The organism is Streptomyces sp. DH41, from assembly GCF_029813785.1.
Classification (GTDB): domain Bacteria; phylum Actinomycetota; class Actinomycetes; order Streptomycetales; family Streptomycetaceae; genus Streptomyces.
The window spans coordinates 1-113,511 of record NZ_JARVKY010000008.1 but is presented as its reverse complement, the minus strand read 5'-3'; the positions used below and the strand labels follow the sequence as shown (position 1 = coordinate 113,511).

Sequence of the window (113,511 nt, the reverse complement as noted above, 5' to 3'; positions counted from 1 at the left end):
TCTTGAGGGCGTAGGCGTCCGTGAAGCGGTTGTCGGCTCCGTCGAAGACGCTGGTGCCCTTGTCGCCGAAGCGTGTTGCGGCATCGCTGTTGACCTTGACCTGCCGCTTGCTGGCCTTGGTCGGCGCGAACACCTTGCTTCCGGTGTTCGTGCCTCCGGTGGTGAAGTTGTCCAGCACGGCAGTACGCAGCAGGTCGGCGTCGGCGGCCAGCTGCTTGTTGCCGGTGGCGGCGACGGCCGTCGCGTATCCCTCGCGGTCCAGGGCGACGTCGGGCAGCTTCTGGCTGTCCAGGTCGACGACGGACACCATCTCCCAGCGCTTGTGCTGGGGCTGTTCGGCGAACACGGCCAGGCGGGAGGGGGGCTTGCCCTTCTCGCTGGAGAGGGCGGCAGCGAACCAGCGGTCCTGCCCGGAAGCCAGGCGGGGGATGTACAGCTTGGCGCTGGCGAGGTCGTAGGACCACGCCTCATACGGCTCGCGGTCCTTGGCGGGAAGCCCTTCGGTCTCGGTGTAGTCCGAGACGGACATCGCGTACAGCGGTCCGTCCTCGACGGTGTCGAGGAGGCGCCGGTCGCGGTCGGCGTTGGCCTCGTTGTTGATCTTGGAATAGCGGGTGATGACGTCGCGGGCCTGGGCGGTGCTGAGAGCGGGCGCGGGCTTCGGGGCGGTGCTGGCGCTGGGCGTCTGCCGGGCCTGGGCGGGGCCGTCTTCGCCGGAGCAGCCGGTGAGGGCCAGGGTGAGGCAGGCGGCGCCGGTGATCAGCGGCAGGGTACGGCGGGCGGTGCGGATGGAGGCTCCAAGGGTTCGCGGGGGAAGGAATCAGGGAGTGCGCCTGGCCGGTGGGGCGGCTTTCGGCGATGCCGGCGGGAGGGCCCGGGCTGGGGGCACGTGTGAGTTTTCGTGGGGCAAGACGGGGTGCGGTAGCAGCCCGAGCTGGGCGAGGCGGTGGTCGATCGCCTCGATCAGAGGTTGGGCGCTGCCGCCGTGGCGGGCTTCGGACCGCTGGGGAGCACTGGGATCGTTGGAGGGCGCCGAGTCGTAGATGACCTCGAACAGCATCTGGTCGTCGGGGTGCTCGCGAGTGGCGATCCAGCCCTCCGGGTCTCCGGGCGGTCGCTCGGAGGGCGGGTCGTGCGGCGGACTGATGACCAGGTAGCTGTCGTCGGGGAGCGAGACGCGCACGTTGTAGGTGCTGAGGCCGAATTCGATGTCGCACTGCAGTCCGCGTGCCCGAAGCGGCGTGATGACGTGTGCGTGGCGACGCCACAGCTCCTGCCACCACGGCGTGTGCACGTTGCGGTGGTCGGGCAGCGGCGCGAGCGGTACCTGGCCGGGTTCCGGGGTTCTCGTTTCGTCAGCGGCCATGGCTCCTCCTGCGGCTGCCGCCGCTTGCGGCCCGGAGGTAGGCGTGCGGGTCGTCGGGGCGCGGGGGAGAGGTCAAAGGGTGTGATCCTTCCTGCCGGCGGGCAGAGCGGCGACGGCTGTGGCGTCGGAGTGATCCGGAGTGCAGTGGGTCAGGGCGCGCACGGGCACGACCGATGGAGAAGAGCTAACGGCGAGGCCCGGGGCCGGTGGAGGGAGGAGCGGGCGGCAAGCTCGCGGTAGCTCCACGCGAGGCGTCGGCCGACGCTGTGGGGGCAGGGGCCGGGTCATAGGCGGCGCGCAGCCTGTTCAGACCGGCTTCGTCGGCGAGAGCGAGGGCGGACAGCGCCCGGCTGGCCGCTGTCATCAGCAGGTGCGAAGGCGATCCCTTGGCCGCGTGGCGGTTCTCCTGCTTCCAGCGGGCGGCGGCGACGAGGTAGTCACTCAGGGCGCGCAGTGCGGGTTCGGCGGCGTCCAGGACGTGGTCGGTGACCGCGTCGATCTCCGCCGAGGTCTGAGCTGCGGCGAGGGCGTCCAGGTACGGGGTGAGGTCGGGCGCTGGCCAGGGCTGGTCGAGTAGGGGGTACGCGGCGCGGAAGGGCTGTGCGTCACGTCGTGCCCACCGCTTCAAGTCGCCGCGGGTGGCGAGGTTGTACCGGGCGGCATGGATCTGGTCGGCGTCGCGGCCGACGTTGTCGTAGAGATCGAAGTCTGGGTCGCGGGGGATGATGCAGGAGTCCTTCGGGGCTGGTGCGGGCTGCAGGTCGTGGCGGGCGGACTGCACCGGGGTGGCGATCTGTTACACGAACAGTTCACGGCTCTGGTGCGGTCAGCGGTGGAGACCGCCAGGCCGGGACGGCGGAGGCTCCGGCGGTCCCTCCCGGCGGGTCAGAGGCGCAAGGAAGCGCTGGACGCCGAGGTGGTCGTCGAGTTCCTTGGCTGCGTCGCGAAGGGACTCCGAGGCACGCCGTAGAAAAGCGCGCGCTGAGGCGTGGTCGATGACCATGCGATTCGTGAGGTAGTGCCGGTCGGTGGGGTCGGTGGGGTCGGTGGGGTCGGTGGGGTCGGTGGGGTCGGTGGTCCGGGGCAGGGCCAGGGCGTTCTCCGCGGTCTCGATGAAGTGCGGGGCTGCGTGGCTGGAGATGGTTGCCGCCGAGGCGAGTTGCTTCAGGACGGTCCGGCCGGTCCGGGTGGTGTGGTGAGGGCTCCGGGCGAAGGCGTCGGCCAGGCGGAGGACATCGCGGGAGAGGTCCTGCGCGTCGGTGGCGTGCTGGAGCAGCGCGGTGTAGGACGGCGCGGCCGGAACGTGCCCGTTCTCGTCGAGCAGCTCCCACCGCTGGGCGGCGTCGTGCAGTTTGTCCTTCATGGCGTTGAGTGCGCCGATAAGGTGGAGCGCGTCGTCGCGCGGTATCAGGTCGCGTTGGAAATCGGGCTTCACGGGCCTTTTGCTCCTCAGTGCATACGGGCGTCGGTATCGAAGAGCGCCAATTCGTGGCTGTGCAGGAGGTGCTGCACGATGAAGCTCCGACCTGCGACTTTCCACAATCCGCGCCCTCGGTTGAGGTGGGCGATGGCGTCCATCTCGACGGAGGTCAGGCCGAGCAGGGAGGCTGCGGCGTGGAGCTGGTCGGTCTCCTGGCGGTAGATGATCCGGGTGGAGCAGTCCGCCAAGAGGCCCTCGGCCAGGGCGCGCCCCTGTGATCCGGCGTCGCCAGCGGTGAGCAGGTCGGACAGCCGGTGGATCACCATGAGGTTGGCGATGCCGAGGCCGCGGGAGAGCTTCCATTGGGCTTGCATGCGCTGGAGCAGGCCGACGTGCCGCATCAGGCGCCATGCCTCGTCGTACACGATCCAGCGCCGGCCGCCGCCGGGGTCGGAAAGGGCGGATTCCATCCAGGCGCTCGCGCAGGTCATCGCGAGGACGAGGGCGGTGTCGTCCCCGGAGCCGCCGAGGCGGGACAGGTCGATGGTGAGCATCGGCGCATTCGGATCGAAGGCGACGGTGGAGGGGGCGTCGAACATGCCGGCCAGGTCGCCGTGGACCAGGCGCCGCATGGCGTGGGCCAGGTCGCGGGCTGCGTCGCCGAGCTGGCCCGACATCATCCCGGCGGCCTCATCGAGGTCGGTCGGGTTGTTGAGGGTGGCGGCGATGTCGCCGAGGAGCGGGGTGCGGTGTGTGTCGGTGGCGCGGGTGACGACGGCGTCGAGGGCGACGTCCAGGGCGGTGTGCTCCATGGGCATCAGGTCCCGGCCCAGGACGGTCCGGGCCAGGGAGCCGAGCAGGAGCAGGCGCCGCTTGCGGATCTCGCCGACCCAGTCGGCCTCGGCCACGCTGTCCGGGCGCGGGGCTGCGTCCAGGGGGTTCAGGCGTCCGGGCAGTCCGGGACCGAGGGCGACGGACCGGCCGCCGAGGGCTTCGGCCACCGGCGTCCACTCGCCCTTCGGGTCACACGGGACGTAGACGCGGTACCCGAAGGCGACCGACCGCAGCGCGAAAGACTTGGCCAGCGCGCTCTTGCCCTGGCCGATCACGCCGGCGAGCAGCAGGTTCGGGTTGGTGAACCCCTCGACCTTGCCGTACAGCGCGAACGGGTCGAAGACGAATGACGCCTCGGCGTGGACGTCGCGGCCGATGTAGATGCCCTCGGCGCCGAGTCCGCCTTCGGCGAGGAAGGGATAGGCGCCGGCCGCGACGGCGGTGGTCATGCGGTGGGCGGGGAGCTTCAGCCGGTTCCCGCGGGCGGAGGCGGGACCGGGGCGTCCGCTCGGTGGGTAGAGCGGGACGGGCATCTGCTGCTCGGGGCGGGTGCTTTCGCTCTGGTGGGCGCTGGCTTCGGCGCGAGCTTTGGCGGCGGCCTCGGCGAGCTGGCGGCGGGCGGCCTTGCGGCTGGCGCGGTCGGTGCCGTGGGGGGTGAACAGCGGGCTGGCGGACGCGCGGCGGGCGCGACGGGCGGGCCGGTGGCTCATCGGGGGCCCTCGATTCTGCGGGTGGTGCTCATCGCACGCAGGCCGTGGCATGCGGGCGGAGGTCGGTGGGGGTGGTCTTGCGGCGGACGACGTGTCCGGCGGCGAGGTGGCGTTGGCAGATCGTGAGCACGGGCGGGCCCTCGGGGAGCCGTTCCGGATGACAGGCGCTGGTCTCGGCGTCGGCCTGGGGTGTGCCGGGCAGCAGGTGGAAGGCGGCGTGGACTTCGGTGGTGGCCTGCCAGAGCCTGGTGTGGGCGGTGGCCAGGTGGCGTCCGGCGGCCGGGTGAGGGGGCCGGGTGTGGTTGGCGAGCCGGTCCAGGAGCTGGAGCAGGGAGGTGAGGTGGGCGTGCAGTACGTCGAGGTGCACCCGGCCCACGGGCCGGGGCGGGTCTGCGTCCGGCGGCGCCAGGGCGCGTGTGTGGTGGCGGACGCCGGCGCTCGCGGCGCGGAGGTAGGGGTGCGCGTCGTCGGGGCGCGGGGGAGAGGTCAAAGGGGATGGTCCTTCCTGCCGGTAGGCAGGGCGGCGACGGGCGTCCCGTCGCGGGTGATCCGGAGTGCAGTGGGCCAGGGCGTGCACGGGAACTGCTGGTTCACAGGGCGGTGCGGGCGAGTGGGAGCGCGGAGAGGGCGAAGGCGTCCGGCTGCTGGTAGTTGAGCCTGCGGAGATCGACTCCGGAAGTGACGGCGTGGGTCTCGATCTGTGCGCAGGCGGCGTCCAGGAGCGCGTCGGTCTCGGCGGTGACGGTGACCAGGCCGGTCAGGGCCACGTCCGCGTGCCCGGCGATGAGCTGGCGTTCGCGGGTCTTGACGTCGGCGTACTCGAGGGAATCCTCTTCGGAGTCGACCTGTCCGCGGCGGGCACGCTCGTTGGCGTCGGCGATGATCGCGGCCTTCTTGCGCTGGACGTCCCGCAGCGCGGACTCGAGCCCCTGCGGCACGTAAACAAGGGACAGGGTGCGGCGCACGCCGGCCGTGAACATGATCCCGTGCAGGAACCCTGCCCCCATCTCGGTCCGCGGCCAATTCTCCACCCAGTACGTCGCATGCCGCGCGCTGTCGGTGGAGAGGCGGTCGTACTCCTCGAACTGCACGACGGGACCGGCCGCTGCGGGGTCGGCCTCAGCGCGGCCGGTCTCGGACCACTGCTGGAGCGCGGCGAGAGCCTTCGGGTCGTAGGCGGTGCGGATGACGGCGGCGATCTCCCGCGCGCTCAGCCATCCGGTGACCATCAGGCCGGCGTTGCGGGCGGCCTGGGCGATGGAGGCGGTGGTCTGCTCCATGACGGTGAACGCCCCGGGCAGCCCTCCGCCGGCCTGGTTGATCAGGCGCCGGGCGGCCTTGAGGTCGAGGGAGATGGCGAGGTAGGTCTCGTGCGGAGCGGCGGCCGGGCCGGCCGAGGCGACCAGCTCGGAGTAGATCTGTCCGGCGACGGGAGCCTGGGGCTGCCCGTTCTGGGTCCAGTGGCGGGTGAGCGTGTCACCGCTGTCGGGCACGGTGCGCTCCAGCACCTGCACGGTGGCGACGTGCCCGGTGCGGGCGATACCTGCCAGCGCGCGCCCCCAGCTGCTCACGTTGTGGTTCTGGGTGGCCGGGTCGAGGAGGGCGAAGGCACGGCTGGTGACGCGGGCGATGGCGGTCAGGGTCTGCTGGTGCGGGTCGTGGACGGCTGCGGCTCCGTTGGCGGAATCGCCGGGGGTGACGACTTTGAGGGAAGCGGCGGTGCCGGGCAGATGCAGGACGCCGTCCTGCCGGGGCCTGGTGACAGGTCGGGCGAGCCAGAGGGTCTGACCAGTACGGCGGCGGTGCGCGTACCGGGTGACGATCGGCGCCCAGTCGATGAGGGAACGGCCATGCCGGCGGATCGCGACCAGTGCACCGGATGCCGCCCACAGCGGTGCCAGGGCAACGGCGCCGAGCAACCCGGTGGAGATCACCGTCATCAACAGCAGGGCCAGTGTGCAAGAGACGAGGACGAGCTGGGGCAGGGAGAGGCCGAGGAGGATGCCGCGGCGGCTCCGGTGAGGAAACTTCACCGTGACCGGGGTGACAGAAAGATCAGACATGGGGGCGGATCCTGGAGGCGCGGGTGGAATCCGGGGGCGGGAGGTGGTGTACACGTCCCGTCCCCGAAAGTCGGGCGGGGGATCAGAGGCCGGTCGGAGGCGGCGGAGCCGACCCGCTCGACGCGGTGTCCTGCGAGCCGGAGGACGGGGGTGCGCCCTGCGGAGGCGGTGTCGTTGTCGGCGGAGTGGTCTGCCATCCGCCGCCCTGGCCGGACGCGGCATTTGCGCCGGATCCGCCGGGTCCGGGGCTGCCTCCCACCTGGCCGCTGGTGTCGTCGGACACGCTGGTCGGCGCGGGCTGGACGGCCTTCTCCAGGCCGGACTTGACGGCATCACCGCCGGGTGAGCCTCCCGTTCCGCCGCCCTGCGCACCGTCTTTGCCTTCTCCGCCACCGCCGGTCGGGTTGGCGGCGACATCGCCGGGGAAGCCTCCGCCGGCATCGGGACCCTGCGGTGCGGCGCCCGCTCCGGCTGCGGCACCACCGGTGCCGGCGGTGGCCGCGGCTGCGGCGGCCTTGCGGGCGGCCTTCTCGGCGTGCGCCTTGGCGATCTGGGCCCCGGCACCACCGGCACGGTGGATGGACTCGCCGTCGGTGCCGTCGGCCGCCCAGTGCACGAATTTGAAGACGGCGTACGGGCACAGCAGCACCAGGACCATGATCACGATGCCGGACATGACGTCGGCGAGCGCGGCGATGCCGTCATTGGCTTCGGTCTTGCCCATGGCGGCGATACCGAGGACGAAGATGACGGTCATCAGGAGCTTGGAGACGACGAGGGTGGCGGTGGCTTCGATCCAGCCCTTGCGCCAGCGCCGGGCGACTTCCCAGCCGCCGCCGGCGGAGGCGAAGACCGCGAGGGTGACCATGACGAGGATGCCGACCTTGCGGACCATCATCACGCACCAGTAGAGGAAGGCGCCGATGGCGGCGCCGAGCCCGGTGACGACCGGGACGAGCCAGCCGAGACCGGACAGCGCCCCGATTTGGCTGACCTTCACCACGCGGCGCACGGCCGATTCGATGTTCAGGTGTGCGGCTTTGAACAGGCCGTCGCTGACGGCGTCCACGACCTCGATGGCGACTGTGGTCAGGGCGATGGCGCAGAAGGCGAACAGGACTCCGGACGCGGTGCCCGTGAATGCTTGGGTAAGGGCTTGCCCGTCGCGTCTGATGGCGGCCCGGACCAGTTGCGCGCAGAAGGTGGCGACCAGCAGGACCAGGCCCAGCGGCAACAGCATCTCGTAGTTGTCGCGGAACCACCCGGCGTTCAGATCGACCTTGGTGGTGGTGTTGACGGCTTCGGCGGCCAGGTCGGCTGCGGCGGCTGCCAGTTCACCGGCGGACTTCGCCATCCAGTCACCGATGGCTTTGCCCGGGTCCGAGGCGAAGTCCACCGCGTCGCCGACGGCGCACAGTTTGTCCGCCAGGGGGAAATCACAGAAACCCACGAGGAGTTACTCCTCCTTTCGTGTCTCAGGCGCGGGTCACTGCGTGACGCTCGGTGCGATGGCGGCCAGGGTGCAGTCGTGGTTCGGGCGGCACTGGACGGCCAGGGTCACGGCGCGTTCCTCGGCTCCGCCGCCGCCCTTCTTCCAGCTGAGGGTCTGCTTGCCGTTGACGGTGACGACGTAGATGTACGCCTCGGTGATCGCGGACGGATCCTCGGCCAGCGCCTGTTTGAACGCGCCGGGGTAGTGGCCTTCGGTGATGTGGGCGGTGGCGTGCTGGTCCTGGTCGGCCATCCGTGACCACAGCACGGGGGCGGGGACCTGGCCTGCGACCGAGGTCCAGTCGGCGTACTTGGTCTCGGTGGTCATCCAGGCGCGCATGCCAGCGAGTTGCTGGTCGCGGCTGGTGTCGCGGGTGTCGTAGGACCAGAGCATCTGGGCCGCTGCCTTGGCGTAGGCGACCGGCTCGGCGATCTGCGGCGGCTTGGGCACCGACCCGGACCCGGAGGAAGGCTTGGGAGCAGCCTCGGAGTGGGACGGGCCGCCCGTGGGAGCCGGTGGCGCGGCATCGGGAGTCTGCTGGCCGTTGCCACCGCCGGTCAGCAGGGCAACGACCCCGGCGAGGGCAAGCAAAACGGCGACAACGGTGGCGCCGATCGCGATGCGCTGGTTCGTCGACCAGCCCGAGCCGTACGAGGACAGCGAAGAGGAGGGGAAGCGTTTCCGCATCAGTGGACCTGCGATCCCAGGCCGGAGAAGAAGGCCACGATGCCGTTCGCGGCACCCAGACCGAGGGCGGCGCCAGCGGCGACGACCGCGCCCTTCTTTCCGTTGGCCTCGGCCTGGTGGCCGCCGGTGTGGTGGCCCCAGGCCCATACGCCGAGCGAGACGGCGAGGGCGCCGACGACGGCGATGATCCCGAACATGTTGATGCTGTTGACGACGTTCTTCAGCACGCTCAGACCTGGCAGGCCACCGCCCTTGGGCGCAATTCCTGGGTCGTAGGCGAGCTGAATGACGCGGTCTGCGAGAGGGACGGACATAGGTGTGGCAAGGCTCCTTGCATACGCGGACCCGGTGAGGGCCAGCGGGAAGGGGAAAGCGGAGGGGGAGGCGAGTGAAGGGCGCGGAAATGGCGGCAGCGCCGGGCCCGCCCGGCTGAAGCCGGGCGGGGCGCGTCAGAGGACGCGGCGGGCGGCGAGGAAGTCCCAGTCCTTGATCGGGGTGATCCGGACCGGCTTGGTGGTGCGCGGCGCCTCGATCACGAGGCCCTCGCCCATGTACATGCCCACGTGCTCGGGCCGCGCGGCGGTACCGCGGCTGAAGATCAGGTCGCCGGGTTTGAGGTGAGCGGGCGAGACCGCCTTGCCCTCGTTGACCTGCGTGTACGTGGTGCGGGTGAGCGTGATGCCAGCATTAGCGTACGCCTGCTGCATCAGGCTGGAGCAGTCGCAGCGGCCCATGGGGTCGGGGCCGTGCGCGTTGGTGCAGGATCCGCCCCACTGGTAGAGCGTGCCGAGCTGGTGCATCGCCCACTCGATGGCCTTACGGGCCTTCGGGTCGGCGTCCTTGGGGAGCGAGTAGCCCTTGGGGACGCTCCCTTCGGGGATGCGGCTGAAGCCGGAACCGTCCTGGCCCGGCGCGCAGCCGGGCGTGCTGGTCGACGGCTTCTCGCTCTGGTTCGGGTCCTGGTCATCCGCGTCAGCGTCGGCGCCGGGGAAGGTCTTGACGATGGCGGCCTGCAGCGCGGTGGCCAGGTTCTCCCACTGCGCGTACGCGTCCGGCAGGCCGGACTTCTGCACGGCTTGGGCGGCCTGGGTGACGGTCATCTGCTGCCAGCCGTCCACCTTGAGCAAGTGCTTGTAGAACTGCTCGCTCGCGTAGGTGGGGTCGCGGATCTGCTGGGCGCTGCCCCACCCCTGGGACGGACGCTGCTGGAAGAGACCGAGGGAGTCGCGGTCCCCGTAGCCCAGGTTGCGCAGCCGGCTCTCCTGCATCGCCGTGGCGAGCGCGATGATCTGTCCCTTCTTGGGAACGTCGAGCGAGAGGCCGGCGGCCACGATCGTCGCCGCGTTGGGGACCTGCTCGGCGGGCAGGTCCAGGCCCTCAATGTCAACGTCCTTGCCGGACGCGCCGTCGAGAATCTTGGTGACCTGCTCGGCGACCTTGTCGCTGTCGATGTCGGTCAGGCAGTTGCTGAAGGAGCTGCTGCTCTGTACGGCTTCGGCGGAGGAGGCGAGCATCATGCCGGTGCCGGCGAGCAGGATCGGAGAGAGGAAGACGACGCCGATGCCGGCGGCGAGTGCCTTCAACCCGAGCGGACCGCTCGCCGGTCAGCGGGTTCGGGCATGGATGGGTGGTCAGACGTCATGAACGAGTCCTTCGGGATGTGGTGTCCGGCGTGTCGCGTGCGCGAGGCGTGGTGGAAGGGCGCGGCAGCCGGGGTGGGCGATCGGAGGCGGGCCGGTGCGGGGGAGTTGCCGCTCGCTCCGCGCGGCCGTGCTGTGAGCTAGGTGTGCCGGGGCAGGGGTATCTCCATGAGGTGTGGCGAGGATGTAGCCAGCGGCGGTGTGCGCCGGGCGGTTCAAAAACAGTAGGTGCGGATCGGCGGTTGACCAAAAAGCTCGGCGTGAGGTGCCGGAAACCGGTACATCGGTAAGGGTTACTTGGTCGTCGGCGGATTCGCCTCTACAGTTTTTTGACTCCCCCTCGCCCTCCTCGGTCTGCGGCCACGGGCTTCTGTATGCCCGGTTCCGGCCCGCGAGGACGCTTGTGCGAGGCGGTGTTTCCCTCCGCGATTCCGCACCCGAATAGGGGTTCCTCTTTGCCTTTTTCCCTGCACCAGGGCGACGCTCTGGCCGTTCTCTCCGGCCTACCGGACGGCTGCGTCGACTCCGTCATCACCGACCCGCCGTACAACAGCGGCGGCCGGACCGCGAAGGAGCGCACCACCCGCTCCGCGAAGCAGAAGTACACCTCCGCCGATTCCAAGAACGACCTTGCCGACTTCACCGGCGAGAACATGGACCAGCGCTCCTACGACTTCTGGCTGACGCAGATCATGACCGAAGCGCACCGGCTGACGAAGACCGGCGGGACCGCGCTGCTGTTCACCGACTGGCGCCAGCTCCCCACGACGACGGACGCGATCCAGGCGGCCGGGTGGCTGTGGCGGGGTGTGCTGGCCTGGCACAAGCCGCAGGCCAGGCCCCAGAAGGGCCGGTTCACCCAGAACTGCGAATTCATCGTCTGGGCGTCCAAGGGGCCGATCGACGGCTCCCGGAACCCGGTCTACCTACCGGGTATGTACTCGGCTTCGCAGCCCTCGGGGTCCAAGCGCCAGCACATCACGCAGAAGCCGGTCGAGGTGATGCGCGAGCTGGTCAAGATCAGCCCCGAAGGCGGCACGGTCCTCGACTTCTGCGCCGGCTCCGGCTCCACGGGCGTCGCCGCCCTGCTGGAAGGCCGGGACTTCATCGGCGTGGAGAAGACCGAGCACTACGCGTCGATCGCGGCGGACCGGCTCACCGAGACGATCCGCGCCACCCTCACCAAGGACGACGTGGTTCTCGCCACCTGAGCCGCGTCCTCTCCTGCCGCCAAGGCAACCGGCTCCCTGCTGAGCCGCCGGCGGAGCACCGCCGGAGCGGACGTGCAATTTCACTGCCCGGTCCGTGCAAGGACGCCTTCGCCTTTCTCCCAACCCGTGTCTCGTAGGAGGCTGATTCAATGTCTGAATCCGCAAGGCCGTCTGACGATGGGGAGCTGGAGCCGGTTCGTATTCCGGATCCGCAGTTGGAGGGAATCGAGGCGAGCGTGCGGCGGCTCATGGAGCAGTCGGCGCAACAGGCTCAGCAGCTCGACCACCTCGCATCCGCGCCGGCGCCGAGCGGATCACCGTTCGCCGCGTTCGGCATGCCGGGGTTCGGCGGGCCTCCGGCCGCCGCTCCGCCGGAGCCCCGCCCGATCCTGGAACTCGACGGGGAGGAACGGGAAGACGAACTCGACGCCCTCTCGGACTGGGTCGACGACTTCTTCCTCCCGGTCTACGGGGCGGAGGTCACCACCGCGGCGCCCTGGTGCCTGCAGTGGCAGGAACACGACGACGTCGTGGCCTGGCTCCACGCCCTGTGGCTCGCCTACCAGCAGCACAAGGACCCCGAAGCCGGGCTCTCCGGCCTGTTCGTGTGGCACCGGGACTTCCTCACCCACGCCATCGCCGCGATCCGCGCGCCGGGCGGACCGCTGTCGGCCTGCATGACCTCCCCCGACCGGCCCGCGCACCGTCTCCTGCCCGGCCCGCCGCCGTCCGTGCGCACGGAGACGGCGGCCACGGCGGATGGCACCGGCACTGCCGAGCCGGGCGAGCCGACGTCATGACCGCGGGAGCGGGACAGCCCGCCTTCGGACTGAGCTTCGACCCCCGCGCGCTGACCGATCTCCTCCAGGCCCCCAGCGATATCCGCGACCTCACCCTCGCCTACCTGCAGGAAGTCGTGAACGCCCAGCGCTTCGGACAGCGCCTCGACGGCGACCTGGAGGGATTCCGGAAGCTGATCGTGGACCGCCGCAAGGACTGGCGCGTCGTCTACGGCGTCCGCCCGGCGCCCGCGGAATCCGCCCACCCCAAGGAGATCCACGTCGTCGCGGTACGGCCGCGTGCGGGCAACGACGTCTACGACGAGGTCGGCCGCCGCCTGGGGATGACCCGCCGGCCGCTGAGCGCTCGGACGCACGCGGCCCGCTCGCGTTCCCCGCAGCTGACCACCCGTCCTCCCGTGCCCCGGCCCGGTCCGCCGCCTGCCGCACTGCCGGGCCTGCCCCGTCCCGCACCCAACCCCGCGCACCATCCCACCCGCTGAACGCACGGAGCGCCGCCCATGCCCCCTCAACCCGCGCCGACACCCACCCGGCGTGCGGTCACGCAGCTCGACCACCGCCTCGAAGCGGTCACCGGCCACGACATCGACACCCTGTGGACCTACCGCGACCGCGGCGCCCTCGACGAGCCACACACCCAGCTGGTCGACCGGCACCGCACCCTGGCCAACGCCCAGATCGGCGTCGCCTTCTACCTCAAGCTGCTCAACCGTCTCACGAGCGGTGAGTTCCCTGTCGACGGTGCCCTCTTCGTACGCATCGACCGCACCGTGGACCAGCTGGAGGAAGCCGCCAACGCGCGCGACGCCGCCGCCCATGAGGTGCTCGCCGCCCTGGAGCCCATCGAGGCCGCCGCCGCAGCATCGACGCCCGACAAAGGACGACTCTCGACCGACGACCGGGCGGCACTGCTCGCCATCGCCGGCGGTGCCAAGCTCCACGAACACCTGCTGACAGGCCGACTGTCCGTGACCGCCTCCTCCGGCACCCGTATCCCCTATCCCCAGATGCAGCAGCTGGAACGCGCCGGCCTCACCGTCCGGGACACCCGCCACCCTGTGCACGCCGGCCAGCCCGTCTCCCTCACCGACGCCGGACGAGCCGCACTGCTGGACGCCCGCCGGACTCCGGCAACGCATGCGCCGACGAGCCCGGCTCGCCCCGGCGCCCCGCCGTCCACTCCAGCGAAGCGGCGCTGAACTGCACCGATCCACCGAAAGGCTCTTGTTGTCCCCCACCGAACCGGCGCCGGCCCGGAAGACCATCCCTCACGTCGACTTCGAGCTGGACGACCTCGACTCCGACGAGGAGAGGTACCTCGACTTCTACCGCAAGGTCGCTGTCCACGAGGACATGCTCGTCCCCCTCGCCGAACACCACGACGGCCCGAACAGCTACTACGTGCTGTTCGACCGCACCGCCACCTGGGGACGCCCCGGCATGCCCCAGGTGCTCGCCGTGCATCTGCAACGGGACCACAAGAAGCGCATGTTCAGCTTCGAGCACGCTCAGCTGCCGCTGCCCGCGATGGCGCAGTCCTGGCTCATCCACCGGGGCTGCCCGCCCGACGCCATCGGCCTCCACCCTGAACTGGGCCCGCCACCGGCGGACGAGGCCACGCGAGCACTAGAGCGAAGCCTTGTCGGCGACGGCGACCACTACGCCATGGGCTACTCCTACACCAGCGACGACCCGGACGACATGGTCATCGTCGTGGTACTGCGTGCACACGACGAGCAAGTCCCCAGCACGTTCCGCGTGGTGGTCGAGGAGGTCGATACCGAGACGTGTACGCACACCTTGCGGGAGGGCGGCTTCGACACGGCCGGAGAGGCCCTGCAGTGGTGCGACGACCGCCTCACCGGCAAGGCCGGGCCGCTCCCGCCGGTCCGCCCGGCAGCCACCCCCAGCCGCCCGGCAGGTGTAGCGAAGGCCCCTGCCCCACACCCGCCCGGCCGCTCTCGCTGAGCGCTGTTCCAGTCGCGGGCGGCGCAACATAGCCGACGATCGCCGGTTAGCCAAACCGCCGATTCTCCGGACTCTTATACAGCCGCCGGGACAACTCCTGCGGCCACTTCCCCGAATTCCCTGTGCCTTCACGGAGGTTTCTTCCGCATGCGCTCCACCCGAATCGCCATATCCGCGGCGATGCTCGGCGCGCTCGCGCTGCCGGCGCTGTCCGCCATGCCCGCCAGCGCCGCGACCGTACCCACCGCAGCAACCGCCACCCCTGCCGTGAGCTGCCACAACCTGCCGCCGCTCCCGTACGCGGTGCACGCCAAGGCCGTGACCATCCGGTCCAAGGCCAGCTCGAAGTCCACCGCGCTCGGCGTGCTCTACAAGAGCCACAAGTTCAGCGTGTCCAAGAAGAGCGGCAACTGGCTCTACATCACGGACAAGACGACTGGCGTCAAGGGCTGGGTCTCCGGCACCTACGTCTACCGTGACGTCCGCATGTGTCTGGACTGACTGACCGGATCCAGCACGTCCCGCCCAGCGGCGGGGGCACCGAGTACAGCCGCCCCTCACATTCCGCAGGCACCGGCCCATCCAGAACAGGAGACCCCTTTTGACCGACGGCATATCCGATGAGCCTGCGGATGTCGTGGGCGTACTCACCGAACGGATCGAGGCCCGCTTCGACATGGGCATGGACCAGTTGAAGGCCGCGGTCGCCGCCGCTCCGACCGCGAACCCTGAGGCCACCGAAGTCGTCAAGTGGCACGGCCTTCTCGTCGAGGCTCAGTCCGTGCTGGAGCGCGCGGAGGACGACCTCCTCGCAGCCCTTGAGACCCAGCCCAGCAAGGTCGACGACCCGACGATGGGCCTCGCCCACCGGGTGAGCGCCGCCGTCACCACCCGCGACGGCCGGGCCATGGTCGTGCGGTGGCTCCTCGACCCGGACGCCCCGGGAAAGAAGGACCTCGCCGCAGAGCGCCTGGCCCGCCTCCGGCCCCGAAGCGGCCCGGCGGTGCAGACCAGCGCCCCCAACCGGCCGGCAGGGACACTCGCACCGGCGTCGGCGTGGCGGCCGGCAAGGTCCGCCCGATGAGCCGGGACAAGGCCAGCACCATGGACCTCGACCTGCAGAAGGTCTTCGGGAACCCGGGTACCCGAGCTGTACGAGGCTGCTGCCGGCCACGATGCCTCACCCGAGCTAGCCCGTGCCCTGGAGCTGCGCTCGTTCCTGGCGCTCACTGAGGAGCAGGTCGTCCGCGTCCGTGACCGCGTCCACGCCGACATGGATCCCGAGCGGGACATGGGCGAACTGTCGGCGGACAAGCTTCGCTTCGACGCGCAGTGGCTGGAAGCAGCACTGGAGGCCCGCGACGGCTACCGCGCAGCCCTCGGCGAGCTGCTGCGCACCATGCCCCCGCCTGCAGAGCAAACCCGGCCCGCTCGCACGGCACAGCTCAGCGCCACCGCCACCCTGCCTGCGTCTGCCGCCCCGGCACCCCAGCGTGCCGGGGCGGCCCGGGCCCGCCGACCGTGAAAGCCCTCGATTGCCTCACCTCACGTCCACCGACATAGCCGGCCGGATCGAGGACCTGTACGGCGCACCGCTCGCCGACCTCGAAGCCCACGCGCAGGACCAGCCCCCCGGCATGCTGTCCGCCCTGCTCGGCATGCACGACGCCCTTGCCCTGGCCGAGCGCAGCATCGACTTTCACCGTAACCAGCTGGCCCGGCTCGTCCACCCCGAGCGGCAGATCGGCCCGCACGAGGTGTCCCACCTTCTCGACGGCACCCGCCGGCTCGCCGAAGCCGTCGCTGTCCGCGAGGCCCAGGCCATATCGGTCGCCGCTGTCCTGCAGAGCCTGGCCCGCGTCCCAGCCCCGACGTCTGCCTCTCCGACTCCCTCGCCGCCTACTCCGGCCGCGCCCCTTATGGCGCAGGGCGCGGCGCACAGGCGCTGACCCCCAGGCGATCGCCCCTTCTTTCACCCAGGAGTTCCTCCCTTGGCCATCACCGCTCTGCCCCCCGATGCCGACGCCGACATCGCCCGGGTCACCGAGGCCCTCGCCATGATCACTCCGCGCTGGAACGTGAGGATCCTGCTGGCCCTCTCCGGCCCGCCGCTGCGCTACAGCGAGCTGGCGGCCAAGGTGTCCTGGCTGCAGAACGGCCAGCTCCACCCCAAGTTGAAGTCGTTGTGCGACGCCGGTCTCGTCGAGCGCACCGAACACACCGCACGGCACGTCACCTACGGCCACACCGAGCGAGCCACTGCCCTGCTGCCGATCCTGCCGATGATCGTCACCTGGGCCGAAGAGCACCTGGAGAAGGCGGAGGGCCCGCTGGCCGCGATCGAGCAGATCGAAGACAGCCTCACCCTGCTCACCCGGCGCCACGCCGCCGCCATCCTGTGGGTGCTCAAGTCGCGTAAGGAGGTCAGTGGCCGGGTTCTGGCCCGGATCGTCATGCCCAGCAGCGACTGGACCAACATCTATCCGCCGTTGCGCCAGCTCGTTGCCGACGGTCTGGCCGATACCGAGGGAAACGGCCGGCCCTACCGGCTGTCCGCCGCCGGCGACGCCCTGGGCCCCGTCCTCGGCACGCTGTCCGCCTGGTCTGCCGGGCAGCCCCTCGACCAGGCGGCCCACCACCCCGTCTGGGGGCAGCCGCAGGCCAAGAGCGCGCCGAGGCCGTGGGTCAGCAGCCCGTCACGGCCGGCGCCCGTGGCGCTTCCACCTGCTCGGGCGGTTGGGTCGTCCCCGGTGTGGCACCACCGCGACCTCTTCTCGCACGCTGCCGCTGGCCGCCCGACGGCAGCCATCCCGGCGGGAGGCCCGCGCCGATGAGCACTTCCTTCACCCCTGCCGAAGCGCGCCAGGTCATCGACCTGCTGGCCTCACGCTCCGTAATCCGTCTGGTCACTGAGATCGATGACAACGGCGCCATACCGCCGCGACGGCTCGCCGGCACCCTGCCCGACCTTTCCGCGCACCAACTGCGCAGTGCATCCGACACGGCCCGCGCCCACGGCCTCGTCCGGGTCGCGCCCGGCGCCGGTCTGGAACTCACGGACTCCGGGATGGAACTGGCCGATCTGTACGACGCGCTAGCCCGGTGGGCGCGGCGTCACTCGGCCCCCGCCGCCGTCTGCGAGTTCAGCAGCCGCATCCAGCGCGTTCTCGGCCTGCTGGCACCCTCACTCACCCCCGGGAACGCCGACCGCCCCGCACCCCTGCCCGACGCGCACCCGATCAGCGCGGAGGCTGAGGCGGACCTAGCGCGCGTCCGCACGCACCTGATCCAATGGCTGGCCGGCAACCCCCAGGTGACCAGGGCCGAGCCCGAGCGGGCCGCGTGAGCGCAGCGGTCACACCTCGGCACGCACGCCACACGGCCGGGCTGATGAGCAGCATCTACCTGCCGCGCACGGCGGACGCGTTGGCGTTCGCGATGTCCACCTACGGCATCCCGTTGCTCGTTCTGGCCACGACTGGCTCCGCTGTACTGACAGGGGCCGCCTTCGCCCTGGAGTGGATCCCGCGCCTGGCTGCGTTCGGGTGGGCCGGGTCGATCGTCGACCGGCGCGGCGCCTCGGTGGTCTTCCACCTCGCCTCCCTGGGACGGGCGCTGGCTCTCGCCACGGGCGCTGTCCTGCTGTACCTCTACCCGTCCGGTGCTGCGGCGAGCGTGACGGTGATGGTGCTGGCGGCGGCGACCGGTGTGCTCACTGAGTTCAGCTACATCTCCGTCGAGACTGCAGGTGCCGCCGCCGGCCGCCGAGCGGGACCGCGGGCTCACCGTGTCCAGGCTGCCCTGCTCGGCATCGACCAGACGGCGACCTTGGCCGGACCGGCGCTCGCCGGCGTGCTGCTGCTCGCCGGGCCGCCGTCGATGCTCGCGGTGGTCACCGTGTTCTCGCTGCTTGCCGCGCTGCTCGCCCTGCGCACCCCGCCCTCGCCCGTTGCCCCGGCCCGCGCGCCGAAGGGGCGGCCCGGCGCCGGGCTCGTCACCGGGTGGCGCACTATCCGCGCGCTCCCCGCACTCGGCTGGTTGGTGGCCGGGCTGACCCTGTCCAACCTGTCTATCGGCCTTCTCCAGGCCGCCGGTCCGGTGATCGTCGTCCAGCACTTCGGGCAGTCCACCACGGCCGTCGGCCTGGTGTGGTCCGCCGCAGCGGCGGCCACCCTGGTGGCCGTCACCGTCTGCCGGTTCGCATTGGACCGCCTGGGCCTGTGGCCGGTGGGAGCCGCCTGCTCCGTCATCGCTTCGCTCGCCTGTCTCGCAGCCGCCCTGGCCCCCGACTACCTGTCCTACCTGGTCATGGTCGCGGTCCTGATGGCAGCCGATGGCGGCTTGGCGGTCGTCCTGCGCACCCTGCGCTCCCGCCTGATCCCCCCAGAGGCATTCGGCAGCACCCTGTCGGCCACCATCCTCATCCTCCTGCTGCCCTTCCCCCTCGCCGGCGTGCTCACCGCGCTCACCCCGCCCGACGCGCTGTGCCACGTCATCACCGCCTGCGCCGCCCTGCAAACCCTCGGCCTGTTCTGCGCCTTCGCCCGCCTGCGCACCGACCCTGCCCTGCGCGCCTGACCCGGCTGTCCTGCCCGTGGAGGACCCCTATGACCATCGCCGCCCTCGGGTCGCACCGAGCGTCCGGCCGCACCATCACCGAGCAGTTCCACGCCTTCGATGCCCGCAACCCGCACGTATACCGATCCCTCGAACGCATGGCCGCACGCCGCCTGGCCGCCGGCGCCACCCGGATCAGCCTCAAGGACCTCTTCGAGGACCTTCGCCGTCAACTCCCGTACGGCGTCGCCGGGCTGAAAAACAACTTCACCACTCTCTACGCCCGCCGTCTGATCGACGAACACCCCCACTGTGTCCACGCGTTCGAGCTGCGCCGTCGCCGCGCCGCCTGACCCCCCCCATTTTCCTGCCCTGCCATCCCTCGATACGGAGAAGCTCTCTTGTCTGCTCGCCCTGTTGTACTTGTCGTTGCTCCCGGAGATGAGAACTACCGCGGCTACTGCCTTGAGCAGGTCGCCGACGCCTACAGCGTCGTGCTGCTCACCGGCACCGAACCCTCGTGGGAGAAAACGCACATCACCGATCACGCCGTCGTGGACCTCAGCGATCCTGCCGCGCTGTTGGCGGGGGGCCGGGCCCTGGCCGCACGCCACGACCTCGCCGGTGTCATGACCTGGGACGAGTGGAGTGTGGTCCCGACCGCCCAACTCGCCCGCCAGCTGGGCTTGTCCACCACCGCGCCCGAAGTGATGCAGGGGTGCCGCAACAAGGCCACCGCTCGGTCGATGTTCGCCCGCCACGGAGTGCCCTCGGCCGCTTCGGTGAGCGTGCGTACCCGGCAGGAGGCCGAAGCCGCCGCCGACCGGATCGGCTATCCCGTGGTGCTGAAGCCTGCCTCACACGCGGGTGCCATCGGAGTGCTCCGCGTCGATGACCGCGACCAGCTCACGGCCGCCTACCGGGCGGCCGAACGGACGGCCGGTCAGGGCACCGAGAGCACCAGCGTCCTCGTCGAGGAGTTCCTCGACGGGCCGGAGATCTCCGTGGAGTGTGTCACCTACCGCGGCGCCACCACGGTGGTGGCGGTCAACCGCAAGACCATCAGCCCTCCGCCGCACTTCGAGCAGCTGGCCCACAGTGTGGACGCCGATGACCCGCTCCGGGAGACCGTCGCGCCGGCCGCCCGGGCGGCGATCAACGCCCTCGGCATCACCGACGGCGTCAGCCACATAGAGATGCGCCTCGTCGACGGTAGGCCCCGCCTCATCGAGGTCAACGCTCGCCTGGCCGGAGACATGATCGGCCACCTCGTGCGTCTCGCCACCGGCATCGACCTGGTCCGTGCCGCCGCAGACATCGCCTGCGACCGTGCCCCCGACCTCACGCCCACCAGGTCCTCGGCCGCCGCCATCCGGCTCCTCTATCCGGACACCTCCGGCACCCTCACCCACCTCACCTACGACGGGCCCCGCCCGACGTGGCTGGACCGACTGCACTACCAGCGCCGCCCCGGCGACCAGCTCCTCCTCCCCGCCGACGGAGGAAACCTGTACACCGGCCGGATCGGCTACCTCATCACCACCGCCACCACCGGCCAGCAGGCGCGTGCACGCGCCGACCAGGCTGCTCGTGCCGTCACCGCGGTCCTCGACTGGACCTCCGGCCCCCGTAGCGCTGCGGCGTGAGCGCGGTGTCTGCGGCCGACCGGCGCAGCCGGGCGTTGCTGACCGGCTATTTCCTCGGCCTGGGTCCATCATGGCGGTGTGGGGCGCCCGGATGCCCGCCGTGCAGCAGGCTGCCCACCTCGGCACCGCAGGGCTGGCCCTGGTCCTGCTGGCCGCCGCCGTCGGCATGGTCGCTGGACTGCAGCTCGGAGGCCGCTACGCCCGCCCGGCGCGGCTACCAGCCCAGCTCACCAGTGGGTCCATCCCCCTGGCCGGGTGCCTCGTCCTGGTGGGGCAAGGCGAGAGCCTGTCCGCGTTGCTGGCGGCGGCTCTCGCGTTCGGTCTCGCGCACGGCGTCCTTGACGTAGCCGCCAACACTGCGGCCGTCCGCTGCCAGAACGCCTTCGGCCGGCCCATCATGTCTGGTCTTCACGCCGCATACTCCCTCGGCGCCCTCGCCGGCGCCGCCCTGGCCGCCCTCACCGCCCAGGCCCCGCACAGCACACTCTTCACCGCAACAGGCGTCCTCCTGGCCGGCGTCGCGGTCGCAGCGGTGCCGGTCACCCGAAGCCTGAGCGGCGCAGACCGACCCGCAATGCGCGCTGGCGCCGGGAAGCTGCCCCTGCTTTCGTCGCCGGGGAAGCTCTGGCTTCTGGCCGCGCTGGCCGCTGCGAGCCTGCTGGGCGAGGGAGCCGCCGCTGACTGGGCCGCCGTGCACCTGCACACCCTGGGCGCCCCGACGGCCGCGAGCGCCACCGCGTTCGCGCTGTACAGCGCGGCCATGGCGGCCGGACGGATGACCGGTGACCGGCTCACCGCTGCCTTCGGCGCCCCGACAGTCGTACGGGCCGGAGCCCTTCTCGCCACGGCCGGACTCACCCTCGGCGTCATCGGGAACAGCACCCCACTGGCGCTGACGGGCTGGGCGGTCTTCGGACTCGGCCTGTCCACCACCGTCCCCTCGCTCATCACCGCGGCCGGCGCCGGAGGCGCCCAGGCCGTGGCCACGGTCACCGCCACCGGCTACCTCGGCCTCCTCTCCGGACCGGCCCTCATCGGCGCCCTGGCCAGCGCCACCACCCTGCCCACGGCCCTGCTGCTGCCCGCCCTAACCGGCACATCGCACTCAGGGGAGGAGACGCGGCCTCTGGCGCGTTGCAAGCCATTTCTCAATCTCCATGCGGTCGCCTGGTGGCAATCTGGAGTCGTTGGCAAGGCCGGTGAGCAGATCAGCAAGGTCAGCGAAGCACGTTCCACCGGTCCCCGAGAGACCCCAGATTGCCAACAGGCGGTCAGCGCTCGGGTCTTGGGCAAGGTCTCGCAACAGGGCGGCACCGCGTGGGCGATCCAGACTCGTAAGACGCCCAGCCGCCGCCACCCGGCCGCTGGCACCGAGGGCGCTGTCCCAGGCAAGGCAAACGAGGAGGTCGGCGGTACGCGCGCTGTCGAAGGTCTCCAGCCGCTCTGCACATCCCTGTCGGAATACCCTGTGCAGGCTGGGGTCGAGGCCGAGACCATAGAGGAGGTCAGCACCGCGGGCATCACCGAACTCCGCCAGACACTCGGCCGCCCACACGCGCTCGTCGCTTATGTCGGCGAGGGATTCGTCATCTTCGAACTCGGCATCGAGACGGCCAGGATCGAGACCGACAGCAGTGTCGCCAGCCAGAGCAACAAGCAGGTCGCCACCCCGCACGTCATCCAGGAGATACAAGATCCGCGCCGCATTCACGCGGTGCCAGCTGTCCCGGGTGGCGTCCCGGGCGACGCCTTCGAGCAGGGAGACGGCGGCCTCGGTGATCGGAACGGGGATTCGTGTTCCCAGCTCTGTTTGCAGAGCGACGACATTGCACCCTTCGATTCCTCCGATGCTGATCGTGCGCTTGAGGAGCCGGGTCACCTCACGGCCATCAGGTATGGCCTCGAGGAGGAATCCGAGATAGGACGCGTGGCTGAGTCTCCAGCCCATCTTTTCCCACCAGATGTACTCCTTGAGGGGTCGCGCGCGGATCCAAGGCCAGCGTCCGTACCACCGGAGGTGGAACATGGCGTGAAGCGTCCGGGCACGAGCCCGGGCGTTACGGGTGGCATGGCGTACGGCGCAATACTCAAGCAGCGTCTGGTGCAGGAACTCGAACTTGTCGGCGCGTTCAATGAGTAAACCGCTGCCCCGCAGGACGTTCCCGAGAAATCTGTCCCATACTGGCTGCGGTACTCGCTCGGGGCGCTTGGCCTCCGGTTGGGAGGCCAAGATAGCGGCGGTTGACGTGTCCTTCCCCTCGTGCCGCTCGGCGGCGAGACGGTCGATCAGGGCAGGGAGACTGCTCAGCGTCGCGTCTGCCTGGGCGAGAGCGGCGTTCCCGTACTCTTGCAGCGCGGCTAGGGTCTTGGTGACGATACCGGAAGCGTGCCGGTGCTCTGTGAGCAGGTCGATGAATCGTTGATAGATCTCGCTGCGACCGGCCGGGAGCGGCTGGTCGGGGTGCTTGGCGTGCAATTGGCAGAGCATGGCAGCCATGAGTGGAACACGAGCCAGGCCAAAAAGATGGGAACTCAGGGCCGCCGTGAACCGGTCGGCTTCTTCGTCTGGTTCAGGCAACTTGAGAGCATGGAACCAGCTACGGACGACCTGGCGAAGGTCGTTGAGGCTGAAGGGTTGCAGTTCGTGGTGAGGCACCTGGCCCAACCTGTCGAGCTCCCCGTCGGACAGGGGACGGGTGGCCACGATGAACTTGTACTGCGAACCGTGCTCACGGCCGGTGATGGCAGCCAACTTGTCCAGTACCACTCGGCGGGTCTTCGAGTCGGAGATCTCGTCTAGGCCGTCGACCAGGACCAGCCACGGCACACCCGGAAGCGGCTGATCGCGGAAGAACTCTGGGGGCAATCCCTCCATCAGTCCAAAGTCGCTCAGCTCAGCGGTGACGGCCTTGGAGAGCGCCTCCGGCAGCATGCCCTCGGTGAGGTCGGCGGCCGATATTAGGACCGGGATCGCGGTGATCTCCTCCCCGGTCTGCACGCGTTCGAGCGTCTCGGCCAGGTGAGCCCGCAGCAGACTGGACTTGCCCCCACCGGGCCCGGCAAACACCACACACGTTTCGCCCCGCGCCATGATTTCACTGGCCAGCAGTGGCACTGCAGCCGTGACTGGCGCCTGATTGGCAACGGTGTGGTGCGCGGTGCGGGAGAGGGTCTGCTGACGCAGGTATACGGCCGTCAGGGGTGGGGTGATTCCGGGCAGGACTCCGGCATAGGGATGTGCGCGCGCTGCGTCCTCGGCAACCGTCAGATACCTCTCGAGCGCCTGTGCTGATACGTCCGGTAGGGCTTGCAGGTCAAGATCACAGCCGAGCGTCTTCTCTAGCCGCTCGCGTTCGGCCGGTCCCAGCTTTTCCGCCCAGCGGTCCACCCGGCTGGCTGCCAGGCTGCCCAACCCCTCGTCGCCATGGTGCTCACCGATGACGCCGATGATTCGGCCACCGCTGAACACGGCCGCGCCGGACATGCCCTCCCAAGGGTCCGGTAGGTCCGGGCTCTTGACTTTGTCGGGAGGCTCGGCGGGCGGGTGGACCTTTAAGTCGAGCGTGCCCTGACGACGGTTGGACAGCACAGCGCAGGTGGCGGTCACGTGTGCGGAGTCGCGGTACCGCGAGCCGTCTTTGTCCTCCCGCAGTTTGAAGAGGGGAAAGCCCATGGCGCGGCAGTGCAGCTCTGTGTCGCGTTCGCCGATCCGGCCGAAGCGGACGGGCTCCACCTCGCTCACCCCCGGCATGGCGGGCACGGCGAGCACGGCGACATCGATCCCAGCATCCGCCCACTCGACTGTGGCTGCGACCACCCTCTCGCCCGGCCGGTCGGCGTCGAACCGGACCTGGATGCCGGCCGCGTCCGCGACCACGTGGGCGGCCGTCAGCACCCGGCCAGCCGCCGCAAGGTAACCAGACCCGCGGCGTCCGCTGCCCGGGAGCTTGACGATGACCTCGCCGACACGCTCGGCCTGAACCCCGTAGACGCCGTTCATATCGCGGTCAGCGCTCCCCGTCGACCTCATTACCGCTGATCAGGGCGGTCCCGCGTGTCCCGTCCGGAGCGATCAGATGCGGCTGCAGGGTGAGCTTGATCCGTTGTGTCTGCGACGTGTTGTGCTTCCCGGTGCCGCCTGCTTCGACGACCAAGAAGCGGATCTTGCCGCTCGCCCCGGCCTCACGGACCACCGCCACAGTCGCTTCGATCTCCACTGGGCCAAGCTCGAAGCGGAGCGGGGTGGTCGATCCGTCCCTCATCGAGGCGTACAACTCCTGCCGCAACTGCCAGACTAATTCTGATAGTTCAATCATGTGCTGTCCCCTCGCTTCCATGCGGGACCGACATCCTACGTAGCTTTCCACCAGCAGTCGGTACGGGCGGCGGCGAACATACTCCGCTGCAGGTCCGGCTGAGTCGGCGGGAGGCAGGTAGGCGGCCGCAAGCGGCGTACAAACCCAAGTGAACCTTGACAAACTCGATTCCACATAATCGGCAACGCCTGCCTCACGGCCCCCGACGGCAAGGTCCGCCTCGGCTACCTCCCCGAAGGCGACGACGACGGCCTGTGGCGCATCAACGGCTACAAGGACGCCTTCGGCCCACCGGCCTGGGGCGTCTGCTTCAACGACAGCGCGCCCACGGAGTTCTTCTCTGAACTAACGAGGGTGTCCCGTGATCAGGTGACGGGACGATCAGTCCTGAGGGGAAGAGCAGGAGTGGGGCCGGAGAACGGCTGCGAACGGCACGGGTGTTAGTTTCCTTCCCGTGTTAAGACACCAGGACGAGACCAGGGCGGCCTATGACGGGGTCGTCGACCTGTATGCGTCGATGTTCGCTAATCGGCTGGAGACGCAGCCGTTCGCGCGGAACATGATCGGTACCTTCGCCGAGCTTGTGCGTGCCACGGGGAACCTGCGGGCAGCCGACGTCGGGTGCGGGCCCGGTCATCTGACGGCCATGCTGCACGACTTGGGGCTGGACGCCTTCGGGCTCGACCTCTCCCCGGCCATGGTTGACCACGCTCGGCGGGCCTATCCAGCGCTGCGGTTCGACGAAGCGCGAATGGAGGCCCTGCCGGTCGAGGACGGCGCGCTCGGCGGAGTGCTGGCCCACTACTCGATGATCCATACCCCACCTGGGGAATTGCCCACGCTGCTCGCCGAGCAGGTGCGTGTCCTGGCACCAGGGGGCCTGCTCCTGGTGTCCTTCTTCGGGACCGAGGGATCGGAGCCGGTGCGCTTCGACCATAAGGTGACGCCCGCCTATAGCTGGCCGGTGGACCGGTTCGCCGAGCTGCTGGCCGGGGCCGGGCTTGTCACGTTCGCCCGGCTGCTCCACGACCCAGCGTCTGAGCGAGGCTTCCTCGACACCCACTTGCTGGCTCGCCGCCCGTAGAGCGTGGCCCGTGGCCTGGGTCGGGGTGGTGTAGATCATCCGCGTGGATGAAGCTCGTCTAACTTGAAGGTCCTCTTGCCGTACTGATTCGTGTCGCGATCTGGCTGAAGCGGGGCATGCCTAGATCGATCACTTGGCGTTGACGGACTTGCTCTGCATCGAGCTGGGTGAGCTCCTCCTCTGCGCTGGCGAGGCTGACTTGGAGTCCTTCGATCTCACCAAGCCATCCCTCCTGTTCTGCTTCGGTGACTCGGGCGATCAGGTTGTCGCGGATCTCGACGAGGCGGTGTCTCTGAGCCGGATCCGGTCGGAGCATGGAGCATCGAATACACGCGTGCTCGTGGATGCAGGGAGTTCCGAATGCGCGAGCGCAGATTCCGATGGACAGTTTGCGTCGCTCGAAGTGCCCGAGGAAGGCATCCCATTCCTCGTTGGTGGGCGTTCGGTACTCCTCGCTGGGCCGGAGTGCTCGGCGCCGGGCGATGAACGCGCGATGGGCTTCGATAGCCTCGCCGGGGTAGATGGCGTTGTATCCCATGGTCGTGTTGATGCTGGTGTGCCCGGCGATGACCTGCGCGATGTGCGGGGGAAGGCCGCTGCGGATGGCGTCGGTGATGAAGATCCGCCGGAAGTCATGCGGCGAGAAGTCCAAGGGCTGTCCGGCTGAGTCGGTCAGATTCGTGGAGGCCAGAACCTCTTGGAGTGCTTGGCGCAGGAGCTTCGGGGAGAGCCGGGAGCTCTCGCCACTGCGGCACCACTGGAAAAGCAGTGGCATCTGCGGATTCCAGGTTTTCTCGGCCATGTCATAGCTGGAGACGTAGGGGACGGCACCGGTGCGCGGATCGCGGATGCGGGCGATGATCGCACTGAGCACATCGGCGAGCTCCGGGCTGACCAGGATGACTCGTTCCTCATCGGTTTTGGAGGGCGCGATCTGCAGGAGGGGGACAATCTCGCCGGTCGTGGGCAGTCTGTACTGGATCAGGCTGTGATGGCTGGCCTCCAGCATCTCCTCGATGCGGACACCAGTGTGCTGAAGAAACTCGACCATCGCCCAGGCCCAGAACGCGCGGCTCTCCGCGAGGGCCAGGTCGACGCGCCGGCCGGTGGCGATGTTCACCGCCCAGGTCGTTCCGTCCTTCGCTGCCCGCATGAAGGTGTCGCCCGCGAAAGCGAACTGACCGCCTGGCGGGGTGTCCATCAGTGCCTGTAGTCGGGCTTTGGCCGCGTTGAGGCATGATGAAGCCGCTCGGGCGACAGCAGGCAGAGCCGGAAGTCGTTCCCGCGTCCGGTGGTCCATCCGAGCTTTGCGCCGCTTGTTGTCTTTCACGACAGCGACATCCGCGTCCTTGATCGGACTCGGCACCGCCCAAGGCCCCCAGCGTGCCGGCTCGTCGATGGCCCACTGGGCGATGTCGAGATAGAACGCCCGGACGGAGATCATGATGCTGGCGACATTGGCGCGTCCGGTCACTACTTCACGCACTTTGCCGTCTGGCTGGCGGCGCCGTTCGATGCGGGTCCGGCATCTCTGCTTCCAGGCCGCGCTCACCTCGGGCGCCAGGTGGAGAGAGTCGATCCCCGGATGATGTTGTTCCAGATCACCCCAGAAGTTGCTGGCCAGGTGCCGGGACAAATTGTTCAGGGACGTGTAGTCGAGACCCGGCTGCCGCTCTTTGAGATAGTCCACCAAGAGATCTCTGACAGGGCGGCAACGGACACCGAACCGGTCGACGAGTTGCTCCATCGACACCTGCCCACTGGTGTTGGCCAGGTAGCGCAAGGAACTGGGTGCTTCTGCAGGCAGGGTGCCCAACTCTCGCAGCCAGGCATAGAAGAGGGTGTTGCCGCGCGCTTTGACGTTCGCGGCTTTGTTCGCCGCTTTGAGTGCGGCGAGATACTCCACGGCGTCGCCGACGGTGATGTCCGCCAAGGTGCCGCCCTTGGCGGCCACGATCTTGACCAGGGAGTGCAGGGCGTGACGCCCGACGTTGGACGACCACGTGGCAGATTCGATCAACGCCTCAAGCTGGGCGAAACCTTCCGGGTCACGGGCAGGGATCAGACCGATCCGCAGGCTCGTCATGTTGGCCGAGGTCCGTGACAGCAGCCAGGGGAGGGCAGGCCTGACAACGTCTGCACAGATCAGACTCAGCAGCCCTCCCGACAGTGCCTGCCGTTGCGAGGGACCAGCAGCCGTTCCGATCCAACCGGGTGCCAACCGGGCCCAGTCGTTGCCAGGAAGCGTGCTCGCGGGACTGGCATTCCAGCGCTGCTGCCAGGTGCCCCCCGGGAAGGTCTCCAGCCACTGCAAGGTCTGGCGAGCTCCGCGGATCCTGGCTCGGTGCTGCCTCACGTCCGCCGGCCGCAGAGGAGGTTGCTCCAGACAACTCAGGATGTCGGCCTGCGTGCCTGCCGTGGCCGCCCAGTAATCCTCCGCAGGTCTGGGCGGGAAGCGCAAGGCGACGGCTTTCAATGCCTCCCCGGCCAGGCTCAGGGACGCGGGAGGTGCGACATGCGTCGCGACGGACAAGGTCTGCGTAGATGACACCAGGCAGTCCCGAAGAGGTTGTTGAGGGAATCAGGGTTGTAGCCGGCTGCCGGAGGCGCGGGAGTCCGCTCGGCGGACTTGGCCCGTCGGGCATGGTGTGCCCGAACATGTTCGATCACCTCGTCCCGGTCGGCCGGAAGATAAAGCTGTGTCGTCGACAGGTGTGCATGACCGAGCACCCACTGCACGTCGGTCAGCGGCATCTTCGGATCCCTCGCCAGCCGATAGGCGGCGGTGTGTCGAAGATCGTGGAGAGTCCAGTTCGTACCGAGCAAACTGTTGGCCCGGTTGAACATCGCCCGGGCCGCCGGATAGTTCAGGGGACGCCACGGGCGGCGCAACGTCCACCACAACCCCTCGTTCTGTCCGCGGGGTACCCCAGCCCGCCAGGCGCTCTCCTGATAGAGCCGTAGCCAGACGAAAGCGTCCGCTGAGCAGGGGAGCTGTTGATAGGCCCGGCTCCCCTTGCGGACCACCCCCAGGATCTGTTGGCCGGGCAGCGCGTCGCGTTGCCGACTGGTGAGCAGTTCCTCAGCGCGAGCCCCGTTGGAAACCCAGAACGCCAGCAGAGCTCGATCACGGTCGTGCTTCAGCGCGGCGAACAGCGCGTTGAACATCGCATCAGGGATCCGCCGAGGCGCTCGCTTGGGAATGGCCGGCCGGTAGCGGCCCTGCCGTTCGTGGCGAAACCGCTCGTCAGGGTTGTGATGAGCGTGTGCCCGGCCATGGCGCCGCGAGCGATCCAGCGGAAACGGGTTCAGGATCGGCCCGGTTCCCTCGGAGAGGTGGAAGTCGTAGAAGGCCCGCAGGACGGTCTCGCAGTGCGCTCGCGTTGTCGGCGCGTATCTCAGCCCTGGTGACGACTTTCCCGTGATCGGATTGGGGCCTCCGGGCGGCAGCTTCTCCAGTGCTGGATTTGGTGCTGTCCCCGTCTTAATGTCCCGTCGGTGGCGCCAGTGCAGCGGTGCGGGCCTATTCGCGATCTTCATCCAGCGGGCGAAGTCCCGAGCGTCCGACCGGACTGCACGATCCCAGGCGATACCCCAGCCCCACAGGAAGCGCCACCAACGCAGCAAATCCATTCCGTACGACCGGATCGTGGCTGCTGACTTGTCACAAGCCAGCAGCTCCGCGAAGAAGGCAGCCACGGGATCGATCTCGACCCCGTCCGCGCCCAGGAGAACAAACGGCCTCCATGGATCTCCCGTCTCCGCCAGCTGTCCAGCCTCGGGCAGCACGAAGCTCGCTAACTCCCTCTCGGGATCACGTCCAAGCATCCACGGAAGCTAGCAGAAAGGCCATCTGACCTGCGAAAATGATGGAGTTAGTTCAGTCAACGGTTCGTCACTGCCTTCACCACCGCCCTCGCCGAGGCGTACCGGCAGGGCCCAGACCGCTACCTTGTCCGCCCGCTTCCGGAAGCACCGACCGTGACCCGTTCCAGGCCGTTGACCCGCTCATCAACCGAGGCTGGTGCTTTGACCGCCCGGATCTGAGGACCTTCGCCATCACCGCACCCGACGGGCTCGCCACGCTGGAATACACCACCGGCGACCTCGACCCGGCGATCGAGCTGGAAACCCGCGACGCGCGCTGGCACCTGTGGGCCGGCACCTCCTCAGCCCGGCCCTACTGGTACGCCACGGCCAGCACCGACACCCCCGCAGCCCTTCTGCGAGCTGTGACCGAGGCCGTGGCCGACCCCGCGCCCTTCCTCGATGGCGGGACGACACTTCCAGCTACGTCAAGGACCACGCCCAGACTTCCCCGATCCACCCGCCCTCTCCGCCGACGCCCACCCCGCTCGACGTCCGGCGGGCCGCAGCGTCCCGCCGCCCGGCCGCGCTTCCCGCGGCCAGCGTTCCGCGCTGGAGCACCACCAGCCGACATGCCCTGCCCGGCCAACGCCGCTGACTCCACTCAACTCCGACCGGAGACCCTCGTGTCCCTGCAGGCTCCCGAGTTCTTCACCGAGCTGTGCCTTCCTTTCCACGAGCACGCCGTCGTGGGCAACACCTACTACGCCGCCCCCGTGCCGGGCACGCCGCTGCGTTTGCGGATTGACTTCACCCGAACCATCCACGCGGACACCTACGGCGGGCTGCGTGTCGCAGTCGTCCACCCGGAACGCGGGGAGATCGACGCGGTGGCACTCAGCTTCGTGGACCACGGAACCTTCCACCGCCGCGACGAAGCCACCAACACCCCTCCGAACACCAAGCAGTACGGCACCTTCGGCGCCTACCACCGCCCCGGCCGCCCCCCGTGGGACGGAGCCGTCACCACCGGGCTGCGCGACGCCATCGAGCAGTACACGGCCGTATGGTTCCCCGGAGCCTGGGCTGCCTCCGCGCCCAAGCGTGCGGCCGGCCCCACGCCGCGCACCACTCCAGCTCCGCCGACCGCCCCCGCCGGGGCCCGCACCCGCTGAGCCTCGTCCCGATCCCCGCACCACCTACTCAGCAGGAGCATCTCCTCGTGTTGCCCGACCCACCACGCGACCCCTTCAACAATCTCGACCCTGCCCAGACCGTGAGAGTTCTCCCGCGTCACCTCGCCGGCCCCGGCCAGGCAGACCTGGAGACGATCTGGGCCTACCCCTTCGACGACGGATGGCACCTTCACCAGGGACTCGAAGGGATGGTGTTCGCCATCAGCCCCTGCGCCCGGCTGTGGACCCGCTTCGCTCCCAAGCCCGAGGAGCGAGGCCCAGACACGTGGACCATCGGCATGGACCGTGCCCCCTTCGGCCCGCGGGCCTGGGAGATCACCTTCGACGCCACCACCCCCGCCGAACTCCTGCGCGACGTCCACACCGAACTGCTCGACCTGTACCTCGAAGACCGCCACAGCGACAAGAACCACCTGGTCGAGGATCCGACGGCCCCGCACGAGGTGTACACGCCGCTCCTCACCCACGGCTGGAGCCACAGCGTCAAAACGGACGGTACGCAGACCTTTCTGCCACCAGAGGGCCTTGGCGGTGTGCGTCACCGGTACGCCACCACTGGGGCCGACGGTCCCGTCTGGCGGGCCTGGGGCGGCTACCCGAGCGCACCGCACTGGCAGGCCCAGTTCTCTGCCGGCGCGCCCACCACCCTCGCTGCGGCTTTCACCGCCTCGCTGATCTCCACCGAACCGCTGCACCGGGCAGTGAAGCAGATCCCCTTCCACACTCGTCGTCACCTCTACGTCGCACCGGCTGCAGCCCCGCAGCCGCCCAGCCATCTGCCGCCCGCTCTGCCGTCCGCACCCCACCCCGCCGGCCGCGCCCGCTGACCTCCCCCGACCGATCAAGGAGTCCTCTTCCTCGTGCACGCACGTCTCGTCCGATCCGCCGCCGCCGTCGCCGCGGCCGGCACCCTCACCTGGGCACCGGCCGCGAGTGCCGAGCCCACCGAACCGACCCCCTCAGCCTCCGCCGCCGCCGAGACTCCGGCCGCGGACGCGGGCAGCGTCGAGATCACCACCAGGGACACAGCCGGAGACGCCCTGCCCGGCGCCGTGTTCCTGCTGCTCGACTCCGCCGGCCAGGAAGCCGGACACGGGAAGACCGACGCACAGGGAAAGCTGACCTTCTCCGACCTCGCGCCCGGCGTCTACCGGCTCAAGGAGACGGCCTCCGGCAGCCCGCTCCACGAAGTTGTCGCCGACCAGGACGTCATCGTCACTCCCGGCGCGACCACACGGCTGACGATCACCGATCCCTTCAAGGCCGCCAAGGTCCTCCTACAGGCCAAGGACGACAAGACCGGCAAGCTCCTGCCCGGCACGACCGTGAACATCGGCACCGGCACCTCGACGCTGCTCACCCTGACCACGGGAGCTAAGGGCACAGCCTCCGGAGAGCTGCCCATGTCGAGCCGGAAGGCCCAGTTCTGGGTCAAGGAGATCAAAGCCCCTGCCGGCTACGACCTGTACAACCCCACCAAGACGTTCACCGCTGCTCCCGGCGACCCGGTGACCGTGACCGTCACCAACGCCAAGACCACCACCACCCCGAAGCCCGAATCCTCGGGCAAGCCCACGCACACGCCCACCGACACCCCCTCCTCCAGCCAAGGCAAGCCGAACAGCGGCACGGACAGGGCCACGCCGTCCGCGTCGGACAGCGACACACCGGAAACCGACTCCTCCACCATCGCCACCACCCCGGTCGGCAACTCCACACCGAAGACGCCGACGGGCTCCCTCGCCCACACGGGTGCTGACGCCACGCCGTGGCTGATCGGCGGAGCGGCCGTTCTGATCGCGGCAGGCGGAGGCGCCCTCGCCGTGGCACGCCGCAGTCGCACCGACAGCCACACAGATTACTGAGGTTTTCGTTAGTTGGGTGGTAATTGATCATGAATTGTCAGTCCGGTGTGGGTGAGGAAGGACCACGGGAGTTGTTCGCTGGAGGCAGACCCGGCGGATGCCGTGTTCGGTGGCGTCGGCGACGTCGGCGAGGTGGTCGCCGGCGAGGTTGGCCAGCTCGCGGGTCTTGATGGCCGACCACAGCCCTTCCACCGGGTTGAGTTCGGGTGCGTAGGCCGGGAGCCTCTCCAGCGTCAGCCAGTTCTGCCCGGCGGCCCAGGCCCGCATGGCCCGGCTCCAGTGGGCTGACAGGCCGTCCCATACCAGCACCACTGGTTCACCGGCGTAGAAGGTCTTGATCTGCTCCAGTACCCCGATCAGGGCTGTGGTGTCGTAGCTGCCAGGCTTGAGGTGGAAGCACAGCCGCGGGCCGCGTCGGGCGTCGGCGGCGTGGTAGCCCAGCGCGGCGGCCATTGAGGCCCGTTTCCAGTTCAGCCGGTGCCGCAGGACGGGAGTGCGCCCGCGGGGCGCGTAGGTACGGCGGACCTGGGGCAGCAGCGACACGCCCGACTCGTCGAAGAACACGATCCAGGCACGTTTGTTCACCGCCCTTTTTTGATGCGCGGCCACTCGTGGGCGACCCATCGGGCGATCTCGGACTCGTCCCGTTCGACGGCCCGCCGCCTGGGCCGCTGCAGAGTCCAGCCCAGCCGCCCGGTCAGCAGGCGCCATACCGAGGCGCGGGCCAGCGTCACCCCGGTCACCCGCTCCACCACCACGCCGACCCGTTCCAGGGTCCACAGGTCCGCCTCGAACCCGTGCGCCTGGGCACCCCGCTCCAGCGCTTGGCGGACCTCGGCGACCTGGGCGTCGTCCAGCTTGGGCGGCCGACCGGCCGCCGGACGCCGCCGCAGAGCTTCAGTTCCGTCCCGCTCCCACACGCGTCTCCACCGGCGCACGCTCTCCAGGCAGACCCCCACCGCCCGTGCGACCTCGGGCTGCGTACACCCCCGCTCGAACATCTCAGCCGCACGCATGCGACGGGCCTCGGCCAACTGCGGCCGCGTCAACGGGAGAACGGAGACATCGACAACAGCATCCTGCACCTCGGAAGACACCCCGGCATACTCCCACCAGCGCAGCACCTACACCCACAGAAGATCGGGTTGGCGGCGTTTCTGAAGTGCTCTCCGGGCCGTTGGCGGCGCCACGCTGACCGCGAGCCCTGGAAATGGGCAGGCGTACCGGGCGGCCGTACACCGCCCGCGTCCTGGGTGGGCCGCGCGCCCCCGTGCGCCCGGGAGGGGTAGAACCCCGGCCCACCCCACAAGCGACTCGTAAATGCACGGACGCACCAGAACGAACTTGCGTATCTTTGCGCCATGGCAAGCACAGACTGCGGCTGGTGCGGTGTCCGCACGCACATGATCATGGTCCCTCCCGTGCGTGAACTCCCCCGTGCCACCTGGCAGTCCCGAGACGACAACGTATGGATGGCCGCCTTCCGCTGTTCCAACGAGAAGTGCGCCCGGCTCTCCGTCGGCTGGGCAACGTTCTACAAGGTGACGCACGAGAGCGAGGCTCAGGCCCACCTGCCCACGGCAGAACTGCAGTGGGAGCCCAAGCAGATCCGCCAGCCGGTCTTTCCAGACGTGCCACCGGAGATCGAACAGGCCGCCAGCGAAGCGCACGCTTGCCTCAGCATCGGCGCCGCGCGCGGCGCAGTCGCCCTGGCCCGCGCGGTCGTCGAAGCAACCGCCAAAGCCAAGGGCGTCACGACGCACGGCATTGTGCAGAAGATCAACGCGCTACGGGACAACTACGTCATCAGCCCGCTCACCGCAGAAGCCAGCCACCAGATCCGTAAGGACGGCAACAGCATCGCCCACGGTGACATCGGTGACGAACCGATATCTCAGGACGACGCCGCAGCCATCCTGGAGTTCATGGACGCCTTGTTGGATGAGGTCTTCCAGCGGCCGGCGAAACTTCAGCGCCTCAAGGAGCGGCACGAGGAGCGAAAGCAGGGCAACGCCCCCAGCGGCCCAACGGCACCGGGCCGCAGCGGCGCCGACTTCGGGGGCGTGTAAGCGCCGTACGTCACAACCCCGTCACACCCCCTGCATGCGGGCTCCACGGCGCGCCACAATGCGGCACAGCCGACACCACGCAGGGGGAGACCATGCCCAGTTACAGCGACGTCCAGAAGGCCGTCAGAGTCGAGAAGTTCCGCATCTGGTTCGCCTGGGTGTGCGGCAACATCATGATGCTGATCATCGCCAACGCCACCCAGGACATCGACGTCCTTGGCATCGTCACCCAGGTCCTGGTCGTGGTCGTCTTCCTGCTGCTCACCTTCGCGGCCGTCACCATGACCAACCGGCTCAACCGCAAGGCCGCCGACGCGCGCCGCGAAGTCCTCGGGGACCTGTAGGCCGACCGCCTCGTACCGCACGCCTGGGCACATCGCGTGACGCTGGATCCGCCATGGCGCGGGCACGGCCTGGCGGCCGTACTTGCGTGCGAGGTGATCACCCGGCTCATGACCGGCTGCCGGGCCGTCGCCTGCTCGCCCGGCATCACCGATCTCAGTAGCCATCGGCTAACGGCCAGAGCCGAGTGGGGCCGTGTGAACGCCAAAAGCGCCCAGGGGTGGGAGGGTCTGGGTTTCCATCCCTACCGAGACGATGTCTATCTTCTGTATCCCGCCTCGCAGAATCTTGAGGAGCAGCGCGGCGCACTGCGCAGGCATCTTGCCGAACGCGGTGGGTCCTGGCGGGCTGACGCTTCATGACCAGCCCGCCAGCATGTGAGGCGAGCTGCCTGCTAACCCGGCACCTTTCTCGGTCCATTTTATCCATTTGTCACAACGGGTCGTTTCGCACGGATAGTGCGGAAGATCGTCACCGTCGAGTGGCTTCGCTGTTGAAAAGTCTCGCGACTTGTGTCTCGCAGCCACACTGCTGACCAGCGCTTCATCCGAGTTCCGCGCCGAGTCCGGCCAATCAGTCTCGCGGACGTCTCCGAAACCGTAGACCGGCGCGCGACCCGAGCGTCGGCGTTCCCTGCGACGGGGCCGGCTCAGGGATGCCATCGAGGTGGGAGCGAGCCGCCTGAACGAAGTCTGTGCGCACTTCGTGGAAATGGAGCCACCGTCCGTGCGGAAAGCGTTCCAGGGCCTCGCCCAGCGACAGCTGTTGACTGTAGGTGAACACGAGGGATGCGGCATCAGAAGCGGATAGCAGGCCCGTAGCAATTATCTGGAGGCCGAGCTGCTGCCCGTACTCGGTGCGGCCTGGATCATGGGAGTCCATGGCCCGCAATTCACGCAGGGAATTGAGTAATGCGGCGATCGGCCGATCCTGATCAGAGGGAACCTCACGCTCCTCACGCCCCCCAGCTTCTTTGAGTACTCCCAACGAGCGGGCAGCAGTGAGTGCCTGTTCCAACTCGACAATTGTGTTGACTATGGCGCTCTGTAGGGCATAGCCCTTCGAGACGATCTCCTCGGGCCCTTCAAGCTCGATCTTGCGATACGCGTCTGCAGCGTTCGCGGAGCGCGGATAAGTCGCTTCCAGGGCCAGCTCGGCCTCTGGTAGGTCCTCATCGGCAAGATGCTCTGCCACAACTCCGGCAGATCGCCTGAACTCGTCCACGGCGCCGAGATATTCAACCCACACGTCGCGTCTTACGGTCCGTCGCCATTGTGTGTTCTGGTCTCGGCCTTGTGCCCTGACCGCCTCGATGGCTGCGTTCGCCTGCTCTTGCATGCCGCGCGCTTGCCAGCGGGCGCCGAACAGACCAAGCGCCACACCTGCCACCGCGATTAGCGCCGCAAGTACGGCAGCGACCCCCTGATCCATTCCGGCATCGTTTCATGCTGGGGATCACGCCGAAAGGTGGGCGGGTCGGTCGGGCTCGCTCAGATCTGCGATCCACCGGCCATCGAGTGGCCATGAGTTTGGAGATGCGGCCAGGTCGCTGGAGATCCCACAGCTGTCGACGGACGGGAGTTCGCCGGCGGCAGACAGGAAAGATCTCGGAAAGACTGGCCAACGGGCGCGAGGGCATGTCAACGTAGACGACCTTGCAGGAAACCCCCAGGTCAGAGAGGTGATTGCTCGTGACCGTAGCCCCTGCGGGCCCCGGTTTCTCCACCACTGTCGAAGCCCTGCGACCGCGGGAGTGGCAGCTCGGCCCCGGTCAGCCGACGCTGGTCATGGACCAGTTCTCCGCCGAGGACTTCCACCTGATCGTTGATGATCGTGCCGATGTGCACGTCAGCTCCAAGGACGGCCGATTCTACCTCGGCTGGTTTCCGCTCGGCCGCCCCGGCACGGATGGCGAGGGGTGGAAGATTGCGGTCACTGGAACCGCCAAGGTTCGTGGCTACCACATGTCGTTCGATACCGAGACGCCGGCCGACATCGTCGCCGCCACCGTGGCGGGGGTGCTGGAGACCTCACGGCGCTTCTGATAGCGCGGACGCTGCCACGTAGTGCCCGCCCTGTGAGCACTGGCCGTGCCGAAGGCCGGCCCGTTCCGCTGCCCCGTGTCCCCCGAACCCTAGGAGGCTGTCCGTGACGTCCCCGGAGATGACCGTCGGCGATCTCATCGACCTGTTGTCCGGCTGCGACCGGAGTGCTCCGGTCCGCCAGGCCATGAACCCGTTCTTCCCGATGGCACATTGCTTGGCGCAGGTACTGCAGTCGGTCGACGAGACCGGCCAGACCATCGTCTACCTCGCCGAAGGGCGGGACGAGGACGCGCAGCTCGGCCACCTTCCGCCGGAGGTCGCCATCGCCCTGACGTGGCAGGGCCCCGTCCAGGCGCCCCCGCGCCGCCCTCGCCGCCGTGCCAGCGGCAACTAGACACGCACCGAGCCCTTGGAGGCGCCCCTGTACCCCGACCTTCCGCCCGACCCGTCCGCCCCGCGCGGCGGCCAGCCCGCGTTCTGGGTCGGCCCCCGGCATCTAGCCGGTGACGATGGACGCCTCTACGACGTCGTCGCCGACGCGCTCGCCGGCCTGGGCTGGACGAGCCTGACGATCGTCCGCGGACGGCACGAGCCGGACGAGGAACCGGAGGACCGCCAGGTCCTGCGCAGCACCGTCCTGCACATCAGCCCCGACGCCTTGCGCTGGGCCCAGTGGGGGCTGGCGGACGAGCCGTTCCACCTGGGTGGGCTGCCGATCGCCTGGCAGATCTCCGCCCGAGCCGAGGCGAGCAACCCGCTCGCCCAGTGGTCGGCCTACTTCACCCGTGACGTCCCCGGCGAGGCGGTGGTCGACTTCCTCGTCGCGCTCGACGCAAGCAACCAGCCTGCCTCGGCGCTCGCCGGACCCGAGCTGGTCCTTGACGCTGTCGCCGCCCACGGCTGGTTCCGCGACATCGACCAACCCCAGGCGTCGGCGACGGACCCGACGTTCACCTCGCACATCAGCCTGGGAGAGGTGCCGCCCCTCATCCAGGACGGTGACCTACGGGCCCTGTCCGCCGAGGACGACGAGACTAGACCGGCCGGATGGCAGGCGTGGGCCGAGCCCGTACTTGGCGCCCCGCTTCTGTGGGTGGCCTCGTTCGCCGCCAGCGTCCCGCACGACCTCGTCGCCGCCTTCGCCGCCTCCCTCAGCTCGACCGCACCGGTCCTGCGGCGGGTCCTGCCCGAGGCCACCCAGGAGCGCCTCCTGCGCGCGTCGGCCATCTAACGTCCCGCGCACCCCTCTCGACGATCGCAGTCCGGCATCCTCCCAGTTGGGGGTGCCGGACTTTCTTGTTTCCCGGGCGAAGTTGCCGGTCGGGTCGTTAGTGCTTAGCCCATAACGCACTGCTGCCCCCGACCGCGACGGTCGGAGGCAGCAGCGTGACGCGCGCGCAGGTCAGCTCGTTGCCGTGGCCTTGGCGAGGGCCTTGTCGAGGTGGCGGTCGACGAGGGCCGGGGAGCCGGAGAGGACCAGCAGCAGGCTGCCGTCGCGGATCGCGGTCTGCTTGACCACGGTGCTCCGGCCCCCGGCGATGTACGTCAGGAGCAGGCTCCACTGCTCATCACCGCCGACGCTGGGCGCGGGCAGCTTCTGCGAGGTCACGTCGACCTGGGTGCCACCGGCGACGACCTGATAGGCCGGGCAGCCTGTCATGGCATCGAAGATCCGGCCGGTGCCGTCGGAGAGCTTCTTCACGCTGTCGCTGTACAGCTCCTCGGAGATCTCCGAGGAGCTGTAGCCGTAGGTGAAGTCCGCCTTCGCCTTGTGCGGGAAGGCGAGTGTGCCGCCAGTCGCCGCATCACCGCCCAGCTCGCTCAGGGCCGGGCAGCCGAGGACGGTGACGTCATCGTGCTGGGCCGGACGCTCCGGCTGGGGAAGGTAGCCGCTGCCGAGGTCGCGCGGGTCGAGCAGGCGGGACTCGAGCGCGGCCGAGGAGAGCGCGGCCGGCTCCTGGGCGACCTCGGTCGGCTTTCCCGTACGGGAGGAGGCGGTCCGGTGCTTGGACCCGGGGGTGTCGGTGGAGCAGGCGGGCACGGCGAGGAGGGCGGCGGTGATGCCGAGTGCGGTGGTGGCGACGCGAACGCGCATGACGGAACTGACCCCTTGGTGCTAGGCGACGGGTGGTCAGTGCGGGCCCGCGGGCCCGGTGGGGTCGTAGGAGTGGTGGTCAGTGCCCGAGGTGGCGCAGGCAGTCCTCGAACGTGGCGTGCGTCGAGTCCGCCGGCCCGGAGTGCCGGTTGTACCAGGCGGTGTCGATGCGCGTCTCCAGCTGCTGGTGTCCGGCCCTGCAGCGCAGCCAGATCTCACCGCGGGTGGAGAGGATGAGCCAGTCCCGGTACGCGCCGCACTTGGCGCAGGTGGCCATCTCGCCGTCGAGGACCAGGGGCTGCTTCCACGGCATCATCTTGCCTTCGACCTGGTCGTGGCTCGGCACCCGCAGCTCCGGCGGGAGGAAGTCGTTCACGATGGCGGTCGGCTCGGCGGGCTGCGGCTCGGGCGCCGGCACTCCGATGCCGGGCGGGACCTGTCCCTGCATCTGCGCGTGCAGCTCGGCGAACCGTTTCTGAGCTTCGCTCGGCCCCTTGGCCCTGCGGCGTATTCGGTGAAACACCCTGGCGTCCTCCTCTACCTCGGCACCTCGTCCTGCGCGCTTCATGATCGTGCCCCACGCCGTCGGCGGTTTCAATTCACAACGTCCACAGTCCCTTCGGCCAGGTCAGCACGGGTGTGGCCTCTCGGCTGCCCGGGTGACGAGGAGGCCACGACGCATGTCTCGGTACGGCACAGCGGCGATCCGGGGAGCCTGCGTGCCGTCTGGTGTACTTATCGGGCCTGACGCGGTGACTCCTCTCCGCTGCGCCGCCTGCCGGGCGCGGAGGGCCTGGTCGTCGCCCTGCGCGTCGCGGACCGGTTCGCTGCGGTGCTGGTCTCGGGAAGCTGGGAGGCATCGGCGGGCAGGTCGGCTGTCCGTCGCATCCGCCATACGAGCACGTCGCTGATGGAGTCCGCGGTGCCCAGTTCGCGCCGAGCGGCAACGTCGGACAGGAGGGCGGCCGGGTCGTGGCCGGCGGCTTCGGCTTCCGTGATGGTCGCGGCCAGGGCGTACCAGCCGGGTTCGGCGAGGATCTGCTCGGCCAGTTCCGGGAGCGCCTCGCGCAGCAGCGCGGTCTGCCGCTGGAGCATCGGCCGGCTCAGACGTCGGCCGCGCTGGTATAGCACACCGAGCGGCTGGGCCGAGGCGGCCTGGTAAGCGGTGCGCAGGTGTTCGGCAGCTCGGGTGGCGGCTTCTGCCTGCTGGGCGTGGCCCTTCCTGGCGTGCCAGTGCGCGGTGGCGGTGATCAGGAAGAACAGCATGTCGATCGCCATCGCCGTGGTGGCTCCGTCCTCACCGCGGCCGAGGGCCGGGCCGCCCTGGACGAGGTCGCGGGCGGCCTGTCGCAGGGCTCGATCGTGCCCGCGTACGGCGTGCACGTGAGAGCGCGAGGCCCGTTCGAAAGCCGTTGCTGCGTCGCGCAGTTCGCGGCGGGTGTGAGCGGCGGACGTCTTCGCGAGGGCGTCCAGGACCTCGCCGACCGCGGCGATGTGGGCGGCGGCGACCCCGTCCTCGCCGTGGTCGACGACGAGCACGGCCTGCCACACGGCCGATGCCGTGCCGCGGCGCGCGGAGGCCGGACTGCCCGGCCCCGTACGAATCGCTTCCTCCCGCCGGGCCGCAAGCACATCCTGCGCATCACCGGACCACCGCTCGCGGATGCGAGGCAAAGACAGGTCGGGAGCCAGGCGCGCGCCGGGGTAGAACACCGGCTCGCCGTCCTTGTTCAGGTCGTCGGGCAGGGCGACCTTGTATCCGAGCAGGTCACCGGAGGGCGCGGCGCGCTTGCGGATCAGGAGGCCAGCGGCGGCGAGCCGGTCGAAGAACTCCTCGTCGCTTCTCGCGCCGGCCACCGCACGCCGTACGGAGGCACGCAGTTCCTCGCGGGCGGTGCGCTCGCGGCCCTGACGCTGGGCCTTGTGGCGCTCGGCGCTGGTCGGTCGTTGCGCTGCGGTCCCATCCCCGGTGCTGAGCTGCTTGAGTCCGTACTCGGCTTCGATCAGGCGGGCTTCGGCCTGGGATCGCTTGGCGTCGTTGTTGAGTCGGGGGCGCCGGCCGTCTTCGCGGACGAGCGTGGTGATGATGTGGATGTGGTCGTCGGCGTGGCGCACGGCTGCCCAGCGGCATCCCGCCTCGTCGGCGGCCGGAGCGATGCCGGTCGCGGCGACCATGCGTCGGGCGATCTCCCCCCATTGCTCGTCGGAGAGAACCGGGTCGTCGGGTGCGGCCCGGACGGATAGGTGCCAGACGTGCTTGGCCGGGCGGCGCGACTCCGCGAGCGTCTGGACGGGCTGGTCCAGGAGCTGCTGCAACTGTCTCTTCGTAGCTTGAGGATCGCGACCGGGGTCGGGAGCGAAGCTGTCCCATGCCGCCACGAGATGCGGATCGACGTGCTCCTCATGGGTCCCTTTGCCGTAGAGGTAGATGAGCAGGCCAAACGTGTTCGAGCCACGCTTGTGGACGCGAGGGATCAACCGGTTCGCCTTTCGGTGTCGAGGTAGTGCTGGATGAAGGCGTCCACGCGCTGGGTGGCGCGCTGGACGGCGCCGAGTACGGCTTCGGCGTAGGGGACGTCGGCACCGGAGTTGGCGGCCTTAGCTACCTGGTTGACGTTGTTGCCGATGTGGCCGAGGTGCCGGCGCACAGCGAAGAGCTCGTTGTGGACTTCTCGTTGGGCGGCGATTTCCGCCGCCGTACGGTCGAGATCGTGGGCGGCTTTGAGAGCGGCGTGGGCGAGGAAACTGGCGACGCTCATGTGGCACACGGCGGCTGCACGAGCTAGGAGTTGGTACTCGTCGTCGTTCATGCGGCAGCTGGGCTGGCGCATGCGCTTGTTCTCGTCGCGCAGGCGCTCACGCTGTTGCACATGCGGCTTTGAAGGGGCGGTGTGCGTGCAGTGCGCACTGTGGCAGGCGTGCTGGTCCTGCCCCTCGGGATGCGAGCCGCCCTCGGTCGCATCTTCACGGATCGGCGCCCCCCGGTGCCGATCCGCTCCCGCCACTCCAGGGGCGGGCGATGCAAGAGCATTGCTCCCTTCGGGAGCAATGCTCTTGCGATAACTTGCTCGCCCCGAGACCGAGTTGGAGCCGGGATCAGGTTCCGGGGTGGTGCCGTTCTTGGGTGCGTTCGTCATTGCGATTCGGGCCTCGTAGAGCGGGTGCGTTGCTGGATGGTTGCGGCCAGCGCGCGAACTTCGGCTGGGCTGGCAAGGACGCGAACCGGTCTGTTCGGACGGTCCTGGACGAGCCACTGCCCGGTCGGCGTGAGGACGACGGCGTGGAGGAGTTGCCGGCGGACCAAGACGTCCGCCCAGGCACCGGCCTCGGCGGTGGTGGGCCCGGAAAAGCGAGGGGGACGAGGGATCATGGCGTACCTCCTAAGCGGGGCGGTGGCCCGGCGTGGAGCCGGGCCACCTTTACGGATACGGGCCTTGTGCTGGGATTTGCCGGTTCAGCCGCATTCGGGGCAGCGTCCGACGTGGCTGTTGAGCGCGCGGGCCATCCGCTGTTTCGCCGAGGCTGCCTGCTTCGCACTGGACTTCGCCGCCGGCCTGCCCGCATGCCGCTCGGAGTGAGCGAGCATGAATCCGATCTCGCGCTCGTACTCGGCGCGGACCGTCTTGAACTGGTGGCAGGTCTTCATCGGGCGGTGCTCCTCGTCGTCGTGATGTCCGCGTTCCGCAGCTCCTGGAGGACCAGGCCGAGTCGGTCGTTACCGACACCCGTCAGGCCCTGGCGGCGGATGATTTCGCGCAGCTGCACTCGGGTGATCGCGCCGTTGCCGTCCCGTTCGAGCAGAGCCGGCACATGGGGACGCACCTCACGGACAAGCTGGCGCTCGGATTCACCCAGCTCGCGTGCCTGGCGCTCCGTCTGCGATCGGGACCGTGCACGCTTGTCCTTGTTCTTCGTCCGGGAGGTCCTGGTCGGCTTCCGGCGAAGCGGGACCTTGTGTCCTCGGTCCTGGGTGGTCTCGGTCCCGGACTGTGGGGCGGTCGGTCCTCGGTCCTGGGTGGTCTCGGTCCCGGACTGTGGGGCGGTCGGTCCTCGGTCCTGGGTGGTCTCGGTCCCGGACTGTGGGGCGGTCGGTCCTCGGTCCTCGGTGGTCTCGGTCCCCGACTTCGTGATGCCCGGTCTCCGATGAGAATCCGGGTCCTGAGCTGCTCCTTCTCGCGTGCTGTGGTCGGTCCTCATGGTCGCTGCGTCCCGAGCTGCGGCTTCCGGTCCGGCGAGTTCGGTCCCTGGGACCGCACCGTCTTCAGAGGGCTTGGTTCCCGCGGCCGTTCCCGTTGCGTCGCCCTTGGTCCTTGCGCCGACCTCGGCTTCCGGGTTCTCGGGGACGGGGCCCCGAGGAGCCCTCGGTCCTCGGTCCGGGACCGGCTCGTCGGAACCGTCGGGACCGGGGACGGGGGCCGGCACATCCGATGTCGGCTGTACGGGGACCGTGGCCGCCGATGCGCTGCTGTGCGCCGGGGACCAGGGAGAAGGGAGCGGGACCGTGGCGAGCGCCAGCGCGTGTCGCCGAGCGGCGAGCTGGTCGAGCAGCTGCGCCCGCTGGTGAGGGTCGGTGCCGACCGAAGCCCTGCCGACCGCCTTCGACAGGCGTCGCGTCAGCCGCCGGCCGCGACGGCTCTGCTGCTGCTCGGGTGTGCGCTCGGCGAGGCGGGCGGCGAGGGTGACCGCACGGGCGGTGGCCCGGTCCCGGGTGATCTGCGCGGCGTCGCGGTCCCGCGCGGCGATGCCCAGGCGGGACAGCAGCCGCTCGCGTGCCTCCCGGCCCAGGACGGAGATCAGTCCGTTCGAGGCTGCCCCCGGGGTGCGCAGGCGCAGTTCGATGCCCATGGCCAGGTGCCACAGCATCGCCGCCATGACCGGTCCGACGAAGGCGCGGACCGTGCCGCCGATGGGGCCGCTCTCTGCGTAGGCGGGGATCACCTGCACCGTGGTGATCACCCAGACCAGCGTGCCCGGCAGGCCGGGAGCGCCCTGGACGGCGAGGTTCTGCCGTGCCATCAGCGCGGTGGCGAACAGGGCGAGCTCGGCGGCGGCGAACATGCCGGCGCGCTCGGCGGTGCCGGCCATGTCGAGGTAGTCGGCCGCGAACCGCCACGAGGTGTCGGCGCTGTAGGCGGTGCAGCCCAGGGCGGCGACTGCGGCGACCTTGACCGCCGGACCGCCCAGACGCTTCCGCGGGCGGGCTCCCCGGCGCCGGATCGCCCAGGCGGTCAGCACAAGCGCGAGGACGGTGGGCACGACGGCGGCGAGGAGGAGAGGGAAGTCCGAAGTAGCACCGAAGGCGAGGACAGGGTGGGTCATGCTGCCTTTCCGAGAGGGGCGTGCGCCGGGGACGCCGCTGCCGGGCGGCCTGTCGGCTGCTGAGCGCCGGGAGCTGAGGGCGCGGGGGTGCCCTTGGCCTTGGAGGTCTTCTTCCGCTTCTTCTTGGAGCGGGGCACGCCGTGATTGCGGTCGCGGTCGAAGACCTTGTTGGCCGCTTGCCGGAGCAGGTCGCGGGCGTGCTTGTGGCTGATCTGCAGGGCGGCGGCGAGCCGGTCGGGCTGCCAGCCCCGGACGTAGGCGTGGTCGATGGCCACCTGCCGCTCGGCTTCCGTCAGGTGCACGTCGCGTCCCTGGAAGAAGGCGGTCACACGCCGGTAGTCCAGGCGCCGGTGCAGGTTGTCGTGCAGCGGGCGCCGCTCGGCTTCGGTGAGCCCGCCCCAGACGCCCTCCTTGAGGACGTTCTCCAGGGCGAAGTCCAGGCACGCGCGGCGGACGGGGCACCAGCCGCACAGCTCCTTCGCCTCCGCGATCTCCTCGTGATCCCGGGGACCGGGGAAGAACACGGCGTCGGCGTCCTCGACGTCCATGCCGTGGCACGCTCCGCGGACGTGCCAGCTGGTGTCTCCGATGCCGCGCAGGCCGGTGGCCGGCGCGTCGTGGGTGGTGATGTGGCGCAAGGCGAGTCTCCGATGTGCTGCCACACCGGCCGGCTAGCGCAGTGCTCGGCGGGTGCGGCGTCGGGCGCCGGCTGCGGCGCGTGGGCGTGCGCCGCAGCCGGTGCGGGACGGTGAGGTTGCGGCGGCGCAGCGGACGGGATGCACGCGCCGGAGGCGCCGGTCAGGCCAGGGCGGGCTGCTGGGCCTGCTCGGCGTGCTGGGCCTGCTGGGCGGCGAGGTCCACACGGCCGGGGTGCGGGGTGGCGCGCGGCGTGATGGCGCGTACCCCGTCGTTGGGGCCGATCCGGCGGCGCCGGCACGGCTCGCCGACCGGGGCCAGACACCACTCGCACCGCACGCTCAGGGCATCGGGCAGCCCCTGCTCGACGGCGGCTTCGCGTGCAGCCCGGGCGGGCCGGAACGATGCGAGAGCGGCGCGGGCGGCGGGCGGTATGCAGGAGCCGATCTGGTTCAACCGAGCCTGCAGCCTCGGGTTGATCCCCTCCTGGCTGCTGGTGATGGCCGGGGCATACGCGGGCTGCGCCATGCCGGCGGCGACGGCACGGCGGGTGCCAACCAGCTCTGCGGTCCAGGCGGCCTGATCGTCCGGGTCCGCGGACGGTGTGGGGTCCCAGTGGACGGCCAGGCGGTTGCGCCGGTAGCTCTTCCAGGGGCGGACCACGTCCGCGGGCTGGATCTGGTACGGCGAGGCGCGGTAGTGCTGGCGGGCGGCGGCGCGGGCGTCCCAACCGTGCGGGGTGGCCATCGGCACGTCACCGAGCAGCTCGTGCCACTGGGCGAGCTGGTCACGGGCCTCGCCCTCGTCGGTGCGGATGCTGCGGGGGTCGAGTCGGCCGATGTAGGCCAGCAGGGCGGCGATTTCGCGGCGGTCCACGGTCAGCCCTCCGTTCCGGTCGGCTCGTCCAGGGCGGCGAGAAGAGCGGCGGTGTGCTTCTCGGCCCGCGTCATGCCACCGGGCGCAGCGGTGTTCTGGCCGGGCACGGCGTAGAGGTTCGGGCGGCTGGGGGCGTGTTCCCGGGTGATCCAGGCTCGCCAGTCGGCAGCCCAGGCTTCCGCCGGCCTCGGAGCATGGCCAGCCCGGTGTGCACGCCACTTCGCGTCGGCGGCCTGCAGGCCCTGCTCGCCGAGGCGGTCGAGGTGTCCCTGCTGGCGGGCCCAGGTGTGGGTGGCGGGGTCGACCTGCCACTCGGCAGCCGAGGTGACCGCAGCACCACCACTACTGCTGTACCTCCGGTTCAAATCAGGTTCACTACGGTTCTGTGTGCCGGTGGCCGGTACATCGCTGTGCCGGTGGCCGGTACGCCCCTGTGCCGGTTTCCGCCTGGACCTGCCGGTTTCCGGTACTGCCGGTTTCCGAACCCTCGCGGGGGATTCCGGCACCTCACGCGGGCGGATTCCGTACCGCCGCAGCGCCGACAGCCGGAGCTTCGCGGGACCGGCGGGCTCGTCCGGCACCGCCGTGTCGCCCGCCTCCCCCCGCTGCTCTCGCAGCGCCTGGGCGACCGCTTCGGCGGCGAGCGGCAGGCGGTAAACCGTGCTGCGCTGTGGGCCCACCAGGTCGTCGAGCTGTTCCAGCTCGCCGGCCAGGAGCAGGCGTTCGACGGCTTCGCGCACCGTGGAGACCGAGGCGCGCGTGCGCTTGGCCAGGCTGGACAGCGAGGCCCAGGAGATGCACTGATCGTCGGCCACCCGGTCGGCGATCGACAGCAGGACCAGACGCGCGGCCCCTCGGCTGGAGCTGTGCTCCCACACCCACTCGCGGGCTTCGCTGCTCATCGGCCACTCCCGGCAAGCGGGCGGGAGAGGCGACTCGAGGGGACCAGGATGGTGCGGTCCGGCTCGGGGCGCTGAGGCGCCGAGGCGGAGCTAGCTGCCGCGCAGGCCGGACGGTAGGGCCTTTTGCGCAGGGCGGAGCGCATGCAAGAATCTCCTTTGGTGTTGCCACGCTGAGACGCCCCGTGGAAGGGATCAGCGTGGTGATGGTGGCGATCTCCGCCCTTGCCGGGGCGGTACAGTCGTTAAGCGTCCGGCGTCCGGGAGTTGCCGCTCTCGGGCGCCGTCGCTGTGTCCTGGGACCTATGAGGCCCGGAAGTTGTGCACGTCATTGCTCCTGTGCTCGTCCGCGCGGGCGGTCTGCCCGGCGGGGACGACGAACATACGCACGGCTCCGCGTCAAGGTCCAGAGTTGGTTCTTAAACCCTGTAGAAGTCGCGTGAGCTGCTGCGACGGGGGTGGAGCGAGCATGGGCGAGTCCTAGCGCGTACGTAGGTCACGACGGCCGGGCAAGGAGCGCTTACCGCACCCCGTCGGCGTCACATCACTTCAGTGAAGCTGTGATCGAAAACCTACGCCAAAGTGATCCCAGTCTGTCAACACTGAAGTGAAGCGTCTCGGCCTTTGGTCCTGGGAACTACACTGCAGTACAGTCCGGAGTCGGCGTCTAGATGAGAGGAGTCGGTGATGGTGGAGTCCAGCGGGCCGGCGGAGGCGCCCGGCGGCGCGGCCGACGCTCGGCGCTCATTCGCCGACAAGCTCAACCACCTGTTCCAGACCGTGACGAACCCGGAGACCGGCAAGCGCTACACCAATGCCGAGGTCGCCCGGGCGATCTCCGTGTCCGAGAGTGCGATCTCGCAGCTGCGGACCGGTGCGAAGCCCAACCCCACCTACACGACGGTGGAACGACTGGCCGGCCACTTCCACGTCAAAGAGCAGTACTTCTTCTCGGACTACGACGCCGAGGAGGCCGAGAAGGTGCGCGCCTCCATGGAACTCATCGAGGCCGTAGCCGACAGCGACGTCCGCGGCCTTGCGCTTCGAGCCAACGGCCTCTCGGCGGACAGCTTGAGGATGATCACGGATGTGATCAATCAGGCGAGACGGTGGGAAGGGCTCGACAAGCCCGGGCAGTGATGTGACCTCCCTCACCTGGTGGGCGGATTTGACTGGTATGCCGCGCATGGATCTTCAAGATCGCCTTGGGCAACCATCTGTACCTATGCAAAGCTCCGCTAGAACCACGCGGAATGGTGGGTTCCGGTTAGCGCAGGCCGAGTCAGCGCTCATTCGGGGGCTACAGCAAGGATCTCGTCCATGTTCAAGCGGCAATTCGCGCGCAGAGAGGCGCGGCTGAGGCGACTGTGTGAGGAGCAGTTGCGGGGGATCGAGATATCCGATCCCTACGCGGTGGATGAAATATGCCGGCAGCTCGCCGTCAAGCGTGGCCGCCCCCTGCACCTCCACGAATTGCCTGAGACCGGAGGGGCCAACGCTCCCTGCGGAATGGTCCTCTCGTTCGACCACGGGGATTACGTCTTTCACGTCGCGGCTACCAGCGAGCGGCATCGTGCACAAATCGTGCGCCACGAGCTAGCGCACCTGCTGCTCGGGCACGCCGGGAACAACGAGAGCGTCGTCAGGTCTCTACTGGGAGTCCTGCCTGACGGGGTCGACCCCTCTGCCGTGCTCTCCGCTCTCGGCCGGACGAGCTACGACAGCGAGACCGAGTACGACGCCGAAATGGCCGCCTCCTGCCTGGGAGAGCTCTTTCACGATCTTGCCCACTCGGGCCGGGAACGCGGTCGGTCCGGTGCCGTGGCGCGGCTCGACGACGCCCTGGTCCACCCACGGAGGAACCGCCGCTCATGAGTACAGCCACCCTCATCGCCGGCGTCCTCTGGCTGGTGGCTCTGTGGCGACTGCCGTCCCTCCGGCACTCTCGCAAGCAGCGAAGTCTGGCGCTGACCCTGGTGGCTCTCGCAGCTGCCATGACGTTCGAGGTTCCGCCGGTCAAAGAGGCAGTCGATGCCGCCGTCGGCGCAGACGCCAGGCTGTCGCCGCTGCTGAAGCACCTGCTCGGCGTTACCTCGGCGGCATATCTGCTCGACTTCGTCATCGCAGTCGTTCGACCGCAGGGCCTGGCAAGTCGCACCCGGCTGGTGGCCGCCGGCGTGACGTTGCCCCTCATGCTCGCCTTCTACGCCCTGGCCAACTGGACGTCAGGAGGGCCCGTCAGGCTTGGGGAGGGCCGTGGCGCCCTCTTTCCCGTCCTCTACATGACGGTCTTCACGCTGTACATCGGCATCGCCATGGTCGTCGCTACGTGGCTGTTCCTCGGCGGCGTACGCCACAGCCGGACTCTCCTGGGGAAGGCCGGCCTCGGATTTCTGGGCTTGGGAACCCTGCTCGGAAGCCTGTACGCCCTCCAGCGCATCGTCTTCGTGACGGTTCAGCTTGCCTCCGGCACCAGCTATCCAGCCTTGGAGAACCTTCTCTCCACAACGCTCAAGCAAGCCACCGTCCTGTCGGTCGCAGTCGGCGTCTGCTTGCCTCCTCTCTCCGTCGCCGTGGAATACGTCGCCGCGTGGAGCACCCTGCGGAAACTGCGTCCCCTCTGGGTGCAGCTCACGGAAGCAGCCCCGTATGTGGTGCTGGCGACATCTGTAGGCAGGTGGCGTGTCCGCTTCCGGCTGGAACGGTGCGTCATCGAGATCGAGGATGCCTGCCTGGCGCTTCGCGAGTACGTGTCAGTCGACATGCACGCAAAGGCCCGGAGGTTCGTCCGTCAGGAAGGGGTCGCTGCGCAACTCTCTGACGCAGTGGCGGAAGCCTGCTGGTTGCGTGCAGCCGTCCAGAGCGCACGAAATGGGGAACGGCTGCGGGGAGTTGAATATCCACCCCTCGGCGTCACTGGCCGAGACAGAGCGAGCGAACTGTCATGGTTGCGCACCGTTGCCCGCGCGTACCTCTCCTCGCCAGTCGTTTCGGAATTCGTCCGGCAAGAACATTCGTCCGTTTCCCACGAGCAGGACGCTTCGGAAAGGATCTCCTCAAATGACAACTGATGTCCGCCCCAGCGAGTCGCGGCTGGCCCGCCGCATTACAGACTGGCTTGAGCCGAAGAACTGGATCATCGCTGTCACGCTGCTGGTCGGCTGGCACACCGCAAAATGGACAGGTGTTGCTTGGGGTGTGGTCGGCGCCCTCTTCGCGGCCGTCATCCCGATCACCTTCATCAAGTACGGCATTCGCAAGGGTCACTGGGGCGACAGACATGTCGGAGCGAAGCCAGCACGGCTAATCGTGATGGCCGTCATCCTGCTCTCCGTAGCCACCGGCATCGTCCTGATGCTTGTCGCGGGGGCGCCGCGCACCATGGTTGCCCTCATCGTCTCGATGCTCGTGACGCTCGCGATTCTCACCGCGATCACCTTCGCCTGGAAGATCTCCGTCCACCAGGCCGTGTCCGCAGGTGCCTGCGCGATGCTCGTGCAGACCTACGGCCCGTGGATGGCCCTTGGCTTCCTGTTGGTCGTCGTCGTCGGCTGGTCCCGCGTCGAGCTGCGGGATCACACACGCAACCAAGTGATCGCAGGCACCATCCTCGGCACCGTCGTGGCCGCAGCCGTCTTCCACCTGGCGCGCTGATCCGAAGGAGGGGCGTGGTTGAGAGCGACCGCTACGCCTCCCAGGTATCTCACCCGGCTTTCGGGCCCCTGCATCCCCGAGCTCGCGGGTCGGCAGGATCGGGTTTCAGTGCTCATAGGACCAGGCCCGTCCGGTCTGCCGGTACTCGGTCACGGAGATGGGCTGCACTCCGGGGCGCATCCGGGCTGTGTACAGGTGGCCGTCGAGGTGGTCGATATCGTGGTGGACCATACGGGCGAGGCCGCGTTCGTAGTCAGTGGTCACGGTCGTCCCGTCGAGTGTCGTGGTCTCGACCGTGATCCGGAGGGGGCGAGGGACGAGGCCGCGTACGTCGAAGAAGCTCAGGCATCCCTCGTACTGGTCGTCGGTCTCCTGCGAGGCGGCGATGACCCGGGGGTTGAGCAGTACGATCGCGCCCGCTCCTGGCTCGGCGGGCTGGACGACGGCCGCGGCCCGGCGGATGCCGATCTGTGGGGCTGCAATGCCCATGCCCTTGGCGAACGTGTGGACGTCTGCGATGCGCGCCATGGAGGTGAACAGGCTTTCCACGGCTTGCTCGGCGGCCTCACGTTCGGCAGGGAGTGAGAAGGGGCGTGCTGGCTCGGCAAGGACGGAGGCGCCTTCCTGGACTACGCCGAGGTTGCGCATCTGCTCGCTGGGCCGCATCTCGTTCACGAGAACTCCTGTTGATTCGCTTCGTGTTCGCACGGCCAACCGCGGTTGCAGTGGACATACGACGGGGTCGCCGCTCGGGGTGCCGGTCATGCGGGCCAGGCGTTAGCTCGGCAGCTAGCGTGGCGTTGCCAGACACCCGCTGCGAGTGTTGAGGCATCCCGTATGGCCTGATCCAGAGGGTCGGGGATGCTGCCCCGTCCGAGGCCGGCGGAGGCGACGGCAGCGGAGAGTGTTCTGCGCTCGTCCTGGCTCAGCCCTTCGCGGCACACAGGGTGGGTCAGGACATCTCGTGCGAGGTACCCGTCGGGATGCGTCGTCGCTTCGCTGGTGAGACGGCGCATCAATTCGGCTTGTCGGGACTCTGGGGAGAGGTCGAGTAGAACCAGTCCTACACGGGAGCGGAAGACGGCAAGGTCGGGGGCCGAGTCGAGGGCCAGGTAATGCTGCACCATCCTGTTGATCGGCTCGACTGGGTACTCCTCGGCTGCCCTGTGGCAGAGGACGGCAAGGGCTGCCGCGACGGCGTGCTCCCATGGCTCCACCAGGGTGCTCTCGCGTAGGAACTTCAACGCATCGCTGGGCTGCTCGCCGAGGCAGCGGACGAGCACTTCGACTTGGCGCCCGTCGAAGAGGCGCTGGCCCACGCCCCGGTGTTGCCTGCTGCGCGCCCGGGCGTAGTCCCATTCACCTGTTGCGACGAGGGCGCGGGTTCCGTCGCCGTGGAGTACGGCCCACAACCATTGGCACACCTGTTGATGGTCGGAAGCCGACTTCGTGAGGCGCTGGAAGGACGTGGCGCGGCCGTCGATGACCGCTTCCGTCTTTGATCTGACTGCTCGGTTCAGGGAATCGAGCAGGTGATACGCGCCAGTCCCGTCGCCGTCGCGGATGCGTAGTCGGGCCAGGTTGACCAGGGGTTCCAGAGCGTGCCGGGCTTCCTGCGCGCCCAGGGGCTGGGCGCGCAGGACGATCTCGGCGTGGCGCCAGCACAGAGAGCGTGCCAGGTCCGGCATGCCGCAGTCGCTTGCGATCAGTGCCGCCTTGTTCAGGGCGACGGTTGCGGAGGTCACGTTGTCGTCGCGCTCGGCGGCGGCAGCGAGGTCGGTGATTTCGCGGATGCGTTCAGCGAGGGGCGGGCACGCTGGACGTGGCCGTGCAACGAGCGGGAACCGCTTCGCTATCTGGCTGACGTCCATGTCACAGCCATTCGATGACGATGCGGTTCAGCGGGTTGTCGAAGGTGAAGCGGCCGGGCTTCGGCGCGAGCGGGGTCGCGTCGAGCGGCTGAATCTCGAACCCGACGTCGAGCGCCCGGAAGCCCTGGTTCCAGGTGCGGACCTGGTCCGCGACGTCCGAGGCGAGGGCTTCGGCGTCAGGGCCGTGGCCGATGACGCCGAACTCGTACAGGGTGGCGCCATCGGGGGCCTTCTTCGCGTAAGGGCGCCGGGTGAGGTAGGTGAGCGTGCCACCCTCGAAGACCGCGGTCGAGGACGGGTAGGGCGCGGTGACCAGGCCCTTCTCGATGGCCTCGTTGTTGGCGGGCATCCGGCTCAGGCCGTTCGGCATGGCGCAGGCGAGCCACAGCTCCAGGTACTCCGCCGATTCCGGGCCCCGGAAGGTGACGTCTGTCCACGCCTCGGCGCGCGGCTGGCGGAAGATGTCGCGCAGGGCGTCCGCGTCGACCTTCTGGTCTCCGTTGGTGACGAGCGTGACGGTGTTGTCGGTGTCCAGGGGAACGAAGACGCGCGGGTCGTCGGCGATGCCCCGGCGCAGCGGCATGAACGTGTTCATCTGGCTGCCGACGCTGCGCCAGGCTCCGTCCTGGTTCTCGAAGGCGATCGAGCGGGAGACGCTGCCGCGCAGGCGCAATGGGGTGAGGAGCCGTCCGCCGGGGGCGAGCTGGTCGAGCCAGGCGTGCGGAACGCCGTGGGCCCCGACGGTGGCTTCGATCCGGTCGTACGGCGCGTTGGGGGAGTGGCCGACTGCTCCGTCTCCGAGGATTACTTCGACGTTGTGAATGTCGGCGGCGGCCAGTCCGGCGCGGGCGCCGGCCACGATGTCCTCGTCCACGTCGATCGTGGTGACGTGGCCCTTCTCGCCGACGAGGTAGCCGAGGAGTCCGGCGTTGAAGCCGGTGCCGGCCCCCAGCTCCAGGATCTTCTGGCCGGGCTGGACGTCGAGTTGTTCCAGCATCATGGCGACGATGTCGGGCTGGGAGGCGCAGCTGATGGAGCGGCCGGATCCGTCGAACTTCGTGTCCACGGGTGTGTTGCCGTACGCCTTTTCCAGGGGGGCGTTCGGGATGAAGAGGTGGCGGGGTACGGTCCGCAGGGCCTCCTCCACCCGGGGAGTGCGCACGCTCCCGGTCTCGACCAGGTGGTCGATCAGCTGGGCGCGCAGACGGTCGGCGGAGGGGGCTTCGAGGGTGTCACTGTTCACCCCGGTGACCGTAGTGCTCGGCGTCCCCTCGGTTCGGGTGGACGCGGTGTTGTCGCTCGTTCCCATGACTGCCTCTTTCGCGAGTGTTGACAAGGTGTGCTGGTCCTGGGCGGGGAGGCCCAGGCGGTTGAAGTGGAAGATGCCGTGGTGGGCGATCACGGCCCGCAGCCCTCGTTCCAGGCGGCCCTGACGGTTGAGGTCGGCGAGCTGCTGGCCGAACCACTCGAACGTGGCTATCCACTCGGCCAGCGGCGCGAGTCGGCCCTGGGTGACGCTGCGGCTGGTGGTGCTGACGTCGGCGGTCATCAACCGGTGGACAGCGGCCCGGTGCCGTTGTGGACTGCAGACCTCGTCGCTGGGGCGTTCGGCCGCGATCTTCGCCCAGACGTCGCCCTGCTCGTACCAGTCGAGTCCCGCCGCGCGCATCGCCACGCTGAGCAGGAGCACAGCCAGCTCGCGGCGGCCGAACTGGGGACCGGTGACTACCTGCTGGCGGGCCGCCTCCTCCAGCAGGTGACGGCTGTCGTAGTGGAACAGGGTGTGGGCGATCTTCATCGCGGCGGGGCCGCCGAAGGCTGTCTCTTCCGGCTCGTAGATGCCTCGCGTCCAGGAAGCGAGGACGCCGGCGTCGACCAGTTCGTCCAGGGCAGCGTCCAGGGCCTTCGCCGTGTCCGGGCCCGCGGCCCGGTACCGCAACCGCCACCAGGGGTACTTCCGCAGGAAGGACCACTGGGCCAGTTCCGACTCCTGGGCGATCAGCACTGGGAGCAGATGCTCCACGGCGGTGGCCTCCGCGCGGCTCCAGTCGGTGAACCGGATGAGGCGTTGCGGCCATTCGTCCGCTGCCATGTTTCCTCTTCTCGTCGGCTAGTTGATCAGGAAGCAGGTGTCCCACCCGGACGCGGACGGCGTTCCGGTGTGGAAGGAGTGCAGGGCGAGGGCGGTGCCGGCGGCGCCTTCGAGGAGTCCGATGTCGCCGCCGCCGGGAGGGTTGATCAGGGAGTCCGCCAGGGCGCCGGGCGGGGTGTCGGTGATCGGTGCCAGGAGCCGGGGCAGGCAGTCGGTGAGGCCGGGAGTGCGGGCGTCGGTGGCAGCGAGTTGTGTGATGTGCGCCAGGCCGGCGAAGCCGTGGCACAGGGAGACGTCCACGGTCGCGTCGAGTTGGCCGGGGTCGGTCATGGCGCGCAGGAGGGCGAATTCGGCGGCGTGTTGGCGCGCCGGGTCCTTGAGGGCGAGGGCGGCGAGCTGCTGGGCGCGGGCGAATCCTGCGGTGCCGTAGCACCAGGACGGCCGGGATGGTCCGGGGCCGGTCGTGCCGGAGCGTAGTTGCTTACGGGTGATCCAGTACGGCCACCACGGGCCGGCGGGGCCGTCCTGCTGCCAGTGGTCGAGCCAGGCCAGGATGCGGGTGATCGCGTCGAGGTGGCCCTCGACGGTGACGCTGCGGCGGGCTGCGAGGGAGAGCACAGCGAGGGGGCCGCCGATGCCGTGGGCGACGCCGTTGTTGGCGTGCCCTTCCGGATACTCCGGGGAGGTCGTGCCGGAGGGAGCTAGGGAGCTCCACCAGCCGGGCAGAATTTCCCCGTCGTGCTTGACCGGCTCGGTCAGGCGGACCAGGTAGGTCAGAATCTCGCGGACGACGTCGGTATGGACGTCGCGGTGCAGCAGGAGCGCGCCCAGCCCGCTCAGGCCGCGGATCGCGTCGAACTCCGCCAGCGCGGGCATCTCGCCGCGGTCCATGCGTGCGTGGGCGTCCGCGAGCCGGTCCCGGATCGCCTTCGTGACGTACAGGTCGAGGGTGTCCAGGGCGCGGGCGTAGCGTCCGGGGCGGTCGGCGGCGGCGTGCAGGGCGAAGGCGAGCGCGGGCGCCCCGTAGTAGAGGTGGCTGTCCGGGCCGCCGACAGCGGGTTCGGCTGCGGCGCAGGCGAGCCAGTCGTGGGCGCGCTGCCACGGCCCCTGGTCGGTGCGGGCCCGCTCGATGTGCAGCAGGGCGACACCGGCTGCGCCGTGGGCGAGCGACTGCGGCCACCAGCCCTGGCGGTGATGCAGCTCCCGTACGTCTTGCGGCGAGGCGAGCCGCTCGGCGATCGTGTCGGCGGCTGCCCGCGCGCTTTCACGCAGGTTCATGGTGATCTCCTCGGTGAGTCCAGGCCATGGCGGCGGCGTGGGCCAGCCGTACGCACATCCGCTCGTCGTCCTTGTCGATGCCGGCGGCGCGGATGTGGTGGGCGTGCAGCAGCGAGTCGAGAACGAGGTCTAGGTCTATGCCACCGAACGCGTCCAGCTTCTGCCGGTAGCGGGCCAGGGCCGCGTCGCGCTCGCTCCAGGCGCTGGCGATGGCGTCGCCGCCGGGAGCCGCGCGCAGGGCCGCCCAGCCGTCGGCCGGGTCGGCTAGGCGCAGCGCCTGACCGCGCACGGTCCGGTCCATAGGGCGCGGGTCGGTGATCCGGCCGTGGGCGATCAGCCAGTTCATGCCGGCTGCGGTGCTGCCGGTGAAGGCGGCGGCGACGGAGACGAAGTTCGCTGCGGCGAGGACCTGTTGGTGCGGACGGGAGCTTTGGGCGAACTGGACGGCCAGGGCTCGGGAGTCAGCGGCGAAGACGTCCTCGGCCAGGCTCATCAGCGGCCCGGGGCCCCACCGGCCGGTCTCCGGGTAGGAGGTCGCGAACTGCATGTCGGTGAGGAGCCCGGCACGGCGCAGTCCGTTCGCCCAGGCGCTCACGCGCTGCGCGGTGAGGGCGAAGTCCTGCTCGCTGGGGACCGCGATGCGCAGGCGCAGGTGCCAGCGGGGATCGCGGTAGCGCATGTACCACCAGGTCGGCGGCTCGTTCCACTGGCCCAGCAGCGCGGGCAGGTGGTCGGCAAGGATCTCGGGCTGCCGTTCGACGTGCCCGTACAGCTTGACCAGCAGCCAAGAGGCGGCGCCCGGAAGGTGACCGTGGTCGCGGGTGACGAGCTGGTCTGCGGTGACGGGAGGGACGGCCGGCCACTGCGGCGGGTGGACGGCCGTCATCGGGGCGATGATCTCGTGGGACCGCCCGTCGAACCAGCCTTCCTCGGATTCCGCTTCCGTCAAGATCACCGATTCATGAGTGTCCAGGTGGGCGCGCAGCAGCGCGAGGTGCGCGCGCTCGGAGAGGTCCAGCGGCAGAAGCTGGTCGCTCTCGGCCAGCGCGACTTCGTCCGGAACTCGGCGGCGTGCGCGCCACTCGTCGGCCGCCTTGTGCCACTCCCCACAGGAGGCGCGGCGGTCGGGCAGCTCCGACCGGTCCAGTCGCCACCTCGCCGGAGAGAGGATCGCGCGACCGTAGCGCACCCGCGGCAGGTACGGCAGTGCGGTAGCGGACGCCCAGGGGAAGACGGTCAGGACGGCGGTCTGGGCCCGGCTGATCTCGGTGAGGAAGCGTGCGAGCGGCGGCGTGTGGCCGCGCAGGTCCAGCGCGTGCAGCGTCATGGGGTCCAGCAGGCAGGCGCGGGAGAGGGAGACGAGGTAGAGCCTGCGGCGGTCGCAGCCCACGGCGAGGTCGTCGAGCGGGATGGTGCGCGCGTCGACCGGACGGTGCTCCGCCAGGCTGATGACGGCCGGCAGGAGTTCTGTAACGCGGGTGACGTTGGTGTCGCCCCGGTCGAGTGGGGTGAAGGAGACCTGCGTGGGCACCGCGCCGGGCGTATTGACCGGCAGCTCCTCCAGCATGACGGCCACGCGGGCCTGATCGTCTGATGCGAGCAGCCCCAGGCTGCGGCCGATCGTGGTGCCGATCCCGCGGGACGGGGCGATGCCGTGGAGAACGAAGTATCCACTCTCCAGGGCCTCTTGCGAAGCGGCACGGATTCGAAAGCGCAGCTCCGTGTGGGCCGGTACCTGCGGGGCGTTGCGATCTCCGACCGTCAACGTGCGGATCAGGTCCTCGTCCAGGCGGATCTCGTCGCGGCCGTCGAGGACGGCCGCTTGGGCGAGGGAGAGCAGCCGCTGTTCACGGGCGGTCAGGGCCTCACCCTGTTCAGGTTGCGCATCGCGGTATCCGACCGGGAACCCGAGGCCGACATCGGGGTCCACCAGGTCCCGGACTGGGACGAGTGAGTTGATGCCGTACCGCTCGAAGAATCGGTTGTGGAAGTCCTTCCATGCCGGAGTGCCGAAGGGGTACGCGCTCAGCCGGGCCAGCACCGTGGCGGCCTGCTCCGCCTCGCGGGCAACCTGTGGGGGCAGAGTGAGGGAGCAGTCCATGCGAAGGTCCAGCGTGAACGGCTGAGCCTTGACGCTACTCAAGGCGGTCATTTTCCGACGTAAGGCGGTACGCAGGCGCTGGCCGTCCGCCGGGGCCAGTACCTGGTTGTGCTGGGCGATGGCGTCGCGGACCGTCCGCAGGTCGGCCACGAGGTCCGTGGCTGATGGGGCGGCGGCTGCTTCGGCCTGCTCGACCAGGTGGTCCAGGGCGTCGAGGGTGGCAGAGGGCGCGTGCAGGCTGCTGATGAGCACACCGCGTTCGACGAGGCTGCTGACGAGCCCTTCCACCCGGTCCGCGGGAACGTCGGGGAACTTGCTCCTCATCAGTGCGACCACCGCATGGACGGGGACGGGCGAGGCGGCGGCGTCAACGGCGATACGTACGGCGCTGGTGTACCGGAGGGACACTTCGGCCGCCGGGCTGCAGTCGGTGCGGCGTGAGCGGGGCGGGTAGGGCACGATCAGCCGATCGCCCCGTACGGAGATGGTGTTGTTGGCCATCACATGCAGGTGCCGCAGGAGTTCAGGATTTGCTTCCAGACGGGCGATCAGGTCCGCGATCCAGTCGCCGTCGGCACGGATGACGGGTCGGTGCCACTCGCCCCAGGACCATCCCGGTCGTTCCCTGAACGAGGCGGGCGCGATACCGGCGAACAGACCGTTCGGGGTCGCCCGGCCCGTCATACGCAGCAGGTACCGCATGACCGACACCACTGCGCGGCGCAACTGACGGGTCTCGGGACTGGCCACCGAGCACAGGGTCTGAACCTGCTGCGCGAGCAGAGGGCTGGCCTGCTCGATGGAGTCGGCGGCCTCGGACAGCGACCAGACGTCGCGCAGCCACGTCTGCCACCGCACCTCGCAGTCCGGGGTGTCGTCGGTGAGGTCCGGCCACGCGGGAAGCGTCAGCCTTGAGGAACGGGCGGCGCGCACCAGCGCAGTATCCGCGCACCGGTACAGCGGGCCGTCCTTCCGGGAACCCATACACCCTCCCTGGTTGTGGTGTGTTGGGGTGGGTGCCAGCCCGCGCGGCGCAAGGCCGCGCGGGCTGGCAGATCAATGCGCCGAGGTCAGGCCACGTTGGTGGCGCAGGACCCCTGGCAGCTCGGCTTGCAGCCGTCGTCCGTCAGGTTGATCACTGTGACGGAGCCGTCGCCGGACTCCAGGACGCTGATGTCCAGGTCGAACGCGTCACCGCCCGCCGTGGCGGCCGGGGACTGTGCCTGGACCTTGATCGTGTTCGCGTTCATGCAGGTTTCTCCCTACTCGTCGTGCGGTGGAAGATGTTCAGGCCACGTTGGTGGCACACGGGCTGGAGCAGGTGCTGCCGCAGCCGTCGTCGGTGAGGTTGATCAACGTGGCGGAGCCGTCGTCGGACTCCAGGACGCTGATGTCGAGGTCGAATTCGTCGATCTGCATGTGGTGATTCCTCCGTTGTCGTGCGCGGCTCCGATCGAGCCGCGAGGGACGTGCCGCGTGGGCGGCGCCGACAGGACATGGGCGTCGTGCCGGTGGTCTGGTGCGGTCAGGAGCCGCTGGAGATACAGGCGTTGCCACCGCAGGTTGAGCCGGAGCCGCCGTCGGAGGCGATACTCGCCCCGACCGTGCCACCCGATTCGATGACGCTGATGTCGAGGTCGAACGGGTCCTGCGAGGCAGAGGCCGAGGCGGTCCTCATGCCCTGGTCGGTCACCCTGGGAGTCACGGGAATCCTCCTGATTGGTCCGGTGGAACACTTCGATTCGGTGTGTTGCGGTACGGCCGACCCCGGTGGGCGGCAGCTGTGTGGCCTGCGCCAGTCGGGTCCTCGCCGGCCACCTCTTCAGACACGAGCACTGCTGTCCGGAAGAGGAGTGGGGGACGGACACGGAAGTCCGAAAGGTGAACCGAGATATGCCGTCAGGCTGCCGCGGGCTGCGCTTGAGGATGGTTCTTCGCGGCCTGGTCCAGCACCCGGGTGAAGTGCTCGGCCCGCTTGTCTCCCTCGGCCTCCTGAGCGCGGAGGTCGCCGAAGCGCTGCCAGTAGCGCCGGCAGACGTCACTGCTCATGACCATCTCGGCGTAGAACGGCAGCTGTCCGTCGTGGACGCGGCCGAGGCAGTGTCGGAGGCTGAGGGCGCAGATGAGTCGGTTGGCCGACATGAGCTGCATGTACTCCTCGGCCTTCATGTCCTCGGGCTTCCACAGCTCGGCGAGGTCGGCGTTGGTGGACACCCGGTTCAGCCAGTCGAGCTGGTTGCCCGCGAGGAGCGCCTCGTGCCGCTCGGCCTGGTGCCGTGCGTTCTGCCTGAGCCGGGCGGCTCCGACCACGGCGGTCGTGAGGGACAGGGCAACACCGGCAGCGAGGACGGCGGTAGGGAGCTTCATCGATCAACACCCCTTTCGCAGAGCGGAAGTGCGGCATGAAGGCCGAATGGTGGGGACCGCGGTGTTCCGCTTGTTCACGCGGCCTCCGCGAGGACGACGCTCGGGACTTCATCGGTAGAGCCGTTAGGCATGTACCGGCTACGCACCGTCTCCAGTGCGACAGCGATCGGCGGTAGACCGACCGTGGCGGCCCTTCGTTTGTCGACGGATCCCGGCGCGCGCAGTGGGCACAGCTCGATGCGGTCGGAGCGCAGAAGGAGCTGGGTGCCGTACTCCTGGTCCTGGCCGGTGTTGATGAGGGTGCGGTCGTGCAGGTGTGCCCAGTGGTGGACGAGCGCGTCGCCGGCCTCGACCGCACGCCCGAGCAGGATGGTGGCGGCGCGCTGGAAGATGAGATCGTGGTCGCTGTGCAGGGCGATGCTCCAGGCGGCTCGGGCAGCAGCAGGGCCGACGAGGCGGTGGCCTGGCCACTCGTATTCGCCCAGGACGCGGCGCAGAAACTCGGTGTTGGCGTAGTCGGTGTGCCGACCACGGCCGAGTTGGACGTCGTCGAGCTGGTTGCGCACGCGTGTGGCCCGGTGCGCGGCCGATTCCGTGGCGCGGGCGATCAGCTCGCGGGCGATGTCGGGCCGCTGCGGCTTTTCGGTTGTCACGTGCTGCTCCCTTCTTCCGCGGCAAGATGGGGAGCTTGGGTTTGGCAGCTGATTAGTGTGCTGAGTCGGGGGCGGTGCTCGGCGTCCAGTTGGAGGCGGGCGACCCGGTCCCCCTCCCGTCCCGGACCGGAACCCCGCACGTCCCAGCCCATGTCGGTGAGTCGACGTAGCAGGGAGGCGATGGGCTCGGCTTGGAGGGCGTGGCGGGCCAGGATTTCGGCCCGTACGAGCGGGAGGCTCTGCCGGGCGGCGAGGTCGGAGGCCCACAGGGTGATCAGCCGGGTGATGTCGTCGGGTTGCTCGGGCAGGGTGTGGACGTGGCCTAGGCGGAGGCAGGGGCCTTCGCCCCAGCTGAGTCCGGGGTCGCGCGCGGGGACCATGCAGGCGAGCAGCTTTCCGTCCTCGAACAGACCGGCCGACGTCGTGTGCGGGTCGCGGAACAGGGCCGGCACGTCGGCTTGGGCGGGCACGGGGAGGCCGCGCAGGGTGAGCCAGCGCTGCCGGTCCTGCGCGAGGGCAGCGGCTTCCGCGCGCTCGGCGTCCGTACGTAACGTGCGCACCGCGTACACGGCGCCCGGGTACTTCGCTGCGAACGAGGTGGAAGCCGGAGGCTCCTCGTTGGCCAGGGGAGTGGGGGGCCTTCTCACTGGCTCGCTCCGCTCCGCGCCGCCGGGTCGGTGGGCAGCAGCTTCCAGCTGTGGGCAAGGATCACCAGGTGGGTGGTGTCCCGCGCGCCCGTGTCGGCGAGGAGTTGGTCGAGTGCGGCGCGCTGGTCGGCGCGGGGGAGCTTGGCGGCGACGGCGATGTCGCGGGGGTCGCTGTGCTCGGCGACGGCTCGGAGCAGCAGCCGCTGCTCCGGGGTGAGGGATGGCGCTGGCCGGTCCGCCGTGGGTGAGGCCACCTGTTGGGTGGTGAACAGGCGGTGCACGATCACCGGGGGCTTGCAGCGGGGCGGGCAGTGCAGGCTCTCACGGATGTCGCGAAGGTACTGGCGGACGGTCACGGCCGACAGGCTGGTCTCTGCCGCAATCTCCTTGGCCGTGAGGCCGTTCGCGAGGTGCTGGGCGACGCGCTGCAGGGTCGGCGTCAGGGGCGTGATCGGTGCGCTGGTCGTCACGGGCGGGGTCACGGTGTCTCTCTCGGCTGAGTGGATGGTCACTGGGAGGGGTGCCGCCGGTCCCCGCGGGGGACGGGGGCCGGCGGCACGGGCCCGTGCGCGGCGATGGGGAGTCACGGGGTGCCGCGCACGGGGGCTCATGCGGCGGTCGGATCGGGTCGTGCCCAGGCGGCTTCGGCGGCGAGGCGCTCGGACCACTGGATGTGGTCCTCTGCGAAGGCGGCGTCGGCCAGGCGTATGCGCTGGACTTCGCCGGTTCCGGCCGGTGGGTAGGTGTGCTGGATGTCGCGCCACAGGCGCTGGACGATGTAGTCGCCATCGAGGGCGTTGGCGCCGTGCAGTTCCATGGCGTCCTGGGCGGACTGGACGGCCCACTGGTGGCCGAGGTATTTCGAATTGATCAGGTCGGCGTCGCAGGGCAGGCCCTGGTCGAGGAGGTGCACGGCCTGGTAGGCGAGTATCCGGGCGGCGCGCAGGCGGGCTTCCATGCCGCCGACGCGGTCCCGCAGGACCGGCAGGTCGGACAGGGCGCCCTGGTAGCGGGGGCGGGTCTTGAGCCGGGCGGTGGTGGTGTCCACGACGGCTTCGTGGATGCCGAGGCTGACGGCGGCCAGGTTGGGGCGGCCGTAGAGGATGCTGCTGCTCTGGGCCACGGCCAGTCCCTGGCCGATCTCCCCGACCACGTTGTCCTCGGGGACGCGGACGTGATCGAGGTCGAGGCGGCCGGCGGAGAAGCCATGCAGACCGAGCCCGGCACGGTGGTCGGAGACGGAAAGTCCGGGGCGGTCGGCTTCGACGATGAACGCGGTCAGCGCCTGTGAGGTGCTTACTCCCGGCCCGGCGGTGCGGGCGACGACGAGGTGGGCTCCGGCGAGGTGGCTGTTGCCGATATGGATCTTGCTGCCGGTGATCACCCATTGGTTGCCGATGTGTTCGGCGGTGGTTTCGATGCCGCCGATGTGTCCGCCGGCGAGCGGTTCGGTCACGGCGATCGACAGCAGCACGGACCCGTCCGCGACCCGGGGAAGCCAGCGGCCCTTCTGCTCGTATGTGGCGAAGTGCAGCAGAGCGCCCACGGGGATCAATGTGGCTTGCAGGATGGCCGCGGCAGCCGCCGAGACTCGCGCGATGCGGTGGACCAAGACGGTCCTGGCCACGTGTCCGGCGCCCAGCCCGCCGAAGACCGCCGGGACGGTGACGGCGAACCACCGCCGGGCGGCCATCAGGTCGGCGACCTTGCGCTCCACCCTGCCCGGAGCGGCCTCCATCCGCGCGGCGCGTGGCGCGACGTGCTCGGCCGCGAAGGCGTCCGCCTCCTGCCACAGCAGATCGTGGCGGGCGGTGAGGTAGGGACGCAGCGCCGGTGGAGGCGTGGTGGGTGTGGCGGACATGGTCTCCCTCTCCCTGGATGAAGGTCGCAACGCGTGGAGCGGCCGGGGAACGCCTACGGCTCCCGGGTGGGAAGTTGTGGAACGGCCTAGCGGACGGGGGCGCGGGCGATGTGGTCCCTCACCTGTGCACTGGCGTTGATGACGATGTCCCGCAGACGACGTGCCTCGGCCAGGGGCCGCTTCTCGGGGTCGATCACACACACCGTGCCCAGCACCGTGCCGCTGTCGTGGATCAACGGAGCGCCGAAGTAGGAGCGGATCCCGACGGCGTCGACCACCGCGTTGCCGCTGAAGCGCGGGGACGCGTGCACGTCGTGCAGCGGGAGGGCCTTCCTGCGGGCCATGACCTCCGGGCACCAGCCGTGGTCCCGGCTCATGGTGCGGCCGACGATCACGAACCCGCTGTCCGCCGGCGGCTGGTGCAGCCCGACGAAAGTCTGCTCCTCCAGGAACAGGTTGACGAACCCGTACAAGAACCCGGCCTGTTCAGCCATGTTGCGGGCCAGGTCGTCGAAGTCCTCGTTGGCCACCGGGGGCACGCCCAGGCGGTTGAGCAGCTCGTAACGCTGCGCCAGCTCCAGCGACTGCTGAGGCCGCTGGCTGGTGAGGGCGGTGGCGGGCGGGGTGAACGGGCCACGGTTGGTGTCCCGCATGTCGCGCCGAGGCAAGGACCGGGCGGGCGGGGCAGTCTGCGGCATGCGGTAGGGGTCGCTGGGGTGCTGTGACATCAGGCGTCCTGGAGGGTGGTAGAAGGGGCGTGACCAGCGCGATTGGTGGTGGCGGCGCTGTTCACGGCGTGGTCGACGAGGGCCAGCAGAACGCCGGCGACGTGATTCGTCTCGCGGGCGTCGCAGGTGACCACCGGCACGGCAGCGGGAAGTTCGAGAGCGGCGCGGACCTGCTCGGGGTGGTAGCGGTGCACGAACTGGTTGACCGCGACGACGAAGGGCAGGCCGATGTCTTCGAAGAAGCTGACGGGGGTGAAGCTGCTCTCCAAGCGGCGGGTGTCGACCAGGACGACCGCGCCGACGGCGCCGCGGGAGAGGTCGTACCAGAGGTCGACGAACCGGTCCTGGCCCGGCGTGCCGAACAGGAACAGCTCCAAAGGCATCGGCGCGTCGGGCAGGCTCAGGCGGCCGAAGTCGAAGGCGACCGTCGTGGTCTCCTTCGCCTCGATGCCCGCCAGGCTGTCGACGTCCGCGCTCGCCTCGGTCAGGTACTCCTCCGTGCTCAGCGGCGTGATCTCGCTGACGGCGCCCACGGCGGTGGTCTTGCCCGCGCCGAAACCGCCGGCGATCACGATCTTCAGCACGGTCGGCGCACCGGCCTGCGAGTGCGGCGAACTCCGCGGCACGGCGGTCGGGTCATCCGGCCTGGGGATAGGCGACGGCATCAGGCCACTTCCTCTTCAGGCCGGCGGTAACGGCTGCCAGCAGTTGGGTAGACGGACCGGACCCTGCGCCGGTATCGGCAGAGGACTGGGTCAGGGGGACGACGAGGGCGCCGGCGTCCAGGAGGTCGGAGACGAGCACTTTGACGGCGGTCACGGGCCGGCCGAGGCGACCCGCCAGCTCGACCACCGACCGCCGGCGCTCCCGGCACAGGGCGAGGATCGCCTCGCACTCCTCGGCCTGCGCCGGGCCGGGCCTTCCCTGCCCGGCCTCCAGGACGGTTTCCAGAGCGAGCAGGTGCCGTGGCTTGGTACGCCCGCGCGTTACGGCGTAGGTCCGCACGAACGCGGACTCCTCGGCCGCGCGGCCGTACGTGGTCACCGGACCTCTCCGCCCGTGCCGACGCGGACGGGGATCAGCATGTACGGGGCGAACTTCTGGACCAGGCGCCCCATCTCGAAGCCGACGGTGCCCACGTCGGCGTCCCGGGTGGCGATGACGGCGAGGATCGTGTCCACCTCACCGCGTTCGGCCCCGGGGTGGTTGTCGAAGGCCGCGCTGCGCCCGGCGCTCTGGACGAAGAGAAGGCAGTCGTCTCGCTCGATGATGACCTGCCGGGCCGGCCTCTTCTTGTGGCTGGGGCCGGTGATGTTCGCCGCGAGGGAGGCGACCCCGCTGAAGGCGGCCGACAGTTCGTCCGCCCAGTCCTTGTCGACGTCGCTGTCCAGCAGCCGCAGTCCGTCGCGCGAGAGCAGGACGGCGTGCGTGACGCCCGGCGTCTCGGAGGCGAACTGACGCAGCAGCCAGGCCATGCTGTCCCGCTGTCCGCTTGTCGTCGCGGATGCGGGCGTGCCGTCGGTCACGTTGTTCACCGCGGGGTCAGTGCTCATGGGGATCGCTCCAGAAGGGGGAAGGGCCAGTGGGTGTACTGGGCCGCCGGGAACGCGGAAGAAGCGGGTCAGGGGGTGGGGTCTTCTGTCGAGGCGGGAGGGGGACTGGCGGTGCCGCCGGCCTGGAGGCCGCTGCGGAAGGCGGCTGCCAGCCCGGGCGTCGCCGCGGACACGGGGGCTTGCTCCCGCTCCTGTGGCGGACGGAAAGGTTCCGACCGACGCGTGCGCGTGGGAAGAGCGGGCGCGTCGGCCGAATGACCCGCCGAGGTCGATGCCCCAGCGGCGCCGGGGCGTGCGACCTGCCCCACCCCTGGGGCGGCAGGAGCCGCGGCCACCTGCTGCGGCTGCCCGGAGCCGCGCGCTTCCTCGGGCTGCGGCGCACCCGCGTCCTCGACCGATGGAATGGCTACCAGGAGCCGTGCCGGTATGACGACCAGGGCGGTGGTGCCTCCCGTCGCGTTCTCCTGCAGGAGGACGGACAACCCGTGTGACTGGGCGATCTTCGCGGCGACCAGCAGGCCGAGCTGTCCAGCCCGGACCTGGCCGCTGACGTCGACCTCGTCCGGGGCTTTGAGCAGGTGGTTCATCTGTGCCCGCGTCTGCGGGTGCATGGGGATGGCGCGGTCCTCGACCTCGATGGCCAGCCCGTGTGGCACCCGCTGCGCGCGCACCATCACCCGCGTCTCTGGATCCGAGCACTCGCAGGCGTTCTCGATCAGCTCGGCCAGCAGGTGCGTCAGGTCCGGCCCCACATGGCCGGGCAACCCCAGCTCGGCGCCCACGGATCCGGCCGCGACGGCCACCCGCGGATACTGCACAACCTCGGAGACAGCGCCACGCAGGGCCGTCGTGACGGGAACGGGCCGGCGCACGCTGCGCAGGGACTGTCCGCCCAGGACCGCCGTGCTCTCGACCTGGCGGCGCATCCGCGTCACGAGGTGATCGATCTCGAAGATCTTGGCCAGCAGTTCCGGGTCGTCGGTCAGCATCTCCAGCTGGCTCAGTGCCTGGAGTGCCTTGCTGACCAGGGCGTGCTCGCGCATGGCCAGGCGGCGAAGCACTTCCAGGAGGACCACGGACTGGGACTCGTCGTGCACGCGGATCAGCGACATGATGGCCTGCGCCTGGAGGGCACTCAGCGCGTTGTCGATCCCGGCGTTCGCAGTGGGCGACTGCGCGGTGTGCGGGTCCGGCAACGCTGGACGTTTTCCGCGGCACAGCTCGTCCGCCGACCACTGCACCGACTTCTCAACGGCTGCCGCTGCCCCTGTGACCGTTGTCAGCGCTGCTGACTGGGACTCCTCCACTGCCGACTGCACGGCACTGGCGACGGTGCGTGTTCCGTGTGCCGCCACCGCGACGATCGCCGCCAGTCCGCAGACCAGGCCGGCCAGGACCCAGCCGGGGCCTACGACGGACCCCGACCGGAGAGCGAAGGCGGCGAGCAGCAGCGCGGCTAGGAGTGCCAGGGGCAGTGCCACGGCGCGACGGGCGAGGTACAGCGTGTCCGCGTCGACCGGGGGCCGCCGTCTGCGGTGGCCGGTCGCGGCCGGCCGTGCCGTCAAGGCGCTGTCAGGCATGGGAATCCTCGTCAGGGGGTGGGGTGGCTATGCGTGCTGCGGCGTCAGGTCTGCGGTGGGCTGGCGCGTGCTGCGGGAGGTTGAGCGGGGTGCTGGAACCGCGAGCGCGGCGTGGCGGGAGGAGGACTGCGTCGCCATCTGTGGAAGGAGCAGGGCGCTTTGGATCAGGCCCATGTGGCTGAACGCCTGCGGGAAGTTGCCGAGCTGGCGCTGCTGGACGGGGTCGTACTCCTCCGCCAGGAGCCCGAGGTCGTTGCGCAGAGCCAGGAGGCGTTCGAACAAGGCACGGGCCTCGTCGGGGCGGCCGGTCAGGGCGAGGCCGTCGACGAGCCAGAAGTTGCACAGGAAGAAGGCGCCCTCGTCGCCGGTCAAGCCGTCCACGCCGACGTCCTCACCGCAGGTCGGGTACCGGTACACGAGCCCGTCTTCCGTGGAGAGTTCACGACGGACCGCATCCACGGTGCCGATGACGCGCGGGTCGTCGGGCGGCAGAAAGCCGGTGCGGGGGATGAGCAGCGTGGCAGCGTCCAGCTCCTGCGAGCCGTAGGACTGCGTGAAGGTGTTGCGCACCGGGTCGAAGCCCTTGTCACAGACCTCCCGGTGGATCGTCGCCCGCAGCTCGACCAGCGGGGCCACGTCCAGGTCGAGCGCGCCGGCCTCGGCCAGGCGGATGGTGCGGTCGACCGCCACCCATGCCATCACCTTGGAATGGACGAAGTGCCGGCGGGCCCCGCGGATCTCCCAGATGCCCTCGTCGGGCTCCCGCCAGCGCTGGACCAGGTGCTCGATGAGCTGCTGGTGCAGGACCGCGGTGTCGGCGCAGTGGGCGACTCCGCTTTGGTGCGCGAGGTACAGGGTGTCGATGACCTCGCCGTACACGTCGAGCTGCAGCTGGTTCGCCGCCCCGTTCCCGACCCGGACCGGAGCCGATCCCTCGTACCCGGGAAGCCAGGGAAGCTCCCGCTCCCGCAGGTCACGCTCCCCGGTGATCCCGTACATGATCTGCAGGTTCTCCGGGTCCCCGGCCACAGCGCGCAGCAGCCACCGCCGCCATGCCTGTGCCTCCTGCCGGTATCCGGTCCCCAGCAGCGCGGCAAGCGTCGTGGCGGCGTCGCGCAGCCAGGTGAAGCGGTAGTCCCAGTTCCGGTTGCCGCCGATCTCCTCGGGCAGCGACGTGGTCGGCGCCGCGACGATTCCGCCGCTCGGCCCGTAGGTCATGGCCTTCAGCGTGATCGAGGACCGGATCACGGCCTCGCGATAGGGCCCGTCGTAGGTGCACTCCTGCGTCCAGTCCTGCCAGAAGGCGAGCGTCTCGGTGAGCGCGGCCTCCGGATCAAGAACGTCGGGCGCGGCGGCGTGGGACGGGCACCAGCTGAGCACGAACGTCACGCTCTGCCCGGCCCCGATGACGAAGGCGCCGACGACCACGCCGTCCTTCTCCACCTGCGGAACGCAGGTGTCGAGCCACAGAGCGTCCGCGCCGGCCTCCGCGACCATGCGCCCACCGACCTCGTGGATCCACGGGCTGACGCTGCCGTACCCCGGCCGAGGACGCATGGCCGAGACCATCTCCACTTCGCCGCTCAGGCCCTCGACGATCCGGATCACCTGCGGGGTGCCGTCGCGCGGCGGCATGAAGTCCAGGACGCGGACCGAACCCGCCGGGGTGCGCCACACCGATCCGAGGACGAGCGAATCACCGCGGTACTGGCGCTCAGCGACCTTCTCTCTGAGCCGCTCCGGCCTGCGGACGAGGCCGGTGCGATCTGCCAGGAGCCGTGCTCCTGCGTACCCAGGAGCCCGGCGAAGACAGCTGGCGAGTCGAAGCGGGGCAGGCACAGCCAGTCGATCGAACCGTCGTCGCAGACGTGGGCGCTGGTCTGCGTGTCGCCGATCAGGTCGTACTGCTCGATGCGCGGAAGGCGTTTCATCGTGTAGATCTCCGTTGAGCCCCGCGAACGGGGTGGGCTTCAGAGCCGTCAGGGGCGGCCGGTGAACTGTCGGTGAGGCGGGGCATCGCCGGGGCGGTGACTCGATCTGCGCAGGTGAGGTCTCCTCGCCGACTTGCGGGGACTGGTGGCGCGGTCACCGCGGAGAACCAGCCACGCTGTGGGACCGAGGATCAGGGCGATCAGAACCGCTCCGGTGACGGTCATGCCCGCGGTACGGAGGCAGCCAGGACGAGGCAGGCGAGTGCGAGGGCGAAGACCGCGCCACGCAGGATGTTGATTCGAGGCGTCCACCGACGCCGTCCTTGCTGCTGCTTCGCACGGCTGCTGCCGCAGGTCTCCACTGTTGCGGCGAGCTCCTGGGTCGCCTTGGCGAGTTGGACCAGGTACACCCTGCTGTGCACATAGCCGTCGGGGACCCCCGCCGAGCCGAGTTGCTGGGCGTGGCGCAGAACCGGTGTCTCCTTCGGCACCATGACGCCGAGTCGGTTGATGTGACCCCGCAGACGCCTCGCGAGGTCTTCCACGTCAGCAGCGGTCTCCGGCAGCGGTGATTCCTCGTCCAGCACGAGCGCCACCGTCTCCGCCGTGGCCACCGCTTGATCGCGTCGCCGGACCGGCTCGTCAGTGACGCGAACCTTCCTGCTGGGCGCGACGCGCTGACCGTCCGCCTGCCGTGGAGCCAGCGAAAGACGCATGTCACAACTCCTGTTTAAATCAAGCCAAGTTGACTGAGATTCACCGTGCGGCGGCGTCGGTTGTCGTGCAAAGTGAGTGATCTGGTGGCTACGTTGAGCGAACCGTGAATCGCCGCCGAGGGGTATGCCTGCGCGACTCCCGGGGCCGTCAAAGGCGTCAAAGATCATTTCGGAACCGAGGAACAGCCCATGGCCCGTGCGCGAAACGAAGCCCTCGTCGCACTTCTGCGTGAAGTTGGCTGGTCCCAGCCACAAGCAGCTGCAGCGGTTGCCCGGGTGGCCGCGGAGAGCGGGGTGCGTGAGCTGGAGGCGATCTCCCGCTCGCACATCGCCATGTGGGTGCAGGGCACACAACCGAGCGGCCAGGCACCTCATATCCTGCGCGAGACGCTCTCCCGTAGGCTCGGCCGCCACCTCACCCTGGCCGACCTCGGGCTGGAAGGTGAAGCCATAGGCCAAACCGACAGCGGTTCCGACTGGAGCGTCGACCCTCTGACCGTGCTGGCCGAGCTGGGAAGCGACGACCTCGATATGCACCGACGTAAGCTGTTGGCGACCGCCGCGTACTCGGCCGCCGGCCTCGCCTTGCCCACCGCCTCGTGGTGGGCAGATGCCCCCGCCGCGGCGGCGAAGCGGCCGGCGGTCTCCCCGCGACCGGTGACTCAGGCGGACATCGACGATGTCCGGGGCCTGACGACTTTCTACTCCGCGCGAGACCAGCAGCGCGGCGGAGCCTCCGGTCGCTCGGCCCTGGCTGGCCACCTTCGCGACGAAGCGGTGCCCCTGCTCGGCAGCAGGTTTCGCACGGAACAGCTCCGCCGCGACATGTACTCGGCCGTGGCGGAGATGACCTACCTCGCCGGCTGGATGGCCTTCGACGCCTCCGAACACCGCACCGCCCAGCGCTACCTCACCCTTGCCGCCCGCATCGCGGCCGAAGCGGGCGACGGACCGCTCGGTGGCCACATCCTGCGCGCCCTCGCCCACCAAGCCGTGGACCTCGGACATCCGCGTAGGGCACTCGCCCTGGCTGACGCCTCCATGTCCCGCGACCGCTACGGCCAGGCGAGCCCTCGGGAGAAGGCCCTGCTCGCGATCGTCCACGCACGAGCCCTGGCGGCCGACGGTGACCGCCCCGCAACCCTCGCGGCCATCAGCCGCGCGGAGCGGGACCTCGCTCGAGCCGACAACAACGAGGCGCCGGGCCGCATGGGCTTCTTCCAGGAAGCCTCCCTTGCCCACGAGACAGCCTGTGCCCTGCGCGATCTGGGCCAGCCGCTCGACGCGGAGATCCATTTCAAGCACAGCGTCGCAACCCGACGCCGCCAGCAGTACGCCCGCACCCACAGCGTGACCCTCGGCTACCTCGGCGCCGTACAAGTGCAGCAGGGCCACGTCGACGAGGCGTGCGCGACCTGGAGCCGGGCTCTGGACGCCATGACCGGAGTGCAGTCCGGACGGGCCCGGGACGTCATCGTCCGCATGCGGAGCGACCTGTCTCCCGTGCGCGGCCGCGGCGGCCGTCACATCGCGGAGCTCGACCGCCGCGCCCGGGAGACGCTGCGAGCCATAAGCTGACACCCGATCATGTCGGCGTCCCGCTGCGGGACGTCCGGCCGTGCCGGCAGTCAGAGGGATGGAGAGGGAAGAACGGTGCCCAGCTACGAGGTCAGCTCGATCGCCACGGTCGTCGGAGGCCACACCCAGGTCCTGGACGACTACCAGGGCGGCGTCCGCTCGATCATCCGGTTCAACGACGAGTACCCGCTGGAGACCCTTCAGGGGATCGAGGAGTTCTCGCACCTCACCGTGGTTTGGCGTTTCCACCGGGCGCGCCCCGAGGACGTGCAGCTGCACGCCCGCAGCCCGCGCGGCGACGCCCGATGGCCGGCGACCGGCACCTTCGTGCACCGCAACCACCGCCGCCCCAACCAGCTCGCGATCAGCTTCCCGCGCCTGCTCGACGTCGACGGCCGGGACCTTCACGTCACCGATCTCGACGCGGTCGACGGCACCCCCGTCCTGGACCTCGCCCCGTACTTCCAGCAGATGGGCCCGCGAGGGCCGATCCGCCAGCCGGCCTGGCCTGGTGAGATGCTCGCCCCGACCTACTGGAGCGACGCCAGCGAGCGCCCGTAGTCGTGTGGAGAGCAGCAGGGCACCCTTCAGGCGGCCACTCGGCTCGTCGAGTACGCACGGCATGAAGACTCCTGGTGTCACAGGAAGTCGGCAGGTTCGGAGGTTTTTCGACGACATGGGTTGTCACGCCGATCGGGGGAGGAGCCCAGCGAACTCCGGACAACGGAAGACGGCCCACACGTCCTTGCCGGTGACCCCTTGGGCGTTTTCTCGCGGCGCTGCCGTCCAGTAGTCGGCCACCGCGTTGACGAGCTCCAGGCCGCGACCACAAGTGGCATGCGGGACAGGCCGAACGGCCGCCACGGGCGCCTCGTTGGAGTTGTCAGTGACCAGAACACCCAGCGCTCTGCCCGGCTTGAGGGCCAGCGCGATACCGACGTGCTCGCTGTCGTCCGCCGGCCGGGTCCGGCCGTGCAGCACCGCGTTGGTGACCAGCTCGCTGACAGCCAGTACCACCCCGTCGGTGAAGTCCCCCGCCTCGGGGAAGCGCCAGCCGACGAGCTGCTGCCGGACGAAGGACCGCGCGTCGCGAACCGACGCCGGCGTGCTCTCGACCTCGATTGCCGCACGCTCGATTCCCTGACCATCGGCCAGCTCCGTCAGGACCGTGTGGTACGCCGAGGACGTCATCGATCCACCTCCCTGTGGGTCACGAACGCTGCGCCTTCCCGCCGCAAGGTGCGGCGGGAGACGACGGCGAACTCAGGCCCGGCGACCGGGCGTTCCACGCCATCGTCCGGCGAGCGGTTCGTCGGGCTTCTGGGAGCAGCAAGGTTCGCCCCACCGGTATCGACGGACAACAGTCACCACTTGCCGATCAGTCACTTCTTGCTTGCAGGTGACTGATCCGGTCGCCAGGCCGTCGAATCAGTCACTGATCCCGCGGATGGGGGAGTGCCTCACCGATACGCTGCCGGGAGTAGGAGCAGGGCGAGTTGGAGGAGGGGGCCTTGGACTACAAGCCGCACCGTCCGTCCTGTGCGCAGCGGTTACGCGAGGACGCCGCCGACCGTGGAGAGTCGGTCCAGGAAACCGCCCATCGGATCCACGCCCACTGCGGTGTGACGCTGCTCCGCGCGCATCGCCTGGCGCGGGGGCTGACCCTGCAGGAGGCCGCTGACGGGCTCAGCACTCTCGGAGCGCGGTACGAAGCAGCACCCCGGGCGGACGGTGATCAACTGGGTCACTGGGAAAAGGGTCGGCAGCCCCGCCCGGTCACCGTGGACCTGTTGTGCGAGTTCTACGCGAGCACGGCCCAGGACCTGGGGCTGCGCGGAAGCAGCCAGTCCTCCTCGCCAGACGAGCCTCTGGCTGAGGAGAGGGCGCCGGCACGGAGATCCCAGCAGGCACTCACCCCCGCGGTCGCCCCACGACGCGCGGCGGACACGGTTCCCCTCTCCTTCGAGCAGCAGATCGACGCCGCCCGGCGGTCGGTCGACCGCACTCTTGCGGTGGGCACGGTGACGCCCACGCAGCTGGACCTGCTCGACGAGCAGCTGCTGTGGGCGCGCGAACAGTACGTCTACACGCCGCCCGCGCCGATGATCGAGATTCTGCTGGGCCACCTGTTTGAGGTCGAGGACCTGGCCGCCCACCGTCAGCCGGCCGCCGTACAGGTCCGGCTCTCCGAACTCACAGCGATGATCGCCACACTGATCGCCGACGCCCTGATGAAACTCGGGCACCTCCGCAGGGCGCAATCCTGGTACGCCACCGCCCGTAACGCGGCCGACGACAGCGGTAACACCGAGCTGCGCGCCCGCGTCCGGGCACAGGCCGCCATGCTCCCCTACTACTACGGCCCGATCGAGGCCGCAGTCGCCCTGTCCAAAGAGGCACGGATCCTCTGCCGCAACCGGCCCACGCCCACCGCCGCCTTCGCCTCGGCTGCCGAGGCACGGGCTTTGGCGAAGCTTGGCCACGCGGAGGGAGCGGAAGCCGCCCTTCGGCAGGCCACCGAGATCTTCGAGCGAGGCCACGCCAGAGCGGATACGGGCAACGACGCCTTCGCCTTCCCCGAGCGGCGCTTCCTCCTCTACATGAGCGGCACCCTCACCGCCCTCCGGCGGACCGCCGAAGCCCGACGCGTCCAGGAGAGCGCGCTCGCCCTGTACCCGGATAAGACCGGCATCGACCCGGCCCTCCTCCACTTCGAGACAGCCCTCTGCCTCGCCCACGAACACAGCACCGAGGAAGCATGCCAACTGGCGGCCGCCACGTTCCTGCGGACGGATCCGGCGCATCGGACCCCTATCGTCGAGGAGCGGGCGCGGGAGGTAGTGGAAGTCCTGCCGCCGCGCGTTCGAGGCAGCCGTGCGGCGCGGGAACTGCGCGAAATTGTCGCGCTTCCTCCCGGCCAGATGTGACACTCGGCCATGTGTCCGCGAGCCTGGAACGCATGAGAGAGATGGCGCCGGCCCCCGGCGGGTACGACGAGGCCGAGATGCACCGGATCCTGGAACGGGCGTGCGCTGCCGCCGGCCTCGACAGCCGCGGTTCCCGCCTCCTCCGCGGCCACACCAACGCGGTTGTCCTGCTGGAGAAGGAACAAGTCGTCGCAAAGATCGCCCGCAAGGGCTCCCGGGTCGAAGACGTGACCCGCAAGGTCGAGTTCGTCAGGCGGCTCATGGCCGCGGGCTTCCCCACCGTTCCGCTCCACCCCGTTGACCAGCCCGTCCTCGTCGACGGCCACGCGGTCACCTTCTGGACCTACCTGCCCCAGCCCGAGCAGCCCGTAGAGGCCCAGCAACTGGCCCAGCCCCTCCGCAAGCTCCACAACTTGCCCCTGCCACCGCTTTGCTTCCCCGAGCACGACAACGTCGGGGCCATCCGACGCTCACTGTCCGCCATAACATGCCTGACGCCTGACTCCCTCCGATTCATGGAAGCGCAGACGGACCGCCTCGCAGCCGAGCTCCGAGACATCCGTTTCCCCCTGGCCCGAGGGCTGATCCAAGGCGATCCCCAGCACCGGAACGCCCTCCACGCCCCGGACGGCGGGGCGGTCCTGTGCGACTGGGATACGGTCGCCTACGGCCAGCCCGAATGGGACCTGGTCACGATCGAGGTGCACTGCCGCCGCTTCGGTTTCGGCCAGCACCATTACCGTTGCTTCGCCGACTCCTATGGCTGGGACGTCACCGCTTGGCCGGGCTACCCGGTACTTGCTGGACTGCGCGAACTACGCATGATCACGACCAACGCCCGAAAGGTTCGCCACGCGCCAGCGAGCCTTGCTGAGGTGCACAGGCGGGTGGAAGCACTGCGGAAAGGCGATCGGGCGTTCCGGTGGAACATCCTCTGACGGGGCTGTCCGAACTGCGGCGCGGCCTCCTTGCTGCCCGGTCCTCGATCGCGGCCAAGAGGTTGTCTGTCGGTGATCTTGATGCAGCCGCTGTGTCGACGACTGCTGTGTGTCTGGCCGGCAAGAAACTGCCCGCTTCTAATGGATCTTCTGCTGCTCCAGCCATTTGAAGACCTCGGCCCTCTTGTACAGGACCTTGGCGTTCCTGCCTCGGCCGAGCTTGTAGCCCTTCAAGCCCAGTTTCGATGCCTCCCTATAGACCCAGCTCGTGGACATATTGAGCATCGCAGCGACCTCATAGGTGTCCATAAGGACGGGCTCAACGCTACGGCGCCTGCGCGACGAGTCGATATCGGTGCGGGTCTCGTCGGGGTGCGACTGCGGTCCCACGGGCAAGATGACTCCTTGAGGCTGGCCTGAGCCTGTTCGCGGCAGCGGCTCGCGCTCTGCTCTGGTCGGATTTCATACGTCTTTGACGCCCGCCCTGTGCCACCGCCAGGAGTCACCGGACGAGCCACAGCCATGGTCGTGAGAATCGCCGGTTTGGCTAACCGGCGATCAGGCGCTATGTTGCCGCGCTGCTTCGGCCACTCAGATTCATGGGGCTGTCGGCGCCTCCTCCTCTGAGACGGGATACGAGGGGCCTGGGCCGGCTGACCCATGGCGGCGCGTGGTCCGACTTCCGGTCGAGCGCCTTCGCTCCTGACTGCCGTCCAGACCGTCCGCGTGACGGTGATCACGGACGTCCTTCGAGGGGCGCTGCGTAGGCTTGGGCCGTCGCCACGGCGGGGTCCGCGAGAGTGGGCGAAGCCCTCCTCCAGTCACCTGACGGGGTGTCAGGAAAGTCAGCAAGTGGTCAGCATGAGTCCTGAAAAACCTGGGGACAGCTGCCCGAACATGCGACTCGTTGTAGGGTGTTGAAACAGCCCTTGACCTGCAAAAACGCAGGCAGGGAGCCTACTTGTGGGAGTGCCCCGATGTTGCGTACAATGTTCAAGTCCAAGATCCACCGTGCCACCGTCACCCAGGCCGACCTGCACTACGTCGGCTCGGTGACCATCGACGCCGATCTGCTCGACGCCGCCGATCTGCTGCCCGGCGAGCTCGTGCACATCGTGGACATCACCAACGGTGCCAGGCTGGAGACGTACGTCATCGAGGGCGAGCGGGGTTCCGGCGTGATCGGGATCAACGGGGCCGCGGCGCATCTCGTCCACCCCGGCGACCTGGTGATCCTCATCAGCTACGCCCAGGTCACCGACGCCGAGGCGCGGTCGCTGAAGCCGCGGGTCGTGCATGTGGACGGTGACAACCGTATCGTCGCCCTGGGTGCCGACGCGTCCGAGCCGGTGCCGGGCTCGGACCAGGAGCGCAGCCCGCAGGCCGTGTCGGCCTGACGCACTGACCCTGCGCGGACGAGGAGCGTGGCCGTGAGCGACATCGAGATCCGGGACGAGCGAGCGGCGGGCCGTCTGGAGGCCCTCGCAGGCGGTGAGGCCGTCGGGCGTATCGAGTACTTCGTGCTGGACGCCCCCGAGCGCGCCCTCGTCCCCGTGCACACCGTCGTCGATCCGGCCCACGAGGGGCAGGGCATCGCGGGTTCGCTGGCGCGTGAGCTGTATGCCGTCGCGCGGCGCGAGGGTGTCGCCGTCGCGCCCCTGTGTTCGTACGTCGTGAAGTGGGCCGAGCGTCACCCGGACGAGGCGCCCGCGGCCGGTCCCGAGCTGCTGCGTGCGGCGCGGGAGTGGCTCGTGGCGCATCCCGGCCGTTTCTGATCCGAGGGGGTACACGTGCTGGCGTTGCTGCACACCTCGCCTGTTCACGTCCCGGTCTTCGATGCCCTGCGTGACGAGGCGCATCCCGGGCTGAAACTGCGGCATCACGTCGACGCCGAGCTGCTGGACCGGGCGCGGCGCGAGGGGCCGGAGGCGGTGACGGAGGATGTCCGGACTCTGCTGCGGCAGGCCGTCGCCGAGGGCGCGCGGGCCGTGCTGTGCACCTGTTCGACCATCGGCGCTGTCGCTGAGGCGGCTGCCGACGGAGCCGGGGTGCCGGTGCTGCGGGTCGACCGGCCGATGGCCGCCGCCGCGGTGGCCGCCGGGCCGCGCGTCGTCGTCCTCGCCGCCCTGGAGAGCACGCTCACGCCGACGGTGGCCCTGATCGGGGAGGAAGCTCGGCGGGCCGGCCGCTCCGTCGAGATTCGTACCCTTCTGGTCGACGGTGCCTGGCCGCGGTTCGAGGCCGGCGACACCGAGGGCTACCTGCGGCTGGTGGCCGAGGCGGCCGACGCCGTCACCCATGCCGACGCGATCGTCCTGGCGCAGGCCTCCATGGCGCCGGCCCGGGAGTCGATCAGGGCCGCGGTCCCGGTACTGGCCAGCCCGGCGCCCGGACTGGCCGCCGGGGCGGCAGCAGCGCGCCTCGGGTAGTCGCCCGCGTCGCCCGTGCTGCCCGCGTCGCCCGTGCTGCCAGGCACGGTGGGCCATCTGGGCCCGGACGTTCCCGCGGAGGGGTGAGTGGGGATGCGGCCGTCGGGTAGGCGGGGGACAAGTCCAGAGCCGATGTCGACCGACTGGCCGGAGGACAGCGCCATGACGAACCCGTACCCGGATCCCGTCCCGCCCGGACCGACTCCGGGGCCCGCCCCAGGGCCGGACCCGGAGCCGCACCCGGTGCCGCCCCCCGGGCCCGCGCCCACACCCTCTCCGCCGCCCGGACCCGGCCCGGAACCGACGCCTCCGTCTCCGCCCCCGGGCCCCGGGCCCGAACCCACACCTCAGCCTCCGGGACCGGGCCCCCAGCCGGCTCCGCCCCCTCCGGGCCCCGGCCCGCAGCCGACCCCGCCGCCCCCGCACCCGGGTCCCCCCGAGCCCTCCCCGTCGCCGATCCCGCCGGGGCCGGAGCCGGTGCCCGACCCGGAACCGGGGCCGCCACTCACCTGAGCCATCGCTCCCACCCGTCACCCGCCACGTACGACTACGCGGTGACCTCGGAGCGGTCCCCGCCCCACAGCGTGTGGAACGCGCCGTCCCGGTCGGTCCGCCGGTACGTATGCGCCCCGAAGAAGTCCCGCTGCCCCTGCGTCAGCGCGGCCGGCAGCCGCTCCGCGCGCAGGGCGTCGTAGTAGGCGAGGGCCGCGGCGAAGCCGGGTGTCGGCACCCCCTGCCGGGTCGCGGCGACGAGGACCTCGCGCCAGTCGTCCTGGGCGTCGGCGATCTCCTGCGCGAACGTCTCGTCCGACAGCAGACTCGGCAGGTCCGGCCGGGCGTCGTACGCGGCGCGGATGCGGTCGAGGAAGGCGGCGCGGATGATGCAGCCGCCGCGCCACAGCGCGGAGACCGCGCCCAGGTCGATGTCCCAGCCGTACTCCTCGCTGCCCGCCGCGATCTCGTGGAAGCCCTGCGTGTACGACACGATCTTCGACGCGTACAGCGCCTGCTCCACCCGGTCGGCGAAGGCACCCGCCTCCGCCTCGCCCAGCGGGGACGCCTTCGGACCCGCCAGGCCGCGCGAGGCATCCCGCAGGGCCGCGTGCCCGGACAGTGAGCGGGCGAAGACCGCCTCCGCGATGCCGGACACCGGGACGCCCAGGTCCAGTGCGATCTGCACCGTCCAGCGGCCCGTGCCCTTCTGCTCCGCCTGGTCGACCACCACGTCCACGAACGGCTTGCCCGTCGCCCCGTCCACGTGCGACAGCACCTCCGCCGTGATCTCGATCAGGTACGAGTCCAGGCGCCCGGTGTTCCACGTACGGAAGATGTCCGCGATCTGTGCGGGGGAGTACCCGGCGACATCGCGCAGCAGCTGGTACGCCTCGCCGATCAGCTGCATGTCGGCGTACTCGATGCCGTTGTGCACCATCTTCACGAAGTGCCCGGCGCCGTCGGGACCGACGTGCGTCACGCAGGGCGTGCCGTCCGCCGCCTTCGCGGAGATCTTCTCCAGCATGGGGCCGAGCGATTCGTACGACTCCTTCGAGCCGCCCGGCATGATGCTCGGGCCGTTGAGCGCGCCCTCCTCGCCGCCCGAGATGCCGGTGCCGACGAAGTGGATGCCCTGCTCACGCAGTTCGCGTTCCCGGCGCCGGGTGTCCGCGAAGTGGGCGTTGCCGCCGTCGATGATCATGTCACCGGGCTCCAGCAGCGGGGCGAACTCCTGGATCACCGCGTCGGTCGGGTCGCCGGCCTTCACCATGATCACCAGGCGCCGCGGCCGCTCCAGCGCCGCCACGAATTCCTTGGCGGTCTCGGTCGCGACGAATTCGCCCTCGCTCCCGAACTCCTCCACCAGCGCGTGGGTGCGCGACGCGGTCCGGTTGTGCACCGCGACCGTGTAGCCGTTGCGGGCGAGGTTGCGGCCCATGACCGCGAGACCCGTGACGCCGATCTGCGCTGTAGTGCTCATTGGGTTGGCTCCTAGTGACCTTGGTGTCTGTGGTGCCCTGTGTCTGTGGTGCCGGTCGTGCCCGCCAGTATCGCCGGTTTCGCCGCTCGACCATCCTGACGTGCCGATACGGCGGTCGCACTTCCTGGTCCGGCGGACTCCAGTACGCACGGGAGAGGCCCGCTGCCTCAGTGCGCGAACGCCGCATCCGGCCAACGGGTATCCCTTCTTGGCCACTTGGCGTGACCAACCGGCCGATTGCCGTCTTGTCATGGCCTGTTAGCAGCGCTTACTTTTGCCCCTCCTGACGCAATGTCGAGGGGGATATCCATGGCCGTACGCGGTCGGCACCGCCGGTATCAGCCGAACAGGATCAACCGAGCCTCACTGACCGTCACCGCGGGCGGTGCGGGACTGGCGCTCCCGCTCATCGGTACCGGCACGGTGCACGCGGCCGACGTGGAGACCTGGGACAAGGTCGCGGCCTGCGAGTCCACCAACGACTGGGACATCAACACAGGCAACGGCTACTACGGCGGGTTGCAGTTCACCCAGTCCACCTGGGAGGCGTTCGGCGGCACCGAGTACGCCCCGCGGGCGGATCTGGCCACCAAGGACCAGCAGATCGCCGTCGCCGAGAAGGTACTCGACGGGCAGGGCCCCGGCGCCTGGCCGGTGTGCTCGGAGCGGGCCGGGCTGACCCGGGGCGGTGACACGCCCGACATCCGGCCGGCCGGGGACGCCGGCACCGGGAAGGACGCGCGGAAGACGGCCGGGGAGCCCGCCGAGAAGCCCGCCAAGAAGGCCGTCGAGAAGTCCGCCGAGAAGGCCGACTCGGTGAAGGACGTCCAGCCCCAGACCACGCCGCAGTCCCGGGTCGGCAAGGGCAAGATGTACACGGTGATCACCGGGGACACCCTCTCCGGCATCGCGGACACCCGGCAGGTCCGGGGCGGCTGGCAGGGACTGTACGAGGCCAACCGCGACGCGATCGGAACGGACCCCGACCTGATCATGCCGGGCCAGCGCCTGGCACTGCGCGGCGAGGGGGCCGCCGCGGCGCCCCGCCCCGAGTCGAAAACGGCCGAGAAGCCCAGGACGTCCTCGAAGCCCAAGGCGAAGGCGAAGGAGGCCGAGCAGGCACCCGCCAAGCCGCGGCAGCAGCAGCCGAGGAAGTCGTCGCCATCCGACAGCGGCAAGGACAGGGCGGAGAAGGCGGAGAAGGCGGAGAAGGCGGAGAAGTCCGCCAAGACGGAGAAGGCCGCCAAGACGGAGAAGGCCGCCGACCGCCAAAGCGTCGTCGCCCCCGTCGATTCGCCCACCGGCACGCCGTACCACCAGGCGGGCTCCTCCTGGTCCAAGGGCTACCACACAGGCGTCGACTTCCCCGTCGCCACCGGCACCTCGGTCAAGTCGGTCGCGGCCGGCAAGGTCGTCAGCGCGGGCTGGGCCGGCTCCTACGGTTATCAGGTGATCGTCCGGCACGGTGACGGCCGCTACTCGCAGTACGCCCATCTCTCGGCGATCTCCGTGAAGGACGGTCAGTCCGTGGGCGCCGGCCAGCGCATCGGCCGCTCGGGCTCCACCGGCAACAGCACGGGCCCGCATCTGCACTTCGAGGTGCGGACAGGGCCCGGCTTCGGTTCCGACGTCGACCCGGTGGCGTATCTGCGGGCCGGCGGAGTCAGGATCTGATCCGCTCCCGGCGTCGGCCGAGGACGGGCGGCGGGACGAACGGACCACCGTAGAAGGGACCGTAGGAGAGCGCGCCGACGGAGAGTTGCGTGTCGCTGCTCTCCGTCCGCTCCCGGGTCTCATACGGCTCCTCGTCGGGGACCGTGTCCGGGAGGGGCGGGGACGCCGGGGAGGGCAGGAAGACCTTGTCGGCCGGCGGGGTGACCCGCTGCTCGCGCCCCTCCCGCACCAGCCCGTCCTCGACCGACGCCGAATCCGGCCCGGCCGTCCCCGCCGCGATCCCGCTCGCTTCGGCCGCCGCCGCTGCGATCGCCCTCGCTTCGGCCCCCGCCGTTCCGATCGCCCTCGCTTCGGCCCCCGCCGCTTCGGCCGCCGGCGGATAGGCCTGCGGACCGACGGGCGCCACGGCTCCCTCCGCGGCCTCCCGCGCGATGCGTTCCGTCGTCAGCAGGATGAGCCCGCCCGCGGCCACCACACCGCAGCTCAGGGCGAGCGCGGTGCCGGTCGTGCCGTAGCGGAAGGTCTCGCCGAACATCGTGATGCCGACCACGGCGGCCACCACCGGGTTCACCACCGTGAGCGTGGCCAGCGGGGCGGCGAGGCCGGCGCCCCGGTAGGAGGCCTGTGACAGCAGCATGCCGGCCGTGGCGAGCACGCCGATCACGGCCAGGGACGGCAGGTCGGCGGTCGACACGCCCCCGGACCAGTCCACCGCGACCGTCTTGGTGAAGACGGAGGACATGCCGAAGGCTATGCCGGACGCGGTTGCCAGCAGGATGCTGCGCACCGCCGGGTGCCGGTGCACGGCCCGGCCGGCGATCATGAGCGCCACGACCACACCACCGGTGACGACGGCCGCCCCTACCCGCTGCCCCGAGTCCAGCGACTGCGCGTCGGAAGCGCCGACCAGGGACAGCAGACCCGCGAGACCGACGGTCGCCATGAGCGCGCCCCGCCAGGCCGTCGCGCCGGCCCTGCGGCCCACGAACAGCGCGGCCATGGGCAGCGCGAACACGATGGTGAGCGCGCCCAGCGGCTGCACCAGGCTCAGCGGACCGAGGGCGAGGGCCACGACGTGCAGCAGGCCACCGAGGCCGTTGAGTCCGACCGCCGCCCACCAGCCGGGCCGGCGCAGCGGAGCGTACTGAGCACCCGGGGAGGACGCCGCGACCTGCTCCTGCACGATCGCTCCGCCCGCGTACGCCACGGCGGAGACGAGCGACAGCAGCACGGAAAACGCGAGGGCGCTCATCGGCTGCTCCTCTGCGTGAGGCGGGGGCGCTGGGCCCGGCGCGGCGAACGGTCGTCTTCCATGGACAACACGATGCCTTCTCAGGGTCTTCCCGTCGTCGTCCCTGAGCACTCATTGGGTCCTACTGCCGATGGAGTACGAGGGCGGCGCCGTCCTCCCCAGGGTGGGCGACTTCAGTACCGGGCCCCCGACCTCGTGCCCCTAAGGGCCTTGATATTACTGCTCTCCGTGGACCTCGACCCCGGCCTTGCCGCGCTCCGCCCGCTGGGCGCCTTCTCCATCCTGCACGCGTCGCCGCACACGTCGCGGTTGCCGCCCCGGGAGCTACCCACCCTCGCACAGGCGTACACCCAGGGATACGGAGACGCGACGCCGGACGTTCACGCACAGGAGCGCGAGGACCCGCTCGCCTTCCGCGTTCAGAAGGTCGCCGCCGCGCTGCGCGCACCCGAGGCCCGCATCGCCGCCTCCGTGGCCCACCAGGGGCTCGCGGCCCGTCTGTGGTCGGTGACGCTGGGGTGCGCCGCACTCTACGGCGGCGTCCCCGACCTCGCCCCGCCCCTGCTGCGCTGGGACCCCGACGCCACCGCACCCGACGACCTGTGGCTGGCCGAGGTGCGCGCCCTGCCGGGTGACGCCGCCACGATCGCGGAGGTCGTGCTCCAAGGCCACCTGGTACCCCTGACAGCGGCCCTGCGCGCCCGCCACCGCGTCGCGACCGGCCTGTTGTGGGGGAACGCGGCCTCCGCGCTCGCCGGAGCCGGCCGCGAACTGGACGGCTGGGCCCGCCGCCACGGCCGTACGGTCATCGCCGATCGTGCCCGCTCCCTGACCTCCGGTCTGCTCGCCCACCCCCTGCTCGCGGACACCGGCACCCTCACCGGTACGGCCTTCCGTCGCCGCAGCTGCTGCCTGTACTACCGGGTGCCCGGCGCAGGGGTCTGCGGCGACTGCTGCTTCTCCCGGCCACCGGGGTTTGCCTGACCGTCGGGTCCTGCCTGACCGTCGGGTGCTGCTCAGCGGTCGCCGGGGTCTGCCTGACCGTCGGGTGCTTCTCCCGGTCGCCGGGGTCTGCCTGACCGTCGGATCCTGCTCAGCCGTCGCCGGGGTCTGCCTGACCGCCGGGTCCTGCTCAGCCGTCGCCGGGGTCTGCCCGGCCGCCGGGGTTCGCGCAGCCACCGGGGTCCACCCGGCCGGCGGGGGCTTCCGCTCCCCGGTCTCCACAGCCCCGGCACTCTTCCCCAGGCGCCTCGTCTGAGTGACCATGAGGGGACCAGCCGCCGAGACGGGAGGTTCCGGGTGCGTGTGGGACTGCTGACCCGGGAGTATCCGCCGGACGTGTACGGCGGAGCGGGGGTCCATGTCGAGTTCCTCGCCCGGGAGCTCGCCCGCCTCGTCGACCTCGACGTGCACTGCTGGGGCGAGGGCCGCGCCGACGGCGTGCTGCGGCACCGCTCCTGGTCCGCACTCGACGGCGCCAACGACGCGCTGCGCACCTTCTCCGTGGACCTCGCCATGACCGCCGCCCTCCAAGGACGCGAACTGGTCCACTCCCACACCTGGTACACGGGCCTCGGCGGCCACCTCGCCAAGCTCCTGTACGGCATCCCGCACGTCGTGACCGCCCACTCGCTGGAGCCCCTGCGCCCCTGGAAGGCCGAGCAGCTGGGCGGCGGTTACGCCCTCTCCAGCTGGGCCGAGCGCACCGCGGTCGAGTCCGCCGACGCGGTGATAGCCGTGTCCGGCGCCATGCGCGACGACATCCTCGGCTGCTACCCGGCGCTGGACGCCTCCCGGGTCCACGTCGTGCACAACGGCATCGACACCACCCTCTACCGGCCCGACCCCGCCGCCGACGCCCTGGACCGGATCGGCCTGGACCGCTCCCGCCCGTACGTCCTGTTCGTCGGCCGCATCACCCGCCAGAAGGGCGTGCCGCACCTGCTGCGCGCGGCACGGGACATCGATCCGGCCGCGCAGGTCGTGCTGTGCGCCGGAGCCCCGGACACCCCCGAGATCGACCAGGAGTTCCGCGACCTCTTCGCCGAGCTGAGCCGTACCCGCGAGGGCGTGTACTGGATCCCGCGCATGCTGCCGCGCCCGGAGGTGATCCAGCTGCTGACGCACGCCGCGGTCTTCGTCTGTCCTTCCGTTTACGAGCCCCTCGGCATCGTCAACCTGGAGGCGATGGCCTGCGGCACGCCCGTGGTCGCCTCCCGGATCGGCGGCATCCCCGAGGTCGTGGCGGACGGCGAGACGGGGGTCCTCGTCCCCAGGGACGACGGTGGCGACGACAACGGGAACGGCGACCGGGACGACGACTTCGAGGCGGGCCTCGCCCGGGCACTGGACTCCGTCCTCGGCGACCCGGAGACCGCCCGGCGGATGGGTGAGGCGGGCCGGGAGCGCGCGGTGGACGAGTTCGGCTGGGACGCGGTCGCCCGCCGCACGGTCGGGCTCTACGAGGAGATCCTCAAGCAGGCGTAGTACGAGGAGATCCTCCAGCAGGCTTAGGCCGCCCCGCCCGGGGGCAGCCGGGGGTGAACGAGGGTGAGGGGAGCGGCCATGCGTCGTGGAGGTCCTTCGGTGCTCGGGATCGTGCTGGCGGGCGGAGAGGGCAAGCGTCTGATGCCCCTGACCGCGGACCGCGCGAAACCCGCGGTCACCTTCGGCGGCACCTACCGGCTGGTCGACTTCGTGCTGTCCAACCTGGTCAACGGCGACATCCTGCGGATCTGCGTCCTCACCCAGTACAAGTCGCACTCCCTGGACCGGCACATCACCACCACCTGGCGGATGTCCAGCCTGCTGGGCAACTACGTCACCCCCGTCCCCGCCCAGCAGCGTCTGGGCCCGCGCTGGTACCTGGGCAGCGCCGACGCGATCCTGCAGTCCCTGAACCTGGTGCACGACGAACAGCCCGAGTACGTCGCGGTCTTCGGCGCCGACCACGTGTACCGGATGGACCCGCGCCAGATGCTCGCCCAGCACATCGAGTCCGGCGCGGGCGTGACCGTGGCCGGGATACGGGTCCCGCGCGCCCAGTCGCCCTCCTTCGGCGTGATCACCCCGGGTTCCGACGGCCGGGCCGTCACCGGCTTCCTGGAGAAGCCGGCCGATCCTCCCGGACTGCCCGACGACCCCGCGTGCGTCTTCGCCTCGATGGGCAACTACGTCTTCACCACCAAGGCCCTCGTGGAAGCCCTGTACCGGGACGCCGAGGACGAGAACTCGGTGCACGACATGGGCGGTTCGATCCTGCCCCGGCTCACCGACCGGGGCGAGGCGGCGCTGTACGACTTCAGCGACAACCACGTGCCGGGGGAGACCACCGGGGACCAGGGCTACTGGCGGGACGTCGGCACCCTCGACGCCTACTACGACGCCCACATGGACCTGATCGCCGAGCGGCCCGCGTTCAACCTCTACAACCGGGACTGGCCGGTCTACACCCACTCCGGTCAGCTCTCGCCCGCCCGCTTCAACGCCGGCGGCATCGCCGGCGAGTCGATCATCAGCGCGGGCTGTCTGATCCGCGGGCAGGTCACCCGGTCCGTGCTCTCGCCGGGCGTGGTGGTCGACCCGGGAGCGGTCGTGCAGGGCTCGGTGCTGCACGACAACGTGCACGTCGGCCGGGGTGCGGTCGTGCGCGGGGCGGTGCTGGACAAGAACGTGGACGTGCCGCCGGGCGCGACGATCGGCGTCAACCCGGAGCGGGACGCCGAGTTGTACACCGTCTCCAAGGGAGGCGTGATCGCGCTCGGCAAGGGGCAGCGGGTGCTGTGACGGGGTGGGCGGCGTGGCGGGGCGGGTAGGCGGCCGGCCGAGGGTGCGTGCGGTACCCGCGGTGTCCGCGATACCCCCGGTGCCCGCGACAGCCGAGAGGCGTCCGGGGTTGTTGTCATGTCCCTGGACGTCAAGTGGAATCCGTGTTGTCATGCCACTGCACATCCGTTGTTACATCGATGTATGTCATGCGCGAAAACGCATGACATCGATGTCCGAACCCTGAGCCATCAGCCACCACCCGTTCTCGAGGAGAGGGTCAGTGCGCACCAAACGACTCAGAGACCGACTGGCGTTACTGCTCGCCGCCGCCCTCGGCGTCGCCGGCCTCGCCGCCGTGCCGAACGCGAGCGCGGCCGACGACGACGCCGCGGAGATCCACGGCCTGAAGGGCGAGTACTACACCCAGTCCGCCCCCGGAGCCTTCGACTTCCACGAACTCAAGGCCACCGGCTTCGACCCGCAGCTCGACTTCGACACCCTGGAGCCGCGGCTGAACTTCGCCACCGGGCAGTCGGACGACGTCAGCGTCCGCTGGACCGGCAAACTGGTGCCGGAGAAGACCGGCGCCCACACCTTCTCGGTCATCGGCGACAACGGCTTCCGCCTCTGGATCGGCGGACAGCTCGCCATCGACCACTGGGTCGACGACTGGGACCGCGAGCAGACCGCCCAGCCCGTGGAACTGACTACCGGTCAGTCCTACGACATCAAGCTGGAGTACTTCGAGCACTACGGGGGCTCCAACCTCCACCTGCGCTGGACCGAGCCCGGCGGCAGCAAGGAGCCCGTCCCGCAGTCGGCGTTCCGCCTGCCCGACGGCTTCGACTACGACGGCGCGACGGCGACCACCGTCCAGGCCACCGGCCGCACCCTCAAGCTCGACTTCCCGCGCCCGCTCGCCGCGCCCCCGGCCGGCCTCGACGACCACCTCGAAGCGGTGATCGGCGGCGCCAAGTGGCCCCTGGGCGAGGCGAAGGTCGACCCCGCCGACCCCACCGCCCTCCTCGTCGCCCTCGACCAGCCCGTCGTCGGCAACAAGGACGGCGACGCCCCCGGCACCGCCGACGTCCGCTACGACGGGGAAGGCGGCCTCGCCGACGCCGAGGGCAACGTTGTCAAGGCCTTCTGGAGCAGCGGCGGCAACCACTCGACATACGAGCTGCGCACCGACTGGGCCGACGAGGTGGGCCCGGACAACGCCCTCCCGGAGTACCCGCGACCGCAGCTGACCCGTGACGCCTGGCGCAACCTCAACGGCCGCTGGCAGTTCGCCGCCGCCGAGGCCGGTGAGCAGCCGCCGGTCGGCAAGAACCTGAAGGAGCGCATCCTCGTCCCGTACCCGGTGGAGTCCCAGCTCTCCGGCATCCAGCGGCACGAGGACCGCATGTGGTACCGCCGCACCTTCACGGTCCCGGCGAACTGGCACATCGGCCACGGCCAGCGGCTGAAGCTCAACTTCGGCGCCGTCGACTGGCAGTCCGAGGTGTACGTCAACGGCACCAGGGTCGCCGAGCACAAGGGCGGCTACGACAAGTTCAGCGCCGACGTCACCGACGCGCTGAAGCCGGGCCGCACCCAGGAGCTGATCGTCGGCGTCTACGACCCGACCGACGCGCGGGGCGGCGAGAACCCGCCGGTCGGCAAGCAGAGCCTGGACCCGAGCGGCATCTGGTACACGCCCAGCTCCGGCATCTGGCAGACGGTCTGGATGGAGCCGGTCGCCCGGGACCACGTGGACTCCCTGAAGCTGACCCCGGACGTCGACGCGGGCACCCTGACCGTTGAGCCGAAGGGCGTGCGCGACGGCGTACGGATCAGGGCGACGGCGTACGAGGGGCACCGCAGGGTCGCCACGGTGAGCGGACGCACCGGCGAGCCGCTGACCCTGAAGATCCACGACCCTCGCCTGTGGTCACCCGACGACCCGTTCCTGTACGACCTCGAGGTGACCGTCGGACGGGACCACGTCGAGAGCTACTTCGGGATGCGCTCCATCGCCGTCGAGAAGGTGAACGGCGTGCCGCGCACGATCCTCAACGGCGAACCGGTCTTCATGATGGCCACCCTCGACCAGGGCTTCTGGCCGGACGGCCTGCACACCGCCCCGACCGACGAGGCCCTCGCGTACGACCTGAAGCTGCACAAGAAGCTCGGCTTCAACTCCGTGCGCAAGCACATCAAGGTCGAGCCCGACCGCTGGTTCTACTGGGCCGACAAGCTGGGTCTGATGGTGTGGCAGGACATGCCCTCCATGACCCCGGGGGTGAACCCGAACGCCGCCTCCCGGGCCGAGTTCGAGCGTGAGATGAAGGAGATGATCGACGAACACGTCAGCCACCCGTCGATCATCATGTGGGTCACCTTCAACGAGGGCTGGGGGCAGTACGACATCAAGCGCGTCGCCGAGCAGGCCAAGGCCTGGGACCCGACCCGCCTCGTCAACAACCAGTCGGGCCTGAACCTCGGGGCCGACGGAGGCGCCGGCGACCTCATGGACGAGCACGGCTACCCGAGCCCCGCCCTGCCGCCCTCGCCGGACGGCGAACGCGCCCTGGTCACCGGCGAGTACGGCGGCCTCGGTCTCGCGGTGCCCGGACACGCCTGGTCCGTGCAGCAGTCGTACGTCGACGTCGACCCCCAGACGTACACCGACGACTACCTCACCAAGCTCGACGAGGTGCGCGCCCTGGTCTGCCGGGGCAGCAACGGTGCCGTCTACACCCAGATCTCGGACGTCGAGGGCGAGCTGAACGGCCTGACGACCTACGACCGCAAGGTCCTCAAGCCGGACGTCGAGCGGGTGAAGGCTGCCCACGAGGCCCTGATCCACGACGCGTCCCAGCCCACTCCCGCGGGGTGTCCGACCGTCTGACGTCCGAGTGCGCGCCCGCGCCTGACGTCCGCGTGCGCGCCCGCATCTGACGTCCGCGTGCGCGCCCGTACCTGTACACCCGGCGCCCGCGCCCGCGCGTGGCCGGGGTGGTGACAGCGTCCGCCGCTGCTCACCGCCCCGGCCGGCCGTACGGCCGGCCGGGACCTCACCGACGGGTGAACCGTTCCCAGCCGGTGCGCCGGACCCGGTCCCGACTCAGCGGGACACGGTCGGCCCGCAGCCGTCCGGGTGGGGAACCACCGCACGGGCGGCACCGCCACCGCTGACGTGAGCACAGGCGCCCCATGAGTCCCTGGAGTCCCACCCCTCTCGCAGCAGCGGGACTTTAATCTGCTGTTAACTGTGCGTAGCTTGATCGTACTTGACCGTAATCGGCGGGGGGCGATTGACTGCTTGTCCATCCGTCGTCCGTGCGTCGTCCTTGCGAGGCAAGCCCTTGACTCCCGATCCGCTCGCTCCCCTCGACCTGGCGTTCTGGAACATCGAGTCCGCCGAGCACCCCATGCACCTCGGCGCGGTCGGGGTCTTCGAGGCCGACTCGCCCACGGCGGGTGCCCACGCGGCGGACCTGCTCGCCGCCCGCGCCCCCGCGGTGCCCGGACTGCGGATGCGGATCCGGGACACCTGGCAGCCGCCACTCGCCCTGCGGCGGCCGTTCGCGTTCGGCGGCGCGACCCGCGAGCCCGACCCCGGCTTCGACCCGCTCGACCACATCAGGCTGCACGCCCCGACGACGGACTTCCACGCCCGGGCGGGCCGCCTCATGGAACGCCCGCTGGAGCGCGGCCGGCCACCCTGGGAGGCCCATGTGCTGCCGGGCGCGGACGGCGGCTCCTTCGCCGTGCTGTTCAAGTTCCACCATGCCCTGGCCGACGGCCTGCGGGCCCTGACCCTCGCCGCGGGGATCCTCGACCCGATGGACCTGCCCGCGCCCAGGCCACGCCCCGAGGAGCCCCCGCGCGGCCTCCTGCCGGACGTGCGCGGACTGCCCCGGCGGGTGCGCGGCGCCCTGTCCGACGCGGGCCGCGCCCTCGACATCGGCGCCGCCGCGGCCCTGTCCACCCTCGACGTGCGCTCCTCGGCCGCGCTCACCGCGGCGTCCTCCGGCACCCGTCGCACCGCGGGCGTCGCCATCGACCTCGACGACGTGCACCGGGTGCGCAAGACCGTCGGCGGCACCGTCAACGACGTCCTGATCGCGGTCGTCGCCGGCGCCCTGCGCCGCTGGCTGGACGAGCGCGGCGACGGCAGTGAGGGCGTCGCGCCGCGCGCCCTGATCCCCGTCGCCAAGCGCCGCCCCCGCGCCGCCCACCCACAGGGAAACCGGCTCTCCGGCTACCTGATACGGCTTCCGGTCGGCGACCCCGACCCCTTGTCCCGCCTCGACGCGGTCCGCACCGCCATGGACCGCAACAAGGACGCGGGGCCGGGACGGGGAGCCGGTGCCGTCGCCCTGCTCGCCGACCACGTGCCCGCACTCGGTCACCGGCTCGGCGGACCGCTGGTCGGGCAGGCGGCCCGGCTCTGGTTCGACATCCTGGTCACCAGCGTGCCCCTGCCCAGCCTCGGTCTGCGGCTCGCCGGCAACCCGCTCACCGAGGTCTACCCGCTGGCGCCGCTGGCCCGCGGCCACTCCCTGGCGGTGGCCGTCTCGACGTACCGCGGACAGGTCCACTACGGCCTGGTCGCCGACGCGAAGGCGGTGCCGGACCTCGACCGGTTGGCCCTGGCCCTGTCCGAGGAGGTGGAGACATTGCTCACCGCCTGCGGTCCCTGAGGCGCACGGGTTTGGCTCCGTGCCCCGGCGCCGAATAAAATCCGCTGTTCGAAAGCGGACGCGTCTCGAGCGCCGCGACGTGACCAGGGAACGGCAGCGGCGATGACGGTGACACAGGACGGTTCGGCGACCACGGACGAGGTGGTGCACGAGTCCGGTGACGAGGCGACGGCGTACGCGTCCGGTGGCGAGGCGGCGTACGGCCCCGGTATCGACCCGGAGCGGCTCGCCGTCTGCCTGAGCGTGCTGGAGGAACTCGACGGGATCGACCTCGACCACCCGGACGCGATCCGGGTCCGCCGGGCCACCTCGCACATCTACCGGATGGTCAAGCAGCGCCGCCGTCAGGAGCGCCGGGCTGCCAAGACCGCCCACGACAAGGCGGTGACCGAGGCCACCGCCACCGGTTCCGCCGAGCGCATCGACGACGAGACCGAAGGCATCCTGCCCTCCTCCCGCACCGAGGAGGGCACCATCGCGGGGATACTCCAGCGCCCCCGCTCCTGCTACATCTGCAAGCAGCGGTACACCGAGGTCGACTACTTCTACCACCAGCTCTGCCAGAGCTGCGCCGCCGAGAACCGCGCCCGCCGCGACGCCCGCGCCGACCTCACCGGCAAGCGCGCGCTGCTCACCGGCGGCCGGGCCAAGATCGGCATGTACATCGCGCTGAGGCTGCTGCGCGACGGAGCGCACACCACGATCACGACTCGCTTCCCCAAGGACGCCATCCGCCGCTTCAAGGCGATGGACGACTCGGGGGAGTGGATCCACCGCCTGGAGGTCGTCGGCATCGACCTGCGCGACCCGGCCCAGGCCGTGGCCCTGGCCGAGCGGGTCACCGAGCAGGGCCCGCTCGACATCCTGATCAACAACGCCACCCAGACCGTGCGCCGCCTGCCCTCCGCCTACGCCGCGCTCGTCGAGGGCGAGAGCGCCCCGCTGCCGGCCGGTGAACTGCCCGCGCACCAGGTCATCGGCGCCTTCGACTCCGGTGCCGTGGACGGGCTGGCGGCGCTGCCCGTCGGCGCGTCGGGGCTCGACGCGCAGCAGGTGGCCGACCTCGCCCTGGTCGCCGGCAACGCCAGTGTGGTCCGGCACCGCGAGGGCACCGCCATCGACGCGGGCGGCCTGGTCCCCGACGTCGTCGACAGCAACACCTGGGTCCAGACCATCGAGCAGATCTCCCCGGTGGAACTGCTCGAGACCCAGCTGTGCAACTACACGTCGCCGTTCATCCTCATCAGCGCGCTGCGGCCGGCGATGGCCGAGGCAGCGCGCAAGGCGACCGCGGGGCGCGCCTACGTCGTCAACGTCTCCGCCATGGAGGGCGTGTTCGCCCGCGGCTACAAGGGCGCGGGCCACCCGAACACCAACGCGGCCAAGGCCGCCATGAACATGGTGACGCGGACCAGCGCCCAGGAGATGTTCGACACCGACGCCATCCTCATGACCTCGGTCGACACCGGCTGGATCACCGACGAGCGTCCTCATTACGACAAGCTGCGCCTGGCCGAGGCCGGTTTCCACGCCCCCCTCGACCTGGTCGACGGCGCCGCCCGCGTCTACGACCCGATCGTGCGTGGCGAGGCGGGCGAGGACCTGTACGGCGTCTTCCTCAAGGACTACGCACCCGGCAAGTGGTGACGGGCCCACCGGGGCCTACGGCGATGGGCCGGGCCGGGCCGGCGGCGGTCGGGCAGGCGGGCGGTGGGCTGGTCGGCGGTGATGGGCCGGTCCGGTGGGCTGGTCGGCGATGGGCCGGGCCCACGACGGCTCACTCGACGGCGCCCAGCCGCGAGTTCCGCGCCGCCGTCAGCTCCAGTACCGTGCGCCAGTCCTCCAGGACCCCGGCGTCGAAGAGGGTGGTGCGAGCCTCCTCGTCGGCCTGGCGCAGGCTGACCAGATCCTCGTCGTGGGCCCAGGCGTCCGGATGGGCGTGCCGGCGCAGCAGGCGGGCGACGCGCGAACCGAGCAGCGGCCGCACCACGTCCGCGGTCCGGCCGGCATGGCTGCCGGGCCACAGCAGCCGGCCCACGGGCGACACCAGGCCGGCCACCTGGAGTTCCTTGTCGGCGGGGCGACGCCGGCGCAGCAGCGCGGCGGTCCGCAGCGCGTGCCCGTGCGGGTCCGCGAACCCGCTGCCGTGCTCCGCGGCGGACCGTTCGCCCCGGCAGGCGTACAGCAGGTCCATCAGCTCCTCGACGCTGCGCAGTTCCATGCCTCGGTCCTCCCACGAGACAGCCGTTGCCGACCGGCAGGAGACCATGACGAGCTTGCGCCGCAGCCAACGGCAACTTAACTGTGCGTCCCGTCGCCGCCGACATTCGAATGCGTGGTCGGCGATGTGGGCCGAACGGGTGAGTCGCGCGCAGTACACAAGCGGGCGAAACCGGCTGGAACAGGGTCAACTGTACGCGAAGCGAAAGGCAATGGTTCTCCCATGTTTTGAGCCCCATAGAGCGCACCCCCGCTCATTTGGTTAATCTGAGGCGGACGGACGGCCGCACAGGGCACTACCCACACCCAAGGTCCGTCATGGGACAAGCCGGTTCACAACGGCCTGTTCTCGCACGAGTTACCGGCGCCACCGCGTCCGAACTGCATTCGACTCACACCCGAGCGGGCGCCGGGTGCCGGACAGGAGACTGGCGGGACAGGCCCCGAGGGTGACCCGACACATAAGGAGTGCGCGGTGACACCGGAGACGACGACGAATCCAGAGCAACGCCCCAAGGAACGCACCGAGCGTGCGGGCCGCCGGCCCGGAGAGCTCGGCAGCCTCGACGTGTGGGCCCGGTCCGCCCCGATCCGCCTCGCGGGGTACGAGGAGGACCTCGCCGAGCCCCACATCCTGCCCAGCGTGGACTGACCCGCGGCGCCACCCGCGGGATCTGCCGGCCGCATGGGCGTGCGAGACTCGCGCCCATGCTGATCAGGGAAGCGACGGCCGACGACTGGCCGCACATCTGGCCCTTCTGGCACCGCATCGTGGCGGCCGGCGAGACCTACGCCTGGGGCCCGGACACGTCCGAGAAGGACGCCCGGGCCCTGTGGATGAACCCCGCGAAACGCGTCTACGTCACCGAGGACGACACCGGCACCGTCGTCGCCTCCGCCTATGTCACTCCCAACTACGGCGGCCCCGCCGCCCGCATCGCCAACGCCGGATTCATGGTCGACCCCGACCGGGCCGGCCGCGGCACCGGCCGCGCCCTCGCCGAGCACGTCCTGGCCGCCGCCAGGGCGGACGGATACCGGGGCATGGTCTTCAACGCCGTAGTCGAGACCAACCCGGCCGTGAAGCTCTGGACCTCCCTCGGCTTCACGATCCTGGGCACGGTGCCGGACGCCTTCGACCACCCGCGGCACGGGCGGATCGGCCTGCACATCATGCACCGGGCGCTGTAGGGACCTGTCGGTCCAGCGGTGCCGTCCGCCGCCAGGGACGCAGCGCCTCGATCCGCTCCGCCAGCTCCAGCAGCGCCGCCTCCGCCCCCGGCGGCCCCGCCAGCTGTACGGCGCAGGGGGCGCCCGAGGGCAGGGTGCCGAACGGGACCACCAGCGCGGGCCAGCCGGTCAGGTTCCAGGGCGGGGTGAAGGGCGAGTACGCGGAGTTGGCCGCCATGTTGCGCAGCCAGCCCCGCTCGTGCCAGGGCCCCGCCTCGGGGGAGCGGCGGGCCAGTGCCGGGGTGAGCAGGACGTCGTACTCGCGGAAGAACGGCTCCAACCGCCCGCGGAGCCCCTCCCTGCCCTTGCCGGTCGCCACCGTGCGTACGAAACGCCGCCCGAGGGCCGCGTGCACCCGGGTCCGCCTCGCCAGCAGCCGCCGGTCCAGGTCCCGTGCGTCCACGGACGTACCGGCCGTCCAGTGGGCCAGGGCGGTCAGGCTCAGCGACGCCGGGTAGGGCGGGTCGGCCCGGCGCACCTGGTGTCCCGCCCTCATCAGCACCCCGGCGGCCTCGCGGACGGCCTCCGCGTAGGGGCGGGAGACGGTGACCCCGGCCAGGGGGCTGCGCGGCGAGGCGGCGACGCGGAGGGTGCCGGTGTCCTCGCGGCGCGGCGGTTCACCGTCCGCGAGGTCGTCCGCGAGGACCGCGAGCATCAGGCGGGCGTCCTCGACCGTCGTGGCCAGCGGCCCGTTCTCGGACATGCCGAACCAGTCGCCGTCGCCGATCCCGGCCGGCACCACCCCGTGGCCCGGCTTGACGGTGACCAGGCCGCAGTTGGCCGCCGGTATGCGCAGTGAGCCCATGCCGTCGTTGCCGAGCGCGATCGGCACCATCCCGGCGGCGACCGCGGCCGCGCTGCCGCCGGAGGAGCCGCCCGCGGTGCGGGCCGGGTCCCACGGATTGCGGGCGGTGCCGTGCACGCCCTCGGTGGTGCCGAACACGCACAGCTCGGGTACGTTCGTCAGTCCCACCACCACCGCGCCGGCCGCCCGCAGCCGGGCCACGGTGACGTGGTCCTGACCGGCGGGCGTGTCCGGTGTCGCGGCCGAGCCGTTGCGCGTGGACTCGCCGCGTACCGCGAGATTGTCCTTGACCGCCACCGGCACGCCGGCCAGCGGCAGTTCGCCCAGATCACCCCGGGCGCCCACCTCCTCCGCCTCGGCGATCGCCGCCTCGGCGCGCACCACGCGGAAGGCGCCGACACGGCCGTCGAGCCGCTCGATACGGGCCAGATGCCCGGCCACCACCTCACGGGGCGTGGCCCGCTTCTCCCGTACGGCGGCGGCGATCTCTACGGCGGTGCGGCCGGCCCAGTCGGTCACGGAGGGCTCCTCGGGGTGGCGGGGGAACGGGATTACTGGCGAGTACGCAGAAAGCACTCTGCCCGCCCGGGCACCTCCGCGTCGAGAGCCCGAACCGGCCGACCCGCCCTGTGCCGGCCGACCCGACATGGCTGACGTCCGGTGTGAACGCGGTTGTCGAGCGGACGCGCCGCACCGCACCGAAGCGGGCCCGCGCCGCACGGTTCGAAGTGCGCGCGGTGGGGGAGCTGTACACCACGTCGGCCCCCGCCACCGTGACCCACACCTGGTTGACACCCCCCGGGAGGCCCCCGCACTCCGCCCTCGTCCGCCCCCTCAACCACGGAGCACCCCGCATGCATGACGACCGCGACCTGGTCGAAGCCCGCCTCAAGCGCGTCCTCGACGAGCGCATCCGCCCCGCCGTGTACCCCGAGTTCCTGCCGCTGGACGTCGCGGTGTGGAACGCCCCCGGTGAGCCTGTGCCGGTCGCCGAGGGACTCGCCGCCGCCCCCGAGCCCATCGAGGTGGGCGCCCGCTGGGGCGCTCCCTGGGGCACCAGCTGGTTCCGCGTCACCGGCACCGTGCCCGAGGAGTGGGCCGGGAAGACCGTCGAGGCGATCCTCGACCTCGGCTTCGACGAGAACATGCCCGGCTTCCAGTGCGAGGGCCTGGTCCACCGTCCCGACGGCACCCCGGTGAAGGGCATCAACCCCCGCAACCAGTGGGTGCGGATCGGCGCCCCCGTCGAGGGCGGCGAGGAGGTGCGCCTGCACGTCGAGGCCGCCTCCAACCCCGTCATCTTCGGCACCCGCCCCTTCGTGCCCACGCCGCTCGGCGACAAGGACACCGCCGGCGGCGAACCGCTGTACACCCTCGCCCGTATGGACCTCGCGGTCCTCGACGAGGAGGTGTGGAACCTCGTGCTCGACCTGGAGGTGCTCGGCGAGCTGATGGCCGAGCTGCCGGTGGAGTCACAGCGCCGCTGGGAGATCCTGCGCGCGGTGGACAGGGCGCTGGACGCGGTCGACCTCCAGGACGTGAACGGCACGGCGGAGCAGGCCCGTACCCGCCTCACCGGCGTCCTCTCCGCCCCCGCCGTCCCCTCGGCGCACCGGATCAGCGCCGTCGGCCACGCGCACATCGACTCGGCGTGGCTGTGGCCGCTGCGCGAGACCGTGCGCAAGGTGGCCCGTACGACCTCCAACATGACCGCCCTCCTGGAGGACGAGCCGGACTTCGTCTTCGCCATGTCGCAGGCCCAGCAGTGGGCGTGGGTCCGCGACCACCGGCCCGAGGTGTGGGCCCGGGTGAAGAAGGCCGTGGCGGACGGCCGGTTCGTGCCGGCCGGCGGCATGTGGGTGGAGTCGGACACCAACATGCCCGGCTCGGAGGCGATGGCCCGGCAGTTCGTGCACGGCAAGCGGTTCTTCCTCGACGAGTTCGGCGTCGAGAACGACGAGGCGTGGCTCCCGGACACCTTCGGCTTCGCGGCCGGACTGCCGCAGATCATCAAGGCGGCCGGCACCAAGTACCTGCTGACGCAGAAGATCTCCTGGTCGCAGACGAACAAGTTCCCGCACCACACCTTCCGCTGGGAGGGCATCGACGGCACCCGGATCTTCACCCACTTCCCGCCCGTCGACACCTACAACTGCTCGATGAAGGGCAGCGAGATCGCGCACGCCGCCCGCAACTTCAAGGACAAGGGCGTCGCCCGGCACTCCCTCGCCCCGACCGGCTGGGGCGACGGGGGCGGCGGCACCACCCGCGAGATGATCGCCAAGGCGGCCCGGCTGCGTGACCTGGAGGGCTCGGCGACCGTCACCTGGGAGACCCCGGGAGCCTTCTTCGAGAAGGCCGAGGCCGAGAACCCCGAGCCGCCCGTCTGGGTCGGCGAGCTCTACCTCGAACTCCACCGCGCCACCCTCACCAGCCAGGCCAGGACCAAGCAGGGCAACCGCCGCAGCGAACACCTCCTGCGGGAGGCCGAACTGTGGGCGGCCACGGCCGCCGTGCGCGCCGGGTTCCCCTACCCGTACGACGACCTGGACCGCGTCTGGAAGACGGTCCTGCTGCACCAGTTCCACGACATCCTGCCCGGCTCCTCCATCGCCTGGGTGCACCGCGAGGCCCGCGCGACCTACGACCGGGTCGCCGACGAGCTGAACGGGATCATCGACGCCGCGCAGCGCGCCCTGGCCGGCGAGGGCGCCACCCCGCTGGTCTTCAACTCCGCCCCGCACGCGAGGGCAGGAGTCCCGGCGGGCGCCGCCGCCGCGCCCGCCACCGGGGGCCGCACCGGCCGCACCGCCCGCCCCGGCGGCGGCCATGTCCTCGACAACGGTCTGCTGCGCGTCGAGATCGACGACCGGGGGCTGGTCGTGTCGGCGTACGACATCGCCGCCGACCGCGAGACCATCGCGCCGGGCGGGGCCGGCAACCTGCTCCAGCTCCACCCCGACCTCCCCAACATGTGGGACGCCTGGGACGTCGACGCGTTCTACCGCAACACGGTCACCGACCTCACCGGCGCCGACGAGGTCGCCCCCGGCGACGACGGCGCCTCGGTGCGGGTCGTCCGCACCTTCGGCTCCTCCCGCGTCATCCAGCTCCTGACGCTGGCGCCGGGGGAGCGCAGGCTGGAAGTGGACACCGAGGTCGACTGGCACGAGACGGAGAAGTTCCTCAAGCTCGCCTTCCCGCTCGACGTGCACGCCGAACGGTACGCGTCCGAGACCCAGTTCGGGCATTTCCACCGGCCCACGCACACCAACACCAGTTGGGAGGCGGCCAAGTTCGAGGCCTGCAATCACCGCTTCCTCCACCTGGAGGAGCCCGGCTGGGGTGTGGCCGTCGTCAACGACTCGACGTACGGCCACGACGTCACCCGCACCGTCCGTACCGACGGCGACGCCGGTACGACCACCACGGTCCGGGTGTCCCTGCTCCGTGCCCCGCGCTTCCCCGACCCCGAGACCGACCAGGGCGTGCACCGGTTCCGGCACGCGCTGGTGCCGGGCGCGGGCATCGGCGACGCCGTGCGCGAGGGCTGGCGGATCAACCTGCCCGAGCGGCGGGTCACGGGCGCCGGGGAGGTCGCGCCGCTGGTGTCGGCCGACCGGGACGCGGTCGTGGTCACCGCCGTCAAGCTGGCCGACGACGGCAGCGGCGACGTCGTCGTCCGCTTCCACGAGGCCCATGGCGGCCGGGTGCGGGCCACCCTGACGGCCGGCTTCCAGGTCGCCGGCGTGGCGGTCACCGACCTGCTGGAGCGGCCGCTCGCCAAAGAGGAGTCCACGGTCGAGGCCGACGGCGACCGGATCGCCGTACGGCTGCGCCCGTTCCAGCTGATGACCCTGCGGCTGACGCGCGCGTAGCGTCCGCACGGGCCCGGTTCACCCGTGAGCCGGGCCCGTCCGCCCGTGCGGCTACGGTTTCTCCGGCACCCCCGCCAGCCGCGTCGGCGGCAGGTACTCCCGCACATACGTCCGCTCCCACCACGCGCCCGTCTCCCGCAGCTCGCGCCACGTCGTGTACCGGTAGCGGAACAGCCGGGCGCGGACGAAGCGCGGCGGCGCGTCGGGCGGGAACGGGGAGCGCCGCAGCAGTCTCAGCGTCGCCCGGTCGTTCTCCAGCAGCCGTTCCACGAGGGTGCCGAACCACGACCCCGCGTACGAGGGCGACAGCGCGGCGAACCACATCAGCCAGTCCAGCCGGAGGTGGTACGGCGCGAACTGGCGCGGCCGGCGCCGCGGATCCCCGGGCTTGCCCTTGAACTCGTACTCCCGCCAGTCCCCGTCCTCGCGGGCCACCTCGTCGGCGGTCCCCTCGATCACCACCTCGTAACGGACCCGGCTGACGCTCCCGAAGGCGCCGTAGGTGTTGACCAGGTGGAGCGAGTCGAAGGAGCGGTTCATCACCTGGCCGCGGGAGATCATGTTGCGGACCGGCCGGTGGCTCAGGAACACCAGCAGCGCCGCCGCCGCGAGGACCACCACCTCGTACCAGAGCGGCGCGGCGGCCACGGACGGCGGATCGGCCGGGAACCGGACCGCCGGAAGGGCCAGCACGATGGTGATCCAGTTCAGCCAGGAGAAGTTGCCCGACAGCACCAGCCACAGCTGGGTCGCGATCATCAGCGCCGCGGCGGCCGTCGCGAGGGGCTGCGGGGTGAAGAGCAGGAAGGGCACCACCAGCTGTGTGACGTGGTTCGCGGCCACCTCGACGCGGTGCAGGGGGCGGGGGAGGTAGTGGAAATACCAGCTCAGCGGGCCCGGCATCGGCTGGGTCTCGTGGTGGTGGTCCAGGCAGGTCAGCTTCCGCCAGCACTCGTCGCCCCGCATCTTGATCAGCCCCGCCCCGAACTCGACCCGGAACAGCAGCCAGCGCAGCAGGAACAGGACGACGACCGGGGGCGCCACCTCGTCGTTGCCGAGGAACACGGCGACGAAGCCGGTCTCCAGCAGCAGCGACTCCCACCCGAACGAGTACCAGGTCTGCCCGACGTTGACGATGGACAGATACAGCAGCCACGGCACCAGCCACAGGAGCATCGCGCCCCACAGCGGCAGCAGCGAGTCCAGCCCCGCCACCAGCGCCGCCGACACCGCGCACCCCGCCCACGCCACGACCGCGAAGAGACGGTCGGAGTAGCGCAGCTGGAACAGGCTCGGCGCCCGCTTGAACGGCACCCGCTCGACGAACCGGGGCACGGGCGTCAGACCGCGTTCGCCCATCAGCGCACGGAACTGCAGGGCCGCCGTCAGGAACGCGACCAGGTATACGACGGCAAGGGCCCGCTGGAACACCAGCCGGCTCAGCCAGTAGTCGGGTGCGGTGAACCACTCCACGGCCGCGCTCCTCTCGTACGATTACGCTCGGTGTACCCCGGTCGGCCGGAGGTTCCCCGGAGGCGGCGCCGGGGCGGCGGACCAGGAGTCGAAGAATCAGACAAATCCTGGCAAGGTGGGGCCCATGGCTGATCGGGGAGCGAGTGCCCCGCCACTCCCGGACGACTGGCCCGCCCACCCGGACCCCATCCTGGCGCTCAACCGCATGGGCAGCTTCGACTGGGACCTGGACACGGGACTGTTCCACATGGACGCCCAGGCCTACGAGGTGTTCGACCTGCGCCCCGAGGAGTACGACGGGCGCCCCGAGTCGCTGTCCCCGCGCGTCCCCACGGCGGAGGGCAGGCGCCTGGACGCCCTGGTCGCCCAGGCCATGAAGGACGGCAGCGAGAACTACGGCACCTACTTCCGGCTGCGCACCCGCGATGGCACCCTGCGCTGGACCCGCACCCAGGGCTACATCCGCCGCGACGAGACCGGCCGCCCCCGCCGGATCATCGGCATCGTCCGCGACGCGACCCAGGAGGTCGCCGACATCGAGGCCCGCCGCGAGCAGGCCGCGCAGGACGAGGCCCGCCGCAGGCTCACCAACGTCGTCCAGCTGGCCACGGCCGCGCTCGCGCACGCCCGCACGGTGGACGACGTCATCGAGGTCCTGCGGGACACCCACGGCCTCACCCGGCTCGGCGCCACCAGCCTCGTGATGGGCCTGGTCGAGGCCGACCGCATCCGGCTGGTCGCCGACGGCCCCGACGACAGCTTCGTCCCCGGCACCCGCGTCACCCGGATCGACGAGCCGTACCCGATGAGCGAGGCGGTACGGACCCTCAGCCCCCGCTTCATCGAGTCGCCGGAGGACTTCGCGGAACGCTATCCCCTCCTGTGGGAGAGCATCACCCACCTGAACATCACCGCGGCCGCCTACCTGCCGCTGATCGCCCAGGCCCGGCCGATCGGCGCGATCGGGCTGCTCTACAGCGACCGGCGCGGCTTCTCCGCGGAGGACCGCAACGTACTCGTCGCGCTCGGCAGCGGCATCGCGCAGAGCCTCCAGCGGGCCATGCTCTACGAGCGGGAGATGGACCTCGCCGAGGGCCTGCAGCAGGCCATGCTGCCGCGCACCATCCCCAGCGTGCCCGGCTGCGACGTCGCCGTCCGCTACCGCGCGGCCACCATCGGCGGCGCCCTCGGCCGGGACATCGGCGGCGACTGGTACGACGTGATCCCGTTGCCCGGCGGACGCGTCGGCGCCGTCATCGGCGACGTCCAGGGCCACGACACGCACGCCGCCGCCGTCATGGGTCAACTGCGCATCGTGCTGCGCGCCTACGCCGCCGAGGGCCACCCCCCGGCCACCGTGATGGCACGGGCCTCCGTCTTCCTCCACGAACTCGACACCGACCGCTTCGCGACCTGCCTGTACGCGGAGGCGGACCTCGCCACCGGGGTGGTCCAGGTGGTCCGCGCCGGCCACATCGACCCACTGCTGCGGCACGGCGACGGCTCCTGTCGCCGGGTCCCCGTCGAGGGCGGGCTGCCGCTCGGCCTGTCCGCCGAGTTCGGGCGCCTCGCCTACCCGGTCGCCACCGTCGAACTGGACCCGGGCAACACCCTGCTGCTGTGCACCGACGGTCTGGTCGAGCGGCCAGGCGCCGACCTCGACGAGGGGATACAGGTCCTCACGGCGCTGGTCGCCTCCGGCCCGCAGGACGTACGCGACCTGGCCGACCGGCTCATCGACGTGGCCGACGAGCGCCGCGGCGACGACGACGTGGCCCTGCTCCTGCTGCGCCGCCACGGAATGGGCGCGCCCCGGACCTTCGGCCGGCTCCAGCAGCACGTCTCCCCGGGCGACCCCGAGGCCCTCACCGAAGCCCGGCACATGATCCGCGCCGCGGTCCGGTCCTGGGGTGCCAAGGACCAGAGCGACGAGATCGAACTGATCGCCGACGAACTGGTCACCAACGCCCTCATGCACACCGAGGGCTCCGCCATCGTCACCCTGCGGCTGCTCACCGGCACCGACCGCCGGCTGCGGGTCGAGGTCGAGGACACCTCCAGCGCCCTGCCGCGCCGCCGTGAGGCCGGCGACTCCGGTGTCTCCGGACGGGGGCTGCTCCTGGTCGAGGCGCTCGCCGACGAGTGGGGCGTGGAGGCGCGAGGCGGCGGCAAGTGCGTGTGGTCCGAGTTCGTGGTGTCCCACCCGGCGGGCTGAACTGAGCCGGCCCGGCCGGTCCCGGAGTGGCACCGGCACGGAAGGCAGCCGGTGGCCCCGTCGGTCTCTGGTGGCACTGTCGGTCCCCGGTGGCACCCTGGACGTATGCCAGAACTGCCCGAGGTCGAGGCGCTCAGGGACTTCCTGACCGAGCACCTGGCCGGCCGCGAGATCGTCCGTGTGCTGCCCGTGGCGATCAGTGTCCTGAAGACGTACGACCCTCCGCTCACCGCCCTGGAGGGCCACCAGGTGGCCGCCGTGCACCGCCACGGCAAGTTCCTCGACGTGGAGACCGCGGGCGGCCCGCACCTGGTGACCCACCTGGCCCGCGCGGGCTGGCTGCACTGGAAGGACCCCCTCCCCGGCGGCCTCCCCCGCCCCGGCAAGGGCCCCCTGGCCCTGCGCGTCGCCCTGGAGACCGGCGTCGGCTTCGACCTGACGGAGGCGGGCACCCAGAAGCGGCTCGCCGTGTACGTCGTGGCCGACCCGCGGGAGGTGCCGGGCGTGGCCCGGCTCGGCCCCGACCCGCTCGCCGACGGCTTCGACGAGGCGCGCTTCGCCGCCCTCCTCGACGGCGAGCGGCGGCAGCTCAAGGGCGCACTGCGCGACCAGAGCCTCATCGCGGGCGTGGGGAACGCGTACAGCGACGAGATCCTGCACGCGGCGAGGATGTCTCCCTTCAAACTGGCCGCTTCGCTCACCGACGAGGAGACCGCACGGCTGTACGCGGCCCTGCGCACGACGCTCACCGAGGCGGTCGAGCGCTCCCGGGGCATCGCGGCCGGCCGGCTGAAGGCCGAGAAGAAGAGCGGGCTGCGCGTGCACGGCCGCACCGGCGAGCCCTGCCCGGTGTGCGGCGACACCGTGCGGGAGGTCGCCTTCAGCGACTCCTCGCTCCAGTACTGTCCGACCTGCCAGACCGGCGGCAGACCGCTGGCGGACCGGAGGCTGTCCCGGCTGCTCAAGTGACGGCCGTCGGACAGGCCGCGCGGCGGCCGAACGGTCATCCGGCGGGAAGGGTCACCAGACGCTCCCCCTGCGAGGTCCGTACCTCGTAACGGGCGATCTGCCCGGGACGCAGGGCGGCCCCGCCGTGCATGGTGCTCGGCAGGGCGTCGTGCCCGGGGACGTTCCAGCTGGTGACGGTCTGCTCCGTGCCGTCACGGCCGACCGCGATCAGCCGGCAGGAGCGCGGGCCCGCCCCGTCCCTGACCTTCAGTTCCACGCCGGTGCCCCAGGCCCGGTCCTCGGCCGTGACCTGCGCCCACACCCCGGACCGTTCGTCGGTCGCGGTGACCCGCCCCGCCGTGTCCGCCCGGCTCGCGTGGATCACGACGCCGGGACCGGCCACGGCGCACACGACCGCCGCGGCCACCGCGTACAGCACCCGCCTGCGGCCGGCCCGGTGACGCGCCGCCACCTCGGACAGCAGCCGGTCGAGCAGCCGCGGGCCGGGTCTGGTCATGGGGTGGACGAGACGGGGCGTCGCCTGCCGGTACAGCATCAGCTGACGGGCGGCGGGGCCGAATTCGGTCACCCGCGCCGCGCACCGGGGGCAGTCCATGAGGTGGTCCTCGAAGCGGAACGCTTCCGCCTCGTCCAGCACGCCGAGCGCGTAGGCGCCGACGTCACGATGCCTCTCCAGGGACCTCATGCCGAATCCTCGTGCCGTTGGGTGCGGGTGGGGTTACTCCGTGCTCCCACCCGTACGCACCGGACGGCCGAATCACTCAAGCCACGGACAGAATCGCGACCGAGGCATTCGGAGCGGCCGGGCCCGTGGATTGGTCCGTCCTCGAAGAAGTTCGTGAACCGGCCCGGTACCCGGGGAGACCGGCCGGGGTGGCTAGAAGAGGTGGATGGCGAGATGGCCGAGCGGCAGCCCCAGCTGCCAGGCCGGCGTCCACACCTTCGGCCCCTCGTCCTCCCCGGTCACCGGTGCCCCGCCGGGCACCGCGTTCAGGTCCGGGGCGAGCAGTTCGGTCTCCTCCAGCCAGCGCCAGGCCGCCCGGGCCAGTTCCAGGTCCGGCGAGTGCCGGCCGGCGGCCACCGCGTCGGCCGTGGCCTCGGCCAGGCGCTCCCGGACCCACTCGTGCCACGGCTGGTCGTAGGCGGTGAGGGACAGCCAGGTCTCCATCCGGGTGATGACCCGGATGCCGCTGAGCTCGTCGTCGGTGTCGGACAGGAAGACGGTCAGCGCCAGGGCGTCGCGCCCGGCACGGAACTCGAAGGACGTCGGCGGCATCAGGTCGCCGGTCCGAAGCAGCTCGTCGGCGATGTACTCGGCGTACAACCACGCCATGGGAACGGTCAGTTCGCCCCCTCCAGCGCCGTCCGTGCTCTCTTGACCTCTGTGCAGCATCCCTTCCTGCCTTCCTCCGGTGCGTGCGCGTCGCCCGACCCGGGTCATGGGCCCCCGTCCGGAACACGGATGAGGACAGCCGATTACTCAACCGGGGTCCAGGGCAAGGCGCTTTACGGAGGCTTGACCATACGGTCGGTTTCACCGCAGGTCGGCGGCGTATCCCGGTAGCACCCTGCGCAGGGCGCGCAGCGCGTAGTACGCGCGGGACTTCACGGTACCGGGCGGGATGCCCAGGGCTGCCGCGGCTTCCGCCACACTCGCCCCCTGGAAGTACACCAGCACCAGGACTTCCCGGTGCTCCGGAGTGAGTGTCTTCACAGCCTTGCGCACATCCAGGGCCGCGGCGGCCCGTTCGGCGTGATCGGCACAGACCCGCGCGTTCTCCAGTACGGCGTCGCCGACCTCGGCGGGCCGCGCCTGCCGGGCCCGGCGCGCGTCGATCGCGAGGCGCCGGGCGACGGTGAGCAGCCAGGGCCGCACCGAGTCGAAGTCGTCGGCGCGCAGGGCCTCGGGGTGCTGCCAGGCGCGGACCAGGGTCTCCTGCACGAGGTCCTCGGCGCGTTGCCGGTCGCCGTCGCTGAGCCGCAGCAGCAGCGCGAAGAGCGGCCGGCCGTGCTCGCGCTGCAGTGCGGCGAGCTCGTGCTCGGCGGTCGTCCCGTTCGTCCTGTCCATGAGGGTGATTCCGGCCGTCATGGCCGTATGGCATCGCAGGGCGCCGCCCGGGGACAGGGCGCACGCACGGGTGTGCGACGGACGGTCGATCGCGTCGACGAACGGTTCGACGAACGGTCGACGCCCCGCTCGAACGGTCGGCACGCCCCGTTCGCGCACGCCGGACGGGCTAATGGGCGTGTCGGAGCCGCCCGTGACGAGAGGGGCCTTCTTATCTATTTGTAAGTAAATGTGACTTTCCATTGGTGTGTGCGACCCCAGCGGAGTGGACGGATGATCACACGCAGTCGGCAGGTGGCCCTGGCCCTGACCGCCCTTCTCACCGCGGGCGCCGCCTGCCAGGCCCGCGACCACGAACCGCCGAGACGCCCGGCCCCGGCCCCGTCCGCCGCGGACACCGGCGTCTTCACCCTGGTCGCCTCCGGCGACGTACTGCCGCACGACTCGATCATCGAACGGGCCCGCTTCGACGCGGGCGGCACCGGCTACGACTTCCGCCCCATGCTCGCCGGCGCCCGCCCCGTCGTCTCGCGCGCAGATCTCGCCCTGTGCCACATGGAGACCGTGTACGGCGCGCACGGCGACTACAGCGGCTACCCCCTCTTCAAGTCCCCGCCCGAGGTGGCCGAGGCGCTGGCCGCCACCGGCTACGACGGCTGCTCCACCGCCTCCAACCACAGCGTCGACGACGGCGCCGACGGCATCCGCCGCACCCTGGACGCCCTCGACCGCGCCGGCGTACGGCACGCCGGGACAGCGCGCACCGAGGCCGAGGCGCGCACGGCGACGGTCCTGCGCGCGGGCCGGGCCGAGGTCGCCCACCTCGCCTACACCCTCCACACCAACGGCCACCCGATCCCCGAGGAGCAGCCCTGGGCGGTCGGCATGATCGACGAGGAGCGGATCGTCGCGGACTCCCGGGCCGCCCGGGAGGCCGGCGCCGACATCGTCGTCGTGTCCCTGCACTGGGGCACCGAATGGCAGGACGAGCCCGACCAGGACCAGCTCGACCTGGCCCGGAGCCTGACCGCCGCCCGGACCGGCGACCGCCCCGACATCGACCTGATCCTCGGCACCCACGCCCATGTCCCGCAGGCGTACGAGAAGGTCAACGGCACCTGGGTGATCTACGGGATGGGTGACCAGATCGCGGGCGAGATGATCAACGGAGAGGGAGCCCGCGACCCGCGCGGCAACCAGTCGACCATCGGCCGCTTCACCTTCGCGCCGCCCGCCGGACCCGGTGAACGCTGGCGGGTGACCAAGGCCGAGTTCGTCCCGCAGCTGTTCGACGTCGACGCCGGACGAGTGGTGAACCTGAACCGCGCGCTGGAGGAGGGGGCCGACGTACGGGCCGTGCGCGACCGCATCCGCGCCGTCGTGCTCAGCCGGGGCGCGGACGAGGACGGGCTGGTGATGGGGGAGTAGGCCCGGGTGACGCCCGCCCGGGCCAGGTCGCGCCCGCGCGGGTCCGGGTGCCGTCCGCGCCGGTCAGGCGTCGTCCACGTGGTCGAGCGCGGTCAGCATGGCCCCGAGCACCCGCAGGCACGTGGCGACGTCGGCGTCCGTGAGGCTCCCGCCGACGTCGCGCAGCAGCAGGTGCTCCCGGTCGAGGACGTCGGTGATCGCCGCCCGGCCCTCGTCCGTGAGCCCGATCAGCGACGACCGCCGGTGCGCCGGATTCGGGAGGCTCTCCACCAGGCTCCGGTCGGCGGCGTCGTTCACCATCCGCTGCACGAACTGACGGCTGATCGACTGAGCCCGGCCCATCTGCGGCACGGTCATCGGTCCGTTGCGGTGCAGCAGGGTCAGCACGGCGCGGACGCCGACGGACAGGCCGTCGGTGGTCAGGCCCTGCTCGACACTGCGCTGCGCGCGCCGGTAGAGGGGGCCGACCAGGTCGTACACCTCGGTGAGGCGCCGGGCGAGGGCGTCCGGGGGGAGTGGTGCGTCGATGTCCTTCATGCCGCCATAATGACACCCTGGTTGCCAAATCCCGATCGACTATGACACCTTGGTTGTCATGAATACCGCTTCGGATCTGCGCTTCTTCCACTCCGCCGACGGCGACCTCGCCTACCGCGACACCGGTGCCGGGGACCTGATCGTCCTGATGCACTCCGGGTTCGCCGACCACCGGGTCTTCGACGCCCAGATCCCGGCCCTCGCCGCCGCCGGACACCGCGTGATCGCCCCCGACGTCCGCGGTCACGGCGCCTCGGCCAACGCGACCCGGCCGTTCCGGTGGGCCGACGACCTCGCCGCCCTGCTGCGCCACCTCGACGCCGGTCCCGCGGTGCTCGTCGGCGTGTCGATGGGGGGCGCCATCGTCGCCGACACGGTGCTGGAGTACCCGGAACTGGTCCGCGCGGTGGTGTCCTGCGGGGCGGCCACCAGCGAGTTCGAGTACACCGACCCGTGGGTGCGGCAGGTGCAGGCCGAGCAGGCCGCCGCGCTGGGCGCGGGCGACATCGAGGGCTGGCTCGCGGCCTTCCTGCGCTTCGTGGCCGGGGAGTCCCGCACCCTCGACGACATCGACCCGGACATTCCGCGCCGGCTGCGGGAGATGGCCTTCGGCACCCTTTCCAAGCACACGCCGGACGAGGAGAACCACCACGTGCCCCTCACCGACACCTGGGCCCGGGTCCCGAAGATCGACGTCCCGGTCCTCACCGTCAACGGCGACCTGGACGCGCCCGACCTGATCGCCGAGGCGGAACGGCTCGCCCGTACGGTCCCGAACGGCCGTTCCGTCACCGTCGAAGGCACCGCGCACTACCCGAACATGGAGAAGCCCGAGCAGTTCGGCGACATCCTCACCGACTTCGTCCGCGGCCTCTAACGGCGCGCCAGCTCCGACTTCCGGTAGGAGTACGCGAAGTAGATCACCAGGCCGACCGCGAACCACACGGCGAACCGCGCCCAGGTCTGCCACTGCAGGAACGTGATCAGCCAGAGCGAGAAGACGATCCCCACCGCCGGCACGACCGGCATGAACGGCGTACGGAAGGTGCGCGGCAGATCCGGCTGCCGGTAGCGCAGCACGATCACCGCCGCGCACACCACCACGAACGCCAGCAGGATGCCGATGTTGGTCAGCTCGGCCGCCTCGCCGATCGGCAGGAACCCGGCGATCGCGGCCGACGCGACCCCGACGATCCAGGTGACCCGGGTCGGCACGTGCCGCGTCGGGTGGGTCTTGGCGAACCACTTGGGCAGCAGCCCGTCCCGGCTCATGCTGAACCACACCCGGGTGACGCCCAGCATGAACGTGAACATCACCGTGAGGATGCCGATGATGGCACCCACCGCGATGACGTCGGCCAGAGAGCTCAGCCCCACCGACTTGAACGCCGTCGAGAAGCCGCTCTCCGGGTCGATGGACTTGTAGTCCTGCATGCCGGTCAGCACCAGACAGGCCGCCACGTACAGCACCATCGAGATGATCAGCGAGTAGATGATCGCCTTCGGCATGTGCCGCTGGGCGTCCTTGGACTCCTCGGCCGCCGTCGACATGGCGTCGTAGCCGAAGACCGCGAAGAACACCGTCGCCGCGCCGGTGAACGCCCCGCCGACCCCGTAGGGGAAGAACGGGTTGTAGTTCGAGGTGTCGATGTGGAAGACGCCGACCCCGATCACCAGCAGCACCACCAGCACCTTCAGCACGACCACGACCATCTCGAAGCGGGCCGCGTTCTTGATGCCCAGGGTCAGCAGGTACGCGATCAGCAGGCACAGCACCGCCGCGAAGAGGTCGACCCGGTGGCCGTCGCCGGTACCGGGCGCGCCCAGCATCCAGTTCGGCAGGTCGGCGCCCATCTCACCGACCAGGAAGCTGAAGTAGCCGGAGATGCCGATCGCGACCACCGCCACGATCGCCGTGTACTCCAGCAGCAGGTCCCAGCCGATGAACCACCCCACCAGCTCACCGAGGACGGCGTAGCCGTAGGTGTAGGCGGAACCCGCCTTCGGGATCAGCCCGGCGAACTCGGCGTACGACAGCGCGGCCGCCGCGCTCGCGACGCCCGCGATGAGGAACGAGATGAGGACCGCCGGCCCCGCCGTGCCGCTCGCGACCGTGCCGGCCAGGGTGAAGATGCCCGCTCCGATGATGCCGCCCACGCCGATCGCGGTGAGCTGCCACAACCCGAGGGACCGCACCAGGCCGGTGCCCTCACCGCCCTCGGTGTCCTCGATGTGCTCGATGGGTTTGCGGCGGAGAACGCCCTCGCCCATGCGGAACCCGGCCACGCGCCTCACCTCTTCGTGAACGGCAAACGGCTGACGGTGGATCATGACGACTCACACCCGCCCGCGACGGAAGCCACGACGCACACGCCACCCGAAGGGCGCTACGGCACCACTGTCACGGGCCAGCGTCCCGCCTTCACCAGCCGTACCGCGACGGAACCGACGATCCGGTGGCCGGCCTGCTCGGAGGCGCCCACGATCACGGCGTCCGCCTTCAACTCGTCGGCCGCCCTCACCAGCCCGTTGTAGGGGTCGCCGCGGAAGGTGTGGAACTCCCAGCGCACGTCGAATATCCCCTTGCTCCGCTCGGTGCCCTCCCGGATCTGGGCCACCAGGTCCTCGGCGATCTCGTCCGTCGTCTCCGCCACCGGCGCCCCGAGCGCCGCCCCCGCCGCCAGCACCGGCTGCACGTACACCACGGCGAGCAGCGCGCGCTGCCGCCGGGCCAGACCGCCGGCGTAGGCCGCCGCCCGGAGCGAGGAGTCGGAGCCGTCGACCCCGGCGACGATGACCTTCGGCCCGTCCGTGCCCCGTTCGAACTGCTGGGAGTGCTGTTCCGTCACGCGGCGAGGCTATCCGAGTCGCTCGTGATCTTGGGCCGGGCGGGTGGTTTCGTGCCGCCGCACCGGTGTTGCTCAGGTGCGGCGGACCGCGGCCGGGCGACTGATGAGTCATGAAGAAGGATCAGTTGCTCACCCGACGCCGGGTACTTCTCGCCGGCGCCGCGGCCGTGGGAGCGGCCGGCACCACCGGCGCGCTCGTGGTGGGCCGGTCGGACGGATCGGCCAGGCCGGTCGCCCCCGCCCCGGGGGCCCCGGCCCGCCGCCCGCTCAAGCCCTCCGCCTACCGCCTCCAGCCCCTGACCGGCTACGGCGCGCCCCCTGCCGCACCCCGGCGGACCCCGGTACGCAGCGAGCCGATCCTGCGCATGCCGGCCCGCGACCGCACCATGATGCTCACCTTCGACGACGGGCCCGACCCCCGTTACACCCCGGACATCCTGGACACGCTGGCGCGGTACGACGTGCGCGCGACGTTCTTCGTGTGCGGCGAGATGGCGGACTACAACAGGGACCTGCTCTCCAGGATGGCCGACGAGGGTCATGTCGTCGGCAACCACACCTGGTCCCACCCGCTGCTGACCCGCCTCGGCCGGCGCCGCATCCGTTCCGAGATGGAACGGACGAGCGAGGTCGTCGAGCAGGCCTACGGCGAGCCGCCCCGCTGGTTCCGGGCTCCGTACGGCGCCTGGAACCGCGCCGCCTTCCAGCTTGGCGCCGAACTCGGCATGGAACCGCTCGCCTGGACCGTGGACACCCTCGACTGGACCACCCCCGGCACCGGCACCATCGTCGACCGGGTCGAGGACGGCGCCGCCCCCGGCGTCGTGGTGCTCTCGCACGACGCCGGGGGCGACCGCTCGCAGAGCGTCCGCGCCCTGCGCTCCTATCTGCCCGAACTCCTGGACTCCGGCTACCACCTCACCGTCCCCCGGCGGCACTACGTCTGACGCCCGCCGAGCGCGCCCGGCCGGGGGCACGCTCAGCGGACCCCGGTCATGCGGGCGAAGGCGACGACGTTCCCCTCGTATCCGTTCTGCTTGGAGAAACCGCCGCCGCAGGTGATGACCCGCAGTTCGGGGCCGCCCTTGGACGCGTAGACCCGGTCGCCGGGGAAATCGTCCTTCTCGAACACTTCGATGCCGTAGATCTCGAAAACCGCCGTCTTTCCGTCCTGGCGGTGCACTTCGACCTTGTTTCCCCTTTTCAGGGCCCCGAGTCCGTAGAAGACGGCGGGGCCCTGTTTGTTGTCGACATGGCCGACGACGACCGCGGTGCCCTTTTCACCGGGGGAGACCGCGCCGGTGAACCAGCCGGCCAGATTCGGGTCCTCGGGGGGCGGCGCGTCGACCCAGCCCTCCGCGTCGAGACCGACCGGCATGATCGGCGCGTCGACCTGGATGGCGGGGACGGAGACCCGGTCGGGGACCGCGTACGCCAGCGGCGCGAGGCCCGTGGCGGTGGCGTCGTCGCCACCGGCGGCGCGGGTGTCCGAGGCGGCGGCCGACGCCGGCTGCGGCGGGCCCACCTCGAATTCCCCCGAACCGTTGCGGATGAGCGCGAGCCCGGTCAGCAGAACAAGCGCTATCACGCCCCAGGGAGCGCGCTTCCTGGACCGCTCCTCCTCTTCGGCCAACTCGGACGCATACATTCGCCATCCCCTCTCGACCCGGCCGTCGCCGCGTCTTCCGCGCATACGAGCACGCTATGCGCCCCCCGTCCGACCGGCGACGGGGCGGCGGCGAACGGGTGGCGCGGACGCCCTCCCGTGAGCCATCCGGGATTTCCCCGGCGGGAAACTTCTGACGGTCCGTGACCTGCGGCGATATCCGCTCGCGTGGTTCCGGCCCGGTACGCCCCTCACCAGGACGGACCATTGCCGGACCATTCCCGAAATGCGGCTCCGTGCGGGGCAACTGAGGGTCTTTCTGGGAGACGCTTTCTCGCCGATCGACCGGGGACGGGACCCGGGGCGTCTTCCGCGGAGGATCACATGCGCAACACTCGTGCCCTCGCGGCAGCCGGCGCCGCGGTCGCTGTCCTCGGGCTGGCCGCCCCCGCGGCCACCGCCGGCGGCGACCACAACCAGCCGTCCAACATCGTCGCCCTGCCCAGCGTGATCGCCCGCGGCGGCCAGATGACCGTCACGGTCGACGGCTGCCCCCAGGGCGGCACGATGACCTCGGACGCGTTCCGCACGACCCACCTGACGCCGGTCAAGGGTGCCAACGAGACGTCCAAGGGCACCGCCACCATCAAGGAGGACGCCCGGCCCGGCTCGTACGACATCACCGTCAACTGCTCCGGCAGGCGACTGACGCGTCCGGCCGCCTTCACCGTGATCGGTGGCGTCCGTGGCGGCATCGGCGGCAGCAGCTCCAGCGGCGCGACCCCGACCGACATCGCGATCGGCGGCGGGCTCGTCGTCGCGGCCGTCGCCGGCGGCGGCCTGTTCTGGCTGCGCCGCCGGGCCGAACGGCGGATCTGACCCGTTCGCGTCCGACACCGTACGGGCTCCGCCTTCGGGGGGCGGGCCCGTCCGGCTCCTCTCCCGTCACGCTTTTGGCGTCGCACGGCGGGATCGCACGGCACACACCGGCAGGGCTTCGCCCCGGACCCGCGACGGGTCCGGGGC

Annotated in this window: 110 protein-coding genes and 5 pseudogenes (1 of these 115 only partly in view); 53 read left to right on the top strand and 62 right to left on the bottom strand. The window is 70.5% G+C overall.

Features of this window, described 5'->3' with window-relative positions:
• From QC283_RS15620 to QC283_RS15570, 11 genes are all read right to left on the bottom strand, one after another.
• Nucleotides 1–529, bottom strand: the 5' portion of a protein-coding gene (locus tag QC283_RS15620; protein ID WP_279562111.1) for a hypothetical protein. 266 nt of this gene lie to the left of the window's left edge; the window shows 529 of its 795 coding nt (coding positions 1–529); it begins with the start codon at nucleotides 527–529; its stop codon lies beyond the left edge, outside the window.
• Nucleotides 530–820: 291 nt separating this feature from the next.
• Nucleotides 821–1,366: a hypothetical protein gene (locus tag QC283_RS15615; RefSeq protein ID WP_279562110.1), complete on the bottom strand. Its 546-nt coding sequence runs from the start codon at nucleotides 1,364–1,366 to the stop codon at nucleotides 821–823.
• 184 nt (nucleotides 1,367–1,550) lie between these two features.
• Nucleotides 1,551–2,147, bottom strand: coding sequence for a hypothetical protein (locus tag QC283_RS15610; protein WP_279562109.1), 597 nt, complete (start codon nucleotides 2,145–2,147; stop codon nucleotides 1,551–1,553).
• A gap of 45 nt (nucleotides 2,148–2,192) precedes the next feature.
• The gene (locus tag QC283_RS15605) at nucleotides 2,193–2,801 is read right to left on the bottom strand and encodes a hypothetical protein (RefSeq protein WP_279562108.1); all 609 of its coding nucleotides are present in this window, start codon (nucleotides 2,799–2,801) and stop codon (nucleotides 2,193–2,195) included.
• 14 nt (nucleotides 2,802–2,815) lie between these two features.
• Nucleotides 2,816–4,330 (bottom strand): VirB4 family type IV secretion system protein, encoded by a 1,515-nt coding sequence (locus tag QC283_RS15600; protein WP_279562107.1) that lies wholly within the window; start codon nucleotides 4,328–4,330, stop codon nucleotides 2,816–2,818.
• Nucleotides 4,331–4,358: 28 nt separating this feature from the next.
• Nucleotides 4,359–4,820: a DUF6238 family protein gene (locus tag QC283_RS15595; RefSeq protein WP_279562106.1), complete on the bottom strand. Its 462-nt coding sequence runs from the start codon at nucleotides 4,818–4,820 to the stop codon at nucleotides 4,359–4,361.
• A 100-nt stretch (nucleotides 4,821–4,920) separates the two neighbouring features.
• Entirely contained in the window at nucleotides 4,921–6,393 is a 1,473-nt protein-coding gene (locus QC283_RS15590; protein ID WP_279562105.1) for an SCO6880 family protein, read from the bottom strand.
• 82 nt (nucleotides 6,394–6,475) lie between these two features.
• Nucleotides 6,476–7,843, bottom strand: a complete 1,368-nt coding sequence (locus QC283_RS15585) for an SCO6881 family protein (RefSeq protein ID WP_279562104.1) — start codon at nucleotides 7,841–7,843, stop codon at nucleotides 6,476–6,478.
• Nucleotides 7,844–7,879: 36 nt separating this feature from the next.
• Nucleotides 7,880–8,572, bottom strand: a complete 693-nt coding sequence (locus QC283_RS15580; RefSeq protein WP_279562103.1) for a hypothetical protein — start codon at nucleotides 8,570–8,572, stop codon at nucleotides 7,880–7,882.
• Complete coding sequence (locus QC283_RS15575) at nucleotides 8,572–8,886, bottom strand: DUF6112 family protein (protein WP_112438329.1); 315 nt, start codon at nucleotides 8,884–8,886, stop codon at nucleotides 8,572–8,574. Before QC283_RS15575 ends, QC283_RS15580 begins: the two co-directional genes overlap by 1 nt.
• A 135-nt stretch (nucleotides 8,887–9,021) precedes the next feature.
• Nucleotides 9,022–10,155 (bottom strand): C40 family peptidase, encoded by a 1,134-nt coding sequence (locus QC283_RS15570; protein WP_279562102.1) that lies wholly within the window; start codon nucleotides 10,153–10,155, stop codon nucleotides 9,022–9,024.
• Between the two features lie 512 nt (nucleotides 10,156–10,667).
• Here QC283_RS15570 and QC283_RS15565 point away from each other — a divergent pair.
• From QC283_RS15565 to QC283_RS39585, 15 genes and pseudogenes are all read left to right on the top strand, one after another.
• A complete protein-coding gene (locus QC283_RS15565) occupies nucleotides 10,668–11,423 on the top strand; it encodes a DNA-methyltransferase (RefSeq protein ID WP_279562101.1) in 756 nt (251 codons plus the stop codon).
• 248 nt (nucleotides 11,424–11,671) lie between these two features.
• Complete coding sequence (locus QC283_RS15560; RefSeq protein WP_161231090.1) at nucleotides 11,672–12,223, top strand: DUF4913 domain-containing protein; 552 nt, start codon at nucleotides 11,672–11,674, stop codon at nucleotides 12,221–12,223.
• Nucleotides 12,220–12,705: a hypothetical protein gene (locus QC283_RS15555; protein ID WP_279562100.1), complete on the top strand. Its 486-nt coding sequence runs from the start codon at nucleotides 12,220–12,222 to the stop codon at nucleotides 12,703–12,705. Before QC283_RS15560 ends, QC283_RS15555 begins: the two co-directional genes overlap by 4 nt.
• An 18-nt stretch (nucleotides 12,706–12,723) precedes the next feature.
• Nucleotides 12,724–13,422, top strand: a complete 699-nt coding sequence (locus QC283_RS15550; protein WP_279562099.1) for a hypothetical protein — start codon at nucleotides 12,724–12,726, stop codon at nucleotides 13,420–13,422.
• A 25-nt stretch (nucleotides 13,423–13,447) separates the two neighbouring features.
• Complete coding sequence (locus QC283_RS15545; protein ID WP_279562098.1) at nucleotides 13,448–14,191, top strand: hypothetical protein; 744 nt, start codon at nucleotides 13,448–13,450, stop codon at nucleotides 14,189–14,191.
• A gap of 147 nt (nucleotides 14,192–14,338) precedes the next feature.
• Nucleotides 14,339–14,692: an SH3 domain-containing protein gene (locus tag QC283_RS15540; RefSeq protein ID WP_279562097.1), complete on the top strand. Its 354-nt coding sequence runs from the start codon at nucleotides 14,339–14,341 to the stop codon at nucleotides 14,690–14,692.
• 100 nt (nucleotides 14,693–14,792) lie between these two features.
• The gene (locus QC283_RS15535) at nucleotides 14,793–15,275 is read left to right on the top strand and encodes a hypothetical protein (RefSeq protein WP_279562096.1); all 483 of its coding nucleotides are present in this window, start codon (nucleotides 14,793–14,795) and stop codon (nucleotides 15,273–15,275) included.
• Nucleotides 15,272–15,716 (top strand): annotated as a pseudogene (locus QC283_RS15530) (hypothetical protein). The gene QC283_RS15535 and the pseudogene QC283_RS15530 overlap by 4 nt, the downstream one beginning before the upstream one ends.
• A gap of 10 nt (nucleotides 15,717–15,726) precedes the next feature.
• Nucleotides 15,727–16,140 (top strand): hypothetical protein, encoded by a 414-nt coding sequence (locus QC283_RS15525; protein WP_279562095.1) that lies wholly within the window; start codon nucleotides 15,727–15,729, stop codon nucleotides 16,138–16,140.
• A gap of 42 nt (nucleotides 16,141–16,182) precedes the next feature.
• Nucleotides 16,183–17,025, top strand: coding sequence for a winged helix-turn-helix transcriptional regulator (locus QC283_RS15520; protein ID WP_279562094.1), 843 nt, complete (start codon nucleotides 16,183–16,185; stop codon nucleotides 17,023–17,025).
• Nucleotides 17,022–17,537, top strand: coding sequence for a regulator (locus QC283_RS15515; protein ID WP_279562093.1), 516 nt, complete (start codon nucleotides 17,022–17,024; stop codon nucleotides 17,535–17,537). The genes QC283_RS15520 and QC283_RS15515 overlap by 4 nt, the downstream gene beginning before the upstream one ends.
• Before the next feature lie 44 nt (nucleotides 17,538–17,581).
• On the top strand, nucleotides 17,582–18,769 hold the full coding sequence (locus tag QC283_RS15510; RefSeq protein WP_443032606.1) for an MFS transporter: 1,188 nt from the start codon (nucleotides 17,582–17,584) through the stop codon (nucleotides 18,767–18,769).
• Nucleotides 18,770–18,798: 29 nt separating this feature from the next.
• Nucleotides 18,799–19,101, top strand: a complete 303-nt coding sequence (locus QC283_RS15505; RefSeq protein ID WP_279562091.1) for a hypothetical protein — start codon at nucleotides 18,799–18,801, stop codon at nucleotides 19,099–19,101.
• Between the two features lie 48 nt (nucleotides 19,102–19,149).
• Nucleotides 19,150–20,394 (top strand): ATP-grasp domain-containing protein, encoded by a 1,245-nt coding sequence (locus tag QC283_RS15500; protein WP_279562090.1) that lies wholly within the window; start codon nucleotides 19,150–19,152, stop codon nucleotides 20,392–20,394.
• A pseudogene (locus QC283_RS39585) lies at nucleotides 20,391–21,538 on the top strand (MFS transporter); the annotation flags it as partial. The gene QC283_RS15500 and the pseudogene QC283_RS39585, both read left to right, overlap by 4 nt.
• Here QC283_RS39585 and QC283_RS15490 read toward each other — a convergent pair.
• The gene (locus QC283_RS15490; RefSeq protein WP_279562089.1) at nucleotides 21,500–24,394 is read right to left on the bottom strand and encodes a serine protease; all 2,895 of its coding nucleotides are present in this window, start codon (nucleotides 24,392–24,394) and stop codon (nucleotides 21,500–21,502) included. The pseudogene QC283_RS39585 and the gene QC283_RS15490 overlap by 39 nt on opposite strands.
• 7 nt (nucleotides 24,395–24,401) lie before the next feature.
• Entirely contained in the window at nucleotides 24,402–24,710 is a 309-nt protein-coding gene (locus QC283_RS15485) for a trypco2 family protein (protein ID WP_279562088.1), read from the bottom strand.
• A 183-nt stretch (nucleotides 24,711–24,893) separates the two neighbouring features.
• Here QC283_RS15485 and QC283_RS15480 point away from each other — a divergent pair.
• Nucleotides 24,894–25,061 (top strand): annotated as a pseudogene (locus QC283_RS15480) (DUF317 domain-containing protein); the annotation flags it as partial.
• Nucleotides 25,062–25,164: 103 nt separating this feature from the next.
• Nucleotides 25,165–25,794, top strand: coding sequence for a class I SAM-dependent methyltransferase (locus QC283_RS15475; RefSeq protein ID WP_279562087.1), 630 nt, complete (start codon nucleotides 25,165–25,167; stop codon nucleotides 25,792–25,794).
• A gap of 58 nt (nucleotides 25,795–25,852) precedes the next feature.
• Here the strand turns inward: QC283_RS15475 and QC283_RS15470 are convergent, their stop codons facing one another.
• Together QC283_RS15470 and QC283_RS15465 are read right to left on the bottom strand one after the other, a co-directional pair.
• Complete coding sequence (locus QC283_RS15470) at nucleotides 25,853–28,108, bottom strand: tyrosine-type recombinase/integrase (protein WP_279562086.1); 2,256 nt, start codon at nucleotides 28,106–28,108, stop codon at nucleotides 25,853–25,855.
• A 179-nt stretch (nucleotides 28,109–28,287) separates the two neighbouring features.
• On the bottom strand, nucleotides 28,288–29,622 hold the full coding sequence (locus QC283_RS15465) for a tyrosine-type recombinase/integrase (RefSeq protein ID WP_279562085.1): 1,335 nt from the start codon (nucleotides 29,620–29,622) through the stop codon (nucleotides 28,288–28,290).
• Between the two features lie 63 nt (nucleotides 29,623–29,685).
• Between QC283_RS15465 and QC283_RS15460 the strand changes: the two are divergent.
• From QC283_RS15460 to QC283_RS15445, 4 genes and pseudogenes are all read left to right on the top strand, one after another.
• Nucleotides 29,686–30,259 (top strand): annotated as a pseudogene (locus QC283_RS15460) (DUF317 domain-containing protein); the annotation flags it as partial.
• 28 nt (nucleotides 30,260–30,287) lie between these two features.
• The gene (locus QC283_RS15455; RefSeq protein ID WP_279562084.1) at nucleotides 30,288–30,776 is read left to right on the top strand and encodes a hypothetical protein; all 489 of its coding nucleotides are present in this window, start codon (nucleotides 30,288–30,290) and stop codon (nucleotides 30,774–30,776) included.
• Between the two features lie 47 nt (nucleotides 30,777–30,823).
• Nucleotides 30,824–31,624, top strand: coding sequence for a DUF317 domain-containing protein (locus QC283_RS15450; RefSeq protein ID WP_279562083.1), 801 nt, complete (start codon nucleotides 30,824–30,826; stop codon nucleotides 31,622–31,624).
• Between the two features lie 33 nt (nucleotides 31,625–31,657).
• On the top strand, nucleotides 31,658–32,662 hold the full coding sequence (locus QC283_RS15445) for an MSCRAMM family protein (protein WP_279562082.1): 1,005 nt from the start codon (nucleotides 31,658–31,660) through the stop codon (nucleotides 32,660–32,662).
• A 27-nt stretch (nucleotides 32,663–32,689) separates the two neighbouring features.
• Here QC283_RS15445 and QC283_RS15440 read toward each other — a convergent pair whose 3' ends face one another.
• Nucleotides 32,690–33,247, bottom strand: coding sequence for a transposase (locus tag QC283_RS15440; RefSeq protein WP_279562081.1), 558 nt, complete (start codon nucleotides 33,245–33,247; stop codon nucleotides 32,690–32,692).
• Nucleotides 33,244–33,747 carry a winged helix-turn-helix domain-containing protein gene (locus tag QC283_RS15435; RefSeq protein ID WP_443032612.1) on the bottom strand — a complete coding sequence of 168 codons (504 nt, stop codon included), beginning with the start codon at nucleotides 33,745–33,747 and terminating at the stop codon, nucleotides 33,244–33,246. The genes QC283_RS15440 and QC283_RS15435 overlap by 4 nt, the downstream gene beginning before the upstream one ends.
• 276 nt (nucleotides 33,748–34,023) lie before the next feature.
• On the opposite strand from QC283_RS15435, the gene QC283_RS15430 reads away from it, so the two are divergent.
• Together QC283_RS15430 and QC283_RS15425 are read left to right on the top strand one after the other, a co-directional pair.
• Entirely contained in the window at nucleotides 34,024–34,731 is a 708-nt protein-coding gene (locus QC283_RS15430; RefSeq protein WP_279562079.1) for a DUF4145 domain-containing protein, read from the top strand.
• Between the two features lie 92 nt (nucleotides 34,732–34,823).
• Complete coding sequence (locus QC283_RS15425; RefSeq protein ID WP_279562078.1) at nucleotides 34,824–35,075, top strand: hypothetical protein; 252 nt, start codon at nucleotides 34,824–34,826, stop codon at nucleotides 35,073–35,075.
• Nucleotides 35,076–35,646: 571 nt separating this feature from the next.
• On the opposite strand, the gene QC283_RS15420 is transcribed toward QC283_RS15425, so the two are convergent.
• The gene (locus QC283_RS15420; protein WP_279562077.1) at nucleotides 35,647–36,504 is read right to left on the bottom strand and encodes a hypothetical protein; all 858 of its coding nucleotides are present in this window, start codon (nucleotides 36,502–36,504) and stop codon (nucleotides 35,647–35,649) included.
• Between the two features lie 260 nt (nucleotides 36,505–36,764).
• On the opposite strand from QC283_RS15420, the gene QC283_RS15415 reads away from it, so the two are divergent.
• From QC283_RS15415 to QC283_RS15405, 3 genes are all read left to right on the top strand, one after another.
• Nucleotides 36,765–37,118, top strand: coding sequence for a DUF317 domain-containing protein (locus QC283_RS15415; RefSeq protein ID WP_279562076.1), 354 nt, complete (start codon nucleotides 36,765–36,767; stop codon nucleotides 37,116–37,118).
• A gap of 103 nt (nucleotides 37,119–37,221) precedes the next feature.
• Complete coding sequence (locus tag QC283_RS15410; protein WP_279562075.1) at nucleotides 37,222–37,512, top strand: hypothetical protein; 291 nt, start codon at nucleotides 37,222–37,224, stop codon at nucleotides 37,510–37,512.
• A 15-nt stretch (nucleotides 37,513–37,527) separates the two neighbouring features.
• Nucleotides 37,528–38,349 carry a DUF317 domain-containing protein gene (locus tag QC283_RS15405; protein WP_279562074.1) on the top strand — a complete coding sequence of 274 codons (822 nt, stop codon included), beginning with the start codon at nucleotides 37,528–37,530 and terminating at the stop codon, nucleotides 38,347–38,349.
• Between the two features lie 171 nt (nucleotides 38,350–38,520).
• On the opposite strand, the gene QC283_RS15400 is transcribed toward QC283_RS15405, so the two are convergent.
• From QC283_RS15400 to QC283_RS15355, 9 genes are all read right to left on the bottom strand, one after another.
• The gene (locus tag QC283_RS15400) at nucleotides 38,521–39,213 is read right to left on the bottom strand and encodes a hypothetical protein (RefSeq protein WP_279562073.1); all 693 of its coding nucleotides are present in this window, start codon (nucleotides 39,211–39,213) and stop codon (nucleotides 38,521–38,523) included.
• A gap of 79 nt (nucleotides 39,214–39,292) precedes the next feature.
• Nucleotides 39,293–39,736 carry a hypothetical protein gene (locus tag QC283_RS15395; RefSeq protein WP_279562072.1) on the bottom strand — a complete coding sequence of 148 codons (444 nt, stop codon included), beginning with the start codon at nucleotides 39,734–39,736 and terminating at the stop codon, nucleotides 39,293–39,295.
• A gap of 212 nt (nucleotides 39,737–39,948) precedes the next feature.
• Complete coding sequence (locus QC283_RS15390; RefSeq protein WP_279562071.1) at nucleotides 39,949–41,691, bottom strand: relaxase/mobilization nuclease domain-containing protein; 1,743 nt, start codon at nucleotides 41,689–41,691, stop codon at nucleotides 39,949–39,951.
• Entirely contained in the window at nucleotides 41,688–42,083 is a 396-nt protein-coding gene (locus QC283_RS15385) for a plasmid mobilization protein (RefSeq protein WP_061446781.1), read from the bottom strand. The genes QC283_RS15390 and QC283_RS15385 overlap by 4 nt, the downstream gene beginning before the upstream one ends.
• Nucleotides 42,084–42,667: 584 nt before the next feature.
• The gene (locus QC283_RS15375; RefSeq protein WP_007491133.1) at nucleotides 42,668–42,859 is read right to left on the bottom strand and encodes a hypothetical protein; all 192 of its coding nucleotides are present in this window, start codon (nucleotides 42,857–42,859) and stop codon (nucleotides 42,668–42,670) included.
• Entirely contained in the window at nucleotides 42,856–44,532 is a 1,677-nt protein-coding gene (locus QC283_RS15370; RefSeq protein WP_279562069.1) for a hypothetical protein, read from the bottom strand. The genes QC283_RS15375 and QC283_RS15370 overlap by 4 nt, the downstream gene beginning before the upstream one ends.
• Nucleotides 44,529–45,170 (bottom strand): WhiB family transcriptional regulator, encoded by a 642-nt coding sequence (locus QC283_RS15365; RefSeq protein ID WP_279562068.1) that lies wholly within the window; start codon nucleotides 45,168–45,170, stop codon nucleotides 44,529–44,531. Before QC283_RS15365 ends, QC283_RS15370 begins: the two co-directional genes overlap by 4 nt.
• A gap of 160 nt (nucleotides 45,171–45,330) precedes the next feature.
• Nucleotides 45,331–46,044: a zinc finger domain-containing protein gene (locus tag QC283_RS15360; protein ID WP_279562067.1), complete on the bottom strand. Its 714-nt coding sequence runs from the start codon at nucleotides 46,042–46,044 to the stop codon at nucleotides 45,331–45,333.
• A gap of 2 nt (nucleotides 46,045–46,046) precedes the next feature.
• Entirely contained in the window at nucleotides 46,047–46,946 is a 900-nt protein-coding gene (locus QC283_RS15355) for a helix-turn-helix domain-containing protein (protein WP_279562066.1), read from the bottom strand.
• Between the two features lie 684 nt (nucleotides 46,947–47,630).
• Between QC283_RS15355 and QC283_RS15350 the strand changes: the two genes are divergently transcribed.
• The 4 genes from QC283_RS15350 (at nucleotide 47,631) to QC283_RS15335 (ending at nucleotide 50,597) form a co-directional block, all read left to right on the top strand.
• Nucleotides 47,631–48,083 (top strand): helix-turn-helix domain-containing protein, encoded by a 453-nt coding sequence (locus tag QC283_RS15350; RefSeq protein ID WP_007491144.1) that lies wholly within the window; start codon nucleotides 47,631–47,633, stop codon nucleotides 48,081–48,083.
• A 180-nt stretch (nucleotides 48,084–48,263) separates the two neighbouring features.
• The gene (locus tag QC283_RS15345) at nucleotides 48,264–48,818 is read left to right on the top strand and encodes a secondary metabolite protein (protein ID WP_279562065.1); all 555 of its coding nucleotides are present in this window, start codon (nucleotides 48,264–48,266) and stop codon (nucleotides 48,816–48,818) included.
• The gene (locus tag QC283_RS15340) at nucleotides 48,815–50,014 is read left to right on the top strand and encodes an MAB_1171c family putative transporter (RefSeq protein ID WP_279562064.1); all 1,200 of its coding nucleotides are present in this window, start codon (nucleotides 48,815–48,817) and stop codon (nucleotides 50,012–50,014) included. Before QC283_RS15345 ends, QC283_RS15340 begins: the two co-directional genes overlap by 4 nt.
• Nucleotides 50,004–50,597: a hypothetical protein gene (locus QC283_RS15335; protein ID WP_279562063.1), complete on the top strand. Its 594-nt coding sequence runs from the start codon at nucleotides 50,004–50,006 to the stop codon at nucleotides 50,595–50,597. The genes QC283_RS15340 and QC283_RS15335 overlap by 11 nt, the downstream gene beginning before the upstream one ends.
• A gap of 105 nt (nucleotides 50,598–50,702) precedes the next feature.
• Here QC283_RS15335 and QC283_RS15330 read toward each other — a convergent pair whose 3' ends face one another.
• The 20 genes and pseudogenes from QC283_RS15330 to QC283_RS15235 form a co-directional block, all read right to left on the bottom strand.
• Entirely contained in the window at nucleotides 50,703–51,263 is a 561-nt protein-coding gene (locus tag QC283_RS15330; protein ID WP_279562266.1) for a peptide deformylase, read from the bottom strand.
• Between the two features lie 95 nt (nucleotides 51,264–51,358).
• Nucleotides 51,359–52,468: a hypothetical protein gene (locus tag QC283_RS15325; RefSeq protein WP_279562062.1), complete on the bottom strand. Its 1,110-nt coding sequence runs from the start codon at nucleotides 52,466–52,468 to the stop codon at nucleotides 51,359–51,361.
• A gap of 1 nt (nucleotide 52,469) precedes the next feature.
• The gene (fxlM, locus tag QC283_RS15320) at nucleotides 52,470–54,560 is read right to left on the bottom strand and encodes a methyltransferase, FxLD system (protein ID WP_279562061.1); all 2,091 of its coding nucleotides are present in this window, start codon (nucleotides 54,558–54,560) and stop codon (nucleotides 52,470–52,472) included.
• A gap of 18 nt (nucleotides 54,561–54,578) precedes the next feature.
• A complete protein-coding gene (locus QC283_RS15315; protein WP_279562060.1) occupies nucleotides 54,579–55,838 on the bottom strand; it encodes a lanthionine synthetase C family protein in 1,260 nt (419 codons plus the stop codon).
• A complete protein-coding gene (locus QC283_RS15310) occupies nucleotides 55,825–58,923 on the bottom strand; it encodes a lantibiotic dehydratase (protein WP_279562059.1) in 3,099 nt (1,032 codons plus the stop codon). The genes QC283_RS15315 and QC283_RS15310 overlap by 14 nt, the downstream gene beginning before the upstream one ends.
• Before the next feature lie 86 nt (nucleotides 58,924–59,009).
• Nucleotides 59,010–59,189, bottom strand: coding sequence for an FxLD family lanthipeptide (locus QC283_RS15305; protein ID WP_279562058.1), 180 nt, complete (start codon nucleotides 59,187–59,189; stop codon nucleotides 59,010–59,012).
• A gap of 37 nt (nucleotides 59,190–59,226) precedes the next feature.
• A complete protein-coding gene (locus tag QC283_RS15300; RefSeq protein WP_007491158.1) occupies nucleotides 59,227–59,358 on the bottom strand; it encodes an FxLD family lanthipeptide in 132 nt (43 codons plus the stop codon).
• A gap of 106 nt (nucleotides 59,359–59,464) precedes the next feature.
• Nucleotides 59,465–59,644 (bottom strand): FxLD family lanthipeptide, encoded by a 180-nt coding sequence (gene fxlA, locus QC283_RS15295; protein ID WP_279562057.1) that lies wholly within the window; start codon nucleotides 59,642–59,644, stop codon nucleotides 59,465–59,467.
• A gap of 194 nt (nucleotides 59,645–59,838) precedes the next feature.
• Entirely contained in the window at nucleotides 59,839–60,306 is a 468-nt protein-coding gene (locus tag QC283_RS15290; protein WP_279562056.1) for a DUF6082 family protein, read from the bottom strand.
• A gap of 74 nt (nucleotides 60,307–60,380) precedes the next feature.
• Nucleotides 60,381–60,959, bottom strand: coding sequence for a DUF6624 domain-containing protein (locus tag QC283_RS15285; protein ID WP_279562055.1), 579 nt, complete (start codon nucleotides 60,957–60,959; stop codon nucleotides 60,381–60,383).
• Complete coding sequence (locus QC283_RS15280; RefSeq protein WP_279562054.1) at nucleotides 60,956–61,606, bottom strand: hypothetical protein; 651 nt, start codon at nucleotides 61,604–61,606, stop codon at nucleotides 60,956–60,958. The genes QC283_RS15285 and QC283_RS15280 overlap by 4 nt, the downstream gene beginning before the upstream one ends.
• Nucleotides 61,603–62,076 carry a LuxR C-terminal-related transcriptional regulator gene (locus QC283_RS15275; protein WP_279562053.1) on the bottom strand — a complete coding sequence of 158 codons (474 nt, stop codon included), beginning with the start codon at nucleotides 62,074–62,076 and terminating at the stop codon, nucleotides 61,603–61,605. Before QC283_RS15275 ends, QC283_RS15280 begins: the two co-directional genes overlap by 4 nt.
• 137 nt (nucleotides 62,077–62,213) lie before the next feature.
• The gene (locus QC283_RS15270) at nucleotides 62,214–63,467 is read right to left on the bottom strand and encodes an acyl-CoA dehydrogenase family protein (protein WP_279562052.1); all 1,254 of its coding nucleotides are present in this window, start codon (nucleotides 63,465–63,467) and stop codon (nucleotides 62,214–62,216) included.
• A gap of 86 nt (nucleotides 63,468–63,553) precedes the next feature.
• A complete protein-coding gene (locus QC283_RS15265; RefSeq protein WP_279562051.1) occupies nucleotides 63,554–64,195 on the bottom strand; it encodes a GAF domain-containing protein in 642 nt (213 codons plus the stop codon).
• Nucleotides 64,195–64,779, bottom strand: coding sequence for a GTP-binding protein (locus QC283_RS15260; protein WP_279562050.1), 585 nt, complete (start codon nucleotides 64,777–64,779; stop codon nucleotides 64,195–64,197). The genes QC283_RS15265 and QC283_RS15260 overlap by 1 nt, the downstream gene beginning before the upstream one ends.
• A 52-nt stretch (nucleotides 64,780–64,831) precedes the next feature.
• Nucleotides 64,832–65,239 carry a DUF742 domain-containing protein gene (locus tag QC283_RS15255; RefSeq protein ID WP_279562049.1) on the bottom strand — a complete coding sequence of 136 codons (408 nt, stop codon included), beginning with the start codon at nucleotides 65,237–65,239 and terminating at the stop codon, nucleotides 64,832–64,834.
• Complete coding sequence (locus tag QC283_RS15250) at nucleotides 65,236–65,748, bottom strand: roadblock/LC7 domain-containing protein (protein WP_279562048.1); 513 nt, start codon at nucleotides 65,746–65,748, stop codon at nucleotides 65,236–65,238. The genes QC283_RS15255 and QC283_RS15250 overlap by 4 nt, the downstream gene beginning before the upstream one ends.
• Before the next feature lie 68 nt (nucleotides 65,749–65,816).
• Nucleotides 65,817–67,328, bottom strand: a complete 1,512-nt coding sequence (locus QC283_RS15245) for a sensor histidine kinase (RefSeq protein WP_279562047.1) — start codon at nucleotides 67,326–67,328, stop codon at nucleotides 65,817–65,819.
• A gap of 27 nt (nucleotides 67,329–67,355) precedes the next feature.
• Nucleotides 67,356–69,259 (bottom strand): annotated as a pseudogene (locus tag QC283_RS15240) (glycoside hydrolase family 15 protein).
• 221 nt (nucleotides 69,260–69,480) lie between these two features.
• The gene (locus QC283_RS15235) at nucleotides 69,481–69,975 is read right to left on the bottom strand and encodes a DUF6415 family natural product biosynthesis protein (RefSeq protein WP_279562046.1); all 495 of its coding nucleotides are present in this window, start codon (nucleotides 69,973–69,975) and stop codon (nucleotides 69,481–69,483) included.
• A gap of 189 nt (nucleotides 69,976–70,164) precedes the next feature.
• Between QC283_RS15235 and QC283_RS15230 the strand changes: the two genes are divergently transcribed.
• Nucleotides 70,165–71,553: a Tat pathway signal protein gene (locus QC283_RS15230; protein ID WP_279562045.1), complete on the top strand. Its 1,389-nt coding sequence runs from the start codon at nucleotides 70,165–70,167 to the stop codon at nucleotides 71,551–71,553.
• A gap of 75 nt (nucleotides 71,554–71,628) precedes the next feature.
• Nucleotides 71,629–72,114, top strand: a complete 486-nt coding sequence (locus QC283_RS15225; RefSeq protein WP_165288155.1) for an SAM-dependent methyltransferase — start codon at nucleotides 71,629–71,631, stop codon at nucleotides 72,112–72,114.
• Between the two features lie 123 nt (nucleotides 72,115–72,237).
• Here QC283_RS15225 and QC283_RS15220 read toward each other — a convergent pair whose 3' ends face one another.
• Both QC283_RS15220 and QC283_RS15215 read right to left on the bottom strand, forming a co-directional pair.
• Nucleotides 72,238–72,744, bottom strand: a complete 507-nt coding sequence (locus tag QC283_RS15220; RefSeq protein WP_279562044.1) for an ATP-binding protein — start codon at nucleotides 72,742–72,744, stop codon at nucleotides 72,238–72,240.
• Nucleotides 72,745–73,103: 359 nt separating this feature from the next.
• On the bottom strand, nucleotides 73,104–73,301 hold the full coding sequence (locus QC283_RS15215; RefSeq protein WP_279562275.1) for a hypothetical protein: 198 nt from the start codon (nucleotides 73,299–73,301) through the stop codon (nucleotides 73,104–73,106).
• 33 nt (nucleotides 73,302–73,334) lie between these two features.
• Between QC283_RS15215 and QC283_RS15210 the strand changes: the two genes are divergently transcribed.
• On the top strand, nucleotides 73,335–74,480 hold the full coding sequence (locus QC283_RS15210) for an XRE family transcriptional regulator (RefSeq protein ID WP_279562265.1): 1,146 nt from the start codon (nucleotides 73,335–73,337) through the stop codon (nucleotides 74,478–74,480).
• Between the two features lie 32 nt (nucleotides 74,481–74,512).
• Entirely contained in the window at nucleotides 74,513–75,418 is a 906-nt protein-coding gene (locus QC283_RS15205; protein WP_443032611.1) for a phosphotransferase, read from the top strand.
• A 138-nt stretch (nucleotides 75,419–75,556) separates the two neighbouring features.
• On the opposite strand, the gene QC283_RS15200 is transcribed toward QC283_RS15205, so the two are convergent.
• Complete coding sequence (locus QC283_RS15200; protein WP_130329698.1) at nucleotides 75,557–75,808, bottom strand: helix-turn-helix domain-containing protein; 252 nt, start codon at nucleotides 75,806–75,808, stop codon at nucleotides 75,557–75,559.
• 587 nt (nucleotides 75,809–76,395) lie between these two features.
• Between QC283_RS15200 and panD the strand changes: the two genes are divergently transcribed.
• The 3 genes from panD to QC283_RS15185 are packed head-to-tail and all read left to right on the top strand — an operon-like array spanning nucleotide 76,396 to nucleotide 77,847.
• Entirely contained in the window at nucleotides 76,396–76,815 is a 420-nt protein-coding gene (gene panD / locus QC283_RS15195; RefSeq protein WP_279562042.1) for an aspartate 1-decarboxylase, read from the top strand.
• Nucleotides 76,816–76,848: 33 nt separating this feature from the next.
• Complete coding sequence (locus tag QC283_RS15190) at nucleotides 76,849–77,193, top strand: GNAT family N-acetyltransferase (protein WP_279562041.1); 345 nt, start codon at nucleotides 76,849–76,851, stop codon at nucleotides 77,191–77,193.
• Nucleotides 77,194–77,208: 15 nt separating this feature from the next.
• Nucleotides 77,209–77,847, top strand: a complete 639-nt coding sequence (locus QC283_RS15185) for an aspartate/glutamate racemase family protein (RefSeq protein ID WP_279562040.1) — start codon at nucleotides 77,209–77,211, stop codon at nucleotides 77,845–77,847.
• 547 nt (nucleotides 77,848–78,394) lie between these two features.
• On the opposite strand, the gene gndA is transcribed toward QC283_RS15185, so the two are convergent.
• Nucleotides 78,395–79,822 (bottom strand): NADP-dependent phosphogluconate dehydrogenase, encoded by a 1,428-nt coding sequence (gene gndA / locus QC283_RS15180; RefSeq protein ID WP_279562039.1) that lies wholly within the window; start codon nucleotides 79,820–79,822, stop codon nucleotides 78,395–78,397.
• 309 nt (nucleotides 79,823–80,131) lie between these two features.
• Here gndA and QC283_RS15175 point away from each other — a divergent pair, with 309 nt between their 5' ends.
• Nucleotides 80,132–81,496 carry a transglycosylase family protein gene (locus QC283_RS15175; protein WP_279562038.1) on the top strand — a complete coding sequence of 455 codons (1,365 nt, stop codon included), beginning with the start codon at nucleotides 80,132–80,134 and terminating at the stop codon, nucleotides 81,494–81,496.
• Here QC283_RS15175 and QC283_RS15170 read toward each other — a convergent pair.
• Nucleotides 81,486–82,748 (bottom strand): DMT family transporter, encoded by a 1,263-nt coding sequence (locus QC283_RS15170; protein ID WP_279562037.1) that lies wholly within the window; start codon nucleotides 82,746–82,748, stop codon nucleotides 81,486–81,488. The two genes, QC283_RS15175 and QC283_RS15170, sit on opposite strands and share 11 nt — an antisense overlap.
• Nucleotides 82,749–82,958: 210 nt before the next feature.
• Between QC283_RS15170 and QC283_RS15165 the strand changes: the two genes are divergently transcribed.
• From QC283_RS15165 to QC283_RS15140, 6 genes are all read left to right on the top strand, one after another.
• A complete protein-coding gene (locus QC283_RS15165; protein ID WP_279562036.1) occupies nucleotides 82,959–83,732 on the top strand; it encodes a (2Fe-2S)-binding protein in 774 nt (257 codons plus the stop codon).
• Between the two features lie 315 nt (nucleotides 83,733–84,047).
• Nucleotides 84,048–85,235 carry a glycogen synthase gene (glgA, locus tag QC283_RS15160; RefSeq protein WP_279562035.1) on the top strand — a complete coding sequence of 396 codons (1,188 nt, stop codon included), beginning with the start codon at nucleotides 84,048–84,050 and terminating at the stop codon, nucleotides 85,233–85,235.
• A gap of 78 nt (nucleotides 85,236–85,313) precedes the next feature.
• Nucleotides 85,314–86,534, top strand: a complete 1,221-nt coding sequence (glgC, locus tag QC283_RS15155) for a glucose-1-phosphate adenylyltransferase (protein WP_279562034.1) — start codon at nucleotides 85,314–85,316, stop codon at nucleotides 86,532–86,534.
• Between the two features lie 262 nt (nucleotides 86,535–86,796).
• On the top strand, nucleotides 86,797–89,409 hold the full coding sequence (locus QC283_RS15150; protein ID WP_279562033.1) for a PA14 domain-containing protein: 2,613 nt from the start codon (nucleotides 86,797–86,799) through the stop codon (nucleotides 89,407–89,409).
• A gap of 457 nt (nucleotides 89,410–89,866) precedes the next feature.
• Nucleotides 89,867–91,207, top strand: a complete 1,341-nt coding sequence (locus QC283_RS15145) for a wax ester/triacylglycerol synthase family O-acyltransferase (RefSeq protein ID WP_279562032.1) — start codon at nucleotides 89,867–89,869, stop codon at nucleotides 91,205–91,207.
• A gap of 102 nt (nucleotides 91,208–91,309) precedes the next feature.
• Nucleotides 91,310–92,854, top strand: a complete 1,545-nt coding sequence (locus QC283_RS15140; RefSeq protein WP_279562031.1) for an SDR family NAD(P)-dependent oxidoreductase — start codon at nucleotides 91,310–91,312, stop codon at nucleotides 92,852–92,854.
• 130 nt (nucleotides 92,855–92,984) lie between these two features.
• On the opposite strand, the gene QC283_RS15135 is transcribed toward QC283_RS15140, so the two are convergent.
• Nucleotides 92,985–93,428: a hypothetical protein gene (locus QC283_RS15135; RefSeq protein ID WP_279562030.1), complete on the bottom strand. Its 444-nt coding sequence runs from the start codon at nucleotides 93,426–93,428 to the stop codon at nucleotides 92,985–92,987.
• Nucleotides 93,429–93,902: 474 nt separating this feature from the next.
• Between QC283_RS15135 and QC283_RS15130 the strand changes: the two genes are divergently transcribed.
• Nucleotides 93,903–94,079, top strand: coding sequence for a hypothetical protein (locus QC283_RS15130; protein WP_279562029.1), 177 nt, complete (start codon nucleotides 93,903–93,905; stop codon nucleotides 94,077–94,079).
• A 56-nt stretch (nucleotides 94,080–94,135) separates the two neighbouring features.
• Nucleotides 94,136–94,618 carry a GNAT family N-acetyltransferase gene (locus QC283_RS15125; RefSeq protein WP_279562028.1) on the top strand — a complete coding sequence of 161 codons (483 nt, stop codon included), beginning with the start codon at nucleotides 94,136–94,138 and terminating at the stop codon, nucleotides 94,616–94,618.
• Here the strand turns inward: QC283_RS15125 and QC283_RS15120 are convergent.
• Entirely contained in the window at nucleotides 94,599–95,981 is a 1,383-nt protein-coding gene (locus QC283_RS15120) for an amidase (RefSeq protein ID WP_279562027.1), read from the bottom strand. The genes QC283_RS15125 and QC283_RS15120 overlap by 20 nt on opposite strands.
• A 335-nt stretch (nucleotides 95,982–96,316) precedes the next feature.
• Here QC283_RS15120 and QC283_RS15115 point away from each other — a divergent pair, with 335 nt between their 5' ends.
• Entirely contained in the window at nucleotides 96,317–99,340 is a 3,024-nt protein-coding gene (locus tag QC283_RS15115) for an alpha-mannosidase (protein ID WP_279562026.1), read from the top strand.
• Nucleotides 99,341–99,391: 51 nt separating this feature from the next.
• Here the strand turns inward: QC283_RS15115 and QC283_RS15110 are convergent, their stop codons facing one another.
• Nucleotides 99,392–100,813, bottom strand: coding sequence for a lipase maturation factor family protein (locus QC283_RS15110; protein WP_279562025.1), 1,422 nt, complete (start codon nucleotides 100,811–100,813; stop codon nucleotides 99,392–99,394).
• Between the two features lie 124 nt (nucleotides 100,814–100,937).
• Between QC283_RS15110 and QC283_RS15105 the strand changes: the two genes are divergently transcribed.
• Both QC283_RS15105 and QC283_RS15100 read left to right on the top strand, forming a co-directional pair.
• Nucleotides 100,938–103,028 carry a SpoIIE family protein phosphatase gene (locus QC283_RS15105; RefSeq protein ID WP_279562024.1) on the top strand — a complete coding sequence of 697 codons (2,091 nt, stop codon included), beginning with the start codon at nucleotides 100,938–100,940 and terminating at the stop codon, nucleotides 103,026–103,028.
• Between the two features lie 105 nt (nucleotides 103,029–103,133).
• Nucleotides 103,134–103,997: an Fpg/Nei family DNA glycosylase gene (locus QC283_RS15100; protein ID WP_279562023.1), complete on the top strand. Its 864-nt coding sequence runs from the start codon at nucleotides 103,134–103,136 to the stop codon at nucleotides 103,995–103,997.
• A 34-nt stretch (nucleotides 103,998–104,031) separates the two neighbouring features.
• Here QC283_RS15100 and QC283_RS15095 read toward each other — a convergent pair whose 3' ends face one another.
• From QC283_RS15095 to QC283_RS15085, 3 genes are all read right to left on the bottom strand, one after another.
• Nucleotides 104,032–104,682, bottom strand: a complete 651-nt coding sequence (locus QC283_RS15095; protein WP_279562022.1) for a zf-HC2 domain-containing protein — start codon at nucleotides 104,680–104,682, stop codon at nucleotides 104,032–104,034.
• A 192-nt stretch (nucleotides 104,683–104,874) separates the two neighbouring features.
• Nucleotides 104,875–105,390, bottom strand: coding sequence for a hypothetical protein (locus QC283_RS15090; protein WP_279562021.1), 516 nt, complete (start codon nucleotides 105,388–105,390; stop codon nucleotides 104,875–104,877).
• Nucleotides 105,391–105,531: 141 nt separating this feature from the next.
• Complete coding sequence (locus QC283_RS15085; protein ID WP_279562020.1) at nucleotides 105,532–106,086, bottom strand: sigma-70 family RNA polymerase sigma factor; 555 nt, start codon at nucleotides 106,084–106,086, stop codon at nucleotides 105,532–105,534.
• Between the two features lie 252 nt (nucleotides 106,087–106,338).
• Here QC283_RS15085 and QC283_RS15080 point away from each other — a divergent pair, with 252 nt between their 5' ends.
• The gene (locus QC283_RS15080; protein WP_279562019.1) at nucleotides 106,339–107,493 is read left to right on the top strand and encodes a CapA family protein; all 1,155 of its coding nucleotides are present in this window, start codon (nucleotides 106,339–106,341) and stop codon (nucleotides 107,491–107,493) included.
• 63 nt (nucleotides 107,494–107,556) lie between these two features.
• Here the strand turns inward: QC283_RS15080 and QC283_RS15075 are convergent, their stop codons facing one another.
• A complete protein-coding gene (locus tag QC283_RS15075) occupies nucleotides 107,557–108,030 on the bottom strand; it encodes a MarR family winged helix-turn-helix transcriptional regulator (RefSeq protein ID WP_279562018.1) in 474 nt (157 codons plus the stop codon).
• Nucleotides 108,031–108,088: 58 nt separating this feature from the next.
• Between QC283_RS15075 and QC283_RS15070 the strand changes: the two genes are divergently transcribed.
• Nucleotides 108,089–108,907, top strand: coding sequence for an alpha/beta fold hydrolase (locus QC283_RS15070; protein WP_279562017.1), 819 nt, complete (start codon nucleotides 108,089–108,091; stop codon nucleotides 108,905–108,907).
• Here the strand turns inward: QC283_RS15070 and QC283_RS15065 are convergent.
• Together QC283_RS15065 and QC283_RS15060 are read right to left on the bottom strand one after the other, a co-directional pair.
• Nucleotides 108,904–110,316, bottom strand: coding sequence for an amino acid permease (locus tag QC283_RS15065; RefSeq protein ID WP_279562016.1), 1,413 nt, complete (start codon nucleotides 110,314–110,316; stop codon nucleotides 108,904–108,906). The two genes, QC283_RS15070 and QC283_RS15065, sit on opposite strands and share 4 nt — an antisense overlap.
• 101 nt (nucleotides 110,317–110,417) lie before the next feature.
• On the bottom strand, nucleotides 110,418–110,879 hold the full coding sequence (locus QC283_RS15060) for a universal stress protein (RefSeq protein ID WP_279562015.1): 462 nt from the start codon (nucleotides 110,877–110,879) through the stop codon (nucleotides 110,418–110,420).
• A gap of 110 nt (nucleotides 110,880–110,989) precedes the next feature.
• Between QC283_RS15060 and QC283_RS15055 the strand changes: the two genes are divergently transcribed.
• Nucleotides 110,990–111,826, top strand: coding sequence for a polysaccharide deacetylase family protein (locus tag QC283_RS15055; protein WP_279562014.1), 837 nt, complete (start codon nucleotides 110,990–110,992; stop codon nucleotides 111,824–111,826).
• Nucleotides 111,827–111,858: 32 nt separating this feature from the next.
• On the opposite strand, the gene QC283_RS15050 is transcribed toward QC283_RS15055, so the two are convergent.
• Entirely contained in the window at nucleotides 111,859–112,527 is a 669-nt protein-coding gene (locus tag QC283_RS15050; protein WP_279562264.1) for a class F sortase, read from the bottom strand.
• Nucleotides 112,528–112,869: 342 nt separating this feature from the next.
• Between QC283_RS15050 and QC283_RS15045 the strand changes: the two genes are divergently transcribed.
• On the top strand, nucleotides 112,870–113,364 hold the full coding sequence (locus QC283_RS15045) for a hypothetical protein (RefSeq protein ID WP_279562013.1): 495 nt from the start codon (nucleotides 112,870–112,872) through the stop codon (nucleotides 113,362–113,364).
• Nucleotides 113,365–113,511 lie beyond the last annotated feature (147 nt).

Coding starts and splice junctions, on each gene's coding strand:
- QC283_RS15615 (WP_279562110.1), bottom strand. CDS start 1,366: ATGGCCGCTGACGAAACGAGAACCCCGGAACCCGGCCAGGTACCGCTC.
- QC283_RS15600 (WP_279562107.1), bottom strand. CDS start 4,330: ATGAGCCACCGGCCCGCCCGTCGCGCCCGCCGCGCGTCCGCCAGCCCG.
- QC283_RS15590 (WP_279562105.1), bottom strand. CDS start 6,393: ATGTCTGATCTTTCTGTCACCCCGGTCACGGTGAAGTTTCCTCACCGG.
- QC283_RS15580 (WP_279562103.1), bottom strand. CDS start 8,572: ATGCGGAAACGCTTCCCCTCCTCTTCGCTGTCCTCGTACGGCTCGGGC.
- QC283_RS15575 (WP_112438329.1), bottom strand. CDS start 8,886: ATGTCCGTCCCTCTCGCAGACCGCGTCATTCAGCTCGCCTACGACCCA.
- QC283_RS15560 (WP_161231090.1), top strand. CDS start 11,672: ATGGAGCAGTCGGCGCAACAGGCTCAGCAGCTCGACCACCTCGCATCC.
- QC283_RS15555 (WP_279562100.1), top strand. CDS start 12,220: ATGACCGCGGGAGCGGGACAGCCCGCCTTCGGACTGAGCTTCGACCCC.
- QC283_RS15550 (WP_279562099.1), top strand. CDS start 12,724: ATGCCCCCTCAACCCGCGCCGACACCCACCCGGCGTGCGGTCACGCAG.
- QC283_RS15540 (WP_279562097.1), top strand. CDS start 14,339: ATGCGCTCCACCCGAATCGCCATATCCGCGGCGATGCTCGGCGCGCTC.
- QC283_RS15515 (WP_279562093.1), top strand. CDS start 17,022: ATGAGCACTTCCTTCACCCCTGCCGAAGCGCGCCAGGTCATCGACCTG.
- QC283_RS15510 (WP_443032606.1), top strand. CDS start 17,582: ATGAGCAGCATCTACCTGCCGCGCACGGCGGACGCGTTGGCGTTCGCG.
- QC283_RS15505 (WP_279562091.1), top strand. CDS start 18,799: ATGACCATCGCCGCCCTCGGGTCGCACCGAGCGTCCGGCCGCACCATC.
- QC283_RS15490 (WP_279562089.1), bottom strand. CDS start 24,394: ATGAACGGCGTCTACGGGGTTCAGGCCGAGCGTGTCGGCGAGGTCATC.
- QC283_RS15485 (WP_279562088.1), bottom strand. CDS start 24,710: ATGATTGAACTATCAGAATTAGTCTGGCAGTTGCGGCAGGAGTTGTAC.
- QC283_RS15465 (WP_279562085.1), bottom strand. CDS start 29,622: ATGCTTGGACGTGATCCCGAGAGGGAGTTAGCGAGCTTCGTGCTGCCC.
- QC283_RS15430 (WP_279562079.1), top strand. CDS start 34,024: ATGGCAAGCACAGACTGCGGCTGGTGCGGTGTCCGCACGCACATGATC.
- QC283_RS15425 (WP_279562078.1), top strand. CDS start 34,824: ATGCCCAGTTACAGCGACGTCCAGAAGGCCGTCAGAGTCGAGAAGTTC.
- QC283_RS15420 (WP_279562077.1), bottom strand. CDS start 36,504: ATGGATCAGGGGGTCGCTGCCGTACTTGCGGCGCTAATCGCGGTGGCA.
- QC283_RS15400 (WP_279562073.1), bottom strand. CDS start 39,213: ATGCGCGTTCGCGTCGCCACCACCGCACTCGGCATCACCGCCGCCCTC.
- QC283_RS15375 (WP_007491133.1), bottom strand. CDS start 42,859: ATGAAGACCTGCCACCAGTTCAAGACGGTCCGCGCCGAGTACGAGCGC.
- QC283_RS15370 (WP_279562069.1), bottom strand. CDS start 44,532: ATGACCCACCCTGTCCTCGCCTTCGGTGCTACTTCGGACTTCCCTCTC.
- QC283_RS15355 (WP_279562066.1), bottom strand. CDS start 46,946: ATGAGCAGCGAAGCCCGCGAGTGGGTGTGGGAGCACAGCTCCAGCCGA.
- QC283_RS15350 (WP_007491144.1), top strand. CDS start 47,631: ATGGTGGAGTCCAGCGGGCCGGCGGAGGCGCCCGGCGGCGCGGCCGAC.
- QC283_RS15345 (WP_279562065.1), top strand. CDS start 48,264: ATGTTCAAGCGGCAATTCGCGCGCAGAGAGGCGCGGCTGAGGCGACTG.
- QC283_RS15340 (WP_279562064.1), top strand. CDS start 48,815: ATGAGTACAGCCACCCTCATCGCCGGCGTCCTCTGGCTGGTGGCTCTG.
- QC283_RS15335 (WP_279562063.1), top strand. CDS start 50,004: ATGACAACTGATGTCCGCCCCAGCGAGTCGCGGCTGGCCCGCCGCATT.
- QC283_RS15330 (WP_279562266.1), bottom strand. CDS start 51,263: ATGCGGCCCAGCGAGCAGATGCGCAACCTCGGCGTAGTCCAGGAAGGC.
- QC283_RS15325 (WP_279562062.1), bottom strand. CDS start 52,468: ATGGACGTCAGCCAGATAGCGAAGCGGTTCCCGCTCGTTGCACGGCCA.
- fxlM (WP_279562061.1), bottom strand. CDS start 54,560: ATGGCAGCGGACGAATGGCCGCAACGCCTCATCCGGTTCACCGACTGG.
- QC283_RS15315 (WP_279562060.1), bottom strand. CDS start 55,838: ATGAACCTGCGTGAAAGCGCGCGGGCAGCCGCCGACACGATCGCCGAG.
- QC283_RS15310 (WP_279562059.1), bottom strand. CDS start 58,923: ATGGGTTCCCGGAAGGACGGCCCGCTGTACCGGTGCGCGGATACTGCG.
- QC283_RS15305 (WP_279562058.1), bottom strand. CDS start 59,189: ATGAACGCGAACACGATCAAGGTCCAGGCACAGTCCCCGGCCGCCACG.
- QC283_RS15300 (WP_007491158.1), bottom strand. CDS start 59,358: ATGCAGATCGACGAATTCGACCTCGACATCAGCGTCCTGGAGTCCGAC.
- QC283_RS15290 (WP_279562056.1), bottom strand. CDS start 60,306: ATGAAGCTCCCTACCGCCGTCCTCGCTGCCGGTGTTGCCCTGTCCCTC.
- QC283_RS15270 (WP_279562052.1), bottom strand. CDS start 63,467: ATGTCCGCCACACCCACCACGCCTCCACCGGCGCTGCGTCCCTACCTC.
- QC283_RS15265 (WP_279562051.1), bottom strand. CDS start 64,195: ATGTCACAGCACCCCAGCGACCCCTACCGCATGCCGCAGACTGCCCCG.
- QC283_RS15250 (WP_279562048.1), bottom strand. CDS start 65,748: ATGAGCACTGACCCCGCGGTGAACAACGTGACCGACGGCACGCCCGCA.
- QC283_RS15245 (WP_279562047.1), bottom strand. CDS start 67,328: ATGCCTGACAGCGCCTTGACGGCACGGCCGGCCGCGACCGGCCACCGC.
- QC283_RS15235 (WP_279562046.1), bottom strand. CDS start 69,975: ATGCGTCTTTCGCTGGCTCCACGGCAGGCGGACGGTCAGCGCGTCGCG.
- QC283_RS15230 (WP_279562045.1), top strand. CDS start 70,165: ATGGCCCGTGCGCGAAACGAAGCCCTCGTCGCACTTCTGCGTGAAGTT.
- QC283_RS15220 (WP_279562044.1), bottom strand. CDS start 72,744: ATGACGTCCTCGGCGTACCACACGGTCCTGACGGAGCTGGCCGATGGT.
- QC283_RS15205 (WP_443032611.1), top strand. CDS start 74,513: ATGAGAGAGATGGCGCCGGCCCCCGGCGGGTACGACGAGGCCGAGATG.
- panD (WP_279562042.1), top strand. CDS start 76,396: ATGTTGCGTACAATGTTCAAGTCCAAGATCCACCGTGCCACCGTCACC.
- gndA (WP_279562039.1), bottom strand. CDS start 79,822: ATGAGCACTACAGCGCAGATCGGCGTCACGGGTCTCGCGGTCATGGGC.
- QC283_RS15175 (WP_279562038.1), top strand. CDS start 80,132: ATGGCCGTACGCGGTCGGCACCGCCGGTATCAGCCGAACAGGATCAAC.
- QC283_RS15170 (WP_279562037.1), bottom strand. CDS start 82,748: ATGAGCGCCCTCGCGTTTTCCGTGCTGCTGTCGCTCGTCTCCGCCGTG.
- glgC (WP_279562034.1), top strand. CDS start 85,314: ATGCGTCGTGGAGGTCCTTCGGTGCTCGGGATCGTGCTGGCGGGCGGA.
- QC283_RS15140 (WP_279562031.1), top strand. CDS start 91,310: ATGACGGTGACACAGGACGGTTCGGCGACCACGGACGAGGTGGTGCAC.
- QC283_RS15135 (WP_279562030.1), bottom strand. CDS start 93,428: ATGGAACTGCGCAGCGTCGAGGAGCTGATGGACCTGCTGTACGCCTGC.
- QC283_RS15125 (WP_279562028.1), top strand. CDS start 94,136: ATGCTGATCAGGGAAGCGACGGCCGACGACTGGCCGCACATCTGGCCC.
- QC283_RS15115 (WP_279562026.1), top strand. CDS start 96,317: ATGCATGACGACCGCGACCTGGTCGAAGCCCGCCTCAAGCGCGTCCTC.
- QC283_RS15105 (WP_279562024.1), top strand. CDS start 100,938: ATGGCTGATCGGGGAGCGAGTGCCCCGCCACTCCCGGACGACTGGCCC.
- QC283_RS15100 (WP_279562023.1), top strand. CDS start 103,134: ATGCCAGAACTGCCCGAGGTCGAGGCGCTCAGGGACTTCCTGACCGAG.
- QC283_RS15095 (WP_279562022.1), bottom strand. CDS start 104,682: ATGAGGTCCCTGGAGAGGCATCGTGACGTCGGCGCCTACGCGCTCGGC.
- QC283_RS15090 (WP_279562021.1), bottom strand. CDS start 105,390: ATGCTGCACAGAGGTCAAGAGAGCACGGACGGCGCTGGAGGGGGCGAA.
- QC283_RS15085 (WP_279562020.1), bottom strand. CDS start 106,086: ATGACGGCCGGAATCACCCTCATGGACAGGACGAACGGGACGACCGCC.
- QC283_RS15080 (WP_279562019.1), top strand. CDS start 106,339: ATGATCACACGCAGTCGGCAGGTGGCCCTGGCCCTGACCGCCCTTCTC.
- QC283_RS15075 (WP_279562018.1), bottom strand. CDS start 108,030: ATGAAGGACATCGACGCACCACTCCCCCCGGACGCCCTCGCCCGGCGC.
- QC283_RS15070 (WP_279562017.1), top strand. CDS start 108,089: ATGAATACCGCTTCGGATCTGCGCTTCTTCCACTCCGCCGACGGCGAC.
- QC283_RS15055 (WP_279562014.1), top strand. CDS start 110,990: ATGAAGAAGGATCAGTTGCTCACCCGACGCCGGGTACTTCTCGCCGGC.
- QC283_RS15050 (WP_279562264.1), bottom strand. CDS start 112,527: ATGTATGCGTCCGAGTTGGCCGAAGAGGAGGAGCGGTCCAGGAAGCGC.
- QC283_RS15045 (WP_279562013.1), top strand. CDS start 112,870: ATGCGCAACACTCGTGCCCTCGCGGCAGCCGGCGCCGCGGTCGCTGTC.